Source organism: Paenibacillus sp. FSL R5-0923 (assembly GCF_038009145.1).
In the GTDB taxonomy this organism is placed as follows: Bacteria; Bacillota; Bacilli; order Paenibacillales; family Paenibacillaceae; genus Paenibacillus_AQ.
In genome coordinates, this window is the sequence record NZ_JBBPAT010000002.1 from 746,840 (window position 1) to 862,182 (window position 115,343).

Annotated in this window: 102 protein-coding genes and 1 tRNA gene (1 of these 103 cut by a window edge); 74 read left to right on the top strand and 29 right to left on the bottom strand. The window is 44.3% G+C overall.

Annotated elements, in window-relative coordinates; genetic code table 11:
- On the bottom strand, positions 1-861 hold the 5' portion of the coding sequence (locus tag MKX35_RS28570; RefSeq protein ID WP_081382713.1) for a spore germination protein. It extends 753 nt beyond the left edge of the window; only the first 861 of its 1,614 coding nucleotides appear in the window; its start codon is at positions 859-861; its stop codon lies off the left edge, out of view.
- Positions 862-1,031: 170 nt separating this feature from the next.
- Here MKX35_RS28570 and recQ point away from each other — a divergent pair, with 170 nt between their 5' ends.
- Positions 1,032-2,867, top strand: a complete 1,836-nt coding sequence (gene recQ / locus MKX35_RS28575; protein WP_076284133.1) for a DNA helicase RecQ — start codon at positions 1,032-1,034, stop codon at positions 2,865-2,867.
- 16 nt (positions 2,868-2,883) lie between these two features.
- A complete protein-coding gene (locus MKX35_RS28580; protein WP_076284164.1) occupies positions 2,884-4,791 on the top strand; it encodes a B12-binding domain-containing radical SAM protein in 1,908 nt (635 codons plus the stop codon).
- Positions 4,792-5,106: 315 nt separating this feature from the next.
- On the opposite strand, the gene MKX35_RS28585 is transcribed toward MKX35_RS28580, so the two are convergent.
- From MKX35_RS28585 to MKX35_RS28600, 4 genes are read right to left on the bottom strand one after another with little or no spacing between them, the layout of a single operon-like run.
- Entirely contained in the window at positions 5,107-6,057 is a 951-nt protein-coding gene (locus tag MKX35_RS28585) for an alpha/beta fold hydrolase (RefSeq protein ID WP_076298241.1), read from the bottom strand.
- A 27-nt stretch (positions 6,058-6,084) separates the two neighbouring features.
- The gene (locus tag MKX35_RS28590; protein ID WP_042185697.1) at positions 6,085-7,053 is read right to left on the bottom strand and encodes a type I phosphomannose isomerase catalytic subunit; all 969 of its coding nucleotides are present in this window, start codon (positions 7,051-7,053) and stop codon (positions 6,085-6,087) included.
- 39 nt (positions 7,054-7,092) lie between these two features.
- Complete coding sequence (locus MKX35_RS28595) at positions 7,093-7,701, bottom strand: class I SAM-dependent methyltransferase (RefSeq protein WP_076298240.1); 609 nt, start codon at positions 7,699-7,701, stop codon at positions 7,093-7,095.
- The gene (locus MKX35_RS28600) at positions 7,701-8,657 is read right to left on the bottom strand and encodes a TIGR01212 family radical SAM protein (RefSeq protein ID WP_076298239.1); all 957 of its coding nucleotides are present in this window, start codon (positions 8,655-8,657) and stop codon (positions 7,701-7,703) included. Before MKX35_RS28600 ends, MKX35_RS28595 begins: the two co-directional genes overlap by 1 nt.
- Positions 8,658-8,980: 323 nt before the next feature.
- Between MKX35_RS28600 and MKX35_RS28605 the strand changes: the two genes are divergently transcribed.
- A complete protein-coding gene (locus MKX35_RS28605; RefSeq protein WP_042125061.1) occupies positions 8,981-9,166 on the top strand; it encodes a hypothetical protein in 186 nt (61 codons plus the stop codon).
- Positions 9,167-9,362: 196 nt separating this feature from the next.
- Positions 9,363-10,079, top strand: coding sequence for a tRNA (guanosine(46)-N7)-methyltransferase TrmB (trmB, locus tag MKX35_RS28610; RefSeq protein ID WP_036679523.1), 717 nt, complete (start codon positions 9,363-9,365; stop codon positions 10,077-10,079).
- A gap of 84 nt (positions 10,080-10,163) precedes the next feature.
- Here the strand turns inward: trmB and MKX35_RS28615 are convergent, their stop codons facing one another.
- Both MKX35_RS28615 and MKX35_RS28620 read right to left on the bottom strand, forming a co-directional pair.
- Positions 10,164-11,279, bottom strand: a complete 1,116-nt coding sequence (locus MKX35_RS28615; RefSeq protein ID WP_081382712.1) for an MGDG synthase family glycosyltransferase — start codon at positions 11,277-11,279, stop codon at positions 10,164-10,166.
- Positions 11,280-11,328: 49 nt separating this feature from the next.
- Positions 11,329-11,856, bottom strand: coding sequence for a phosphatase PAP2 family protein (locus MKX35_RS28620; protein ID WP_042185706.1), 528 nt, complete (start codon positions 11,854-11,856; stop codon positions 11,329-11,331).
- Positions 11,857-12,260: 404 nt separating this feature from the next.
- Between MKX35_RS28620 and MKX35_RS28625 the strand changes: the two genes are divergently transcribed.
- The 4 genes from MKX35_RS28625 to rplT all read left to right on the top strand — a co-directional run bounded on the left by MKX35_RS28625 (position 12,261) and on the right by rplT (position 14,928).
- Positions 12,261-13,499, top strand: a complete 1,239-nt coding sequence (locus MKX35_RS28625) for a glycosyltransferase family 2 protein (protein ID WP_042185708.1) — start codon at positions 12,261-12,263, stop codon at positions 13,497-13,499.
- A 279-nt stretch (positions 13,500-13,778) separates the two neighbouring features.
- Entirely contained in the window at positions 13,779-14,276 is a 498-nt protein-coding gene (infC, locus tag MKX35_RS28630; protein WP_036679510.1) for a translation initiation factor IF-3, read from the top strand.
- Between the two features lie 60 nt (positions 14,277-14,336).
- A complete protein-coding gene (gene rpmI / locus MKX35_RS28635; protein WP_036679507.1) occupies positions 14,337-14,537 on the top strand; it encodes a 50S ribosomal protein L35 in 201 nt (66 codons plus the stop codon).
- Between the two features lie 31 nt (positions 14,538-14,568).
- On the top strand, positions 14,569-14,928 hold the full coding sequence (gene rplT / locus MKX35_RS28640; protein ID WP_042125073.1) for a 50S ribosomal protein L20: 360 nt from the start codon (positions 14,569-14,571) through the stop codon (positions 14,926-14,928).
- Between the two features lie 140 nt (positions 14,929-15,068).
- Here the strand turns inward: rplT and MKX35_RS28645 are convergent, their stop codons facing one another.
- Complete coding sequence (locus tag MKX35_RS28645; protein ID WP_042185711.1) at positions 15,069-15,611, bottom strand: acyl-CoA thioesterase; 543 nt, start codon at positions 15,609-15,611, stop codon at positions 15,069-15,071.
- A 307-nt stretch (positions 15,612-15,918) separates the two neighbouring features.
- Between MKX35_RS28645 and MKX35_RS28650 the strand changes: the two genes are divergently transcribed.
- The 5 genes from MKX35_RS28650 to MKX35_RS28670 all read left to right on the top strand — a co-directional run bounded on the left by MKX35_RS28650 (position 15,919) and on the right by MKX35_RS28670 (position 21,269).
- The gene (locus MKX35_RS28650; protein ID WP_076298238.1) at positions 15,919-16,974 is read left to right on the top strand and encodes a BMP family lipoprotein; all 1,056 of its coding nucleotides are present in this window, start codon (positions 15,919-15,921) and stop codon (positions 16,972-16,974) included.
- Between the two features lie 179 nt (positions 16,975-17,153).
- Positions 17,154-18,692: an ABC transporter ATP-binding protein gene (locus tag MKX35_RS28655; protein ID WP_042125080.1), complete on the top strand. Its 1,539-nt coding sequence runs from the start codon at positions 17,154-17,156 to the stop codon at positions 18,690-18,692.
- Positions 18,685-19,758 carry an ABC transporter permease gene (locus tag MKX35_RS28660; protein WP_042125082.1) on the top strand — a complete coding sequence of 358 codons (1,074 nt, stop codon included), beginning with the start codon at positions 18,685-18,687 and terminating at the stop codon, positions 19,756-19,758. Before MKX35_RS28655 ends, MKX35_RS28660 begins: the two co-directional genes overlap by 8 nt.
- Entirely contained in the window at positions 19,759-20,715 is a 957-nt protein-coding gene (locus MKX35_RS28665) for an ABC transporter permease (protein ID WP_042125085.1), read from the top strand. It begins immediately after the preceding gene.
- A gap of 200 nt (positions 20,716-20,915) precedes the next feature.
- Entirely contained in the window at positions 20,916-21,269 is a 354-nt protein-coding gene (locus MKX35_RS28670; RefSeq protein WP_042125087.1) for a hypothetical protein, read from the top strand.
- 22 nt (positions 21,270-21,291) lie between these two features.
- Here MKX35_RS28670 and MKX35_RS28675 read toward each other — a convergent pair whose 3' ends face one another.
- Complete coding sequence (locus MKX35_RS28675) at positions 21,292-21,738, bottom strand: GNAT family N-acetyltransferase (protein ID WP_042125089.1); 447 nt, start codon at positions 21,736-21,738, stop codon at positions 21,292-21,294.
- A gap of 590 nt (positions 21,739-22,328) precedes the next feature.
- On the opposite strand from MKX35_RS28675, the gene ilvB reads away from it, so the two are divergent.
- The 14 genes from ilvB to MKX35_RS28745 all read left to right on the top strand — a co-directional run bounded on the left by ilvB (position 22,329) and on the right by MKX35_RS28745 (position 44,453).
- Positions 22,329-24,071, top strand: a complete 1,743-nt coding sequence (gene ilvB / locus MKX35_RS28680; RefSeq protein ID WP_042125091.1) for a biosynthetic-type acetolactate synthase large subunit — start codon at positions 22,329-22,331, stop codon at positions 24,069-24,071.
- Entirely contained in the window at positions 24,068-24,556 is a 489-nt protein-coding gene (gene ilvN / locus MKX35_RS28685; RefSeq protein ID WP_170880323.1) for an acetolactate synthase small subunit, read from the top strand. The genes ilvB and ilvN overlap by 4 nt, the downstream gene beginning before the upstream one ends.
- Positions 24,557-24,735: 179 nt before the next feature.
- Positions 24,736-25,728 carry a ketol-acid reductoisomerase gene (ilvC, locus tag MKX35_RS28690; RefSeq protein ID WP_036679485.1) on the top strand — a complete coding sequence of 331 codons (993 nt, stop codon included), beginning with the start codon at positions 24,736-24,738 and terminating at the stop codon, positions 25,726-25,728.
- 102 nt (positions 25,729-25,830) lie between these two features.
- The gene (locus MKX35_RS28695; protein WP_042125095.1) at positions 25,831-27,372 is read left to right on the top strand and encodes a 2-isopropylmalate synthase; all 1,542 of its coding nucleotides are present in this window, start codon (positions 25,831-25,833) and stop codon (positions 27,370-27,372) included.
- 250 nt (positions 27,373-27,622) lie between these two features.
- Entirely contained in the window at positions 27,623-31,594 is a 3,972-nt protein-coding gene (locus MKX35_RS28700) for a collagen binding domain-containing protein (protein ID WP_341044510.1), read from the top strand.
- A gap of 288 nt (positions 31,595-31,882) precedes the next feature.
- Positions 31,883-32,725, top strand: a complete 843-nt coding sequence (locus tag MKX35_RS28705; protein WP_076286339.1) for an MBL fold metallo-hydrolase — start codon at positions 31,883-31,885, stop codon at positions 32,723-32,725.
- 130 nt (positions 32,726-32,855) lie between these two features.
- Entirely contained in the window at positions 32,856-34,595 is a 1,740-nt protein-coding gene (locus MKX35_RS28710) for a sensor histidine kinase (RefSeq protein ID WP_076298237.1), read from the top strand.
- 2 nt (positions 34,596-34,597) lie between these two features.
- Entirely contained in the window at positions 34,598-35,938 is a 1,341-nt protein-coding gene (locus MKX35_RS28715) for a response regulator transcription factor (protein WP_076298236.1), read from the top strand.
- 125 nt (positions 35,939-36,063) lie between these two features.
- Positions 36,064-37,797 carry an extracellular solute-binding protein gene (locus tag MKX35_RS28720; RefSeq protein ID WP_076298235.1) on the top strand — a complete coding sequence of 578 codons (1,734 nt, stop codon included), beginning with the start codon at positions 36,064-36,066 and terminating at the stop codon, positions 37,795-37,797.
- Between the two features lie 89 nt (positions 37,798-37,886).
- Complete coding sequence (locus MKX35_RS28725; RefSeq protein WP_076298234.1) at positions 37,887-38,777, top strand: ABC transporter permease; 891 nt, start codon at positions 37,887-37,889, stop codon at positions 38,775-38,777.
- 9 nt (positions 38,778-38,786) lie between these two features.
- Complete coding sequence (locus MKX35_RS28730; RefSeq protein WP_042125110.1) at positions 38,787-39,680, top strand: carbohydrate ABC transporter permease; 894 nt, start codon at positions 38,787-38,789, stop codon at positions 39,678-39,680.
- A gap of 52 nt (positions 39,681-39,732) precedes the next feature.
- Positions 39,733-41,016 (top strand): Gfo/Idh/MocA family protein, encoded by a 1,284-nt coding sequence (locus MKX35_RS28735; RefSeq protein ID WP_042185725.1) that lies wholly within the window; start codon positions 39,733-39,735, stop codon positions 41,014-41,016.
- Positions 41,013-42,674, top strand: a complete 1,662-nt coding sequence (locus MKX35_RS28740; RefSeq protein ID WP_076286335.1) for a DUF4091 domain-containing protein — start codon at positions 41,013-41,015, stop codon at positions 42,672-42,674. Before MKX35_RS28735 ends, MKX35_RS28740 begins: the two co-directional genes overlap by 4 nt.
- Positions 42,675-42,704: 30 nt before the next feature.
- Positions 42,705-44,453, top strand: coding sequence for a glycoside hydrolase family 35 protein (locus tag MKX35_RS28745; protein WP_076298233.1), 1,749 nt, complete (start codon positions 42,705-42,707; stop codon positions 44,451-44,453).
- Positions 44,454-44,645: 192 nt separating this feature from the next.
- On the opposite strand, the gene MKX35_RS28750 is transcribed toward MKX35_RS28745, so the two are convergent.
- Together MKX35_RS28750 and MKX35_RS28755 are read right to left on the bottom strand one after the other, a co-directional pair.
- The gene (locus MKX35_RS28750; RefSeq protein ID WP_076298232.1) at positions 44,646-45,800 is read right to left on the bottom strand and encodes a response regulator; all 1,155 of its coding nucleotides are present in this window, start codon (positions 45,798-45,800) and stop codon (positions 44,646-44,648) included.
- 86 nt (positions 45,801-45,886) lie between these two features.
- On the bottom strand, positions 45,887-48,982 hold the full coding sequence (locus MKX35_RS28755) for a hybrid sensor histidine kinase/response regulator (RefSeq protein ID WP_076298231.1): 3,096 nt from the start codon (positions 48,980-48,982) through the stop codon (positions 45,887-45,889).
- A gap of 112 nt (positions 48,983-49,094) precedes the next feature.
- Between MKX35_RS28755 and MKX35_RS28760 the strand changes: the two genes are divergently transcribed.
- From MKX35_RS28760 to MKX35_RS28775, 4 genes are all read left to right on the top strand, one after another.
- A complete protein-coding gene (locus MKX35_RS28760) occupies positions 49,095-49,655 on the top strand; it encodes an RNA polymerase sigma factor (RefSeq protein ID WP_042125119.1) in 561 nt (186 codons plus the stop codon).
- A complete protein-coding gene (locus MKX35_RS28765) occupies positions 49,652-50,104 on the top strand; it encodes an anti-sigma factor family protein (protein WP_042125121.1) in 453 nt (150 codons plus the stop codon). The genes MKX35_RS28760 and MKX35_RS28765 overlap by 4 nt, the downstream gene beginning before the upstream one ends.
- An 80-nt stretch (positions 50,105-50,184) precedes the next feature.
- Positions 50,185-50,682 (top strand): hypothetical protein, encoded by a 498-nt coding sequence (locus MKX35_RS28770; protein ID WP_042125123.1) that lies wholly within the window; start codon positions 50,185-50,187, stop codon positions 50,680-50,682.
- A 17-nt stretch (positions 50,683-50,699) separates the two neighbouring features.
- A complete protein-coding gene (locus tag MKX35_RS28775; protein WP_042185736.1) occupies positions 50,700-51,791 on the top strand; it encodes a DUF4097 family beta strand repeat-containing protein in 1,092 nt (363 codons plus the stop codon).
- A gap of 80 nt (positions 51,792-51,871) precedes the next feature.
- Here the strand turns inward: MKX35_RS28775 and MKX35_RS28780 are convergent, their stop codons facing one another.
- Positions 51,872-52,852, bottom strand: coding sequence for an aldo/keto reductase (locus MKX35_RS28780; protein ID WP_042125126.1), 981 nt, complete (start codon positions 52,850-52,852; stop codon positions 51,872-51,874).
- 176 nt (positions 52,853-53,028) lie between these two features.
- Between MKX35_RS28780 and MKX35_RS28785 the strand changes: the two genes are divergently transcribed.
- The 6 genes from MKX35_RS28785 to MKX35_RS28810 all read left to right on the top strand — a co-directional run bounded on the left by MKX35_RS28785 (position 53,029) and on the right by MKX35_RS28810 (position 59,835).
- Positions 53,029-54,096: a hypothetical protein gene (locus MKX35_RS28785; protein WP_076298230.1), complete on the top strand. Its 1,068-nt coding sequence runs from the start codon at positions 53,029-53,031 to the stop codon at positions 54,094-54,096.
- 207 nt (positions 54,097-54,303) lie between these two features.
- Positions 54,304-55,386 (top strand): 3-isopropylmalate dehydrogenase, encoded by a 1,083-nt coding sequence (gene leuB, locus MKX35_RS28790; RefSeq protein WP_042125128.1) that lies wholly within the window; start codon positions 54,304-54,306, stop codon positions 55,384-55,386.
- Between the two features lie 161 nt (positions 55,387-55,547).
- Positions 55,548-56,087 carry a peroxiredoxin gene (locus tag MKX35_RS28795; protein ID WP_042125130.1) on the top strand — a complete coding sequence of 180 codons (540 nt, stop codon included), beginning with the start codon at positions 55,548-55,550 and terminating at the stop codon, positions 56,085-56,087.
- Positions 56,088-56,316: 229 nt separating this feature from the next.
- On the top strand, positions 56,317-56,724 hold the full coding sequence (locus MKX35_RS28800; RefSeq protein ID WP_042125131.1) for a hypothetical protein: 408 nt from the start codon (positions 56,317-56,319) through the stop codon (positions 56,722-56,724).
- 367 nt (positions 56,725-57,091) lie between these two features.
- Entirely contained in the window at positions 57,092-58,198 is a 1,107-nt protein-coding gene (locus MKX35_RS28805) for an ATP-binding protein (RefSeq protein ID WP_076298229.1), read from the top strand.
- Between the two features lie 131 nt (positions 58,199-58,329).
- Complete coding sequence (locus MKX35_RS28810; RefSeq protein ID WP_143759278.1) at positions 58,330-59,835, top strand: leucyl aminopeptidase; 1,506 nt, start codon at positions 58,330-58,332, stop codon at positions 59,833-59,835.
- A 106-nt stretch (positions 59,836-59,941) separates the two neighbouring features.
- Here MKX35_RS28810 and MKX35_RS28815 read toward each other — a convergent pair whose 3' ends face one another.
- From MKX35_RS28815 to MKX35_RS28830, 4 genes are all read right to left on the bottom strand, one after another.
- A complete protein-coding gene (locus tag MKX35_RS28815) occupies positions 59,942-60,088 on the bottom strand; it encodes a hypothetical protein (RefSeq protein WP_179085847.1) in 147 nt (48 codons plus the stop codon).
- A 103-nt stretch (positions 60,089-60,191) separates the two neighbouring features.
- Complete coding sequence (locus MKX35_RS28820) at positions 60,192-60,371, bottom strand: FeoB-associated Cys-rich membrane protein (protein ID WP_076298228.1); 180 nt, start codon at positions 60,369-60,371, stop codon at positions 60,192-60,194.
- Between the two features lie 44 nt (positions 60,372-60,415).
- On the bottom strand, positions 60,416-62,428 hold the full coding sequence (gene feoB / locus MKX35_RS28825; RefSeq protein WP_042185744.1) for a ferrous iron transport protein B: 2,013 nt from the start codon (positions 62,426-62,428) through the stop codon (positions 60,416-60,418).
- Positions 62,425-62,691, bottom strand: coding sequence for a FeoA family protein (locus tag MKX35_RS28830; RefSeq protein ID WP_331281439.1), 267 nt, complete (start codon positions 62,689-62,691; stop codon positions 62,425-62,427). The genes feoB and MKX35_RS28830 overlap by 4 nt, the downstream gene beginning before the upstream one ends.
- 239 nt (positions 62,692-62,930) lie before the next feature.
- On the opposite strand from MKX35_RS28830, the gene MKX35_RS28835 reads away from it, so the two are divergent.
- The 3 genes from MKX35_RS28835 to MKX35_RS28845 all read left to right on the top strand — a co-directional run bounded on the left by MKX35_RS28835 (position 62,931) and on the right by MKX35_RS28845 (position 66,533).
- Positions 62,931-63,890, top strand: coding sequence for an aldolase catalytic domain-containing protein (locus MKX35_RS28835; RefSeq protein ID WP_170880320.1), 960 nt, complete (start codon positions 62,931-62,933; stop codon positions 63,888-63,890).
- A 329-nt stretch (positions 63,891-64,219) separates the two neighbouring features.
- The gene (locus MKX35_RS28840) at positions 64,220-66,346 is read left to right on the top strand and encodes a putative bifunctional diguanylate cyclase/phosphodiesterase (RefSeq protein WP_076298227.1); all 2,127 of its coding nucleotides are present in this window, start codon (positions 64,220-64,222) and stop codon (positions 66,344-66,346) included.
- A 113-nt stretch (positions 66,347-66,459) separates the two neighbouring features.
- Positions 66,460-66,533 (top strand) — tRNA-Gly (locus tag MKX35_RS28845).
- 141 nt (positions 66,534-66,674) lie between these two features.
- On the opposite strand, the gene MKX35_RS28850 is transcribed toward MKX35_RS28845, so the two are convergent.
- Positions 66,675-68,030, bottom strand: coding sequence for a dipeptidase (locus MKX35_RS28850; RefSeq protein ID WP_076298226.1), 1,356 nt, complete (start codon positions 68,028-68,030; stop codon positions 66,675-66,677).
- 290 nt (positions 68,031-68,320) lie between these two features.
- On the opposite strand from MKX35_RS28850, the gene MKX35_RS28855 reads away from it, so the two are divergent.
- The 4 genes from MKX35_RS28855 (at position 68,321) to MKX35_RS28870 (ending at position 70,682) form a co-directional block, all read left to right on the top strand.
- Entirely contained in the window at positions 68,321-68,716 is a 396-nt protein-coding gene (locus MKX35_RS28855; protein WP_081382709.1) for a winged helix-turn-helix transcriptional regulator, read from the top strand.
- 42 nt (positions 68,717-68,758) lie between these two features.
- Positions 68,759-69,712 carry a TRM11 family SAM-dependent methyltransferase gene (locus tag MKX35_RS28860; protein ID WP_076298224.1) on the top strand — a complete coding sequence of 318 codons (954 nt, stop codon included), beginning with the start codon at positions 68,759-68,761 and terminating at the stop codon, positions 69,710-69,712.
- Between the two features lie 31 nt (positions 69,713-69,743).
- Entirely contained in the window at positions 69,744-70,361 is a 618-nt protein-coding gene (locus MKX35_RS28865) for an NUDIX hydrolase (protein ID WP_042185753.1), read from the top strand.
- A 168-nt stretch (positions 70,362-70,529) separates the two neighbouring features.
- Positions 70,530-70,682: a hypothetical protein gene (locus tag MKX35_RS28870; RefSeq protein WP_156113065.1), complete on the top strand. Its 153-nt coding sequence runs from the start codon at positions 70,530-70,532 to the stop codon at positions 70,680-70,682.
- Positions 70,683-70,783: 101 nt separating this feature from the next.
- Here the strand turns inward: MKX35_RS28870 and MKX35_RS28875 are convergent, their stop codons facing one another.
- From MKX35_RS28875 to MKX35_RS28885, 3 genes are all read right to left on the bottom strand, one after another.
- On the bottom strand, positions 70,784-71,251 hold the full coding sequence (locus MKX35_RS28875) for an ASCH domain-containing protein (RefSeq protein WP_076298223.1): 468 nt from the start codon (positions 71,249-71,251) through the stop codon (positions 70,784-70,786).
- A 26-nt stretch (positions 71,252-71,277) separates the two neighbouring features.
- Entirely contained in the window at positions 71,278-73,248 is a 1,971-nt protein-coding gene (locus tag MKX35_RS28880) for an ABC-F family ATP-binding cassette domain-containing protein (RefSeq protein WP_076298222.1), read from the bottom strand.
- Between the two features lie 121 nt (positions 73,249-73,369).
- On the bottom strand, positions 73,370-73,537 hold the full coding sequence (locus MKX35_RS28885; RefSeq protein WP_156114741.1) for a hypothetical protein: 168 nt from the start codon (positions 73,535-73,537) through the stop codon (positions 73,370-73,372).
- Positions 73,538-73,717: 180 nt separating this feature from the next.
- Here MKX35_RS28885 and MKX35_RS28890 point away from each other — a divergent pair, with 180 nt between their 5' ends.
- Positions 73,718-74,095, top strand: a complete 378-nt coding sequence (locus MKX35_RS28890; RefSeq protein WP_076298221.1) for a PH domain-containing protein — start codon at positions 73,718-73,720, stop codon at positions 74,093-74,095.
- Between the two features lie 5 nt (positions 74,096-74,100).
- Here the strand turns inward: MKX35_RS28890 and MKX35_RS28895 are convergent, their stop codons facing one another.
- Both MKX35_RS28895 and MKX35_RS28900 read right to left on the bottom strand, forming a co-directional pair.
- Positions 74,101-74,640 (bottom strand): chromate transporter, encoded by a 540-nt coding sequence (locus MKX35_RS28895; RefSeq protein WP_076286319.1) that lies wholly within the window; start codon positions 74,638-74,640, stop codon positions 74,101-74,103.
- Positions 74,640-75,218 carry a chromate transporter gene (locus MKX35_RS28900; protein ID WP_371915748.1) on the bottom strand — a complete coding sequence of 193 codons (579 nt, stop codon included), beginning with the start codon at positions 75,216-75,218 and terminating at the stop codon, positions 74,640-74,642. Before MKX35_RS28900 ends, MKX35_RS28895 begins: the two co-directional genes overlap by 1 nt.
- A gap of 207 nt (positions 75,219-75,425) precedes the next feature.
- Between MKX35_RS28900 and ggt the strand changes: the two genes are divergently transcribed.
- The 3 genes from ggt (at position 75,426) to MKX35_RS28915 (ending at position 79,121) form a co-directional block, all read left to right on the top strand.
- Positions 75,426-77,003 carry a gamma-glutamyltransferase gene (gene ggt, locus MKX35_RS28905; RefSeq protein WP_076298220.1) on the top strand — a complete coding sequence of 526 codons (1,578 nt, stop codon included), beginning with the start codon at positions 75,426-75,428 and terminating at the stop codon, positions 77,001-77,003.
- Positions 77,004-77,152: 149 nt separating this feature from the next.
- Positions 77,153-78,424 (top strand): amidase family protein, encoded by a 1,272-nt coding sequence (locus MKX35_RS28910; RefSeq protein ID WP_076298401.1) that lies wholly within the window; start codon positions 77,153-77,155, stop codon positions 78,422-78,424.
- Positions 78,425-78,584: 160 nt separating this feature from the next.
- Positions 78,585-79,121, top strand: coding sequence for a hypothetical protein (locus tag MKX35_RS28915; protein ID WP_143759276.1), 537 nt, complete (start codon positions 78,585-78,587; stop codon positions 79,119-79,121).
- On the opposite strand, the gene MKX35_RS28920 is transcribed toward MKX35_RS28915, so the two are convergent.
- On the bottom strand, positions 79,069-79,452 hold the full coding sequence (locus tag MKX35_RS28920; RefSeq protein WP_042185766.1) for a RidA family protein: 384 nt from the start codon (positions 79,450-79,452) through the stop codon (positions 79,069-79,071). The genes MKX35_RS28915 and MKX35_RS28920 overlap by 53 nt on opposite strands.
- A gap of 239 nt (positions 79,453-79,691) precedes the next feature.
- Between MKX35_RS28920 and MKX35_RS28925 the strand changes: the two genes are divergently transcribed.
- The 18 genes from MKX35_RS28925 to MKX35_RS29010 all read left to right on the top strand — a co-directional run bounded on the left by MKX35_RS28925 (position 79,692) and on the right by MKX35_RS29010 (position 100,664).
- Positions 79,692-81,266, top strand: a complete 1,575-nt coding sequence (locus MKX35_RS28925) for a PucR family transcriptional regulator (RefSeq protein ID WP_076298219.1) — start codon at positions 79,692-79,694, stop codon at positions 81,264-81,266.
- A 38-nt stretch (positions 81,267-81,304) separates the two neighbouring features.
- Complete coding sequence (locus MKX35_RS28930) at positions 81,305-82,429, top strand: XdhC family protein (RefSeq protein WP_076298218.1); 1,125 nt, start codon at positions 81,305-81,307, stop codon at positions 82,427-82,429.
- Complete coding sequence (locus tag MKX35_RS28935; protein ID WP_179086635.1) at positions 82,371-82,943, top strand: NTP transferase domain-containing protein; 573 nt, start codon at positions 82,371-82,373, stop codon at positions 82,941-82,943. The genes MKX35_RS28930 and MKX35_RS28935 overlap by 59 nt, the downstream gene beginning before the upstream one ends.
- Before the next feature lie 266 nt (positions 82,944-83,209).
- Positions 83,210-84,370, top strand: coding sequence for a BMP family ABC transporter substrate-binding protein (locus MKX35_RS28940; RefSeq protein WP_042185773.1), 1,161 nt, complete (start codon positions 83,210-83,212; stop codon positions 84,368-84,370).
- Between the two features lie 109 nt (positions 84,371-84,479).
- On the top strand, positions 84,480-86,012 hold the full coding sequence (locus MKX35_RS28945) for an ABC transporter ATP-binding protein (protein ID WP_076298216.1): 1,533 nt from the start codon (positions 84,480-84,482) through the stop codon (positions 86,010-86,012).
- Complete coding sequence (locus MKX35_RS28950) at positions 86,009-87,151, top strand: ABC transporter permease (protein WP_076276663.1); 1,143 nt, start codon at positions 86,009-86,011, stop codon at positions 87,149-87,151. Before MKX35_RS28945 ends, MKX35_RS28950 begins: the two co-directional genes overlap by 4 nt.
- A 3-nt stretch (positions 87,152-87,154) precedes the next feature.
- Entirely contained in the window at positions 87,155-88,084 is a 930-nt protein-coding gene (locus MKX35_RS28955; RefSeq protein WP_076298215.1) for an ABC transporter permease, read from the top strand.
- A gap of 58 nt (positions 88,085-88,142) precedes the next feature.
- Entirely contained in the window at positions 88,143-89,042 is a 900-nt protein-coding gene (locus tag MKX35_RS28960) for an FAD binding domain-containing protein (protein WP_076298214.1), read from the top strand.
- Positions 89,043-89,076: 34 nt separating this feature from the next.
- On the top strand, positions 89,077-91,371 hold the full coding sequence (gene pucD, locus MKX35_RS28965; RefSeq protein ID WP_076298213.1) for a xanthine dehydrogenase subunit D: 2,295 nt from the start codon (positions 89,077-89,079) through the stop codon (positions 91,369-91,371).
- Positions 91,358-91,894, top strand: a complete 537-nt coding sequence (locus tag MKX35_RS28970; RefSeq protein ID WP_081382706.1) for a (2Fe-2S)-binding protein — start codon at positions 91,358-91,360, stop codon at positions 91,892-91,894. The genes pucD and MKX35_RS28970 overlap by 14 nt, the downstream gene beginning before the upstream one ends.
- 4 nt (positions 91,895-91,898) lie before the next feature.
- A complete protein-coding gene (uraD, locus tag MKX35_RS28975; RefSeq protein WP_076298212.1) occupies positions 91,899-92,411 on the top strand; it encodes a 2-oxo-4-hydroxy-4-carboxy-5-ureidoimidazoline decarboxylase in 513 nt (170 codons plus the stop codon).
- A gap of 43 nt (positions 92,412-92,454) precedes the next feature.
- Entirely contained in the window at positions 92,455-93,405 is a 951-nt protein-coding gene (gene pucL, locus MKX35_RS28980; RefSeq protein ID WP_076298211.1) for a factor-independent urate hydroxylase, read from the top strand.
- Complete coding sequence (uraH, locus tag MKX35_RS28985) at positions 93,405-93,809, top strand: hydroxyisourate hydrolase (RefSeq protein ID WP_076286308.1); 405 nt, start codon at positions 93,405-93,407, stop codon at positions 93,807-93,809. Before pucL ends, uraH begins: the two co-directional genes overlap by 1 nt.
- A 33-nt stretch (positions 93,810-93,842) precedes the next feature.
- Entirely contained in the window at positions 93,843-95,237 is a 1,395-nt protein-coding gene (locus MKX35_RS28990) for an allantoinase (RefSeq protein WP_076298210.1), read from the top strand.
- Positions 95,234-96,475, top strand: coding sequence for an allantoate deiminase (allC, locus tag MKX35_RS28995; protein WP_076298209.1), 1,242 nt, complete (start codon positions 95,234-95,236; stop codon positions 96,473-96,475). The genes MKX35_RS28990 and allC overlap by 4 nt, the downstream gene beginning before the upstream one ends.
- A 132-nt stretch (positions 96,476-96,607) precedes the next feature.
- The gene (locus tag MKX35_RS29000) at positions 96,608-97,840 is read left to right on the top strand and encodes a pyridoxal-phosphate-dependent aminotransferase family protein (protein WP_076298208.1); all 1,233 of its coding nucleotides are present in this window, start codon (positions 96,608-96,610) and stop codon (positions 97,838-97,840) included.
- Between the two features lie 237 nt (positions 97,841-98,077).
- Complete coding sequence (gene ade, locus MKX35_RS29005; RefSeq protein ID WP_371916460.1) at positions 98,078-99,889, top strand: adenine deaminase; 1,812 nt, start codon at positions 98,078-98,080, stop codon at positions 99,887-99,889.
- Positions 99,890-100,211: 322 nt separating this feature from the next.
- Entirely contained in the window at positions 100,212-100,664 is a 453-nt protein-coding gene (locus MKX35_RS29010) for an IDEAL domain-containing protein (protein WP_042185792.1), read from the top strand.
- A gap of 92 nt (positions 100,665-100,756) precedes the next feature.
- On the opposite strand, the gene hemH is transcribed toward MKX35_RS29010, so the two are convergent.
- A complete protein-coding gene (hemH, locus tag MKX35_RS29015; RefSeq protein WP_218641849.1) occupies positions 100,757-101,770 on the bottom strand; it encodes a ferrochelatase in 1,014 nt (337 codons plus the stop codon).
- A 493-nt stretch (positions 101,771-102,263) separates the two neighbouring features.
- On the opposite strand from hemH, the gene MKX35_RS29020 reads away from it, so the two are divergent.
- The gene (locus MKX35_RS29020) at positions 102,264-104,555 is read left to right on the top strand and encodes an FMN-binding protein (RefSeq protein ID WP_076298206.1); all 2,292 of its coding nucleotides are present in this window, start codon (positions 102,264-102,266) and stop codon (positions 104,553-104,555) included.
- Positions 104,556-104,753: 198 nt separating this feature from the next.
- Positions 104,754-105,710: a 3'-5' exoribonuclease YhaM family protein gene (locus tag MKX35_RS29025; RefSeq protein WP_042185798.1), complete on the top strand. Its 957-nt coding sequence runs from the start codon at positions 104,754-104,756 to the stop codon at positions 105,708-105,710.
- Positions 105,711-106,095: 385 nt separating this feature from the next.
- On the opposite strand, the gene MKX35_RS29030 is transcribed toward MKX35_RS29025, so the two are convergent.
- Both MKX35_RS29030 and MKX35_RS29035 read right to left on the bottom strand, forming a co-directional pair.
- A complete protein-coding gene (locus MKX35_RS29030) occupies positions 106,096-106,734 on the bottom strand; it encodes a 3'-5' exonuclease (RefSeq protein ID WP_076298205.1) in 639 nt (212 codons plus the stop codon).
- A gap of 152 nt (positions 106,735-106,886) precedes the next feature.
- Positions 106,887-107,756, bottom strand: a complete 870-nt coding sequence (locus MKX35_RS29035) for a hypothetical protein (protein ID WP_076298204.1) — start codon at positions 107,754-107,756, stop codon at positions 106,887-106,889.
- Positions 107,757-108,004: 248 nt separating this feature from the next.
- On the opposite strand from MKX35_RS29035, the gene MKX35_RS29040 reads away from it, so the two are divergent.
- Both MKX35_RS29040 and MKX35_RS29045 read left to right on the top strand, forming a co-directional pair.
- Complete coding sequence (locus MKX35_RS29040; protein ID WP_076298203.1) at positions 108,005-108,622, top strand: DNA-3-methyladenine glycosylase family protein; 618 nt, start codon at positions 108,005-108,007, stop codon at positions 108,620-108,622.
- Positions 108,623-108,644: 22 nt separating this feature from the next.
- Positions 108,645-109,349, top strand: a complete 705-nt coding sequence (locus MKX35_RS29045; protein WP_076298202.1) for a DNA alkylation repair protein — start codon at positions 108,645-108,647, stop codon at positions 109,347-109,349.
- Between the two features lie 36 nt (positions 109,350-109,385).
- On the opposite strand, the gene MKX35_RS29050 is transcribed toward MKX35_RS29045, so the two are convergent.
- A complete protein-coding gene (locus tag MKX35_RS29050; protein WP_076298201.1) occupies positions 109,386-110,069 on the bottom strand; it encodes a PspA/IM30 family protein in 684 nt (227 codons plus the stop codon).
- 47 nt (positions 110,070-110,116) lie between these two features.
- Positions 110,117-110,335 carry a PspC domain-containing protein gene (locus MKX35_RS29055; protein WP_042185808.1) on the bottom strand — a complete coding sequence of 73 codons (219 nt, stop codon included), beginning with the start codon at positions 110,333-110,335 and terminating at the stop codon, positions 110,117-110,119.
- Positions 110,336-110,622: 287 nt separating this feature from the next.
- Here MKX35_RS29055 and MKX35_RS29060 point away from each other — a divergent pair, with 287 nt between their 5' ends.
- Positions 110,623-111,036, top strand: coding sequence for a zinc ribbon domain-containing protein (locus tag MKX35_RS29060; protein WP_076286297.1), 414 nt, complete (start codon positions 110,623-110,625; stop codon positions 111,034-111,036).
- A 78-nt stretch (positions 111,037-111,114) separates the two neighbouring features.
- On the opposite strand, the gene MKX35_RS29065 is transcribed toward MKX35_RS29060, so the two are convergent.
- On the bottom strand, positions 111,115-112,218 hold the full coding sequence (locus tag MKX35_RS29065; protein WP_076298200.1) for a GerAB/ArcD/ProY family transporter: 1,104 nt from the start codon (positions 112,216-112,218) through the stop codon (positions 111,115-111,117).
- Positions 112,219-112,362: 144 nt separating this feature from the next.
- Between MKX35_RS29065 and MKX35_RS29070 the strand changes: the two genes are divergently transcribed.
- From MKX35_RS29070 to MKX35_RS29080, 3 genes are read left to right on the top strand one after another with little or no spacing between them, the layout of a single operon-like run.
- The gene (locus MKX35_RS29070; RefSeq protein ID WP_042185813.1) at positions 112,363-113,877 is read left to right on the top strand and encodes a spore germination protein; all 1,515 of its coding nucleotides are present in this window, start codon (positions 112,363-112,365) and stop codon (positions 113,875-113,877) included.
- On the top strand, positions 113,874-115,097 hold the full coding sequence (locus tag MKX35_RS29075) for a Ger(x)C family spore germination protein (protein ID WP_076286295.1): 1,224 nt from the start codon (positions 113,874-113,876) through the stop codon (positions 115,095-115,097). Before MKX35_RS29070 ends, MKX35_RS29075 begins: the two co-directional genes overlap by 4 nt.
- Before the next feature lie 5 nt (positions 115,098-115,102).
- The gene (locus MKX35_RS29080; RefSeq protein ID WP_042185817.1) at positions 115,103-115,333 is read left to right on the top strand and encodes a hypothetical protein; all 231 of its coding nucleotides are present in this window, start codon (positions 115,103-115,105) and stop codon (positions 115,331-115,333) included.
- Positions 115,334-115,343: the final 10 nt, after the last annotated feature.

Genomic DNA, 115,343 nt, shown 5'->3' on the forward strand with positions numbered 1-115,343 from the left:
GAATGGTGAGCCATCTACAAGGATGATGACTCGTCCTTCTAATAAAGAGGCTATAGATTTATCCGGACGTTCGGTTGGCTGAACCTGTGGAAACGGGGAAAGGGGATGATCCTCTATGAATTGCTCGATATACCCCGCATCAAGGATGCCGTCTACATTTATTGCTGATAATCGCCTCATCACCTTTTGAACTAGCCCTGGATCGGCTATTCCTTCGATATAACAAACAGATACTTTTGAGCGCGTCCGTACGCCAAGAGGGGCAGTTACTACACGAAAATCCGGTGTTTGTAGTCGATAGCGAAGCAAAGAGATATTGGATTCTAAATTCTCTATAAACCCATCACGCGAACCGCGTATGACTTGTTCAGTTTGAGGTTGCTCAATGCTACGATGCTCAATTTTACGCAGATTGAAGTAAAGTGCCTGATCCATTCCATCTATGATTAGAACTACATTTCCCTCCAGCAAGATAGAGGCTAGAGTATTTAGATCCTTAGTACGGTTACCTTGTGTTACTTGTACCGTCATACTCCAGATGTAATCAGGTAAATCCTTTAGATCTTTTGGAATTTCTGAGAGATCAGAGGAAACATTCATTAATGGCTTTAAAACATAGTTCTGAATTTGATTCTGGTCCACCACAGAAGAAAAAAAGATAATAGCCGCATCATGTCTACCGTACACCTTGAAGTTACGGACTATAAGATCGCTGTCTTCTCCAAAGACTTGTTGAATGAAGCTTATATTGCTCTCCAGGCTGGAATCCAGTGGCTTTACCGGACGATTGTCCTGGGCAGAGGACTCTTTGCGTGCAGGCTTATGTTTAAAAGAGGTATATTTTTGTTTCCAATTTTGCACGGTCGCTCCACCCTTCTATGAAATCTCTCTTCTTAAAGCTTGGCTTAAAAGAAGGCCTTTTATGTAAATATTTCAAAGGAAGAACATGGTGACCATAGTTAAGGAGTGTTGCTCAATACACTTTTGACCGCTAAACTAAAGATAGAAACGCTTAAGGGGTTATGAGAGATATGATGATGCAAGCACCTACTATTGAACAGGCGCAGGCTGAGCTGCAAAAATATTACGGTTATCCGGATTTTCGGGATGGTCAGAAGAAGATTGTTCAGAACTTGCTGGAAGGTCGCGACACACTCGGTATTCTTCCTACGGGAGGTGGGAAATCGATTTGCTATCAAGTTCCCGCACTGCTGCTTCCTGGGCTGACACTGGTGATCTCACCATTGATCTCTCTGATGAAGGATCAGGTCGATGCGTTAACCACGGCAGGTATTCCGGCAGCCTTTATTAATAGCACGTTAAGCGGGAAAGAAGTAAATGAGCGGATTCGGGCTGCCCGTCGCGGAGATTTGAAGCTGCTTTATGTTGCGCCCGAAAGGCTAGAGCTGGACTGGTTCCGTCTGGAGATGGCTGAGCTGGCGATTTCCTGTGTGGCTGTGGATGAGGCGCACTGTGTATCTCAGTGGGGACATGATTTCCGTACAAGTTATTTGTCGGTATCGCCTTTTGTGAACGAGCTGCCAGAACGGCCGATCTTGGCTGCATTTACAGCGACGGCAACACCAGAGGTTATGGAGGATATGGTTCGGCTGCTGCGTCTGCGCGAGCCGGGTATTTTCATGACTGGACTTGGAAGAGATAATCTAGCGATGTCTGTGCTACGTGGAGAGAATAAGCGGGAATTCGTCATGGATTACACCGCAACGCATTCTCATCAGCCGGGTATTGTTTATGCGGCTACACGCAAAGAAGTGGATGATCTATATCAAAGGCTGCAGGCTTCAGGAATAGCGGCAGGCCGCTATCACGCAGGTATGAATGATCAGGAGCGGGCAGATAGCCAGGAAGGCTTCCTATATGACGATATCCGGGTCATGGTGGCCACCAACGCTTTTGGGATGGGGATTGACAAATCCAATGTCCGGTACGTAATTCATTATAATATGCCAAAAAATATGGAAGCTTATGTTCAGGAAGCGGGCCGTGCTGGACGTGACGGGGAGCCGAGTGAATGTATTTTGCTGTTTAGTGCGCAGGATATTATGACGCAAAAGTTCCTGATCGAGCAGAATCCGCAGGATACGGACCGTAAAGCTAACGAATATCGCAAGCTTCAGCAAATGATTGATTATTGTTATACTACCCGCTGCTTGCGCAGTGCCCAGCTGGATTATTTCGGTGAGGAGCATGAGGACAAGTTATGCGGCATTTGCAGCTCATGTACAGATGAACGAGAGCTTGTAGATATGACCGTAGATGCGCAGAAAATATTCTCCTGCATTCACCGTATGCGGGAACGTTATGGAGTTGCGTTGGTGGCTTCTGTGTTGAAAGGCTCTCGCAATCAGAAGGTGATGCAATATGGTTTTGACAAGCTGCCAACGCATGGGGCGATGTCGAGCCGGACAGAGAAGGAGATCTCAGAGAGCATCAATGTACTCATCTCTGAGGGATATCTTGCTTTGTCTGAAGGACAATACCCCGTAGTGCGGCTCCAGCCTTTGGCTGCTGAGGTACTGCGCGGACAGCGTGAGGTCATGCAGCGAGTAGCGCGGCCATCACGAGCAGGTGCGGCATCTGGTACGCGAGTTCGTAGTCGCGGGCATGACCTGTCACCTTCGGCAGTCAATGAGACCGTCTTTGAGCAGCTGCGTCTGATCCGGCGAGAGTTGGCGGGACGTGAGCATGTGCCCTCATATATTATTTTTAATGATGCCACGCTGCGTGAGATGAGTGTGGTTTGCCCGCAGACCGAAGCGGAAATGCTGAGGGTAAAGGGTGTCGGGGAAGTGAAATACCGGAAGTATGGTAAGGCATTCCTAGAGTTTTTTCAAAATGAAATGTAGAAAAGGTCGTGTAGCATTGAAAATCGTTCTGACCACGCTAAACGCAAAATATATCCATACCTCACTGGCGATCCGTTTGCTTAAAGCTTACAGTGAGCATGAATTTAAAGATATTCATTTGGTGGAGTACACCATTAAAGATCCCGTGATGAATATCGTGTCCGACTTGTTTCAGAAACGGCCAGATGTGATTGGCTTCTCCTGTTATATCTGGAATATTGAAGAGACGCTCAAGCTGATCGGAATTCTTAAGCAAGTGATGCCTGAGGTTGCGATTGTTCTCGGAGGACCGGAAGTCTCTTATGAGCCGCTGCATTGGATGAAGAGAGAAGCTGGCGTTGATTTCATCGTCAACGGAGATGGAGAAGAGACATTTCATCATCTGCTGCAGGAGCTGAGAGACGACCGGAAATTTCATTTTGTGTACGGAACTGCTTATCGTAAGGGAGAGGAGATCATTGTAAATCCACCTCGTCCCAAAAGCGATCTAAATACGCTACCTACACCGCATCGTTTTCCAGAGGATATTCCAGATCTGAGCAAACGTATTGTTTATTTTGAGACAAGCCGTGGCTGCCCGTTTAATTGTCAATTTTGTTTATCCAGTATTGAGGTAGGCGTACGTTACTATGATATTGAGCGAGTGAAGTCTGATTTACTCTACTTAATTGAAAATGGTGCCAAAATCATTAAATTCTTGGACCGCACCTTCAATATCAACCGCAACTATGCGATGGAAATGTTTCAATTCCTGATCGATAATCATCAAGGCTGTGTGTTCCAGTTTGAAATCACAGCAGATATCATGCGGCCAGAAGTTCTGGATTTCCTGTCGAATAATGCGCCTCCGGGCATCTTTAGATTTGAGATTGGTGTACAGTCTACAAATGATGAGACGAACGAGCTTGTTAAACGTCGCCAGAATTTCAAGAAGCTGTCTCGTACGGTAATGAAGATTAAGGAAAGTCGCAATATCGATCAGCATCTGGATTTGATCGCGGGGCTTCCGATGGAGGATTACACCACCTTCCGCAAAACCTTTAATGATGTATTCGTTATGGAGCCAGAAGAGCTGCAACTTGGATTCCTCAAAATGCTTCGCGGGACGGGTCTGCGTGCACAGGCGGCAAAATATGAGTATACGTATATGGAACATGCCCCTTACGAAATTCTTAGCAGTCATATGATGACCTTCTCGGATATTATTCGTTTGAAGCGGCTTGAGGATGTGCTGGAGAAATACTGGAACAGCCACCGGATGGACCATACAGCCAAATACTTGATCCGTCACGTGTTTGATTCACCATTTGATTTCTTTCAGGAGTTCGGTGACTACTGGGAGGAGAGAGGCTGGCAAAAGATTGGGCATCAGCTAGAAGATCTCTTTACCCGTTTGCAGTCCTTCTTGATAGATCGTGGGACTCCGTCTATGGATATTATTACTGGGCTAATGAAGCTTGATTATTTCCTAGGACACAAGTATAAGCCTCGCAAAATCTGGTGGGATTTCGTGCTGGATAAGTCGGATTGGTCGAGTTACTTGAGGGATATCGCTGCTAATCCGGGTCAAATCTCTGCGCAATTGGCAGAAGCCGGACTCAGTGAAAGAGAGCTGCAAAAATATACGGTGCTTGAAGTGCTACCGTTCTCGCTTGAAGCGGTGCTGGAATCCATCAGCGGTCTACGGGCGGATGTGGGTTCAGAGGAAGAGGAAGCAGACAATGCTAACGACGGGGCTGTACTTTCTCCTGAGTCATTAATACAGGAAGTTACAGAAAGTAGTTTAGAAGAGTCTGTCCAAACCACAAGCTCTGCTGTAGCTGTAGCTGAATCACCTTCCGTTCGAGAAGGTCGTACACTGCTAATCGTAATGTATCAGCAGAACGAGAGCCAACGCGCTCAGTATTATACGCTGCCTTTGTAATAAGGCGATTGTGTTGGGAGGAAAGACCGTTCCTTTGGGGGCGGTCTTTTTTTGTTACATGCGCAAGCGTCTTCTGAGTCCGCAAGCGCTGTGTTTCAGTTACGCCTAAAGTGGCGCAAGAGGTTGTATTGGTTTCGTTTGCGAACATTCTGCTGAAGCTGGTAAGTTTACGCTCCCCACGTTTTTTTTGATTTTAGAAACTTTCTGCTCAAAGAAGGGGAGCGTCTACAACAAGTGCCAATGTTCTCTAATCAAAAATAAGGGGTGTCCCAACTAGCCATTTCACGGCTTTTGGGGCACCCCTGTTTTGTACTTTTAAGCTGTAGTCGTAACCTCAGAAGGGAGATGCTGTTCTAACCAGTTAAGCACATCGGCTGTAACTTGATCCCGGTTCACCTCATTAAGCATTTCATGCCTGCCACCTGGATAGAGCCGATACTCTACGTCCGATATCCCTCGTTTCTTGTACAGCTCCGCAAGACGAGGAATGCCTTGGCCGCTCATCCCTACAGGATCCTTATCCCCACCAAATATATAAATGGGCTTACTTGTACATAATGTTTTAAGTGATTCCTCGGAATGGATCTCCCTTAGGAGGTGGAAAAAACCACGGAAAAAGCGTGTTGTACAAATGGCTCCGCAGAATGGATCGGCAATGTACTTATCAACTTCCGCATCATCGCTGCTCAGCCAGTCATATGCAGTTCTTACAGGAGAAAAAGCACGGTTGTAACTGCCGAATACTAAGCTGTTCAGTAGTACACTTCGGTGATGTTCACCCTTTAACTTGAGCTGTGCACTAGCCAGAGATTCTCCAAGGCGCAGCATACCGCGAGGACCATTTGTACCGCTTAGGATAAATCCTGCATAGATTTCGTTACCCTCTTCACACATCAGCTTTTGAGCCAGAAAGGAGCCCATACTATGAGCGAATAGAAAGATGGGCTTACCTTCATGTTTGGAGAGTGCTTTGGCTGCTACCTGGAGCAGATTGCGCCGCATCCAGTAGAATCCGTCTTCACCAACATCGCCAAGCAGATCAACTTGACCAGCGGTTTTACCATGTCCCCGGTGGTCATTGACATATACTGCATAACCTACTCCGGTTAATGCTTCCGCAAAACGAGCATAGCGGATAGCTGTTTCACACATACCGTGAGAAATTTGCACGATTCCTCTAACTGGCACATCGGATTCAGGTAACCATTCATAGACATGGATATTTACACCTATGGGATCCGTTAGGGTAAAACTATTTTCCTTCATGGTCCATTCCTCCTAAAGGTTCTCGACTTATGGTAAATAAGAGCGAAGCACAGTAGAATGACCTTCGATAGCGTAACGGCCGAGACTGGAAGGAATCAGATAGCATTCTCCTGCAGCATAAGGTTGGGAGCCGCCATCCCAAGTAAGATGTCCGCTGCCTTCACAGATGACTAGAATAGTGAAGCTGTCTTCTGTAGTGGTGAGGTCCCATGAACCATTTACGATTCCTTTTTCTACGATAAAATATGGCGAAGCGGCAAGTTGCAGCCACTCTCCAGGGACTGCGTTATCTGTCTTCATCGAAGTAGCCCCGGCGCCTTCATAAGCTGTAACATTAAGTGAATCTTCAATATGAAGCTCACGTGGTTTTCCGTCCAGGCCTGGACGGTCATAGTCATAAATGCGGTATGTAGTGTCGGAATTTTGCTGGATCTCTGCTACAACGACACCAGCACATAGCGCATGAACGGTTCCGGCGGGAATATAGAAGGAGTCTCCTGCAGAGACAGATACTTCTTGAAGGCTATCCATAACAGTGCCTTTCTCCAGTGCTTCACGCAATGTTTCACGATCCACGCCTTCTTTAAGACCATAGATGATTTTGGCACCTGGCTTAGCGTCTAACACGTACCACATCTCTGTTTTGCCCAGTTCACCTTGTGGCAATCCCTCATAATCATCTGTAGGGTGGACTTGAACGGAAAGATTGTCGTTGCAATCCAGCAATTTGATTAGTAGAGGAAATCTTCCACCCGTTTCTGAAATCCCTTTGCTTCCGAACCATTCATGGCCGAACTGCTCACGAATTTGATCTAAGCCTTGACCGGCTAACTCTCCGTTTACCACCGAAGACGTTCCATTCGCGTGATCGGCGATCATCCAGCCTTCGCCAATATGTCCTTCAGGTAGATCTAAGCCGAATTTCTCCAGCGCGCGGCCTCCCCAGACACGTTCTTTAAACTCCGGTTGAAATTTCAAAGGATATGGTTGAGTCATTGCTACATCTTCCTTCCCAAATATAAAATAGTTTGATGCTTACAGTTTAAGAGGGGATTCCTTTTTCTTTTCGAGCGCAATCATATAAGGTGAATCCGTGCGCTGCAGCTGACGATAAACAATGCTTTGTGCTACCTTTTGGGAAACAGCTGCTGCCCAAGATTCAACGGCAGCGGCTTCTTTATCTCCGCCTGCATGGCCGGGATAAAGAACTGCCGTAATGATCCCACCTGGACGCAGTAACTGGAGAGAAGCTTCCAAGGCTGCAATGGAGCTGTCCGGCTGAGTAATGATGTTCTTGTCGGCATCTCCTGAAGGCAAGTAGCCTAGATTGAACATTACAGCTCCAACGGTGCCATGCCAGTTCGCTGGAACAGCTTCAGCCATTTCGGCGTGACTACGTTCCAGCAAGGTGACGGTGGCGAGCGAGGGAGCTTCCTCTCTTGCAAGCCGCAGGCGCTCTTCAGCCAGCCTCAGCGCTGTAGCTTGAATGTCAAAGCCGTAGACTTCACCGCGAGTTCCGGTTGCTTTGGCTAGAAAAAGCGTATCAGCACCAGTACCTACAGTGGCATCAATCGCACGATCACCTAAAGTTAACCGCTCAGAGATTAATTTATGAGCAAAGCTTAAAACGGACATAAAGCCCATTAGCTCTTCCTCCAATACTTACCCTGCCAAGTATCACGAGCAACTAGCTCATCGTCAATGGCATTTAGCACTTCCCATTTCTTGAGGCTCCATATCGGTCCGATTAAGATATCCCGAGGAGCGTCTCCAGTCAAGCGATGTACAATCATTTCAGGGGGCAAAATTTCGAGTGAATCGGCAATGAGCTTCACATACTCGTCCTGTTCCATGAATCGTAGCAATCCAGCTTCGTATTGCTTCACCATGGGTGTTTTACGCATGAGATGCAGAAGGTGAATCTTAATTCCTTGCACATCCATGCGAGCCACAGCAGATACCGTTTCAAGCATCATTTCATGCGTCTCCTGTGGGAGACCGTGAATGATATGGGTGCAGACACGAATGCCATGACGCCGCAACTTCTCAACAGCATCTACATAACACTGGCTATCGTGAGCCCGGTTAATTAGCTCAGAGGTGGAGTCGTGTATAGTCTGGAGACCCATCTCTACCCACAGATACGTGCGCTCGTTTAGCTCGGCCAAATATTCGACAACATCATCCGGCAAACAGTCAGGCCGTGTAGCAATAGATAGTCCAACGACACCTGGCTGCTGTAAAATCACTTCGAAATATTCTCTAAGCTCTTCGACCGGAGCGTACGTATTCGTATAGGCCTGAAAATATCCAATGTATTTAGCGTTTGGCCATTTTAGATGCTGCTTGTCACGGATATTATTAAATTGGGTGACGAGATCATCTCGGCGACTTCCCGCAAAATCACCAGAACCTCTGGCACTGCAAAAAGTACAACCACCTTTAGCGATGGAACCGTCACGGTTGGGACAGGTAAAGCCTGCATCAAGCATAACTTTGAATACCTTGGTGTTCAAATGTTCACGCATTTCGTAATTCCAGGTATGAAAACGTTTATCTCCCCAAAGCTGCGGAGGAGTAGTGTATTGAAGATTAGACACGAGGAGCTCCTTTCTGAAAATATAAACATAGATAAGTATCCTTATCCTTATATTTTTCTGAGACGGATGGCATCCTTTATAAAAGAACACACAGCCGTTTCTTATAATCCAATACATTGTATCAAAAAACAGAGCTCGGCGTAACATTCACTCCCGGTACTGGCATGAAAAATAGGCCGAAAGTAAGGCGCTCTCAACTTGAAAATGCTTACATAGTATGTTATATTCAGAGTGTGAAAAGCTGCTGTGGCTTAAAGAAATTCAGCCAGGAGTTCATAATTTCGTGTCGTCCGATCCATAATAATAACCGTGAGGTGATAGCAATGAATTCTCAAACGGTATATGCTGAGGGTAAAGATTCGATTGAAGTCCACTTAACGCCAGATGAAGCCCTTGCACTAACAGGTGTGGAATTTAACGGCAACCCTAAGATCAAGACAGATGCACAGCGTAAAATTCGCAGCGCATTCGAAAAAAAGACATTTGCCACCAGCTCAAACACAAAGTAGATCCTAATCTACCGGACAAGAATGAGCCTTAATTCCAAATATACACAACGAAGGAATTCCCCTGGATAGCTCATTTAAGAGCTGAGCCAGAGAATTCCTTTTTCTTTTTTACCTCAATCCCTTTACTTTTCGGGACAATTTCGGCACAATATTGCAAGTGACAGTTATCGTATAAGAGATAATCGGAGGAATACCTATGCGTTTACGCGGAAGAAAAGGAATACGTGAAAGTTTGGAAGAACAGACCGATCTAGTCATTCTTGACCCTCGGAGTTATAAAGGTGAGTGGTCCAAGCTGTTCGGGAATGATCATCCGATCCATGTGGAGTTCGGAATGGGCAAGGGACAGTTTATCAGCCAAATGAGCTTCAAATATCCCGATATTAATTTTATCGGCGTTGATATGTATGATGAGCTGATCCGCCGTGCTGGAGATAAGGCTAGAGCAGTATGGGAGCCGGCAGGTCATGAGACGCCGCCCAACCTGAAATTGGCACTCGCCAATATTGATTATGCAGAGGAAGTATTTGCTCCAGGAGAGCTGGAACGAATTTATCTTAACTTCAGTGATCCGTGGCCAAAGAGTAAGCATGCTCGTCGTCGTTTGACACACCCGCGTTTTCTTGACAAATATCGGGGGCTGCTAAGCGACTTAGGTGAAATTCATTTGAAAACAGATTCTCGAAGCCTATTTGAATTCTCATTAAATGCATTTGCGGACTTTGGTCTACAGATGAAAAATATCTCGTTAGACCTACATGCGGACGGCATCATAAATGAGGATCATATTATGACGGAATACGAGACGAAATTTGTCGGACGTGGCGTGAATATCCATCGTTGTGAGGCCATTGTAGGTGCGGAAGCGCTCAAGCAGTATCAAGCTACCCGTTTGGACAAATATCGGTTGTAGTTACAAAGCACTACTCCAAAAGATGTGCTTCAATAATAAAGCGGCAGCCTCCAAGTGGTTTGGAGGCTGCCGCTTTTAAATTAACTATTCCAATAATTCGATAATGCTCTGAGCACATTGCAATGGGTGGTAACGGGCGATTTCCTCAAGATGAAGTTTTCGCTTATTCTGCACATCCTCGTAGTTGTTTAATAGACGTTCCATCCACATTACGACTACGTCTAAAGACTCTATCGGCTCTCCGAAACCTGCTGCGGTAAAATAGCGGCAATTCTCCTCCTCCTGCCCGGGCAGAGGGTTATAGAACAGCATCGGTATTCCTTTAGCAAGCCCTTCACTGCAGGTCATTCCACCCGGCTTCGTGACGAGCAGATCGGACACCTCCATCAGCTTGTCAATCTCACGCGTAAAGCCGATCAAGGATATATTAGGATGATTATAACGTGAGTCTTCTTTCATTTCCTGAAGCAGCTCTTCATTCTTGCCGAGACAGAAAACAATCTGAATCTTCTCTCGCCATTCCGCCAGACAGGCATTTACAACCTGATCGTTCATGATCCCCCAGCCGCCGCCCATGACTAGTACCGTTGGCATATCCTTGAGATTGAATTGCTGTCGAATCTCCTGCTTTCCAGGATGCTGCCAAAAGTTAGGATGTACGGGTATCCCTGTAACCTGAATTTTCGCAGAAGGAATGTTTCGCATACGCAATTTGGATTTAACCTCTGGTGTTGATACCAGATAACGGTCTACCTCTGGACTGATCCAACTGGCATGTGCGTCATAATCCGTTATAACAGTTACGAGTGGCATCTTTAGGGTAGGATCCACTCTCTTAAGACGAGATACTACAGCACCCGGAATGAAGTGTGTGCAGACAATAACGTCAGGTTTCAACTGCATAACAACATTTTTGGTATGCGTATAAAATATACGATGCAGGGCAAGCGTGGTAAGACGATTAAATGATTTCTGGTGACGGTAGACATACCCCATCAGCTTTGGCTGAGTCGTTACCGTCTTACGGTAAGCAGACAGAATAATGGGTGCCATTTTGGGATTAAGGAAATTCCCAAGTTCTAGCACCTTCGTTTGTAAATTAGGTGACAGTTGGCGCAGACTGCTCGACAGCGCATAAGCTGCTTGAGTATGTCCTGCTCCAAAGCCTTCTGAGAGTATTAAAATTCTTTTTTTTTGCAATTTTGATTCACCTATTCTCAAAGGTTTTCCCGGTTTAACCATATATACTTCAGATCCATAAGGCTATAGTGCCCGCTGCAACACTGGTTCCGATCACTAAGCCTGCAAAGACATCAGATGGATAATGTAATCCCAGATAAATGCGTGAAAACCCGACAATACAGGCCAGCGGCAGCAGAATAACGGTCAAGGCAGGAAATGCTACCATATATGGGACCGTTGAAGCAAAGATAGCTGTAGTATGACCAGAAGGAAAAGAATGATCCTTTAATGGATTACGAAATGTATTCGTATCCGGTAACGCCAGATAAGGCCGCATGCGTGGATACAGTTTTTTGGCGACAGCAACGGGCAAATGGCTAACAGCTAGAGCCGTCATTGCTTGCAGGCTAGCGGTTCTCCATGGCTGAGGAGCAAATGCCCATATCAGTATGTTGATAACAATTGTGCTTGTAGCTCCACCCAAATGAGTGAGATAGAAGAGCCAAAAGTTCAGAAAACGATTATGCATTCGTCCGTTGATCCACTTAAAAAGGTGCCGCTCCCAGAGATGTAGCTTCATGAATAAATGTCTCATATCTTGTCCCTCCGCCAGTCGGCTACCGATAACAGGTGCTTATGAGCAGTCCGTTCTTTAGCATTAGATCTGTCTTAATCATACTTTTTAAAGGTAGTCCATTTCAAGGAAAAGCTCAGTTTTGCTAGAAATTTGCTAGTTTTGACTTAGAGCCGCTAACGCCGTACAATGATTCAAGCGGACTAAACATGTTTAAAAGGGTAAGAGATAAATAAGGATCCAAATAAATGGAATCCATACAATTCTTTTAAACAACACATATAAAAATTGTGAAGTCTGCCTAGAATAAGAATACTCTTGGTCTATTGTTAAGGGATGCAACAAAAGGGTCAGAAGGAACGTCAAGCAAGCTAGAGAGAAAAAAAAGAACACCGAGAGTGAAAAAAAGGGGGCATCAAAAGGTCATGACAGACGCACTGTTTGTTACGCTCCAAGTGATCTTGGCAGCAATCGCAGTATATCAGTTTACCTTTTCGTTATTTGGTCTGCACAAGAAAAAGACAAAGACAAAGTATAAGCCAGAAAAAACATTTGCAGTACTTGTTGCTGCACATAACGAGGAAGAAGTCGTCGGCGCGTTAATGGAAAACCTGAAGCAGCTTAACTATCCTTCAGAACTGTTTGACGTATTTGTAATTTGTGACAATTGTACAGATGGCACAGCTCGCATCGTTAGAGAGCACGGAATGAACGCTTGTGTCCGTACTAACCCGAATCTACGTGGTAAAGGTTATGCCATTGAATGGATGCTCAAGGAGCTTTGGGGCATGCAGCGTCAATATGACGCAGTTGTAATGTTTGATGCCGATAATCTGGCACATACTGAATTCCTAATGGAGATGAATAATGATCTTTGTTCAGGAGCACGTGTTATTCAAGGTTATATTGACACCAAGAATCCAGAAGATTCCTGGATTACTGCAGCGTATGGTGTGTCGTATTGGTATATTAACCGTTTGTGGCAACTTTCACGCCATAATTTGAATATGGCGAACTTCCTTGGCGGAACAGGAATGTGTTTCGAGACCAATCTCCTTAAAGAGATGGGCTGGGGAGCTACAAGCTTGGTTGAGGATCTGGAGTTTACGATGCGCAGTGCATCTCATGGTGTATATCCTAAGTTCAACTATGACGCAAAGGTATTTGATGAGAAGCCTCTAACTTTCAAGGCCTCTTCAAGACAGCGTCTGCGCTGGATGCAAGGACACTTTACTGTAGCTCGTCGTTATTTTTTTCCATTACTTTGGCAAAGTATTAAAGAACGTAGCCTAACGAAGTTTGACCTTGCGCTTTACGGAGCAAATGTGTACATTGTTTTGCTCACCTTCTTGATGACGGCGGTAATGTGGGTGGATATGGCCCTCTTTAACGGACCGAATATTGCTAATATTTACGGCAGCTTGCCAGTCTGGCTCGGTTTCCTTGCGATCGGTTTGAATCTGGTGACCTTTGGGATTGCGATGGCTTTGGAGAAGGTTAAATTCAAGAAGGTGTACGCTTATCTGGTGTTCTTCCCAATTTACCTGATCTCTTGGTATCCAATTACGTTCTATGCGTTCTTTACGCAGAACAACAAGCAATGGAGCCATACCAAGCATACGCGTGTCGTAAGACTTGAAGAAGTGCAAAGCAAGCAGGTATAAGATATTTAAGAATATTGAATAAAAGAATTGACACTCCGTTTGGAGTGGTGTATAGTATTCAAGTACGCAAATCATAGGGATTGCAAGAAGAAGCACCTGCTTCTCACCTGACTGGCATATTCGCCGGCTGGTTTTGATCTCAATGCTTTATGAATGTTAATGTTCATGAACGTTGATCAAACACGGGGTGTCGGGTGTTACCGGCACCCCTTTTTTATGGAGTAAGGCAGTATAGTTGTTAAAAAGATCCGGAGGTGGAGAGTTATCAGTAAGGAACATATGATCAATGATGAAATTCGGGCCAAAGAGGTACGGTTGGTTGGTGCGGAAGGTGAACAAATCGGAATTAAACCGATCCGCGAAGCGTTGCAAATGGCGATCGATCTTAATCTAGATTTAGTCAATGTAGCACCACAGGCTAAGCCGCCGGTATGCCGCATCATGGATTACGGCAAGTTCCGTTATGAAACGCAGAAGAAAGAGAAGGAAGCCCGTAAGAACCAGAAGGTCGTTGATATCAAGGAAGTCTGGTTCCGTGCTAACATTGAGGAACATGATTATCAAACCAAGTTCCGCAATGTGATCAAGTTCTTGGGTGAAGGCGATAAAGTAAAGTGCTCCGTTCGTTTCCGCGGACGTGAGATTACACATGCGAATATCGGCCAGAAAATCCTCGAGCGTGTTAAGAACGAAGTGGCTGATATATCTGTTGTTGAGCGCCAGCCTAAGCTGGAAGGTCGCAGCATGATTATGATCTTGGCTCCTAAAGCCCAATAAATCTGGAGTCACTTGCTTACATGCAATTTGGCGCCGCATAATATTCAAGGAGGAAACACCATGCCTAAGATGAAAACACATAGCAGCCTGAAAGGCCGCTTCAAAATTACCGGAACTGGTAAAGTAACACGTTACAAAGCTCACAAAAACCACTTGCTGTCCCACAAATCTAAACGCGCTAAGCGCGTTCTGAACGGTAATCCAGTAATGGCCCCTGGGGATGTAAGACGTTTGAAACAAGGATTGGCTAACTTGAAATAGTTTATCACACATTTTTGGGAGGTTTATTAATATGGCAAGAGTTAAGGGCGGATTTGTAGTTCGTCGTAGACATAAAAAAGTATTGAAATTGGCAAAAGGTTATTTCGGTTCTAAACACCGCATTTTTAAAACAGCTAAAGAACAAGTAATGAAATCGATGGTTTACGCTTACCGCGACCGTCGTCAAACTAAACGTAACTTCCGCAGACTGTGGATCGTTCGTATTAATGCAGCAGCTCGTTTGAACGGTCTTTCTTACAGCAAGCTTGTATACGGCCTGAAATTGGCTGGTGTAGAAGTTAACCGTAAGATGCTGGCTGATCTGGCTGTAAATGATCTTAACGCATTCAACTCCTTGGCTGGTATTGCCAAAGAGAAAATCAACGCGTAAGTGTTGTAATATAATCGAAAAGCACCGCCTGCGTGTTGCCCATGCAGCGGTGCTTTTTTGTGTGGTATGAAGTATATAGAATGAGGAAATGATTTCTCTGCCGTAAAAAAACGAGAAAAAAAACTCTGCATTAAGCAGAGTTATTCCCAGTACTTCACAGTATTGAGCTCGGCAGCGAGCTTTTTACTGATGGTTCTTCTTACTTTACGTAGCTCAGAACGTTCATTAGCTGATTCGCTGATCAGTTTCTCTTCATCGGTCTCTGGGATTATGGCAGGAACTGGAGTGGGAGTGCCATCCTCCCCAACTGCAACAAAGGTAAGGAATGAAGTGGCAGCGACGGCGCGCTCACCCGTATATAAGTTTTCTGAAATGATCTTTACAAATACCTCTATGCTTGTACGTCCGGTCCAAGAAACGAAGGATTCGAAACATACGGAGTCTGTAGGTCGGATGGGCCTCAAGAAGTCAACAGAGTCTGTAGAGGCTGTAACGACATTAGCACGGCAATGGCGCATAGCTGAGATGGAGGCTACTTCATCAATGCCGCTCATAAGCTTACCGCCAAACAATGTTTTGTGATTATTAACATCATTAGGGAAAACGCGTCCGGTTTTGAAGACACGGGATTCACGGCAATATTTAAAAGCCGGCATCGTTTGTGGATTTTTTTCATCGGTCATATCTGATAACTTCCTTTCAGTGCAAATACTAAGCAATCATAATAATAGAAAACACATAAGTGTGCAATAATATTTGTAATGTGTTGGAATACTATACAAAGTAAAATAAGGTTTTCTAACATCGTTCAAACATGATGATAACATGTCGTGTCATGGAAAGCGGTTACTTACGAAAAAGTACAAATATTTATTGACCTGAGGTCATTTATGGACTGGATTTTAGATTTTATTGCAGTTATAATTTGATCTATGGAATGTCCAAGTAGAACACAGATGACATCCAATATTTTAAGGGGGATCACATTCAATGAAAAAAGTTTTCAAGCTATCTCTTGTAATGTTGCTGGCATTCACAGTAGTATTGGCTGGTTGCGGAAACAACAACGCTAAAAATGCTGCAAATGGCGAGACTAATGCAGGAACAAATGGCGGAACAAATGCCGCAAAATCTGATTTCAAATTTGGTATGGTTACTGACATCGGAGGCGTAAACGATAAGTCGTTTAACCAATCCGCATGGGAAGCATTACAAGCTCTTGAAAAAGAAACAGGTTCTTCCGTTAAATATTTGCAAAGTAAATCAAACGCTGACTATGAGCCAAACCTTAACCAATTCGTTAAAGATGGCTACAACTTGACTTGGGGTATTGGTTTTGATCTTGGCGACGCAATTAAAAAGGTTGCTGGTGAGAATGCAAATGCTAACTTGGCAATTATTGATAGCGTTGTAGATGCTCCTAACGTAGCATCCGTTACTTTCTCTGAGAACGAAGGTTCCTTCTTGGTTGGTGTGGTTGCTGGTTTGACTACAAAAACTAACAAGGTAGCTTTTATCGGCGGTATGGAAAGCCCAGTAATCAAACGTTTTGAAGTAGGCTTTAAAGCTGGTGTATTAGCAGTTAAGCCTGACGCTAAAGTTACAATTACTTATGCAGGTGCATATGACAAACCAGATACTGGTAAATCTCTTGCCGCTACATTATATAACGATGGTAATGACATCATCTTCCCTGCTGCTGGTGCAACAGGAAATGGCGTATTTAACGAAGCTAAATCCCGTAACAAAGCTGGCGGTGCAAAAGTTTGGGTTATCGGTGTAGACAAAGACCAATCCATTGAATTTGGTACGGACGTAACTTTGACTTCCATGATCAAACGCGTTGACGAAGCTGTGAAGAAGGTTTCCAAAGAAGTAATCGATGGTACTTTCAAAGGTGGTACTACAACTGTTCTTGGTTTGAAAGACAATGGTGTAGGTATCTCTGAAACATCTAAAGTTAACGTTTCTGAAGAGATCTTGGCTAAAGTTGAAGATTACAAAAAACAAATCATTGATGGAACAATTACAGTTCCTACCGAGTAAGATCTCCCTTTTATTTGTCGGATTACAATAAGCAACAAAGAATAAGGCCGGTTATGTGCTGGCCTTATTCCTTGTTAAAGCACTGGTTATGATAAGTTGGACACAGTTATACCGTCTTGAAAAGGGCGGTACATCCGTGTCTGCATGGTAGTTATATATTCTGTGATGAGGGTGATTCCATGAGTGCTGCGGCTCCTGTCGTAGAGTTGAAGCAAATCACAAAACGATTTCCTGGTATTGTTGCTAACGATTCCATTAGCTTGACCTTAAAAAAGGGTGAGATTCTTGCATTGCTCGGTGAGAATGGTGCAGGTAAATCAACCCTAATGAATATCGTGTTTGGATTGTATCAACCGGACGAAGGTAGTATTGAAATCGACGGGAAACCGGTTATAATTGATAATCCCAATAAAGCGATTGAGCTTGGTATTGGTATGGTGCATCAGCATTTCAAGCTCGTGGAACCTTTTACGGTTACCGAGAATATTGTTCTTGGGATGGAGCCGAAGAAAGGTCTTAAAATTGACTATAAATCCGCTGCGGAACAGGTTCGGAAGCTATCGGAGCAATATGGCCTGCAAGTGAATCCAAATGCCGTTATTCATGACATTTCTGTAGGTATGCAGCAAAGGGTAGAAATTATGAAGACCCTGTACCGCGGAGCGGATATTCTCATATTTGATGAGCCGACTGCAGTACTTACGCCTCAAGAAATTACGGAATTGATGGCGATTATGAAGCGGCTTGTTGCAGAGGGAAAATCTATTATCCTGATTACGCATAAGCTTAAAGAAATTATGCAAATATCTGATCGGGTCACCATTATTAGACGCGGAAAAGTAATCGATACCGTAAATACCGCAGAGACTAATCCGAATGAACTAGCTGAGAAGATGGTTGGACGTGGCGTAACCTTCAAGGTAGATAAGAAGGCTCCTGAGGTTGGCAAAACTGTACTCGAGCTGAAGGATGTGAACAGCAAGAGTAAAGATGGTGTCTCAGTGCTGGACGGCCTTAGCTTTGATGTGAAAGCCGGAGAAATTCTCGGAATAGCTGGTGTAGATGGCAATGGACAGAGTGAACTGATTCAGGCCATTACAGGTCTGCGTAAAATTGATTCTGGTTCTATTCAGGTGTCCGGGAACGAGATAGCTAATTTATCCCCGCGTAAGATTACGGAGATGAATGTGTCTCATATTCCAGAGGACCGTCATAAGCATGGTTTGGTGCTTGATTTCTCAGTAAGTGAGAACATGGTTCTGGAAACTTACTATAAGAGTCCATATAACAAAAATGGCTTTATGCAAAATGATGTCATTGATAAATATGCTGAAGGTCTTGTGGAGCAATTTGATGTGCGTACACCTTCAATTCAGACCAAAGCACGTTCTCTATCCGGCGGAAATCAACAGAAAGCGATTATTGCTCGGGAAATAGATAAAGATCCGACATTACTTATTGCAGCACAACCAACACGTGGTCTAGATGTTGGGGCTATCGAGTTTGTTCAAAAGCAGCTTATCGCACAGCGTGACCAAGGAAAAGCTGTATTGCTCATTTCGTTTGAATTGGACGAGATTATGAATGTATCAGACAGAATTGCTGTTATCTATGAAGGCAAAATTGTCGGTGAAGTGTTCCCGCAGGATACGAATGACCAGGAACTGGGTCTTATGATGGCAGGCAGCTTGAAGCGGGGAGGTAAGGCAGTTGAATAAGTTCAAAAAAATCTTCACAACTGACAGCTATATCGTTCCTCTTGTCGCCATCGTACTTGGTTTTCTTGTGGGAGCAATAGTTATGCTTATGGGTGGTTATGATCCGATAACTGCTTACTCCGCACTGTTCTCACGTGTGTTTGGTAACTTGTACAACTTTGGTGAAGCCGTGCGCGAAATGACGCCATTAATGCTCACTGGTTTAGCCGTAGCCTTTGCATTCCGTTCAGGGATGTTTAATATCGGGGCAGACGGACAAGTGATGATTGGTATGACAGCTGCGACCGTGGTGGGCATTAAATTTGCAGCCTTGCCAGGATTCATATTGGTTCCGCTTGCTGTTATTATAGCGGGGTTATGTGGAGGTCTGTGGGCTGGTATCGCCGGCTACTTGAAGGCCAAACGTGGGATTAATGAAGTTATTACCACGATCATGTTAAACTGGGTTGCTCTGTACTTGTCGAATTATATTGTAAGAGCATTTCTGTTACTCCCGGGACAGAATCGTTCCGAGGATATTCCAGCTTCACTTTCTATGACGTTCTTGAATTCGTTATTTGACAATGCACGTCTGCACTGGGGAACAGCTATTGCCCTTGCCGCAGCAGTATTCTTCTATGTCTACTTATGGAAAACTAAGCAAGGATATGAAATGCGTGCTGTTGGTTACAATCCTCATGCTGCTGAGTACGCAGGTATGAATGTTGGCCGTAACGTTGTAAAAGCAATGTTCATAAGTGGAGTATTTGCAGGGTTGGCCGGAGCAGGGGAGGTACTGGGTGTATTCCATTATCAATCTGTGTTCGCGGCATCACCAGGATATGGTTTTGATGGTATCGCAGTGGCTCTACTTGGTTTAACACATCCACTTGGTGTTGTTCTTGCTGCGATTCTCTATGGTACGTTGACTTATGGTTCTGCAGGAATGAGTTTTGCTGCAGATGTTCCCCCAGAGCTTATTCGTATCGTTATAGGTTCAATCATATTCTTTATTGCGGCACAAGGGATTGTGCGCTGGGTGCTTAAGCCCTTTTACTTCAAGCGCAAGAAAGAGAAGGTGTTATAGATGGATCTGCAGACGTTAGGTCAACTGCTTAATACAACGCTTGTTTTTTCCACAGCGCTTATTTTTGCCTCACTTGGCGGCATCTTCTCTGAACGCTCCGGTGTCGTAAATATTGGACTTGAAGGTTTGATGATGTTTGGTGCTTTTGCCGCAGCAGTGGGCGGTTATTATGCTCAAGATGCTGGGATGGGTGAATGGGCTCCTTGGATTGGCGTACTATGTGCTATGGCCGTCGGGGTAATTGGTTCACTAATTCATGCAGTTGCAGCTATTACCTTTAAATCGGATCAGACGATCAGTGGTACGGTTATTAACTTTTTAGCCGCAGGCAGTACGCTCTACATGGTAAAGCTGCTGTTTGATGGATCTGCTGAAACTCCACTAATCGATGGGTTTAACAAGGTTTCAATTCCTGGACTCTCCAAAATCCCAGTGATCGGTGAAGGGATATTTAATTCCTATCCGACCACTTATCTGGCCATTGTGCTGGTTATTGTTATTTATTTCGTTTTGTTTAAAACGCCATTTGGACTGCGTTTACGCGCAGTAGGTGAACATCCTAGTGCTGCAGACACCTTAGGGGTCAAGGTGAAACGGATGAGATATATCGGCGTAATGCTGAGTGGATTGCTGGCTGGTATCGGTGGTGCTACAATCACTCTAACTACAACCGGAACCTTTGGGCATAATACGATTTCAGGTCAAGGTTTTATCGCTATTGCAGCGATGATCTTTGGTAAGTGGAATCCGCTTGGTGCCTTTGGCGCTGCTGTATTCTTCGGATTCTCTCAAGCGATCCGTAACTACGTACAATTGTTTGAATGGTCAAAGGACATACCACAAGAGTTCATCTTTATGATTCCTTACGTATTAACGATCATTGTATTGGTGGGTGCTGTAGGTCGTTCCGCTGCTCCTAAGGCATTAGGTCAGCCTTATGATCCTGGTAAACGCTAGATCTTTTCGATTTTTTGCTTATATCATTATCAAGCCGTATTTCCGGACTTTTCCGGAGATACGGCTTTTTTTGTTAGGATCGATATGGATAAACATTAAGAGGTAAGGGCAAGTGTACAGGCGAAGGTACTTTTGTGCGAATAAACTGTTTTGAAGATGGTGGGAATCAGAGGCATGCAAAACTTTTTGGAGGGGATATTATGACTAAGCCAGTTACGAAAAAGCAGGTTATGAGGCTCATAGGTAAACAGATCATCGCTGTGAAAAAAGATGGCACACAGGTTACAGGAAAGCTCCTTCGTGTATCAGGAAATCGTCTTATTTTACAACGTGTAAGTGGTAAAAAAGTACAAACTAAAGCAATCATTCCATTAGTGTTGTTTGATTTGCTCGCCATTGGTACTGCCCCTTATGCTTATGGTGGAGGTTATGGCGGTGGCTATGGAGGAGGCTATGGTGGAGCTACACCTTATGGTGGCGGTTACGGATATGGAACTCCTTATGGAGGTTATGGGTACGGAGGCACACCATATTCACCTTTTGGATTCTTTTGAGTTCCGATAAGTGCTGCTTTGGCTAGGAGAATCGTTTCTCAAGCTCGTAACAAAAACTTAGTGATTGATAACGGGCTACGCTGTAGCCCAATTTTCGATAAAAGGCTAGCGCTGCTGCATTCCCTAGATCGACAGATACCTTAGAACGATGACAACCGCGAGAAAGTGCAAATCTTTCTGCCCGATCCATAAGCATATTTCCCAAGTGTTTTCGCCGAGCATCTGGTGCAATGGCTAGCATATCGATGTAGAGTAAATCACCATGCAGCAAGAAATGGACAAACCCGTTTGGATCGCTTTCATAGTCGGGACAGGTGACAAGTGTGATTCCGTGTCCTAGACGACGGGGTAAATCTTTTTTGATTTTAGTGATTTCAGTTTGCGGCAGATGAGATAATGGAACGAGCTGTCGCTCGATTAAATCAAAAATAACAACGTCATCCTGCTTCGGTCGACGATAACGAATCATAGAGCGTCCCCTTTCCACGCATTGTCGTACATCATATGTTGGGAGAGGGGCAGGCGTTCCGAGAGGGTAGAAGCAGGAGTTGTGACGATTTTAAAAATAAGGGTATTGACTATCCGTGATAGGAATCATATAATGTGTCTAAACATTTTAACGAACATACATGTATCGGCAATGATGAGGACGAAGTTTTAAGGGCTCTTTTGCTCAGAGAGTGTGAGGATTTGCTGCAACCTCCACCGAAATCCCTTATATACGAGCTCACCTCGGAGCTGTTTCCCTGAAAGGTCCACTGGCTAGAGTGGTGGAATTATTAGGGGGAATCGTTTAGTCCGCGTTACGGACTTCAGGTTACAGAGATTAGGGCCCTTGCCTACATCGATGGATTTTTGTATACCTGATAAGGCGTTGCATCGCGAGATGTAATGCAAACATGGGTGGTACCACGGAAGATCAACCTTTCGTCCCTCACGCGCTAATACTGTGCGTGGGAGGCGGAAGGTTTTTTTGTTTTATAAATAACTATTTGCTGATGTATAGAGGACGGTCCGTCATTTGCATAATGAATGTTAAATATCGGAGGAGGAATACTGATGAGCGCGCAAATACCGGAATTACGGTCTACAGAGCAGCTAAAAGAAAAATGGATGGAGCCGGAAGTTATTACCGGTTCGGAAATACTACTCCGCAGCCTTGTATTGGAGGGTGTAGACACAGTATTCGGATATCCAGGTGGAGCTGTATTGTACATTTATGATGCATTGTACGGTTTTACGGATTTCAATCACGTGTTAACACGTCATGAGCAAGGAGCGATTCATGCAGCTGACGGTTACGCTAGAGCAAGTGGCAAACCAGGGGTGTGTATCGCAACCTCGGGTCCTGGCGCAACAAACCTTGTAACAGGTATTGCTACAGCATATATGGACTCCACTCCATTGGTCGTAATCACAGGTAACGTTTTCTCAAGCCTGATCGGTACAGATGCTTTCCAGGAAGCAGACATTACTGGAATCACGATGCCAATCACTAAGCACAGCTACTTTGTAAGAGATGTTGAGGATCTCCCTCGCGTAATACATGAAGCTTTCCATGTGGCGAATACCGGTCGTAAAGGTCCAGTATTGATCGATATACCGAAAGATGTGTCGGCAGCAAAGACGTTGTTCACACCAGTGAAGACCGTAAATCTTCGTGGCTACAACCCTTGTACAGTTCCAAACAAACTGCAGCTTGATAAACTGGTTCGTGCGATTGAGGTTGCTGAACGTCCGATTATCATTGCAGGTGGTGGAGTTATCTACTCTGGAGCACATGAGGCTATGTTCGAATTCGTGAAACGGACAGAGATTCCAATAACTACAACCTTGCTGGGACTTGGAGCCTTCCCAAGTGCTGAAGAGCTTTGGATGGGAATGCCAGGTATGCATGGCACATATACCGCAAACAATGCGATTCAGCAATGTGATTTGCTCATTAATATCGGTGCCCGCTTCGATGACCGTGTTACGGGTAGGCTGGACGGCTTCGCGCCAAAAGCCAAGATCGTGCATATCGATATCGATCCTGCAGAAATCGGAAAAAATGTATCGCCTGATATTCCGATCGTTGGAGATGTAAAAACTGTACTGGAAATGCTGATTCCTGAGGTTGGCCGTGCATCTAAGGCTGATGCTTGGAGAACGCATATCGCGCAGTCGAAGCTTGATCAGCCACTTCGGTATAAAGATTCGGAGACAGAGCTTAAACCACAATGGGTTATTGAAATGATTAATGACACCACTAATGGTGAAGCGATTGTTACTACGGACGTTGGCCAGCATCAGATGTGGGCAGCACAATATTACAAGTTCAATCATCCGCGTTCATGGATTACTTCAGGTGGTCTTGGAACGATGGGCTTCGGATTCCCATCAGCTATCGGTGCGCAAATGGCACATCCTGAACGGTTGGTAGTATCGATTAACGGGGATGGCGGTATGCAAATGTGTTCCCAAGAGCTGGCGATTTGTGCGATTAACAATATACCTGTCAAAATCGTTGTTATTAATAATCAAGTGCTTGGAATGGTTCGCCAATGGCAGAATCTTATCTATGACAAACGTTATAGCTATACAGACCTTGCAGGTAGTCCGGATTTCGTTAAGCTGGCTGAGGCCTATGGTGTAAAAGGTCTACGGGCGACGAATAAGGAAGAAGCACGTGATGCATGGCAGAAAGCTCTGGAAACACCGGGTCCAGTATTGGTAGAATTCGTTGTTCCAAAAGACGAGAATGTCTACCCGATGGTAACTCAAGGTTCAACCATCGATCATATGCTGATGGGGGATGAATAACAGTGACAAGACATACGATTTCTGTACTTGTAAATGACCAGCCAGGTGTGCTTCAGCGGGTGTCAGGCTTGTTCGGTCGCCGTGGATTTAATATTGAGAGTATTACAGTCGGCCAGTCCGAAGAGGTTGGATTATCCCGGATGGTTATCGTTACTCTTGGCGACCAGCATACCCTTGAACAAATCGAGAAGCAGCTCTATAAGCTAATTGATGTTATCAAAGTTGTTGATCTTGGAGCTAAGCCAATGGTTGCACGCGAGCTGGCTCTGATTAAAGTGAATGCTGATCCAAGTGAGCGTCCGGAAATTTTGGGTGTAGTTGAGACTTTCCGTGCTTCAGTTGTCGATATCGGCAGCACCACTATACTGGTGCAGGTAGTTGGGGAGACACAGAAGATTGACGCGATGATCGAGCTGTTGAAGCCTTATGGAATCAGAGAGCTGTCTCGCACAGGTGTTACGGCTATGGTACGTGGTAACTCTTAAATAGTTTATTTTGCGACTTTAACGGATTACTGCTTGATTGCATTAATCTGATATGATATGAATGACATTCCCGCTAAAGAGCGGGAGCTTGAGGAGCAGCTTGATCTAATCGACGAATCCAGTTCTCTTGAAGCACCCGCTCTTTATGATGGGTCTCAAATTAAAGGAGGATATTGACAATGGCAGTTACAACGTACTATGAACAGGATGCAGAACTTAGTGTATTAAAAGGAAAGACAATTGCGGTAATCGGGTACGGTAGCCAAGGACATGCCCAAGCACAAAACCTACGTGACAGTGGTCTTCAAGTTGTCATCGGTCTTCGTGAAGGTAAATCTTTTGAAACTGCGAAAAATGACGGTTTTGAAGTATTGCCAGTAGCTGAAGCAGTATCCCGTGCAGATGTTGTGCAAATCTTAATGCCAGATGAAACTCAAGCATCCGTATATAAAAATGAAGTGGAACCAAACCTCAAAAAAGGCGCAGCTTTGATGTTCTCCCACGGATTTAACGTACACTTTGGACAAATCGTTGCTCCTAAAGATGCGGACGTGCTGCTCGTAGCACCAAAATCTCCAGGTCACATGGTTCGTCGTACTTATGTTGAAGGCTTCGGCGTTCCTGGCTTGATTGCAATCGAACAAGATGCAACAGGTAAAGCGAAAGAAATCGGTCTTGCTTATGCAAAAGGTATTGGTTGTACACGTGCAGGAGTTATCGAAACTTCTTTCCGCGAAGAAACCGAAACCGACTTGTTCGGCGAACAAGCAGTACTTTGTGGTGGTGTATCCGCACTGATCAAAGCTGGATTCGAAACTTTGACAGAAGCAGGCTATGCTCCTGAAATGGCTTACTTCGAATGTCTGCACGAATTGAAACTGATCGTTGACATGGTATACGAAGGCGGATTGTCCAGCATGCGCGATTCCATCAGTAACACTGCGGAATACGGTGACTATGTAACTGGACCACGCATTGTAACTGAAGATACTAAAAAAGCAATGAAAGCTGTTCTGACAGATATTCAAGAAGGTAAATTCGCTCGTGACTTTATCCTTGAGAACCAATCCGGACGTGCTTTCCTTACCGCTACTCGCCGCAACGAAGCTGCTCACCCAGTAGAAGTTGTAGGTAGCCAATTGCGTGAAATGATGCACTGGATTAAGAAATAATCATATTCATACTTATGATTAAATAGTGTTACCTTCAAATGCGGCCGTGACTTTGCGAGCCGCATTTGAGAGTTTCAGCACAATCTTTGGGAGGTGCTTAGCATGCGGAAAATTTATGTGTTCGATACGACACTGCGAGATGGAGAGCAGTCACCAGGTGTGAACCTCAACACGCGTGAGAAAGTGGAGATCGCTTACCAGTTAGAGAAGCTGGGAATTGATCGCATGGAAGCGGGTTTTCCTGCAGCTTCTCCAGGTGATCTAGCTTCTGTTAATGCGGTGGCAAGAGCTGTGAAGAACGTCACGGTAATCGGCCTTTCTCGTTCTAGAGAGACAGATATTGATGCTGTAAAAGAAGCACTACAGGGAGCGCAGGACCCTTGTATTCATATTTTTCTAGCTACATCTCCTATTCACCGGCAGCATAAGCTGCGTATGGATAAGGCTCAGGTGTTGGAAACTGCACAGTCTGCTATCCGATACGCTAAGAAATATTTCCCTAAGCTCGAGTTTTCATTAGAAGACGCGGGCCGTACGGAGTATGATTTCATGGCTGAAATGGTCGGCATGGCTATCCGGGAAGGGGCTAATGTTGTTAATATCCCGGATACTGTAGGTTATTTGAATCCTTCTGAGTACGGAGCTATCTTTAAATATCTAAAAGAGAATGTGCCTGATATTGAACGCGTACAGCTTAGTGCCCATTGTCATAACGATCTTGGCATGGCTACAGCAAATACACTGGCTGCGATTCAGAATGGTGCAGATCAGATCGAAGGAACGATCAACGGTATCGGTGAACGTGCCGGGAACACAGCGATTGAAGAAGTGGCATTGGCGCTGGAGACACGTGCTGAATTCTTTGGCGCAAAAACTTCCTTAACTTTGTCCGAGATTTCTCGCACAAGTCGCTTGGTCAGCAAGTTGACAGGTATGGTAGTCCCAGGGAATAAGGCGATTGTAGGAGCTAATGCATTTGCTCATGAATCGGGTATTCACCAGGACGGAATGCTGAAAGAGAAAACCACTTATGAGATCATGACACCGGAGACCATTGGACTTAAAGAGAGCAAACTGGTACTTGGTAAGCACTCTGGACGCCATGCTTTCCGCGATAAGTTAAGTGATCTAGGGTATGATTTATCTGAAGAAGAGCTTAATACAGCTTTTTCAAGGTTTAAGGACTTGGCGGATAAGAAAAAAGAAGTGTCGGATGAAGATATTTTGGCATTAATTGAAGAGAAACTAATTGATACGCCAGAAGTATTCAGACTTCAGACGATTTACGTTACTTACGGTAATAAAGCTGTTCCAACTGCTAAGGTGATTATCGATGGTCCGGAAGCGGAGCCTATTGTAGCAGAGGCAGAAGGCAATGGTTCTGTAGATGCCATCTACAATGCAATTGATAAAGCCACGGGTGAGGAAGTTACCCTTGGGGACTATTCCATTAAATCCGTCTCCCGTGGTAAAGATGCACAGGGCGAGGTTCATGTAGTACTGTCGCAGGGTGAAGTTGCTGCACAGGGCCGTGGACTTAGCACCGATATTCTGGAAGCGAGTGCCCGTGCTTATATTGATGCGCTTAACAAGCTTCTAGAGAAGCGTAAAACTTACACCAAACGTGACCACGCAAGTATATAAGTGAAATTATATTGTGCAGAAATTTACTAATACTTAGAGGAAGCCCTGACAGTGAACTCACTGTCAGGGCTTTTTTGTTATTCGAAAAATTTGCTAATTGAGCCAATTCTGGCGAAATTTCAGATCTGTTCAGAAATTGTTCATGTCGGCAAATTACAATCGAAGGGAGATTATTGAAGTATTTGGAGAACAAACAACTTAGAAATAGTCGAGTAAGTACTTTTATAGGAAGAAGGAGGACTTTCGTTTTATGTGGAAAAAGAAAATTGGTTTATGGATGGTAGTAATACTTCTTAGTACGCAGTTTTTCAATGCTTTTGGCTTCGATTCTCAGGTCAAAGCAAAGGCGATTGAGAACAGTGCTAATATCATTACAAGTGTGACGATGTCTGTATATGAGAATGGGGTACAGGTCACAGATTCTGTTTACAAGCTGAGCTCCACCGTGAAGTTGAACTATAACTGGGCGGTTCCAGATGGAAGTGATTACGTTGCAGGTGATACTTTTACATTTGAACTACCAGAAGGGTTTGTGCTCGAGAAAGACTTTTTGAATAAAAAGATTATGATTGAAGGGCAAGAACTGGGGCATTACGACATTATAAAAGGGAGTCCTAACAAAGTTACCTTAACATTCACCGGTGAAGTCGGAGAATATTTCGATGTCAAAGGTGCAATTGAAGTGGAGACTCGTTTTGACACAACAAAGTTTACGGATACTATACCCTATACGATTAAGTTTCCGATAAATGGTGGTGCAGAGCAGGAGTTTACAGTCCAATTTAAACCTGAGGTTAGTTCTACTATTGACAAAGATGGAGTTGCGGTAGGCACTAATCAAGGAAATTATAATGCCAAACAGATTAAATGGACTGTTGATGTGAACAAAGTTATGGATAGTGTATATGGAGCTGCTGTAACTGATGTAATCCCTACGGGTTTAGCTTTAACTGATATAAGTGATATCAAGGTCAGTAAGCTTAATGTAGCACTAAACGGTGATGTATCTCCTGGTGCTCCTTTAAACACTAGTCAATATTCTGCAAGTCAACAGGGGAACACCTTAGAGGTAAAGTTTATTACCCCTGATATTAATACACCTATTACGGAAGCATACCGTATTGAATACGTTACGGATGTTATTGATGATACTAAAACCACTTTTGTAAACACGGCAACTTTCAAGGGGAATAATACAGGACCTTTTTCAGATAATGCAAGTGTATCTCTTAATCATGGAGCATTATTGAAGAAATCTTTTCTCAGTTATAATTCCGTGACACAGGACACTTATTGGGCGATTGAGTACAATTATGGTGAAAAATCGATCTCTAAAGCAGATGCCAAATTGTTCGATTATTATACGGACTCTCAACAGTTTGTACCTGGCTCTCTGAAGGTATATAAATTAGATTTCACTAAGTCTAAAGATAATCCTGATAAAGTTTTAGTAACTGACTACACAGTATCTGAGAATACTTTAACTCCGAAAGCAGGGCTGAAAAATTTCGAATTATCATTTAATAATAATATTTCGAATGCTTACAAGATCGAGTATCAGACCCGGGCGAAAGATCGCATCGAAGAAGCAACAAAGGTTTCAAATACTGTTACTACTATAGTTAATGGTGTTACTAATGACAAGCCTGCGAGCGGGACACTTAATCAAGATATTATCTCCAAGAAGGTTGGACAGGCTAATTACGCTGATAAAACTATAAGCTGGACAATAAAAATTAATAGTGATAAAAAAGTAATGAATAATGTAGTGATTACGGATACCTTCCCTAACAGAGGTTTGAAATTTACTGATGTTGGGTTTGTTATCAAAGATGATAGCGGTAAACTAGTGGACTCTTCTATGTATACTCTTGATGATTCAAAACCTACAGAAGGTTTTACCGTGAAATTCAACTCATCAATAGATAAGACTTATACAATTACTTACAAAACGTATTTCAATAATGATTGGTTGAAGAATAGTAACGGGACTGTATATGATTGGGTTAAGAACGAAGTGAAATTTTTGAATAGAGCTTCTGTTGTATGGAATGACCCGTCCAATCCTACAGAAACGAAAACCATCACGGTTGAGGATACATTCTATCCTGATTCAAAAGCAAAGAATAATGGCTACAAAAACGGTTCCTATGACGCTCAAACCAAAGAGATTTCTTGGGAAATAGGGATTAACTACAATAGCAAAGAGCTTGATAAAGCTGTGCTTGTTGATACCTTAGAAGATAAACAGCAGTTGATAGAGGGATCTATAAAGGTTTATGAACTTTCGATAGAAAGCAGTGGTAACCCTAAAGTTGGAAAAGAAGTCACTGTTACTGCCAGCTCTAATCCCAAACTATATTCTGTAGATTACAATAAAACGACTAAATTGTTGAAAATAAGCTTTAATGAAAAAATTGCTAAGCCTTATTTGATTAAATTCAGCACCAGCTTAAAGGATCAAGTGGTCGAGAATGGAACGATTTACAATACAGCTAAGCTGTCTGACAATGGTGTGCCTGTATCAAAAGATTTGAAAAGTGAAGTTAGCATTCCAAACGGTGGTAAAAATGATCAATATGTTACCAAGTCAGGAGTACAGGACCCTAAAAATGAGACAAAACTAAATTGGACTTTAAAGATCAACTATAACCAATCTCTTGTAGAAGATGCACAAATCATTGATAATCCGGACGCTAATCAAATGTTCTTGCCGGAGTCATTCCGGTTGCTGCCGACAACAATTTTAAAGGATGGCACAGTCAATGAATCTGGTCCAGCACTCATTCAAGGAGCGGACAAGGATTATACGCTTGAATTTACAAAGGATGACAAGACAGGTGCAGAGCAATTTAAATTGAAGTTCAATAAAACGATTGAGAAACCTTTTATTTTGAAGTATGACTCTATAATTTTAGAGGCGAAAAATGGTGGGAAAATTAGTAACTCTGTTAAATTTAGTGGTAATGGATCCCAAACGGAAACCCAATCCAAAGAATCAAGTGTAACTGTAGTATTTTCGGATTCCAGTGGAATTGGACAAGGGACTAGAAAAGAATTAGCTGTCAAGAAAGTAGATGCAGCAGATAATAGTAAAGCTCTTGAAGGAGCTATCTTCAATTTATATCGCGTGTCTGGATCCGAGGAGGTTTTATTTAGCACATCTATTCCGACAGATAAAGACGGTAAAACAGTATTTAAAGATCTCCGGCCTGGTAAATACTTCTTGCAAGAAAAAACGGCACCTATTGGATATATCAAGGATGCAAATAAATATGAGGTGAAATTTAGTTCAACAACAGTTACAGATATGACTGTAACGAATCAAAAGATAGTGACGCCAACAACAGCACCAACAACAGCGCCAACAACAGCACCAACAACAGCACCAACAACAGCACCAACAACAGCACCAACAACAGCACCAACAACAGCACCAACAACAGCACCAACAACAGCGCCAACAACAGCACCAACAACAGCACCAACAACAGCACCAACAACAGCACCAACAACAGCACCAACAACAGCGCCAACAACAGCACCAACAACAGCGCCAACAACAGCACCAACAACAGCGCCAACAACAGCACCGACGGCAACGCCGACAGCAACACCGACGGAAACACCTGTGTCGACAGTAACACCTACGTCGACGCCAGACAATCCAATTTTCCCTGTGTCGACCCCGACGTCAATACCGGGAGTAATCGTTACGGCTACTCCATCCGCAACACCTGTGGTGGCGACACCAACGGTAGCACCAACAGCAACACCAACTATCACGGCGGTGCCAACTAGCACGCCTGTTGTTCCGAAAGTGACGCCACCTGTAGAGAAACTGACTACAGATGAGGACATTCCTCTTGAAGGTGAAATCCCACTCGGTGGATTACCAAGTATTAGTGATAAGCCAGATCATGGTAAGGTGACAATTACTAAAGATGGCAAGTGGATTTATACACCAGATCCAGGCTTCATTGGCAAAGACAAGTTCACGATCATTGTGACAGATGAGAATGGAAATGAAGAAGAGATTGAGATCGAGATTGATGTCGAGGAAGTACCGACAGGTACTGTGAAAGAACCAGGGGATAACAGCAATAAACCAACAGAGCTTCCGAAAACGGGAGAAGACAGTGCACTTCCTATTTACTTAGTAGGTGGAGGTCTAGTTCTTGTGGGATTTGTGTTAGCTCGAAGATTTAAACGAAGTAATTAATATATCGTAATGATAAGGGTGCTGTCCCGGCACTCAACACCCATAGGATAAAAGTCAACGGAGCAAGGCTCCTCCTGTTATTGGAGGAGCCTTGCTTTTTTTTTGGTCTATGGCTACTCGTTTCATAACCTTCTTCACTTACTACCCAACTCCCAACGAAGTGAACCTTGACGAAAATGGGATTTTCACTCATTATTCGTAATGTAGCGCCAGCGACACTATTTAGCATATATCTTTTTTTTTACTAACTAGTAAGCGCTATCATAAAATGCGCTGGGAGATGATACCATGGAATTTATGTATTTAGGAACTGGAGCAAGCGAGGGTTATCCAGCTTTATTTTGTCAATGTGAACGTTGCTCTATGGCGATGGAGCTTGGTGGCAAGAATATTCGCGCTCGTACAGGAGCGCTTATTAACTCTGATTTGCTGCTGGATTTCTCACCTGACATGTATATGAATAAGCTTCGTTACAAATTGGATTTGGGGAAAGTTAATCATTTGATTGTTACGCATTCGCATACTGATCATTTTGCAGCAGCAGAGCTCATGATGAGGCATGAACATTGGTATTGTCAGCTGCAGGAGAGTGGAAAAAAACTGCATATTTACGGAAATGAAACGGTAGAAGAAACGATGAAGTCAGCTCTTCGCTATGATTATGGAACCGATACGATTGAAGATCCTTTTTACGAGTTTCATATCATACAGTCTTTCATGCCCTTCACTCTAGGAGAAGTGACAGTAACCGCATTGCCAGCCCATCACAAGCCGGATGAACATAGCTTTATCTATCTACTTGAGCAGAATAACACAAGATTCTTATACGGCAATGATAGTGGTATATTCAGTGATGAAACCTTCAATTATCTACGTGATAAGCATCTGGACGTTGTTAGTCTGGATTGTAATTATGGGCTAGAGGATAGATATGATTATCATATGGGGATCTCCGGTTGTCGGATTGTAAGAGAACGTTTGCTTGACCAAAATAGTTGTGATACTAGTACATCATTTATTCTGACTCATTTCTCTCACTACAGCGCAGAGTTGCATGATACTTTAGTTAAGAATACAGCAGAGGAGAATTTCATCATTTCCTATGATGGGATGAAAGTCTTCTTAGCATGACATGATGATAGTCTATCTATAATTAAAAGAATAGTCATTACCCGTAAAATCCTCCCTTGAGGAAAGGACTACTTTACGGGTCTTTTTCATAGCTTTAAGGGCTCAAAATGAGTAGATACGGAGGTAGAGAATGAAGCTGCTGGCTACGGGAAAAGTAAAATGGTTCGTCTATCAGAAAGTTGTCATCGTATTTATCGTCTTTTTGATTCCGCTCATTTCGATGAATATTTGGGTGAATTATAAGGGGATGTCATTCACCAAAAATACGATTTTGGACTCATCCTTGGCTGGGGCGTCATTCTATTCCAAGCAACTGGATAAAGAGATATATTTCATCCGCAATCAACAATTACAATTTCAAGAAGATAAAAACATACAGAAGCTTAGTTTCCGAGGCGAAAGTTTAGAAAAGTATGAAGAGGTAGAATTAATCGGTAATGCTGAAGATCTATTGAATCGGATCATTGCCTCAAGCGAATATGTGGTTAACGCCGGGGTATATATTAAGTCTCTGGGCAAAACGATCTCTGGTAAGACGGGGGTCACGGCCATTCCTAATATGGAGTACGAGAAAATTTCCTCGTTACTTAAGGTTAAGCAGAAGCCTTCATTCTATCGGAGCGGTGATGCGATTTTCCTTATAGAAACAGGAGATAATGCGGAGCTTTGGTCGTATATTGAAATCTCAAAAGGTAAGCTATTGGAGGCACTAAATCAAATCGCAACCTTATATCAAGAATCGGAGGTATTTTTGGGAAGTAATGAGCTGGGCAATATTCTATCTACTACAGACGATCAGTTAGTATCTACTGAGGTCCTTAGGCTCATCACCAAACAGGATCAGTTTAATTCCGATATCCCAGAAATAAACAAGGTGAACGGTAAAAGTTACTTTATTGCCCATAACTTTATCAGTTCTTTGAATCTATCCTTGATTATGTACGTGAATCAGAATGAAATCACAAGGCCCTTAAGCCAATTTAATACACTACTATATGCCTCTTTCGTCATCGCTATTGTGGTAATGATACTTTATTCTTATTCGGTAAATCTAATGATTCATAGGCCCTTATCCAAATTGGTTAAGACATTCCGTATGGTAGAAACGGATAATCTTGATTTAGTCATCGAGTCAAAGACCAAAGATGAGTTTTACTATATATTTAATAGTTTTAATCGCATGGCTTCTAGACTTAAGCGTTCTATTGAGGAGAATTATGAACAGAAGATTGCCCTGCAGCATTCGCAGTTGAAGCAATTGCAGTCACAGATTAACCCGCATTTTCTCTATAACAGCTTCTTTAATATTTATATGATGTGTAAAGTAGGAGATTCCGATAGTGCGGCTGAGCTCTCACAAAAGCTAGGGAGCTACTACCAATACATCACAAGAAGTGGATCGGACGAGGTGCCTTTCTTTAAGGAGTATCAGCATGCGCTTGATTATTGTGAAATTCAGTGTATTCGCTTCTCGAATCGTATTTCTTTCGAATATGAAGAAATACCCGTTTTGGCGAACGCGATTTTAGTACCGAGGCTGATTATTCAGCCGATTGTTGAGAATGTTTTCGAGCATGCTTTCGAAGACGACTCCCGACAAGGGGTTGTCTATATTGGTGCCGAATGCGAAGAGGGAATAGTAATTATCACAATTGAAGATAACGGTAATCTTTTAAAAGATGAGGAAATAGAGTACTTGCAGAAGAAACTTGCGATGGGTCTGAAACAAGTTGAGAAGACGGGATTAATCAACGTTAATAATAGACTCCAATTGAAGTACGGACCAGATAGTGGCTTGTTTGTCTCACGCAGCAAATACGGAGGATTGAGGGTAGAACTGATAGTTAAATATGAGAGTAAGGAAGTGTGATTATGTATAGATTACTAATCGTAGATGACGAGCCTGTGATTGTGAATGGATTAGTCCAACTGTTTCAGGATAACTCAGAATTTGAACTGGATATACGAAAAGCTTACTCCTCAAGCGAAGCTCTTGAAATTGCTAAGAAAACGAAATTGGATATTTTGGTTAGCGATATTCGTATGCCTCAGAAGAATGGTCTCCAGCTCGTGGACGAAATCGTCTATTATTGGCCATTATGCCGAGTGATTTTCCTTACAGGATACAGTGAATTTGATTATGTATACGAAGCGATTCGTAAGAATGTGGACAATTACATTCTGAAAACGGAAGGAATTGAACCTATTTTCGAAGCTGTGAAGACAGCAGTCGACAAGCTAGACGAGGAGAACCGTCGTAGACTTCAATTGGAGAAGGCACAAATGCACTATCAAATCGCTAGTTCCTTCCTAAAGAAAGAGCTGATGGAGCGGGTGCTGAGCGGGGAGTCTATTACTTCTATACTCAATAATGTACGTTACAAAGATGTAGAGTTCGGCATTGCATTAGATCGTCCTTCATTCTTTCTTGTTGGTATCTTGGATCGACTAGATGATCCTAAATTTAAAATGCCTCCCTCTGTTCAGCGTATTTTCCATGATCACCTGCCTGCATCTATTGCATGTGAAGAAGTGATTTATGATGATCGTGTATTCATATGGCTGCTTCAACCAGATGAAGGATTGCTGAATCGCTTTCGTAGTGACTATCCAGATCAAGGGGTGAATTGGCCTGGAATCGTTGCTTATATGAGAGGGATATTAGAGCCTGTACAGAATGAGTGTGATGAGCTGCTAAGTGTCTGCGTTTCATTCGGAATATCGGGGGATTTACTTAACCATTGGGAATCAATCCATCTTCAAGTTGAAGCAGTGCGCTCTATGATTCTTAAGAGAGCTTTATTAGGTCAGCACATGCTTATCCTAGACCTTGAGAAACTAAGTCAACTTGAGGATACGATGCACAAAGCTGGAGGAATCGAGCAGGAAGATTTCAAGACGCTAATCATCGAACAAATTCACCAATTTGTGCAGGAGAACCTATCTGGGGATCTATCGCTTACCTCAATTGCTGCAGAGGTGCATCTTAATCCGTCCTATTTATCTCGTTATTATAAACAGACGACAGGACAAAATTTATTAGAGTATATCCAGTCGACGAAGCTGCATGTTGCTCTGCAGCTGATGAAGAATACAACTCTGAAATTAAATGAAATCGCCATCCGGGTCGGTTTTGAATCACCATCCTACTTTACAACATTCTTCAAACGCAAAATGGGTTTATCTCCACAGGATTATCGGAATTCAAAATAAGTAAATAAAGTGAAAGTGATGTAAAAAAAGTGAAATTGAAAGCGGTTTCCTCTGTGACTAAAATAATAACTAGGAACACTGATTAACAACAAGAATTGCAGCAAACAAAGGGGGGAAGCGTTCAGATGAAAAAAATGAGACCATGGAAAATGATTTTGTCAGTAACGATGATTCTTTCATTATTGTCAGCATGTGGAAGTCAAGGGGATGGAAATGCGAATGCACCATCTACGCCTAAGGAAGAGACTACGAATAGTGCGACAGACAGCGCCACAGCACCTGATCCACTAGGGAAATACCCGGAAACGGTCACTGTTACAGAAATACTAGGATATAATCCACCAGAAGATCCAAGAACTCCAAGCGGAATAACACCGGAACAAAATGCCTACCTGAAAGATCTCAAAGAGATGATGAATATTGAAGTGAAATACAAATGGACCGTTCCCTCTGCCCAGTTTGAACAGAAGTTCTCGCTTGCAATGGCATCGGGGGATCTACCCGATGTGATAGAAGTTGATCAGAAGAACTATGAGAAACTTAAAAAGCAAGATATGCTTGCTGATCTGACAGATGCTTATGCACAATATGCGTCACCAGCTCTTAAGGCTTATATGGACTCAGATGGTGGATTCGCGATGAAAACGTTCAGTGCGGATGGTAAGCAATTAGGTATTCCTGCATTTGAAGATCCCTTCTTATCCACGCAGCTGCTATGGATTCGTCAAGATTGGCTTAATAATCTAGGTTTACAGGCACCGAAGACGATCGATGAGCTTGAGAAAGTTGCACAAGCATTCACACATAATGATCCAGATCAGAATGGTAAGAATGACACCTATGGTATCGCCATGCAAAAGAATCTCTTCTTTTGGGGATTTGATGTCAGAGGTTTCTTTAATGGATTCGGTGCTTATCCTTCCGTTGGTGATAAACAATCGGCTTGGATTAAAGGCGGCGATGACAAATTGTTACCGGGATTGATTCAGCCTGAAGTGAAGAATGCACTTGGTAAGCTACAAGCATGGTATAAAGATGGAATTATTGATAAAGAGTTTGCACTAAAGGATGAGAATAAGGCTGTAGAAGATCTGACTGCAGGTAAAGTGGGTATTTCCTACGGAGAGTGGTGGTATCCGAACTGGCCGCTTAACTCCAGCGTAGACAAAGATCCAAAGGCGGATTGGATTGCAATTCAGCTTCCAGGGATTGATGGTCCAGCTAAATCACTCGTTCCAAAAATCCGCAGCAACAAAATTTTCGTTGTGAACAAAAAGATGAAGAACCCAGAAGCAGCGATTAAGATGCTCAATTTCTACATCGAAGTTGGTAATAAGAAATACAAGGATAAGAACAAAGCGGCAGATGGCTATGTATACAACTGGTTTAACCCACGGATTGCCAACCCTGTTGATATTGATACGATTTACAGGGAAGTAAACAAAGCGCTCGATGCTAATCAGACTGAAATTACAATAGACGATGCAAATTATAAGACCGTTGCGGATACTTTCAAAGCGACTAAGGACTTCCTGGCAGGCGACACATCTAACGCTACCAAAGGTGTAAACTGGGGTCAATATTATAGCCGGGCTGCAAAAGACGGTGGCTGGGGCTTAACACGACAAATTAAAGAAAATCAACAATTTGTATACAACGAGTTTTACGGTCTTCCTACACCAACAGTAGTGGAAAAGGGCGGTCAGCTGGATAAGTTGATGCAAGAGTCCTTTACCAAGATTATCATGGGTGGTTCTCTTGATGATTTCGATAAATTCGTGGATAGCTGGAAGGCACTTGGCGGTAATGAAATTATCGATGAGGTCAATGAATGGTATAGCACGGAAGCTACGAAATAAATCATAGGGACAAGAAAGCGGGTGAGGTGAGTCGGGTGAGCCGACTCACCTCCCGTTTTAAAATGAGTAAGTTGGTGAGGAGGGCATCTATGAAATCACTGAAGAAAGAATATCCGCTTCATATCATGTTAATACCGGGTGTGATTGTTACACTGATTTATGCCTACGGACCGATGGCCGGCCTGGTTATGGCGTTTCAACAGTTTGAGCCGTTATCCGGTTTTTTTAAATCCGATTTTGTGGGATTAGATAACTTCCGTTATGTATTTAATTTACCGGATTTCAAGCAAGTACTTTGGAATACGCTAGTCATAGCTATCATCAAAATGGTATTGTCGCTGCTTGTCCCGCTCATTCTAGCTTTATTATTAAATGAGCTTACTAAGAAATGGTTCGCAGGTTTTATTCAATCCGCCATTTTCCTCCCGTTCTTCCTTTCATGGACCGTCCTTGGGGGTGTCATTATTGAATTATTCTCTCTGAATGGACCTATTAATGGCTTAATTTCCTCTATGGGCTTAGAACCTATCATGTTCATGCTTGATAATTGTTGGTTCAGGGGGATTATCATTGGCTCGGATGTCTGGAAAGGCATGGGCTACAATATGATCATCATGCTTGCTGCCATCACAGGAATTAATGCGACGCTGTATGAAGCGGCAGAGGTAGATGGTGCAGGGAAATGGAAGCAAATGCTTAACATTACGCTTCCAGGTATAGCACCGATTATTATTTTACTTAGTGTATTAGGTCTCGGTGGTATTCTTAACGCAGGTTTTGAGCAGATATTGATTATGTATAACCCGACTGTATATGCAGGCGCAGATATAATAGATACATTTGTCTATCGATTGGGGATGTTCAGCCAACAATTTGGACCTGCGGCAGCAGTGGGTCTCTTTAAATCGATAATATCTTTATTTATGGTATCAACAACTTACTATGCAGCTTACAAATTTAACAATTACCGCATATTCTAGGAGGTGGAGATGGTGCTACATAAACAATCATTCAGCAGAAAGTTATTTATCGTGTTCAATACGCTGTTGTTAACTTTCATTACCATACTCGGCATTATCCCATTTGTACACTTACTCTCCATCTCACTAAGCTCGAATACAGCTGCGATGGCTGGAGAAGTGAAGCTTTGGCCCGTCGGCTTTTCCTGGGATGCTTATGTATATTTAGGAGAAAAGGTAGAGTTCTTTCGTTCCTTGGGAGTCTCCGTAAAACGAGTAGTGCTCGGTTCAGTAGTTAACTTGTTTCTAGTATTTATTACTGCTTTTCCGCTTTCCAAATCGAATGATCAGTTTAAATTTAGAACCGTATATGTATGGATATTCGCGATTACGATGTTTTTTGGAGGCGGCTTAATTCCGACGTATATCGTAGTGAAGAATACAGGCTTAATCGATTCCATTTGGGCGCTTATCTTACCAGGTGCATTGAATGTATGGAATATGGTTCTGATGCTTAACTTCTTCAGATCTATTCCAAGAGAATTGGATGAAGCGGCTACGATTGATGGTGCCGGACATTGGAGAGTACTTTGGCAAATTTATTTACCGATATCCCTTCCATCCATCGCAACGATTGGGTTATTCACCATAGTTGGGCATTGGAACGCTTGGTTTGACGGTATCCTTTACCTGAATTCACCTGAGCACTATCCACTACAGACCTATCTTTCTACCTTGATTATGTCTATCAATGCCCAGATGTCATCGATGTCCATTGAGCAGCTCAAGGTGATGGAGAACCTGAGTGAGAAGACGATCCGAACAGCGCAAATATTCATGGGCGCATTGCCAATTATGGTAGTGTATCCATTCTTACAAAGGTATTTCGTAAAAGGAATGACGGTTGGTAGTGTTAAAGAATAAAGAAATAGAGTACAGACATAGCATAAAGTCTCATATGAAGGAGCAGATTGCGATGAAGAAAGTTACTGTTGCTTTAATTGGAGCGGGCCTGCGAGGAATTAATTATTCAGAATATGCGATTCAGCACCCCAATGAGCTTCAAGTTGTAGCTGTTGCAGAGCCGAATGCGAAGCGGAGAAATAAATTTAAGGCAAGACATAAGCTGGCTGATGATATGTGCTTTACCCATTGGGATGATTTTTTTGCCTCCCCGAAAGTAGCAGATGCGGTATTTATCTGTACCCAAGACAATCAGCATTATGTGCCAACAATGAAAGCACTGGAGGCAGGGTATCATGTACTATTAGAAAAACCGATGTCCCCTGATGCCAAGGAATGTGTACTTATGGGGGAAATGGCCTCTAAAGTGAATCGTGTCTTCTCGATATGCCATGTATTGAGATATACCAATTTCTTCTCTACGATCAAGGAACTGCTGGAAAGTGGTGCGATCGGACAATTGATGTCCATTCAACATAATGAGAACGTGGGTTACTGGCATCAAGCTCATAGCTTCGTAAGAGGGAATTGGCGCAAAAAGGATGAGTCCAGTCCGATGATTCTCGCTAAGTCCTGTCATGATCTGGACATTCTTTCCTGGTTGACAGATTCAGAATGTGTTCGAGTGTCTTCCTTCGGCTCACTGTCCCATTTCAAATCTAGTGAAGCACCGGAAGGAGCCCCGCTACGTTGCACAGATGGATGCCCAGCAGCAGATAAATGTCTCTATTATGCTCCTAATCAATATTTGACGGAGGATACGGATTGGCCTACATCGGCAATTAGCGATGATCCAAGCTATGAAGCCCGCCTGAATGCTCTTCAGGAAGGACCTTATGGACGATGTGTCTATCATTGTGATAATGATGTCGTCGACCATCAAGTGGTAAATCTAGAATTTGCTAATTCCGTAACTATAGCTTTTACAATGAGTGCGTTTACCAAAGATGTAAGTCGTACCCTCAAGCTGATGGGTACCACGGGGGAAATTCGCGGTGCGATGGAGAAGAATGAAATTGAAGTGATCCATTTTGGCAGCGGTAAGGTAGAGAGAATCTCGTTCGAGAATGCAGGTGGTCATGTTGGTCATGGCGGCGGCGATATGGGGTTAATCAAAGATTTTGTTAAGCTGGTTCGAGCGGAAGGGAAGATTCAAGGTCTTACATCAGCAAATCATTCCGTTCAAAGTCACCTTATGGCTTTTGCAGCAGAGCAATCTCGCATCGAGGGTAACAGTATTGTTCTGAAAGAATTTGCACAAAGTGTCTGTAATGATGAAGAGGTGAAGCAACGATGAATGCCCCGCAGCCATTTCAGACGATGTTATTAAGTTCGTTGGTTAAGGTATTTGCTGATGAAGTGCCGAATCATGAATCCTATCACAGTGCAACCGCACTTGTCGGAGAAACATTTTCGTTCCAAGTCGCTTATACCTCAGATACACTTCTAAAGAATATTAAAGTAGAGATAAAGTCATCTCTTCCAGATCTAATATGTATAAGATCCGTTGGACTTGTTCCCTCAGAAATGCCTTGTTTCAAAAATCATGATGACGATGTGCTAAGAACTACGCCGGGATTATATCCAGATCCATTGTATACGCTGGATCAACAATCTATTTCATCGATCCCGGGACAATGGCGATCTTTATGGGTGACGATAACCTTGGATGAAACAATGAGTACGGGGCTTCGCTCTATTCAGGTCCTCTTCCAATCATCTGAAGGGCAGATGTTAGGTGAATCGGATGTATTCGAGTTAACCGTTATCCCTGCAACACTACCGCCGCAACAGTTAATTCATACGGAATGGTTCCATGTGGATTGTCTTGCTACAAAGTATGGTGTCGAAGTATTTAGTGAAGCACATTGGGCCCTTATAGAACGTTATGCAGATACGATGGTTAAGCATGGCATGAACATGATCTTAACTCCGTTGTTTACACCGCCTTTGGATACAGCCATTGGTGGAGTACGTCCAACCGTTCAATTGATTTCCGTGACTAAAGCGGGAGATCGTTATGAATTCGGATTTGATCTGCTTACTCGTTGGGTATCGATGTGCCGCCGACTTGGCTTCAAATACTTTGAGTTCTCTCATTTATTTACTCAATGGGGTGCAAAATGTGCACCAAAAATAATGGTAACCATTCAAGGTGAAGATCAGCAACTATTCGGCTGGGATACGGACGCATCCTCGGCGGAATACCGTAGTTTCTTGGATCAATTTTTACCTTGCTTAGATCAATATTTGAAAGAGCAGGGAATAGACCAGCAAAGCTGGTTCCATATTTCAGATGAACCAGGAGAGGAACATTTGGAATCGTACCGAGCTGCAAGTGAGATCATTTATAAACATTTATCAAGTTATCCGATCATGGACGCTTTGTCCGAATTGGAGTTGTATGAACAGGGCCTGGTGAAAAGGCCGATTCCTGCGAATACGCATATTGAACCGTTCTTAGAACATCAGGTTCCAGACCTTTGGACGTACTATTGCTGCGCTCAAGGTGAACAAGTATCCAACCGGTTTTTCAACATGCCATCTGCTAGAAATCGTATAATCGGGTTTCAATTGTATAAATTCGGATTACAGGGCTTCTTGCATTGGGGTTATAACTTCTGGTACTCGCAATATTCATTGAATCAGCAGCTGGACCCTTATCGTACGACTGACGCTGAGCATGCATTTCCCTCAGGAGATGCCTACTTGGTCTATCCGGGAGAAGAAGGCCCGATTGAATCCATTCGACTGGAAGTTCTATATGAAGGGTTGCAGGATTTGCGCGCACTAGAATTACTTGAGCAGAAAATTGGCAAGAAAGCAACGATAGCCATTATGGAAGAGGGTCTGAGTACATCGTTGACCTTCTCTGTATACCCGAGGGATCAGGGAACATGGCTCTTAGAGGCAAGAGAGCGGATCAATCAAGCGATAGCAAGATATTCTACTTAAGTGATCATACCATTACGAGGTGTTGAGAATATGGCAACTTTTCATTATTCAGGATCTTCCTTTTATTATAACGATCAGGCGATACGGCTTATCTCAGGGGCCATCCATTATTTTCGGACTCTGCCGGAACATTGGGAAGACCGTCTTATCAAATTAAAAGCTTGCGGCTTCAATACGGTTGAAACCTATGTGGCATGGAATTTACACGAGCCGAAGAAAGGCCAACATAATTTTGAAGGTATGGCAGATGTAGTCCGGTTTATTGAATTGGCTGGAGATTTGGGTCTGCATGTCATCGTTCGTCCCGCACCTTATATTTGTGCAGAATGGGAATTTGGTGGACTGCCATCTTGGTTGCTAGCTGATTCGGATATGCGTCTTCGATGCTACCATAAGCCATTTCTAGATCATGTAGATGCGTATTATGATGTATTGCTCCCCAAATTACAACCACTGTTATGTACAAATGGTGGCCCGATCATTGCTATGCAGATTGAGAATGAGTACGGAAGTTACGGTAATGACAAGCGCTATTTGACTCATTTAAAAGACAGCATGATTTCCCGTGGGATAGATGTACTACTATTCACTTCCGATGGACCTGAAGACGCGATGTTACAGGGAGGTATGGTCCCAGGTGTGCTGGAGACGGTGAACTTTGGATCACGTCCAGTAGAAGCATTCAACAAGCTCCGTGAATACCAACCAGAGGCTCCAATCATGTGTATGGAATACTGGAACGGTTGGTTTGATCATTGGCGTGAGGAGCATCATACGCGTCCGGCTGAGGATGTAGCGAAGGTATTGGATGAGATACTTAGTTTAGGCGCATCCGTTAATTTCTATATGTTCCATGGCGGAACTAACTTTGGGTTCTACAACGGAGCGAATGGACATACGTTTGACAGCTATGAACCAACAATTACTAGTTATGACTATGATTCCTTACTGAGTGAATCCGGTGAGCCGACAGCTAAATATTATGCAGTTCGTGAAGTGATCTCCAAATATGTAGATCTCGGACCCATTGAGTTGCTAGCTCCTGTCGCTAAGAGAGCATATGGGAGAGTAGAGATGAAGGAGCAGACTTCACTTACCGCAAACTTGAATCGTATTTCTGCACCTATTCACTCTGCATACCCTGAATCGATGGAGAAATTGGGTCAGGATTATGGCTTTATTCATTATAGTACGTTCCTTACAGGACCTCGTCCCAAAGATGAGTTCTTCATCCAGGATTTACATGATCGTGCAATAGTCTTTCTGAATGGAGAGCTCACTGCAACCTTAGATCGTGTAGAGCCAGAGGTGAAATTAGAGTTCGAGGTTCCGGCCGAAGGGCTGCATGTTAGTATACTTGTGGAGAATTTAGGACGTGTCAACTATGGTCCTTTTATGAGAGATTGTAAAGGGATTACCGAAGGGGTACGTTATGGACGGCAGTTTCTGTCGGAATGGACGACTTATACGTTGCCATTAACGGATTTATCTGGTCTGCAGTTTGAAGGTTTATTCAGGCAAATGGAACCTAGCTTCTTCCGCAGCACCTTGGTTGTGGATGAACCTTGTGATACGTTCTTGAGCATGGAAGGATGGACTAAAGGCGTCGTGTTCATTAATGGGTTCAACCTTGGACGCTATTGGAATATCGGACCACAGAAAACAATGTATGTGCCAGGTCCTCTATTGAAACAAGGCGACAATGAGATTGTCATCTTTGAATTGCACAGCACTTCAGATACCGCTGTTACCTTCGTAGATCAACCGGAACTAGGATAATAGGGCATAGCTCTGCCAACAACATGTTAGAATTGCGGCTTATTGAACAATGTCTGAATTTGCTTCGGACAAGTTTGTTCAATCTTGCGTAATTCGCTAGCTTCGTTTAACTAGCTGTTTCAAACGCAGCAATTAATATATCGTAACAACAAAGACACCCGAATAGATCCGGGTGTCTTTGTTAAATAGAAACTATTTCTTGCTGCGTATTCTAAGGTTATGTAGTTCCCATTGTTCATACCAATCTTGAACAACGGCAGGAAGACCAATACTTAGATCGCCTTTCAATAATTCCGTCAGATTCTTGTATTGTTCTTCCACTGCGGATCGTTCCCCAATACTGTCGTAGACTTTCATTAATCCTAAATGTCCTTGTTCAAAATAGGGCTGAAGCTGTACTACCTTTTGATACACAGTGACAGCTTCGGGAACTCTGTTGTTGTCGATATAGAACTGGGCCATTCCCATAGCATGGTGTAGCCAAATGGTGCGCAGACGTTGTCGTTCGCCTTCCGCCCACAAATAATCGTAATCACCAAAATAATCCCCTGAATACAGTTCAAATAAGCTTTGATGTTCTGCACAATTGTCCTCTCCGATGGATTCGAGTGCAAGAATGTTGTGCTCCCACTGGGCTGCATCGATTAGAAGCGGCCCGGTCTCAAGCGTATACCCTTCCCCGCCACTGACGTTGCTGATATGCAGATCTACCTCACTCTGCTTTAAACATTGTCGTACTTGATAAATGGTTGTGTAGAGATGGGTAGAAGCCTTTTTAAGGTTGAAATCTGGCCATAGTAGGTCAATCAGGGTATCTTTACTGACGAATCGATTGCGATTATGAAGCAAGAAAGCAAACAATTCTTGTGCCTTAGAAGTTCTCCAACGGAGATTGTTTAAAGGTTGTCCTCCTCGTTCAAAACGCAGCGATTGAAAACAACGAATCGTTAGTTCATGTGCTACCTCTGTGCTTTTTGGTGCAAACCTCAATCTGTCCTCCAAGCGTTGTACTGTTTTGAATAAACGGTCATGTCGCACGGGCTTCAAAATATAATCAATCGCATTTAACTCAAAGGCTTCCACTGCATATTGGTTATACGCGGTCACGAAAACGATATTAGCGTTTGGACAGACCTCTTGCAGAATTGCGGCAGCTTGAAGTCCGCTCACTTCAGGCATTTCAATATCAATAAAAATAACGTCAGGCTCCAAGGCTGGAGCTTCTTGTATAGCTTGAACAGGATCTGTATAGGACGCGATGATATGAACAGCTTCCATTTCTTTTAACATGAATTCTAACTTTACGAGAGCAAGGCGTTCATCGTCCACTAATACTGCTTGAATCATTGTTATTTCACCACTCAATATAGTATTTTTTAGCAAAAAACAATAAACTCTTCTTTATTTTTCGGTTCATTATAGTCTGTCTGTGACTAGGTATTTTTGTGATTCATATTTCTTTTTTCAGAAGGGATTATGAAACTTACTGAAGTACCTAGCCCTTCCTTGCTTTTAATTTGCAAACCCTTAGCATAGACACGTAACAAGCGTTTATGTGTATTAAGAAATCCAATCCCTCTTGTTACATTAGACTGACTGCTCAGCAGTTGCTGAAGTTGCTCGGAAGTCATACCTTTACCATTATCAGCGATTGTAATCTCGATGTCATCAGCTAGTTCTTTGATGGATATTGAAAGCGTACCTCCTTTGGAGCGGCTTAATATACCATGCCTAACGGCATTTTCAACGAGTGGCTGAATGGTCAAGGGAGGTAACTGAAAATGTAGATTTTCTGTTAACTCCCAGTTGATGGTCATCCTGTCCTCAAAGCGCTCTTTCTCTATGTACAGATAGGCACGGACAAGCTCAAGCTCGTGTTCAATCGGTATCATCGGCTCAGCGTTCAAGAAGTTAAAGCTTAAGCGTAAATAAGAGCTAAAGGCATCAATAAGGTGACCCATACGCTGTGTATCAAAAGATGCCAGAGCAGATATAGAATTTAATGTGTTGAATAAGAAATGTGGTTGTATTTGCGCTTGAAGATACGCTGCTTCCAGACGAAGCCGTTCATTTACGGACTGTTTTAAGTCTGTTAAGGAACGTACCCGTCCTCTTAGCTCCATAGCGTTCATGGGTTTCATTACATAGTCGTTCGCGCCCGAAACAAATCCGGTGTAGATATCTTCCGGCTGGCTACGTGCGGTCAGAAGTAGAATAGGAAGCTCAGCTATAGTAAAACGTTCACGAATTCTCTGTGTTAATTCATAGCCGGACATCTGGGGCATCATTACATCTGTAATGATTAAATCCCATTGATCAGTATCCAGTTTTATTAAAGCATCAATTCCACTGGTTACCGTAACCATTTCATAGTCTTTGATGGATAGTACGCTAGTAAGGATTTTCAGATTAACCGGGTCATCGTCGACAGCCAAAATCTTAGGTCTTCTTCCATCCGTTGAAGTAGCAGATGTAGTGTTAAATTCGGATAGCCTAATATGAGATAGTTTGTCGGTGTATTCAGTCACTGTTGAGAATTCTAAATTGAATTTTTGAATGTTTGAATCGGATAGAGGCATAGTAAAAGTAAAAGTAGAGCCTTTGCCAAGTGAAGATTTTACGCTAATCTCTCCACCGTGAAGTTCAACTAACTGTTTACAAATACTTAAGCCCAATCCAATTCCACCACTTATTGCTGTCACGCTTGAGTCACCCTGTTCATAGGGTTGGAAGGCTCTAAGCTGTGTTTCCTCGTTCATTCCAATGCCAGTATCCGTAATATGGATGCGCGCCACACCCTTATGAATATCCGCATGGACCCTAACTGAGCCCACACTCGTATATTTCACAGCATTTTGAAGCAGATTGAACAAAATCTGAATGAGTCTTTTCTCATCTGCCACAATAGAAGGAAACGAGTCGGGAATCTCCGAGATTAGTGTAATGTGCTTACCTTCCGTTAGGAACTTGAGCATATCGAGTACGCCAACAGCTACGGATTGAATGGGAACATTTCTTAACTGTAATTGAATGTTGCTTTCACGAAGCTGTGATTGATCTAGAAGATCGTTTATCAGTAAAGACATACGTCTTCCGACGGTAATTAGCAGTTCTAGATTACTTGCGTTTTGATGCATTAAAGAGTCTCTCTCACTGTCTAAGACGGTCTCAGCAATATTAATGATGCTATGTAGGGGGTTTTTCAGCTCGTGAGAGGTATTAGCTAGGAAATCATCCTTTTGCGTAACGGTTCTTTGCAGGCTTTTTGCCAGATTTTCAGTCTGTTTAGTATTCCAGAAATAGCGCTTAAACCCAAAAGTCGCAAAGCATAAAAAGGCAATAATCAGGTCGAAAGGATAATAGGTAACGTCAACCAGATCGAAATTTTTGAACAATCCCCAATGATTGCTGTTAATGATGGCTAGGATAGATAGCAATAGAAAAATAGAGCCATCGTTGTTTTTAAGCGCAGATTTCAGAAAGAGAACTACAACTTCTAATGATAGAACGAATATATTGATGAAAAAAAGAAGCGTATATGATTCGTAATAGTGGACAACGGGACCGAGCAGTATGAAAAGGATATGTACCAAGGATAAGCTGGTCAGGATCCGAACGCTTTTAATTTTTAAATTCTGGAACATTAGTTGCTTGCTTGTCAGTAAGATGAATATAAAAGCCATAATATTAGAGATGATTAATAGTTTTAAGCTCCATTGGTAGTTTAAGGGAAGCATATGCAGCAAAAGCTTGTCATCATCAATTAGTACTGTAGTTATAGCGGAAATTACCAACAGAAAAAAATAGATCAACATCTTTTGCCGCGGACCAATGGTATATAATATTGCTGCATAGACTGCATGAAGTAGAAGTACTACACATAATAACAGTTGAAGGATTATGGAAACGATCCGCTGATGTGTTAAGGTTTTTTCGTTACCAAATAAAATGGGTTTAAAAATACCGCCTGTATGAGATAAAGAGTAGTTGGCTACATGAATCACAATTTCAATCTCAGTCTTATCCGTTGTAAAAGATACGGAGTAAGGTAATACACGAGCAACATAGTCTTCTTTATTGGCAGATGGAGAACCTGAATTTCCTAGTAGTTCACCATTGATATATATTTCCGAAGAAGTCCGAACCCCGGATATGAGTATGCCATAAGACTGCTTTTCATTTTTATCTACAAGAATCCGTAACCGATAGGAGCCGTAGCCAAAACCAGTCTTTTCGCCATTATGAATGGCATCGTTCCACTGATCCGGGACTTGTATATATTTTTTAGGGGGAGCTTTGTTTAGAGATTCTTTATTGAAAGTGGGAAGCAGCGTATTAGGATAGAACTCCCATTGGCCTTTTAAGGTAAGGAGCTTGTCTTGATTTAAGTCTTTATTCCGTAAATCGAGAACTCCTTTGACTAATTGTGGTTGTATGGCATGAGGCGATGCCCAAACCCATAGGAAGCGAAATCCAGTAAGTATAGTAAGAAATAGCACGATAATTAGAAAGAGTTTTCTTTTAGTCATAGTAATTAAACATTATTCGACAAAAAACAATATATTCCTTTCCCAAAAATATTTCAAAAATTAAAAAAAAGTTGCAGGGGATTAGAATTGGCTGGCGTCTAACGTTATGTAGGTGAAGGAGGGGAGAAAGCTGGAAGAGGCGGAATGGATTTCTGCTGTGCTGAACGGTGAGCATCAGGCCTTTGGGCATTTGGTGACACGTTATCAAGGCATGGTATACAGAGTGTGCGTCAAGATTACTGGAGAAGCCGAATCGGCCAAAGATATGGCCCAAGAGGTTTTTATAAAAGCATACAAAGCGCTCCCCTCCTTCAGAGGACAGTCTACCTTCTCGACATGGCTTTATCGGATAGCCTATCGAACCTGTCTGGACTGGAAACGGGCCAATGATAGGGAGTGGAGGCATCGGAGTGCAGCTGATTACACTGAGAATGATTGGGTAACGTCTCAAACACCAGAGCAAGAGGTGCTAGAGCAGGAACAATCAGCTGAGCTGGGTGAGAATGTGAACAGCCTTGCGGAACCGTACCGGTCGGTCGTACAGCTGTACTATTTTCAGCGAAATTCTTATCAAGAGATAGCGGAGCAAAAAGGTGTTTCCGTTAAGACTATCGAATCGCAGCTTTATCGTGCCAGACAGATGATGCGTAGACAAAGGGAGGAATTGCGATGAATTGTGCAATAGTGAAGGAATGGATGCCACATTACATTGACGGCCTACTGTCTCCAGATATGGAGCTGAGTATCCGGTTGCACATACAATCCTGTCCTGATTGCGCGCAGTGGCTGGAGGAAGCTAAGGAAATGTCCGCTCTTTGGTCAGAAATGGAAACGGACAGTGAATATCAGCATGAACAGATGGACTTTCCAGATCTCGCAGCAGGTGTTATGGCCCATATCGAGCAGCTCGAAACAGGACGCAGAGAGCGAGCGGTTAAAGCGACAAGCGTAAGACGTCGCTATGCTCCTAGAACATCTTGGATGCATTATGCGGTGGCTGCCTGCTTGAGCTTCTTATTGTTACAGTTTGGCGTTTTTGAGAATTTGGCTTATGGGATTACTGAAATTAATGGTCATGTGTCGAATTCGGTGACCCAATGGTTTGGTGGCTTTAGAAAATAGTCATAAAGAGATTTATAAATAATAGATGGATTCAGGTAAACTGAAAAGTTTATGCTATCCAAATTTTAGGAGGATGTATTATGATTAAGAAGAGACGTTGGCTCACTTTTATGCTAGCTATGATTCCTGGTGTAGGTCATTTGTACTTAGGCTTCAAAAAGCAGGGGCTGCAGTTTATGATCGGGGCTTCCTTATGTATTATGTTTATTCCGTCTGAGCCCATGATCTTCCCTTTTGCGCTAGCTGCACTATGGTTTTACCAATTGTTTGATGCCCTGCAGAAAGCGGCTTGGATGAAAGTAACTGCTGCCGAACACGAGCGTATGATGTTCCATCCTGACAGCTTCGGAGAACCTTGGACGATGGGGATATCCTCTATGCCGGGTTACCCACATGAAGATGTGAATCCGGCTTGGGTTGGTGTTGGATGTGTTGTTGCTGGGTTCCTTATGCTGGTGATCTCAGCATTTCCGACGCTTTGGAGAATGTTAATTGAGATTAACATTGGTACGATCTTGTTATCACTGGGTCTGATTGCGTACGGTCTGAAGATGCTAAGAAACAATACGAGAGCGTAAGAAACGGGGATTTGACTATGGGGAGATGGAAAATCGGGAGTTTTACTGCAGCTATAGGCTGCATTGCACTTGGTGTCATTATTGTGATGGCTCAGTATAATATGATCAGCTATGAAGTACTTGGTTATTTATGGCCAGCACTGTTGATCCTATTCGGACTCGAGATGTTGCTAAGATTGTTTATCAAATCCGATGCCAAAAGTCGTGTGAGCGGTTGGGCAATCCTATTGATCATCCTGTTGGTTGGAGCAAGCAGTGCACAGAGCGTAATGGCCGGCGGCTCACTTAGCAGTTTAATCGGGAATACACATTTAACTCCACTAAGCGGCAATGTCGAAGTGAAAGACAATATTACGACGCTGAAAATCGTACTTCCAAGTGGAAAAGTAAAGGTCGAGGGAATAGATGGAAGCTCATTGGATTATGAGGGAAGCTTACTCCTACCTGGAAAATCACAAAGTGAAGCCGAAAGTGCGTTGGAAAAGAAATGGAAAGTAAAAACTGAGGGAGATACACTGATTATGGAGCTTGATACAGATCATAATTGGTTCTCTAATATTCAGTTTGGATTTAATACTAAAAGTCCTTATTTAAATGTAAGTGTACCTAGCAGCCTTGCTGTTGAGGTAGATACTAGTGACGGGTCAATAGAAGCCTGGGATTTAAAGTCTGGCTTAGTGGTTGACACTAGTAATGGGGTTATAAATATTCATGATGTTGCTGGCGGAGTTGAGGCAGATACCAGCAATGGCTCACTGACTGTTCAGAACATCCAAGGTGGAGCGCAGCTCAAAAGCTCTAATGGTGCGATTATATTGGATAATATAGATGGAGCGTTGACGGCAAAGAGCAGCAACGGCAAGATCACTATTAATTCAGCAGTGACTGGAAAATGGAAATGTTCGTCTAGTAACGGAAAGATTACGGTGGGGTTGCCAACTGTGTCCGATGCGAAGATTACAGCGGATACTAGCAATGGCTCACTGAAGGGGAATGTCCCTTGGGATCTAGACGGGGACAGCTTTGGCACTGCCATTCTTGGTAAAGGAACTTATACTGTGGACCTAAGTACGAGTAATGGAAGTGTAACCGTGGACACAGCTGAATAAGTACGAACAATAAAGGGAGTTAAGGCTTCAGCGATTGGTTCTGCTGAAGCCTTAGCGCCCTTTTTCAAATTATAAGAAACCTACCAAGCGTAAGCTTTAGGAGCTTCTCCGCCCGGTCCTGGGAAGATCTCATCTAAACGTTTAAGGACAGATTCATCTAGCACAATCTCAAGACTGCGCAGTGCACTCTCGAATTGCTCTAGTGTGCGTGGTCCAATAATGGGTGCGGTTACAGCAGGATTGGCTAATAACCATGCTAGTGCTACATTATCTTGTGGTTCCCCAAGCTCCATACATAAGCTTGCAAAAGCCTCAAGCTGATCTTTGTATTGCTCTACGCGCTCAGCATTTCCTCCACTGCGGCTGCCTTCTATTTTCTTAAGTGCATTGCGTCCAAGAAGACCTCCATCCAGTGGGCTCCAAGGAATAACGCCTAATCCATGATGGAGAGAGGAGGGTAATACTTCAAGTTCAGGAAGGCGACAGGTGAGGCTGTATTTATGCTGCTCAGAAATCAAACCTAAAAAGCCACGTGCCTTCGCTTCTTGTTGGGCTACAGCGATATCCCATCCCGCAAAGTTACTGGAGCCGACATAACCAATCTTTCCTTGGTTTACAGCAAGCTCGAAAGCCCCCCACAGCTCGTCCCAAGAGACACTACGGTCAACGTGATGCATCTGGTACAATTCAATATGATCGGTCTGGAGACGCTGCAGAGACCCCTCTAGATGGCGGCGTATAATATAAGATGATAGTCCACCCTCATCATTAGGCCCGTCGAGCTTATCGCTCATTGCACCGTATACCTTGGTAGCTAACACGACCTTTTCACGTCGCCCCCCACCTTGCTTAAACCAACGACCAATAATCGTTTCTGTTAAACCGGAATTCTCACCCCAACCATAAATGTTAGCGGTATCAAAAAAATTAACACCTGCGTCGAGTGCAGCGTCCATAATACGGAAGGCTTCTTGTTCATCTGTTTGTGGGCCGAAGTTCATTGTTCCGAGACATAGCCGACTGACCTTCATACCGGATTTGCCAAGCTTAGCATATTGCACTTCGCATTCACTCCTTAGGTAGATGATTTCAACTTAATTGTAAACAACTTATTAACCAAGGGCAAATTTTCCAAGTCCTTCTCTGGTGCTCAATAGCGTAGTTTTATGTTTTCAAAAACTTTTTTTAGCTTACAACGTATTTACAATGGGAAAAATATCATAATGGAGGGAATACTATGAAAAAGAGCTTCAGTATTATTTTTGCAGCAATTATTGTAATGCTTGTATTCACAAATCAGTCTTATGCTAATCCATCGAAGTCACCTCCAAGCTTGGACAGTACAGATACGCTTTATGTTAGTACCGATCTCGTCGCAATCATTGATCATAGCACTAACAAAGCTGACGTAGTCAATGTAACAACAAATAAGGTAGTCAACCTATCAAACGATACTCATACGATTCTCGACCTTAACGTGATGAAGAATCCGCAAAAAATAGTGCTACTCAAGAAATCAAACGGCAACGCAATTACGAAAACGGTCTTTTCCTATGCTGGGGAGCAGATTAGTAAAACAGAAATACCGCTTAAAGGTGTGGCAGACAAAATCAAATGGGTTGCTCCTACGGGGAAAGTAAACGAACGAATCATGGTTCAATTTGGAGATTCCTTTAATCTTTATCAGTATCCTTGGAAGATGCCAAGTGTAAGCTTTAACGCTAAGATTAACGATACCGGATATGAAAGTGTAAACGTTCAGGGTTGGGATTTTGTTGGATATCCTTATTTAGCTATAAAGTATCAAGCACAAGGTATAATGAGCGATGATTTCTTTGTGAGAACAATTAATTTATTTCACCATAATGAAAAAATGTTTAAAGACTTTAATGCTGACATTAAGCTTAAATTTAATGGTGCAAATTTGGCAGTATACACATCATACATTTACCAGCCTGCTCCAGCTAACGCGAAGCGTCCTGTTTCAGGTGATTCTCAGAACGTGTTCCGTTTGATGAATGTTGCAACAGGAAGCGCAGTAACCTCTATTAAGCAAGCTTTTAAAGAAGAGGGTAATCTTTCGGGGTGGAAGACGGACTTTATTAACAATCAAGTGTTTGTTGGGGATGTATTAGAACAAACCTGGTCGTTATTTTCGCAAGAAGGCGCTCAGATCGTAAAAGATCAAAAATGGCCTGGAAATGGGAAAAGTAAATTTTTGAATTATAATCTAACTACAAAAATTGCATATTTCCTGGAATATTCTGCTGGTGAAATTTCAGTAATTGCAAATCCAATTCATTAATAGAACATGAAAGCGCAGAGTCGCCAAAGGGATATATCTGGCGGCTTTTTCATTACTCAAGAAAATCTTCCTTCAAAATAAGTATCCTATAGGCTATGCCTATCAACTCAATAGAATCTATATCTTTGTCCTTTACGACTGGGTATGATACAACAATATAAAGAAGAACTATGTCTGTTAGAGCAGACCACTTGAGGAGTGACTGAGATGAGTGAGGTTAAAAAAATCGCCGTAATCGCAGGGGACGGTATTGGACCTGAAGTAGTAGCTGAAGCAGAAAAAGTATTGAAAGCAACGGAAGAAGTATTTGGTTATGCTTTTGAAACGGAGCACGCTCTTTTTGGAGGCATTGCAATAGACGAAAGAGGCACACCGCTGCCGGAAGATACACTGGAAATCTGTCGCAGTGCTGACGCCGTATTACTGGGCGCTGTAGGCGGACCGAAGTGGGATAACAATTCTAAGGAGCTTCGTCCTGAAACCGGATTGCTTGGCATTCGCAAAGCACTTGGATTGTTCTCAAACTTACGTCCAGCAGTCGTATTCGATTGCCTTAAGGACGCTTCGACATTGAAGCCAGAAGTGCTGGAAGGTACCGATCTTATGGTCGTTCGTGAGCTGACTGGTGGGATTTATTTCGGAGATAAACTGCGTCGTCAAGGTGAGCATGGTGAAGAAGCAGTGGATACCTGTGTATATAACGTAATGGAAGTGGAACGAATTGTACGTCAGGCTTTTGAGATTGCTGGCAAGCGTCGCAATAAGCTGGCAAGTGTTGATAAAGCGAATGTACTTGAAACTTCACGGTTATGGCGTGAGGTCGTAAATAAGATTGCTCCAGAATATCCTGAGGTAGAGGTTGAGCATGTACTCGTTGATAACTGCGCAATGCAGCTGCTGCGTCGTCCAGCTAGCTTTGATGTTATCGTTACCGAGAACATGTTTGGTGACATTCTGAGCGACGAGGCTGCGATGTTGACAGGCTCTATCGGTATGCTTGCTTCCGCTTCGATGGGCGATGGTAACTACGGTCTCTACGAGCCCGTTCACGGCTCCGCACCTGATATTGCCGGACAAGGACTTGCGAACCCGATTGCAACAATCCTGTCCTTAGCACTAATGTACCGTTTAACCTTTGGTTATGAGGATGCGGCTGCTGCGATAGAGGCTGCAGTAGCTGAAGTATTGGATGCAGGACACCGTACAAGTGATATCGCCGTAGATAAGAGCAAAGCGATCAGTACATCTGAAATGGGCGACCTGATTGTTGCAGCTATCCGCAAAGCATAATATAATCTAATTTCTAATTACGATTATAGGGGAATTTGTCTAAGATTGACTTTGATTTTGTACGATGATACCATTTGATATGTAGACAAGATGTAAATTATTCCAGCATATCACGACAAGAAATGGTTGGTTTCTTACATAATCAAAGGAGGATTTTGGCAATGGCTGAACGTTTAGTAGGTAGACCAGCTCCAGATTTTACTATGCAAACCGTATCAGGTGATGGTAAGGATTTTGGTAAAGTAAGTCTGTCCGACTATCGTGGCAAATGGCTGGTATTCTTCTTTTATCCTCTGGACTTCACTTTTGTATGTCCGACTGAAATCACAGCTCTCAGTGAAGCGGCTGCGCAGTTCGAAGCGCTTGATACAGAAATTCTTGGCGCAAGTGTTGATTCGATCCACAGCCACAAAGCATGGATCAATACACCTAAGGATTCGAATGGTCTTGGCCGTTTGAATTTCCCGCTTGCTGCTGATATTACTAAACAAGTTGCTAAAGACTACGGCATTCTGATTGAAGAAGAAGGAATTGCATTGCGTGGATTGTTCATCATTGATCCTGAAGGTGAATTGAAATATCAGGTCGTTAATCACAATGATGTAGGTCGCAGCGTAGAAGAAACACTTCGTGTCCTGCAAGCCCTGCAATCTGGTGGCTTATGCCCAATGAACTGGAAACCAGGTGACAGAAACCTTTAAATGTTGTTCTGCTATTATCTGATCTTTGATATTCTGATTTCGACCTCCTTGCAGAAGTTTTTTCTGTAAGGAGGTTTTTTGCACCAAAAAAGGCTTAAATAAAAAATGGATTTGAAAATAGGCGTGAAAAGTTATATTATGTCCTCGAGTGGAGGAATCTCCATTGGGGTAATGTAATACAATAATAAAAACTCAGATGGGTTAGTTATTCTAAGGAGGGTGAACAAATATGAGCTTTTGCTGTGGAGCGAGTATGGTAGGAACAAAGGGAACCCTTAAACATTATCGCACGCAAGTCCATAATGTTCCCCTGCTTTTTTGTCCGGTATGTCATCGTGTAGAGGTTCACTATAAGGTCGAAAACGAGTATGAGATCTTGGCGGAATACGCACATGGAGACGGTGTTACTGATGTGGATTTTCAGGACTATGTCATGGAAGACGAAACTGCAATATTCGAGAATGTCATTAACATCGAGAGTGAAGAGCCTCTAGCTATTGTGCGGAGTCAGATCGATATGGCGCTTGACCTGCTTGCTGTAGCCAAACAGATTGAGGATACGAAGTGGGAACGGGAATTGAAGAAAAGATTAGCTGTGATGAGTCAAAGACGCCTTCGTCTGCAACAGAAAGCGTAAGATTATTTACAATTTGGGTCTGACCCATTTCTTTATCAAGGCCTTCGCAACCGCGAGGGCCTTTAGCTTTTTCTATTTTCTTTTAAAAGAGTTTAAATCATTTGAACGAACTAATAGTGATAAATATAATTTGATGTGATATTTTATATGTCTTTGGAATCATTTTATGAATTTTTTTATCATTCGACAGTTTCTCTGATTGCGTTGTCTACTTCACTTGGATATGATTGGAATATAATTGAACCGGTTGGAAAAAGTGCAACGATTACCGAATGTTCTGGCGGCTTCGTCATATACTCAAATACATAGTAATTTGATGTCGCTTTAGCGTCTTCGTCAAATGCAGTAAAAGGGGGAACTTCGTATCGTGATTAGCCAATATCAAGAAAGTCTTCTATTACCGGGAAGAACCTATCAGTCAGGGCCTGTGGATACTACATACGAGGATGTACTAGAGAATATTGACAGCGGAATCATGCTTTTTGATGAAGAGGGAGTTATAAGTTTTGTAAATAAGCAAATGTACGGGATGCTAGAATTAACCCGTCACTCCCTTGTCGGCTGTACAATATCACACCTATTATCTAACGTTAGACTAAGCCGCTTTAAGAAAAAGCAAGTACTGCAAAGCTATAGAGAGATGGTATACAAAGGAAAATCAAATTATGAATTTTTAGACGAGTATGGCCGTTACTGGAAGGTTACATTATGCTGTGGAGAGCAAATGAAGGGTTGTTATTTGTTTACAGTTAAAGAAATCTCCGATTATAAGTTGATTGAGCAAACGGCTTACCAGAACGATAGTTTGGCTATGCTAGGTAAATTATCTGCATCTATTGCACATGAAATCCGGAATCCATTAACTGCAATTCGTGGATTTATTCAATTGCTTCACCCGCATCTACAGCAGCTTGGGAAGCAGGAATACGGCAAGATAATCTTGGCAGAGATCGATCGTGCCAATGATATCATTCATGAATTCCTTACTTCCTCCAAGCCGTCAGTTCCTCAAGTGGGAATGATTCCTGTGTCAGCTTTACTCAAGGAAGTAGTGCTGCTTACAGAGAGCGAAGCCCTGATGAAAGGTTGCCAGATCAATCTACATCCTTTTCAGGAGGGAGATATGATGATTTCTGGAGATGTAAAACAAATGAAACAGGTAGTCCTCAACCTGATTAGAAACGCTATGGAGGCCGTTGCGGATAGAGCAGATGGTCTAATGGGTATAATAGAGGTTGGAGCCCACAGAGAGGGTTCTGAAGTCCGTATGTTCATTTCTGATAACGGAAAGGGAATGGATATCCGTACACTGGACAGGTTATTTAGTCCATTTTTTACAACTAAGGAGAATGGGACAGGGCTAGGGCTTTCCGTGAGTGACCGAATCATCAAAAATCATGGCGGATGCATTTCTGTCAGTAGTAGAGTTAATGAAGGTACTCATTTTGTAATCTCATTGCCATTAATTCATTAATCCATTAGTACATTCGATTAGAATATAAAGTGTTTAAGAGGCTGATCCCTGCGGATAATACAGATGCAGAGATCGGCCTTGCTTATGTTACAATGGGGGTTGGTTTTGGGAGACAAATGGAGGTAGACACAATGAATATAGAATTTAATAGTGGCAGTGCCATTAATGAAATACAGGGTGATGCCCTTATTCTTATCATCTCTGAGTCGGAAGCCCAACATGGAGGCCTCTCAGAGAGGTGGAATGACAGAATTCGATTATTAGGAAAGTCAGGTCTCTTTAGTGGGAAGCTGAATCAGACTTATGTACTGCCATTAGATTATCCATCTGGTTGTCCTGTAGCTATTTTAGTTGGAAAAGGGGACCAATTAATTAGTACTGAAGACCTACGTCAAATGGCGGTTCAGATAGCACGTGCAGCACTTCGATTGAAGGCAATACAGCTAGTGTTTCAGTTGCCTGAAGGTGTTCAGGAGCTAACAGAAGATAAGGATATCGTATCTATTGCCTATGCGTTGTCTGAGGGGTTGTCACTTGGTTCCTATCGTCGTCCCACCTATAAGCAGGAGCAATCTCAATATACAGGTCCAAACTCGGTTATTTTTACTATCGAGAAGAAGCCAGCGGATACTTTCGAGCGTGACTGGAATCTGGGCATGCAGAGAGGGCTGGCTTTTGGTGAGGCTACGAATCTGGCACGGAACTTGACGAATATGCCCGGCAATCTGCTGACTCCATCTGACCTAGCTATGGCCGCTATAGAAGTTGCTGAACGTTATGGATTTCCTTCCGAAGTGCTGGATGAACGAGAAATTGAGCAAAAAGGAATGGGCGGATTGCTCGCAGTCGGAAAAGGAAGTGTAAACCCTCCGCGAATGATCGTCATCCGTTACCAGGGAACGGGGCACTGGGATAATGTAGTGGGGCTGGTCGGTAAAGGGATTACTTTTGATACGGGGGGAATTTCCTTAAAAAGAGCCCCAGGCATGGAAGAGTTAATCAGTGATATGGGAGGAGCAGCGGCTGTGCTTGGAGTCATGGAGGCATTAGGCCGATTACGTCCACGAATTAATGTCGTAATGGTCATTCCATCCGCTGAGAATATGCCATCTGCTAATGCCTTTAAACCCGGGGATATCATTACATCAATGAGCGGAAGAACCATAGAAGTATTGAATACCGATGCAGAAGGCAGACTTGTACTTGCGGATGCGCTGACCTATGCCCGGGAATGGGGAGCGAAACGAGTTATTGATGTCGCTACGCTGACAGGTGCAGTGTTGTCGACATTAGGAGATATAGCTACAGGTGCTGTTACTAACAACGAGGAATTTATGGAGCAGTTTCTGACAGCAGCTAATGTTTCGGGTGAAAAAATATGGCAGCTTCCGGTTTACCCGGAATTCCGCGAAATGCTAAAGAGTGAAGTGGCCGATATCCGTAACACCGCAGGAAGATTCGGGGGAGCCACTACCGCTGGGTTATTCGTAGGTGAGTTTGCGGAAGGTCTACCGTGGATACACCTAGATATTGCTGGAACCGCATTTCTTTCTAAAGAACGTGGAGTTAATCCTAGAGGCGGTACAGGAGTCATGGTTCGCACATTGGTTCAGTGGTTGCTCGGCGAAAGCGAATGATTAGCTCTTCATAATCAACAAAAAGAAACCTCGCCCTAGGACAATGGATGGAAGACCGACCATTCCCTAAGGCGAGGTTTCTTTGCTTTTGTAAGAATGCTGAAGATTAAATATTGCCACTGGATTTTTTAGCCTTCGATTGAGAAGTAAAGGATTGAATACTGTTCATTATTTTATCGCGAGTTCCCTTATTCTTCAGTAAATAGGCTACGCCCAATGCGGCTGTTGTGAAAAATGTTTTTTTTGTGTTCATAGTGATTACCTCCTTAGGTATAGTCTGTAGTTGCTTATAACAAACATACCCGAAAGCAATGAAAGCTAAACTATGAACCCTTTCATATAACGGTTAGGCAAGCCTACTTCTTCTTATTAACAGGTGTTGAGCAGCAGGAGAGGGGAGAATCTAAAGACGCTGCAGAACAGGTCTTGCCCTTATCACAGCCAGCGCAAGCGCCTTGCTTGCCCTTTTGCACATGTCGATAGATGATCCAGCCTGAATAACCGAAGATCAGAGTGACGATTAGAACATTTACCATTACGGTGCCCCACTTTCATTAAGAGAATCAACGAATTACAAGTTCTACGACCAGCCTAATAATCGCCCACCTTGGAAAATAACAAAAGATACGATATATGCCAGAGCAAGAGAATAGCCAATAGAGAAGAAAGTCCATTTCCAAGAGGCTGTTTCTTTTTTGATAACCCCTACAGTGGCCAGACAAGGAATATATAACAGGATAAAGGCCATAAAGCTGATTGCACTCAGCGGTGTAAAGACTTGTGAAATTTGATTCTCTAATCCAGCGGTATCTGGTGCGTGATAGATGATATTCATCGTAGACACTACAACCTCTTTCGCTAAAAATCCTGGGACCAAGGTAGAGCCGGCCTGCCACGTTCCGAAACCAAGCGGTTCCAGTAGTGGTGCAATCATGCCTCCGAATTTAGCTAGATAGCTATGATCCATTTCTACATCAAATCCGCCAGGACCAGCATAAGACATGAACCAAATAATGGCTGATCCAGCTAGAATAATCGTTCCCGCTTTACGAAGGAACCCTTTGCCCTTCTCCCAAGTGCTGCGCGATAAGGTTTTGATCTGCGGCATACGGTAAGGAGGAAGTTCGATGATGAAGACGGAGGATTCATTCTTGAATAAGTATTTAGAGAATACCTTACAAAGAATTAGGGCAAACACAATCCCCATAACATACATAGAGAGAACGGCAAACGCTTGTTGCTCAGGGAAGAATACAACTGCGAATAATGCATAAACAGGTAATCTTGCAGAACAAGACATCAGCGGCATTAACAGGGTTGTCAGCATGCGGTCTTTGGGCTGTTCGATGCTTCGCGCCGCCATAATGGCCGGTACATTGCAACCAAAACCAATGATAAATGGAATGAATGCTTTTCCGTTCAGTCCCATTCGTTCCATGGTGCTGTCCATCAACAAGCAGACCCTTGCCATGTATCCGGAATCCTCTAAGAAGGAAATGATCAGAAAGAGAATGAAGATTTGCGGAACAAAGACCAGTACGCCGCCTACACCGCCGATGATGCCATCCACAATCAATGCATGCGTGAAGCCTGAAGCTCCAATGGTCTGAAGCAGTGAGTTCGTTCCATCACTAATAGGGCCGGATATCAGGCCGTCTACAATATCCGATAGGGGGCCGCCAACCCAGTCAAATGTAGTCTTAAAGAGAGCATACATAAAGAAAATGAATAAGGGCAGTCCCCAAAATCGATGAGTCAATACCGAATCTAATCTTTCGGTTAAGTTATGGGGCTTCTGAGCTGTCGTATCAAGGACTTCGACACAAATATTGCGAATATACTCCATACGGTTCGAGCGAATCCATTGCGGGAGTGTCAGGGCGAGTTTTTTGATTTGTAGCTCACTCTGACAAGACTCACAGATATTTAGCAGTCCCGTAACATCTATACGCGACTTCAGAAACTGAAGTATAACCGGATTCTGCTCCAATAGCTGTAGAGCGACCCAACGGTGATTGGGCAGATCTTTTATAGAACGTAATTCCTTTTCTATAGAAGATATCGCTCGCTCGACGACCTCACCATAATTCAGCTTGAACTTTACAGCAGGAATAGCTGACGATTCCTCGAGGATGCTGAGCATCTGTACGCTGCCTTTACCGGTTCTTGCTATAAGTGGGAGGACGGTGACACCCAATCTTGATTGTAAAATGGTTTGATTAATATGAATACCACGCGCATTAGCGACATCAATCATATTAAGACCGAGTACAGTAGGCTTGCCATACTCAAGTAGTTGAAGCGTGAGCAGCAGATTACGTTCCAGCTGGGATGCATCCACGATATTGATTAATGCTTCAGGGGATTCTTCTATCAGATATTGGGCTGCGACCCCTTCATCACGGGAGAGTGGGTGCAGAGAATAGATGCCGGGCAAATCAATGAGCTTGCCTGCCCCGTTCTTCAGATTTCCGATCTTCTTCTCAACCGTAACGCCTGACCAGTTACCTACATATTCGTATGAAGTCGTTAATGTATTGAAGAGAGAGGTCTTACCTGTATTGGGATTGCCCACAAGAGCTATAGAACTCAAGATACGTTCACCTCAATCAGAGAAGCTTCTTTGCGGCGTATGGCGAACAGCTGGCCGTTACATTCTAGCGTAATCGGTCCCCAAAAAGGTCCCTTTCCTTTAAGACGGATGTTCACACCCTCTGACACTCCGAGATCAGCAAGACGACGGCGTAGAACGGGGTTCATTCCTTCTATTTTATGAATATTTCCAGCAGTACCAGGTTGTAATTGCAGTAAGGAACAGCAGGTAGAAGTAGCTATTGTAATCCCTCCAAAAGAGATTGAGAATCAATCTCAAATGTTTTCTTGTAATGTAGCATTTTTAAGTGTTTGTATACTGTGACATTTGTCCCTGACCTACTGTGGTAATTACTTTAAAGTGCTAAAGCCGAAATACCTTTACAATTTATTCTTCATTAAAGTATGATTGAACGATATAAATTGCATAGTAAAGCTATGCTAGAGGTTATAATGATTGCAATAGCACATACGATGATTGCAGGAATTGAAGGGAGATAATTATGAAGACTAATCAATGTAAAATTGTTGACTGCACCATTCGCGATGGGGGGCTCGTTAACAACTGGGATTTCAGCGTGGAATTTGTGCAAAATTTGTATGCCGGCTTGAATGAGGCTGGTGTTGACTATATGGAAATCGGTTATAAAAACTCCCCTAAACTGCTCAAAGGAGCAGAAGGTGCTGGACCATGGCGTTTTCTAAACGATGACTTCTTACGTAAAGTTATCCCGCAAAAGGGACATACGAAGCTTTCCGCTTTGGTTGATATCGGTCGTGTGGATGAGAATGATATTTTACCTCGCAGCGAAAGTATGCTGGATCTGATTCGGGTAGCTTGTTATAGCAAAGATGTGGAGAAGGCCTTACAACTGGTACAAACCTTCCATGATCTAGGCTATGAGACAACGATCAATATTATGGCTTTGTCGAATGTAATGGAGAATGAATTATTAGAAGCTTTCGAAATGATTCGTGAGAGTGTAGTTGATGTGGTATACATTGTGGATTCATACGGTAGTCTAGATCACAACGACATCAATTACTTAGTTGAGAAGTTCAAAACTCATTTGCCAAACAAACGTCTGGGCGTACATACCCATAATAATCTTCAACTCGCGTTCTCCAATACGTTGATTGCTGCTGAGAAAGGTGTAGAGCTGCTGGACGCTTCCTGTTATGGAATGGGACGTGCTGCGGGGAACTGTCCTACAGAGCTGCTAGTGACCCATTTGAAGAATACACGCTACACATTGCGCCCTGTAATTGATATCATTGAACGCCTGATGATTCCTTTACGTGAAAAAGAAGAGTGGGGCTATATCATTCCTTACATGATCACTGGAACGCTTGATGAGCATCCACGCTCAGCAATGGCGCTTCGCGCATCGGCGGATAAGGATAAAGCGGTTGATTTCTATGATAAGCTTACAACACCAGAGGTTAACTTCGGAGATAAATAAACCTGTTGTTCAGAAGCACTGAACCCGTTCGTAGGGGGAAGTGCTTTTTTTTTGAATAAAAATAAAATTTCTATAAGTTTCTCTGATAAATGATTCTAATATTTTCGCTAAAATACTTACCGTTCTAATAAGAAGCCTGAAGGTATTTTTGCTTGCCTGCTAGAAGAAAATGGTTTATATTTATGCAAGATTTATGAATAATCGCTATAAAAATACGACCTCACAAAAGAAATGTAACTTTAAAGACCGATCTAGCCGATATTTATACATAGGACAAGACTATACATAGTTGCTTAATAATCGACATCATTTTCAGACGCGAGGGATCTATGAGACAAGAAGAGAAAAAGACAATTCAAGCGGCTATTGTAGGAGCCTTACTGTTCCTATTCATTCAAATTTTCCATACATCGTTAAACCGATTGGACAATTGGGAAATTATTTCTGCACTCTATCTCATTGTCGGCTGTTGTACTGTTGCTTTTGGATTTGCGATATTTGCACAGGGCTGGTTGTTCTTCTCTAGCAGATTATCTAAAGGAAGATTATATGTCGCAGCTCTTTTTGGTGGAATATGTATTATTGACTTCTTGCATACACTCGGCTTTGTAGCATTTCCATTGATTTCATCGTTTATAACCCCTGAGGAATCAAGGTGGCTGCTTACCTTTTCACGACTATCCAGCGGGCTGGGTATATTGTTTATTTTTAGTAGAGAAGATAAACCTGTGACCGTTACCGAAAAAAGAAATGTATTCAGAATCGCCTTCATGTTAATCGTGCTCTTCATCGCATTATTTATATTTATCCACTCGGCAGTGCCTGAGTTATTTACTAAGCCTTGGATGAGTACACTTAAACAATTCGTTGATCTGGCAGTACTTTTTGTTTATTTAGCAGGTGTTGCTGTCATCGTATTTCCTGGGAATAATGAAAAGTCTGCCTCGCTGCTTGTTATTATTCGGGCACTTATCTTTTTCTCGCTAGGCCAGGCTTTTTTTATGACTCCCATAAGTGGCGGAAATATTGATGATCTCTTTGGGATGTTATGTAGCGGAATTGCTTATTACCAGTTGCTTACTGGCGTGTATCGCCTGACAATTGAAGAGCCATTTTACGAGAAACAGTTGGCCGAAGAACGGATCAATTATTTGGCGTATCATGATGATTTAACAGGACTTCCTAATAGACGTCGGCTGACACAGCGTGTAGAAGAAATGATTGATGCTGGAGAGACGGACACAAATGATCAATTCTCAGCTTTGGCTATTATGAATATTAATCATTTTAAGAATATAAATGACTCTCTGGGTCATTATGCCGGAGACCTTTTATTGAAATTGGTATCTGAGCGTCTCAGTAATGAGTCTAGATCCAGTGAAGAACTGTATAGTATGGGAGCGGATGAGTTTGCTTTTCTAATGACAGAAAGAGCAAGTCTTGGAGAATGCTTGGCACGAGCTACAGAGTTGCTCAGATTATTTGAAGCCCCCGTTAATATAGAATCTGGCGAGTACCATATCTCACTCAGCTTGGGGATGAGTATTTATCCCGGTGACGGGGAAACTGCTGAACATCTCATTCAAAATGCGGATACTGCTGTTCATAATGCGAAGGAACAGGGTGTGGAGATTCGTCGTTATATCCCAGCCATGCAGATGAAGGCAAAGGAACGCCTGAAGCTGGAAAATGACCTTCGAAGAGCGCTTGAGCGTGATGAATTCTATCTCTTATATCAGCCAAAGGTGCAGCTGGAGACAGAAGAGATTGTAGGTATGGAAGCTTTATTGCGCTGGAATCATCCTAAGCGTGGTATTGTCTCACCTAATGAGTTTATTCCATTAGCTGAGGATAGCGGGCTAATTGTTCCAATTGGGGAATGGGTACTGAAGACGGCGTGCCAGCAAAATAAACAGTGGCAGCAAGCAGGCTACCAGCCGATATGCGTCTCTATCAACTTATCTATGCGTCAATTCCTTCAGCCGAACCTGGCTGGTAAAATTCATTCCATTCTGACCGATATTGGTTTGGATCCATGTTATGTAGATCTTGAAATTACAGAGAGTATGACCTTGGATAAAGAAACGGCTTTTGATCAGCTGAAGCGCTTGAAAGAGCTAGGTGTGTTCATTAGCATCGATGATTTTGGTACAGGTTATAGCTCATTGCACTATTTGAAGGATATGCCGATCGACAGGCTAAAGATTGACAGATCGTTTGTCTCCGAGGTTATGGAGGACAGTAATAATGCGGCAATAGTCTCCACGATTACTTCTATGGCGCATCATTTGAAGCTCAAGGTTACCGCAGAAGGGGTGGAGAACAAGGAGCAGCTGCAGTTTTTGCGTGAGCAGCATTGCCATGAAGCTCAAGGGTTTTTGTTCAGTAAACCTATTCAAGCAGCTGAATTTGAGACCTCATTTTTGAAAAAGGCTCCCCTTGGCGCTTCCTTGTAAAATATAAGAAAGTATAAGTTTCACACCATACTCTATGTCTTATATTTCGCATAAAAAAATGTTGATTTTTATTTATGGGGGTGATACAATATCTCTTGTACTCACTTTCTAATGCGGGTGTAGTTCAATGGTAGAACTTCAGCCTTCCAAGCTGATAGCGTGGGTTCGATTCCCATCACCCGCTCCATAATTTAAACTTCCAAATCCTTGCGATGCAAGGATTTTTTTATGTTTTGGTTGATGGTTTTGTCATGAACTATTCTTAGATATCAAAAAGCCAGGCTCCTCAATGAAGAGGAGTCTGGCTTTGTTATACTACCTGATTCTCTTAAACAGTCTTCAAGAACTCAACAATGGTGAGCAGTCCCTTATCAAAGTTCTCCAGGTTGAAATGCTCATCCGGTGCATGCAGGTTCTCATCATCAAGGCCAAAGCCCATCAGGACCACTGGTGCTTCAAGTACACGGGAGAAGCTTTCCATGATCGGAATGGAGCCACCGTCTTTGGTGAAGAGGGCACGGGTTCCGTATACTTTGCCGTAAGCGTCTGCTGCAGTTTGTAGAATAGGGTTCGATGGATCGATGTTAAAGGCACGTGCCTTCTCCATTTGCGTCACATGCACTTTCGCTCCGGTTTGAATATTAGCCTTCAGATGCGCTTCAACGGCATCAAGAATATGCTGTGGATCCTGATCGCCAACGAGACGGCAAGTAATCTTGGCATGTGCTTCTTTTGGAATAACTGTCTTGCTTCCTTCGCCTTGGAAGCCGCCATAGACACCGTTAAGTTCAAGTGTAGGGCGAGCACCAATACGTTCTACAAAAGAATAACCTTCTTCGCCGTATAACGCATCGAGTCCAAGTCCTTCGCGAATCTTATCTTCATTCACGCCTTGCTTCACGAATTCCTCACGTAGCATTGGAGAAAGTTCAGGTACACCATCATAGAAGCCTTCTACAGAAACACGGCCTCTGTCGTCATGAAGGGAGCTGAGCAGGGACACGAGAGCGTGCAGTGCATTCGGAACACCACCACCGTAAGAGCCGGAGTGCAGGTCTGTAAGAGCTGTAGTTACGCTCACTTCAAGTGATCCTAGGCCACGTAGTCCTGTGCAAATTGCAGGGCGACCACGTTCCAGCAGGGAAGTATCGGAGACTAGCACCGCATCTGCAGCCAGCTTCTCTTTGTTAGCTTCCAGGAATGGAGGGAGATTTGCGCTGCCGATTTCTTCTTCGCCTTCGATACAGAGCTTGATGTTAACAGGAAGAGTACCTTCTTGTTTCAGGATTGCTTCAATCGCTTTGAGGTGAATGAATACTTGTCCTTTGTCATCCGTTGCTCCACGTGCATACAGCTTGCCGTCACGGATCTCTGGTTCAAACGGAGGTGTAGTCCACAGGTTTAGCGGATCTACTGGCTGCACATCGTAGTGGCCGTATACAAGAATGGTTGGCTTACCCGGAGCATGAAGATAGTCAGCATATATGACGGGATGTCCCGCTGTCGGATGAAGTTCAATGTTCTCAAGTCCGGCTTTCTTTAGTGTGTCTGTCAGCCAATGGGCTGCAGCTAGTACATCGTCCTTATGCTCAGACAAGGCAGAAATACTTGGAATCTTGAGCCATTGTTTTAGTTCTTCGAGATGTTCATCCCGGTGTGTTAAAAAATACGTTTCATATGACATAGTGTGTATGTACCTCCTTAAGTTTTGCTGCGCAAAACCGGCTATGAGCTTAATCGCCATGCGTGACCGTCTTGTTTAGCATTCTATAGGAATCATTATACTGGAGAACTCACTATGGATCAAAAGCGATTAGAAAGACGTCTTATCTGATCCTCGTGACCGGAGCTTTTTTTCGTAATTAATAGTTCCTTTCCGGTTGTTGATTACTAACAGTAACCATGATAAGCTGATTAAACTTAAGGGACAAGAAGGCACTATTACATGCTTGAGTTCCTATGGAGGTAACCACTTTGGAACATTCAATGGACGAACCCATTCGGCTAATGCCGACGCTAGAGGATTGCTCCATCACCCGCCAAATTCTCGACAGGGTTGGGGACAAATGGAGTGTGCTCATCATTGTTAATTTGGGTGCAGAAGCATTGCGGTTTAAAGAACTTCAGCGGCGTTCTGGTGGTATATCACAACGGATGCTGACCCAAACCCTGCGTCATTTAGAACGAGATGGTATAGTTTGGCGTAAAGTTACGCCTACGGTACCTTTGACTGTTGAATATGGTCTGACAAGTTTAGGAGAGTCCTTGCTGGATCCTTTAACTTCCCTAGTGGAATGGGTCAATAGAAACAACGCTGAAATCGCCAAAGCGCGTATAGGGTATGATCGTCAGCACGAAATGTTGGAGTAGCAAGCTAGGTGTACAATTTACTGGGATAGAGGATGGATTATTTTGCAAAAGAAAAGTGAAGAAAACACATTTTTATATACTTACACCTGTTCAGAGGACGAGTTATCACTATGTCAGATGGAGCTTCGTTGTCTTTTTGGAGAGGAAGTACCTTCTTCAATCTTTAAGAGTGAGGTAGAGGTGGATGTCAGCCGCAGTCCCTTCATTAAAGAACGAATTGATGTTATGTACGAAGGAGATAGCTTGCCTGAGATTTATGATCAAACGGAGCAGGTGGAGCTTGGCGGCAAGACGTTTAAGGTTATTTTTGTGAAGACCAATGATCTGTCCCCTGCGGACAAAATAGAATATGATGAGCGAAGAGTGATCGAGCGGGAAATTGGGTTACGTATTGAAGGGGAAGCGGATGTAAACCACCCTCAGTTGGTATATGGCATTGTTACTCTGGGCGGTCGCTGGTACTTTGGAGCTTATCATAAGAACAAGGCCACCTGGTTCCGTCAAATGAAAAAGCCGCGTAGCTACTCTATCGCGCTTAGCACACGTGTAGCCCGAGCTGCGGTCAATATAGCCGTTCCGAATCCGGAAGGTGTACGAGCCATCGATCCTTGCTGCGGCATCGGAACAGTAATGGTAGAAGCCCTCTCGATGGGAATCAATATGGTTGGACGTGACATTAACCCTCAAATCGCGATCGGTGCCAGAACGAATATTGCTCATTTTGGATTCACAAGTGAGGTTACGCTTGGAGATATTGCTGACATCACAGAACATTACGATGTAGCTATTGTAGATATGCCTTATAATCTATATTCTAGTATTACACCTGAGGAACAGTTTGCGATTCTAGTGAATGCGCGCCGGATTGCAGATCGGGTAGTTATCGTTGCGATTGAACCGATGGATGAGATGATCACGGAGGCTGGATTTACGATTATAGACCGCTGTGAAGCTAAAAAAGGTTTGTTCTCCCGTCATTTAATGCTTTGCCAGTAATCCTAATCAAGTTATTTAAAGGGGTGCAGCAATGGAGCAGAAATGGTTAACCTGGGCTAAAGAAATACAGGCCATCGCACAGACTGGACTAACTTACGCTAAAGATGTCTATGATATAGAACGGTATCAAGCTTTGCGGGAGCTAAGTGTAGATATCCTCGCTAATTATACGTTCGAAAGCAAGGAGAGAATAAGACTCTCCTTTGCTAGTGAGGGTGGCTATTCTACGCCGAAAGTGGATATCCGTGGTGTTGTTTTTCAGGATGACAGAATCCTGCTTGTCCGCGAGAAATTAGATGGAAAGTGGGCGCTTCCCGGGGGCTGGGGAGACATCGGTCTGTCACCGAGTGAAGTCGTTGTTAAGGAAATTCAAGAAGAATCAGGATTTGAGACAGAAGCAATTCGCTTGCTGGCTGTTTTAGATAAGAAATTTCATAACCATCCTCCGGAGCCGTATCACGTGTATAAGTTTTTTATTTTGTGCAGAATTGTAGGCGGCGAGGCGCTGCAAGGGGTGGAGACGAGTGAAGTATCCTTTTTTGCTGAAGATGAACTGCCTGAGCTCTCATTAGAGAGGAATACAAGTGAGCAGATTGAAACGATGTTTGAATATTTACGAAATCCAGAAAAAGTAGTAATATTGGACTAAGAATTTGCATATTATATATGACTTCCGTAAAGTGATGTTTTTAATGATGTAAATGATGGGTAATTACTATTATGTAAGCACTTACAATGTTGGTATTCTAAGCTTTTAGGTCGAGCGGTCTACATTTTTTCCTCTACTGTGACGATAAGAATTTTAGGAGGGGATCGCATGGAACAAGAAGAGTTGAGCATTCCATTGAAACAGGAAAATGTGGTGCGTCCTGCAGAGGGCAATATTGCCACTGGGCTGGTTTGGGGTATCTTAATCAGCATTCCGTTATGGATCTCTGTGATTGGCTGGATTCTGGGGTTTTGGCGCTGAGCCGTATTTTAATAATTATCTAACTCTATTAGTTGTATAGTATACATCAAAGGCGGTCTCTTCGTAACTGAAGAGGCCGCCTTTTTAGTTTCCTGCGTTTCTCAAGATTTCGAATATACCAGTCTAAAGTTCTCGCAAACTACCTTCATCTTTGGATCAAAAGGCTTCTTCAAAAACGCTAAGGATTCTCTGGAGAAGAACTTCTCATGCTCATGGCGCCACGACTCTAGCGTTCTGTCATCCTCGCCTTCGCTATAGGCAAAGTCAGCGCCTACCTCATCAAAAGGTGTAATTTGCACATCTGTCGTAACGATCACTGCTTGCGGATTACCACGGCCGTCCAGCAGGATACTATGTCGGCCAATTTCTGGTAAGGTCTCGTCACAGACTGCATAAATTTCATAGTTCGAAGCGGTTCCTGTCTTAATCCTGCGGATCACCAGATCTAGCAGTTCATCGGCCATTGGAGGACTGTCGCCAAAGGCCCAAGCCTCGTAGTTATCCGCTGCTTGTGGATGAAGCTGGGTGTATTCTTCCCAAAAAAGCTTAATCTTCGTTTCGTTGCTCATATCCGTCTCTCCTCATGTAATAATCGTTAGTGTCCCGCAGTTTCCATCCAGCCCGCATAGAGCTCATCTAGTTGCTCTTGCACTGCATCGCGTTCTTTCTGTAGCTCGGCGAGCTCTGCCGCATTGCTACTGATCAGTGGATCTAGCATTTTGGCATCAATTTCCCCAAGCTGATCCTCAACTTCGGCAATAGCCTTTTCCCAATCAAAGTGGATACTCTTCTTGCGGGAACTGGACGAGTTAGCCGTGGTGACATTAACATTCACGGAACGGTTCGATTGAGGCTTACCGGAGCGTGCAGTGGTTCCATCTGAAGAGAAAGGTTTAGGCTGATCAGGAATAGAGACTGGTACTGCTAACGCCTGTTCAGCTTGCTTCTCCTTGTAATACTCATAGTTGCCGTTGAAAACTCCAAATCGTCCACTTTCAATGGACCAGAGCTTATGGAACAGACGATTAATGAAATAGCGATCATGTGAAACGGCCAGCACTGTACCTGGGAATTCTTCTAATGCTTCCTCTAGCGCTTCCCGGGAGTCAATGTCTAGATGGTTCGTTGGTTCATCCAGAATTAACAGGTTTGGTTTACGATGCATCAACACAGCGAAACGCAGGCGGGTCCATTCCCCTCCGGATAGATTCGTGATGTCTTTGAATACATCGGCACCGTAGAATAGGAAACGTGCGAGCTGCCCGCGCGCTTCACCTTCTTCTAGTCCGGCCTCTTCACGGAAGTAGCGGAGTACGGATTGTTTGTTATTGTCAGGGACAGCCTCTTGCGCGAGATAACCAACCACGGTTCTTGAACCAAGCGTGCAGCTTCCGGTGTCTGGCGTCTCCTGACCTAATATAATTCTTAAAAGTGTACTTTTCCCTGCCCCGTTACCACCGATAAGTGCCGTAGTTTCTCCGTAGCGAAGAACTTCGTTTGCGTCTGTAAACAGGCTTCGCTCTCCATATGCCTTACCGATATCCTCCAGTATGACGACTTGATTCCCGGAGCGATCATTTTGCTGTAGCTGCAAATCCATCGATTTGCGCTCTAGAATAGGACGTTTAACCTTTACCATACGATCCAGTGCTTTTTGCATGGAAGCTGCACGCCGGTAAAAGGCAGGGTTTGGGGGAGTTCCCCGATTCCCAAATTCGATGAGGCGTTTGATGCTCTCCTGCATTTGCTTTATTTTTTTCTGTTGTTCTTGATAATCAGCAAATTGTTGAAGTAGACGTGTTTCCTTCTCTATTTGATAGCCGCTGTAGTTGGTATGGAAGGTAAAAGCCTCGCCATCCTCAATCTCGATCACTTTCTTGACTACAGCGTCGAGGAAGTAACGATCATGGGAAATGGCTAACACTGTACCGTCATAGCTCTGTAAGTACTGCTCTAACCACTCGATGGCGTTCATGTCTAGATGATTGGTTGGCTCATCGAGTAGAAGTACATCAGGTCTACGCAGTAGCAGTTCTGCGAGTCCGACTTTAGTTTTCTCGCCGCCAGAAAGAGAGGAGAAGAGTCGGTTATATTGCCCAGTTCCGATTCCTAGACCAATGGCAACTCGCTGAATGGTGGATTCAATTTCGTAGCCTCCTGCGGTCTCAAATTTATCCTGAAGGCTACCATATTCTTTCAGCAGCCGATTCCATAGCGTTTCATCCGTTCCGGTATTGAAGGTGGACATTTCAAGCTCCAGCTCTCGCAGGCGTTGTTGCCATTGCATAGGTTCAGCAAAGCTACGCTGTAGAACTTCATATACGGTTTCTTTTTCGTTAACCTCTTGAATTTGAGCCAGCATTCCTACTACACTACCTTTGCGAATTGAGATTTGCCCTTGATCGGGGCGCTCTTCGCCATTCAGTAAGTGGAAAAGTGTAGTTTTACCGCAGCCATTGCGGCCGATTAGACCGATTTTTTCTCCTTGGCGGATATCGAAGGTGATGCTATTTAGTACGAGCTGTGCACCGTGGTATTTTTGAACATTTTGGCATTGAATAATCATATATATTCTCCTTTAAGAATGCCCTTTGCACCGCCAGAACCCTAAATCGAAACTGGAATTCTGTAAAAAACCATAAAAAAAGACCGTAGGGAAATTTCCCCACGGCCTTATCATTTTCCGGTTAACTGATCCGTCCGGGTGATGGCAGGAAAGGCATTTCACAATTGTGTAGTGTTATTAAATTCATGGAAATGGACAGACTTCTCCCGTTATCGCCATTTACATGAGCAATGCCAGCTATCGCTTTAGGTAGCCGACTCATAACACTGTTGGTCCAATTGTGATCCATTCCTTCCACACCCCTTTCTTAACAAATTTAATGACAGTGTAAACAATAATCGGAAATTTAGCAAGTAAAAAGATGGCAGAGCGAAGTTTTACACTGCATAGAATATGAAATGTGGAATAATATGGTTCTATGTGGGAGGAGACAAGCCACTAAAAATAACAGATGAAAAGGGGAAGTTATATGGCGATTTTTGACGGATTGATGGGTAATGCATCACAAGTAAATCTAGCGGAGGTACAACGGGAATATGCACAAATTCTTGCCCCTCAAGAGAAAATTGAACGAGCCTACAAGTTGATTAGAGATATGTTTATTTTTACAGACAAACGACTGATTCTAGTGGATAAACAGGGACTGACGGGGAAAAAGACGGACTATCATTCCATCCCATACAAAAGCATCTCGCATTATTCCGTGGAGACGGCAGGGCACTTTGATCTGGATGCGGAGCTATGTATCTATATTTCCAGCAGCACTGTGCCACTCAAGAAGACCTTTAATAAATCCGTGAATATTTATGAGGTACAGGCGGTATTGTCACAATATATTTTAAAATAGTTTAGTTAGACCGTGTAGCGGAGTACCAGACCACCATAGGCAAAAGCGGCTAAGATGACTAAGGCAGGATGCAGCTTAAGCCGCTTGATGGCCCAGAATGCGATTGCGGCAATGAACAGTGTTTGCCAGATTCCGATAGAGTTCGTAGGACCTTTGACCATTGTCCAAGTGAGCGCAGCCATCATAACTGCAATAACCGGTTGAACAAGCAATGTCATCCCTTTCACTACGGGGGATTGCTTGTATTTTTGCATGACCTCTAACAGGATAATAAGCGCTACTGCGGAGGGCAAGACGGTTGCTAACAAAGCTACGATGAGTCCTAACCAGCCGTAGATATCATAGCCGACGTAAGCTGCGATTTTGGTAGCAATCGGGCCAGGCAGTGCATTGCCAAGTGCAAGCATGTTAGAGAATTGTTCATCGGTCAGCCAGCCGTAATGGGGAACGATTTCTTGATACATCAATGGAATAGAGGAAGGACCACCGCCGTATCCAAGCAAATTCGCCATGAAAAATCCGTATATGAGCTCTAACCAGTCCATCAATTTGATCCTCCTTGTTGTTGCTTCGCGATGATCCGGTAATGAACGGCTCCGTAACCTAGAAAAAGTACGATTACGAGAGCTGGGTGTATGTGAATTATTTGTAGCAGAAGTAAGGCTAGAAGGATGAAGACAGCGCTGAGATATTTTCCTAGCCCTTTATAGGCTTTTTGCGCAAACTCATATGCCATTATTCCTAACATGACAGCAATGACAGGAGATACCCCCGCGATCATCCCAGCTACTATTTTTGAGCCACTTAAATAATTCACAGCCGATAAAAGTATGATCATGGCCAGGCAGCTAGGTAAAATATGTGCCAGAACTGACAGTATCGCCCCCCTAACTCCTCGAAGTTTATATCCAAGATAAGCCGCCATTTTAGTAGCAATAGGTCCCGGTAGCGCGTTGGCAATCGCCAATGTCTCCCCGAATTCATCGTCGCTTAGCCAAGTGTAGCGAGTTACCGCATCATGCCGGATTAATGGAATCACGGAAGGCCCTCCGCCATAGCCGACAATCCCAGTTCTGAACATGGCGATAGCTAATTGTACATAATCTTTATGGATGGATATCACGTGAGACCTCCCCTTGTGTTTAGAGCCCATTCTATACAATTCATATGTGTGAAGCTACGAGGTTGACTAGAAATCAGCTAATCTTTGTGCATGAATCACAAAAAGAGGATGGTTATTTTGAGGTTTAGCGTAACCGATTGACAAGGGATTTTTATGTAATGTTAAATGACATTAATTAAGCGAGAAGTTAATAGGGAGATGGGGAACATGGCGGAGAAACCTGTAATAGGCACAAAAACAATGGTCGTCAGCCCTCATTATTTAGCTTCGGCCGCGGGTGCGCGCATTTTGGGAAAAGGGGGAAATGCCTTTGATGCGGCGGTGGCGGTTAGTGCGACGCTCGCTGTAGTCTACCCGCATATGACGGGGCTTGGTGGGGATTCGTTCTGGTTGACCTATAGTACAGAAGAGGCGCGTGTCCGGGCGTATAACGGAAGTGGACGGTCGGGTTACGGAGTTCGCAGAAGTTGCTATGCCGGGGAGGGAGCTATCCCGAGGCGGGGAATCCGCAGTGCCATCACCGTGCCGGGGATGGTGGATAGCTGGGATGCCATGCTCAGTAAGTATGGCCGCTTAACGCTGGCAGAGGTGCTGGAGCCAGCCATCGGCTATGCTCAGAGTGGGTTTCCGCTGTCGCCAGACCAGCGGAATAATACGCTGTTTGCTGGAGCAACGTTGTCGGCGGAGGCATCCGCGATTTATATGCCGGGTGGAGTGGCTGTGTCTGCTGGATCGAGATTTCAGCAGACACAACTGGCGACAACCCTGAGGACGTTGGCTGCGGGTGGACGGGACGCTTTTTATAAGGGGAAGATTGCTGAAGATATTTGTGATTATATGCTGGCAGCTGGGGGCTATCTCACACGGGATGATTTTGCGGATCATCAGGGGGATTGGGTCGAGCCGATTCATGCGGAATATCATGGGCATAAGGTGTATCAAGTGCCGCCAAACTCTCAAGGGTTTACGGGGCTGATGAGTCTTAATATATTGGAGCATTTTAATTTCGGAGAAATCGAGCATGGCTCTTATGAATATTACCACCTGCTTGTTGAAGCGCTGAAGCTGAGTTTTCGTGATCGGGATAGAGTGCTTACAGATCCGGATTTTAGTACTATTCCTTTGGTGCAGTTGCTGGATAAGAACTATGCAGGGCAACTAGCCTCTACGATCTCGATGCAAAAAGCGGCACAGCTGACAAGTCAGCCTATTGGTAGTGATACTGCTTATGCTGCGGTGGTGGATGAGGAGGGGAATGCGGTTTCCTTTATTCAGAGTTTGTATTTTGAGTTTGGCTCAGGTGTGGTGGCTGGGAATACAGGAATTCTGCTTCAGAATCGGGGTTCGTTTTTCTCGCTTGATCCGAACCATATCAATACGCTTGAACCGCATAAGCGCAGCTTCCACACGCTGATGCCAGCCATGGCCTGCCGAGAGGGCAAACCTGTGATTCTATATGGTACGCAAGGTGGTGAAGGTCAGCCGCAGACTCAAACGTTGCTACTTACAAGGATGCTGCATTATGGGATGAATCCGCAAACGGCTGTAAGTGAACCACGTTTTGTATGGGGGAGAACGTGGGGGGAACCTACGCAGGAGCTGAAGGTAGAGGGACGGGTAGCGGATGAGGTGCTGGCAGATCTGGCGGGAGCCGGTCATATTGTCCGGAAAGTGGAAGCATATGACGGGAGCGTGGGTCATGCTCACGCGATATCCATAGATGACAATGGATATCGTAGTGGGGGGACAGACCCGCGCTGCGATGGCGCGGCGATAGGTTGGTAGGGTGAGATGCTCCTATTATTTTGTAAGAAGAGTGTCATGGGAGAATCTAGTGTAGTGATACGAAAAGATTTTAGCAGGAATGATTAAGAGGATAGACCAGTTGATTAAGATCTTAGAATGAACGGTGAGGTGAGGATGGAGCTATGATTCTGGATAATCGGTATGGCGCGTTCATAGATTCTGAGCTAACAGTCGGACGTTTAGGGAATGGGATATTGGACGGAATGACCTTTGCTGTAAAAGATGTGTATGCGATCGCAGGGCACAGCTCTTCTGCAGGTAATCCAGATTGGCTGCGGAGCCACAATCCCTCTACAGAACATGCGGCAGTAGTACGCCAGCTGCTCCAATCGGGAGCGACGCTTCGAGGAGCGACTCATACGGATGAGCTGATGTACAGTCTGGGTGGTGAGAACCATCATTATGGAACGCCCATAAATCCCCGTGCCGCAGGTTGTATCCCGGGTGGTTCTTCTAGTGGATCGGCAGTAGCGGTAGCTTCAGGTAGTGTTGATTTTGCGCTCGGAACAGATACAGGTGGTTCTATTCGAGTCCCTTCCTCCTATTGTGGGGTGTATGGCTTTCGCCCGACGCATGGTGCTGTGAATATGGAAGGTGTGATCCCGTTATCACCGCAATTTGATACAGTAGGCTGGATGGCTGATCGTATGGGTGTGCTCCAGAAGGTTGGGGAGGTTTTACTTGGAAGTGGACGCATGACTGAAAAGGTAATGATGAGCATAGATGGAAATTTAGAATTGAATATAGAGAACGGTAGGGAAAAAAATGAAGAGGAAGAATTGGAGAATAATATACAAAAGAAAATGAGGACTTTATTTATCGCTACGGACTGTTGGGATTTGGTCGATCCAAAGGATGTGAGGAGTGTTCTAGTGAATGGATTGAACCAATTGAAGACTGGTGCTGATCATTTCTTCGAAACTGAAATAGCTCCAGAAGGATTGAAGGTCTGGATGGATGTTTTTCGAGAGTTACAGGGCAGTGAAATCTGGACAACCCATTGCGCCTGGATTGAGAAGGTGGAACCATTCTTTGGGCCAGATATTGCAGCACGGTTCTCTTGGGCTGCCAGCTTAGCGGGCAAGGACCACAGTATCGCTCAGAATAAGCGAAAGGAGATTTCTACCCAGTTGCGCAAGCTGCTGGGAGAAGATAATTGTCTTGTGATTCCGACAGTACCTGGTCCTGCACCGCTGCGTGGTGGGGATTTACGTCAATTGGAGGAGAATCGTAGTGGGGCGATGATGTTGAGCTGTATAGCTGGACTGGCAGGCCTGCCTCAAGTAACGTTACCTATGCTCTCTACAAATGGACTGCCGCTGGGATTGTCGGTTATCGCCGGACATGGTCAGGATCTTCGGTTACTCTCATGGGTGAAGGAGGTTTGGCGGCGGTCTTGAGATGACGGGACTTGATGGGTTTTGAGATGATAGGTGAAATTGGTTTTAAAAAAATGATCTCAATGTGATGAAGTAGGTTCAATAATGGTGTGTTAGAGTAAAAGATAAATTCAGCGCTCAAAAGTTGGCTTAAGACCAGTGTTTCAGTAAACACCTCCACGTGAAGAAGAAGAACGGTATAAATCCCGCAGAACTCAAGAATTTGGCTCGTATAGCTGAAAATAACGATATAAATCCCGTAGAATGCGCGAAATTGGCTCATATTGCGGGGAAGAAGGGCAAAAATGCTTCGGGATCCAGTAATTCCGGCGATATAGCCGAAAAGAAGGGTATAAATGCCCCAGAATCTAAGAATTCCGGCGATATTACAGGAAAGAGGGGGATAAATACCCTAGAATCCAGTAATTCCGGTCATATAGCCAAAAAGAGGGGTATAAATCCCCCAGAATCCAAGAATTCTGGCGATATTAAAGGAAAGAGGGGTATAAATACCCTAGAATCCAGTAATTCCGGTCATATAGCCGAAAAGAGGGGCAAAAATGCCCCACACCACAAAGGTCAGCGACACGCTCACGTTTCATCTGAACACGCAAACAAAGCACCTTCTGTGAAGAAGGTGCCATGCCCCGTGCCCCATCCGAGCTCTATTCTACGAATGCTTCGACTTCTATTTCTACTAACAATAGTGGATCAATAAGCGCTTTTACCTCTACCATGGTTGCTACAGGCTGAATATCTTTGAAAAATTCGCCGTGTGCTTTGCCGACTTCTTCCCAGCGTGAGATGTCTGTCACGAACATTCTTGTTCTAATTACATGCGACAAATCAGCATCTAGCTGGTTTAGCGCTTTTTCGATGGTATGTAGAATGAATTTCGTCTGCGCGTATGGATCTCCTACACCGACTATTTCCCCGTCTTGCATGGCTGTTGTTCCTGCGACTTCGATACGATTGCCGATTCGGATGGCACGAGAATATCCAACCACCGACTCCCAGGGTGAACCCGTAAACACTTGCTTTTTACTCAAAAGATCCCCTCCAAATCCATCCTAATATTGTCCGATCTAATTATACTACTCACACAAGTGATGTGAACTAAAGATTAATGATTCATCAGTTATGTTCATCTAATGTTATATTAACTAACATAATAACCATTAAATTTTAATTTGGCTCTATCCAAAGAGGTTCATTTTAATTATAATGTTACATAAAATAACATTATGAATCAAAAATGGTTCAATTGATCCTAAAAAGGAGGGATGGCATGCATCTTACGGTTGAAGAAGCGTTGTCCATTTATCCTTTGTCCGAGGCGAAGTTTATCGCGGGGTCCAAGGGGAAACATCGAATTGTGAAATCGATTAATGTGATGGACGCACCTGATATTTCGGATTGGATCAAAGAAGGCGAGATGCTGCTAACGACAGCCTATTTAATCAAGGACAATCTGGAGGATGCCTCTGCTTTGCTGCAGACGCTGAATCGAAGGGGCTCATCGGCCTTGGGTATTAAGCTGGGACGATTTTGGGATGAAGTACCGAAGCAGCTAATCGCAGAAGCGGAGAACCTTAACTTCCCCTTAATCCAGTTGCCGTTCCAGTTCACTTTTTCGGATCAGATGAATGGCCTGTTTCGCGCCGAGCTTAGCCGGAGCACTCATGTTTTGCAGAGCATAATGGAGAAGCAGAAAAAGCTGATGCAATTTGCCCTGCGATCTGTCCGCAGCCGTCCACTGTTTGACTCGGTGTCTGAAGTGATTGGCCATTCACTTGTGGTGGTTAGCGCACGCGGGGATGTAATCTATAACAATTCTGAATATCAGACCTCACAGCTGCTGGAGGGGTGGCCCTGGCAGAATCGTAATCAACGTTTTCGTGTAGAAGATCGTACAGGTTATCGCACACCCCTAATGCAAGGAGAAAAGTGCTCGGGATATTTATTGTATTGTTCCATCGACCCTTTATTGCTCCCGGTGGAAGAGAGCTTGTTCGTTCAGGGTGCTGAACTTATTTCATATCATATTTACTCAGGATACGAGGATTATTTTGAACAGGCAGAACATAGGGAGTTCAGTGGATTGCTGAGACGTTGTCTAAATGGTAACTTATCTTACGCCGATTTAGCACAGGCTACGCTCGAATTGGAAATTGAACTGCTTCAGTCGCCATTTCAACTAGTATTAACTGATATTGTTGCGACTGTTGAAGAACGCCAAAGTGAGCTGCTTAGATTAAAAGAAGAATACACTGAACACCCCGTACTGCGGGATTTAAAGGCCATTCATGTGATTGTAGACCAAGGATTATTGTCCATCTATCCGGCAGCTCTTCAGAGTCCTGAGCAATTTCGGGATGTAATCCAGGCTTGTTTTGACAACCTGAAGTTTGACAAGGGGTATTATCCACGAGCTGCGATAAGTAGTTGTAAATTGAAGCCGGATGGGCTGAAGGAGGCTTTTGCGGAGGTGAAGGAATGTATGGGGATGCTTCAGTTTGAGGGAGTGCATGGGAATGTTGTGCATTATCGGCAGCTTGAGCTTTCCTTGCTTCTTGGGCAAATCCCGACAGAGGTCATGGAGAAATATTGCAACGGAACGCTTAGAGGACTGCTTAGTCGTGAGCCGGAGTATGTGCGAGAAATGCTGCGGACGCTGGAGGTTTATCTAGAGAACGATGGGCATGTCAATGAGACAGCCAAAAAGTTGTTTATTCATCGGAACACGGCTACCTACCGGATCGAGAAGCTTAGTGAGCTCTTGGATGTCGATTTTAAAAAAATAAATGATCTAATGAGGCTGAAGCTAGTGTTCATGTTTCGGAGAATGCTTGGGCGGGACTAAGGTCTGGGTTGAAATGCAAACACGGAGGAGGGAGCCTCGTGAATACACATGAGATCGCAATTCATATTCAAACCCATAAGACGCCTGCGGTGCTGGCAACACTGATTGAGGTAGAGGGGCACTCGTATCGTAAAGCCGGAGCGGTGATGTTGTTTTTTGAAGGAGGTACGATTGGGAGCCTGAGTCCAGGTTGTCTGGAAAACGATCTGCAGCTGCGAACTTCTGAGATCTGGGAACGAGGGCTGCCCGAAATTGTGGAATACAACATGCTGTCTCCGGATGATCTGTCCTGGGGTGAGGTTGTCGGCTGTGGAGGCAAAATCAAAGTAGTGCTTGAACCCGTGCAGGGTCAGCTCTACAAGCTTTTAGTGCAGGCGAGTGACAGATTGGCTAGGGGAGAGAAGCTAATTCTGTTCCGCGAAGCATTGGAGAACGATTTTACCTATAAGCTGCAGCTGGATACTGATACTTCACTATCGCAGAACAAGCAACAACCGAAATTATCCCACTCGGCAAAAGAAAGCATGGCGGCAGGTCGCTTTATGGCCGCTTCAGCTGAATTGACAGCATTCCATACATGCTTTGTGCCTAAACCGCGGCTTGTGATTTTTGGCGGAGGACGTGATGTGGTTCCAATTGCGGAACTTGCTGACAGAGTTGGCTTTCGGGTTGCGGTTGCGGATTGGCGCGAAGGAAGCTTGCACAATAAGTTTCCTCGAGCTGAACAAGTAATTTGTTCCCCTATGGAGGTTGTTCAGCGATTGGGCGTAGCTAGAGAGGATTATGTATTGATTTGTAGTCATCAGCTTGGGCGGGATAGACAGTTCCTTGAGGGTGTAATTCCGCTAGCCCCGCTATACATCGGCATTATTGGTTCAAAAGCTCGGATAGCTCTTTTACTGGAAGGGCTTGAAGCTCCTGCATCTTTGCATGCGCCTGTTGGGTTACCCATTGGTGGAGAAGGTCCGGAGGAGATTGCGGTCAGTATTATAGCGGAAATTATTCAAATTAGAAGGGCGGGCTTACGAGAGCTGCCTAAAGGAGTGGATAGTATTGAAGGTAGCAGGAATATATTTGGCAGCGGGGCAGAGCAGGCGGATGGGCGTGTCCAAGGTTTCATTGAAATTGTCGCAGGAGGTCTCCCTCGGGAGCGTCGCGCTTAGCGAATTGGATCGCTGCAATCTTGAACCGCTTATCGTAGTGGTGCGTGCGGATGACAACTTGGAATGGCTGCCACCCGCGATTGAACCGCAAGGATCCAGACGTACCGAAACTTGCTTAACTGCACATCTAGGATTGTCTTTTTCACTGCGCTGCGGTCTTAATGCGGTATTGCCTTTACAGCCCGATGCAGTAGTTGTGGCGCTTGCGGATCAGCCATTTATTACTTCAGCATTAGTGAACCGTCTAATACAAACGTTTGAACAATCTCCGGAGATAGACTATGTCGCTAGCGTCAGCAATGGGTCGGCTATGCCCCCGGCTTTGTTCTCGAAGACATTGTTTCCAGCACTACAGGGATTAGATGGAGATCGAGGAGCTGCGGGGATATTGCGTTCACCTGATTATAAGGGGATTGTTCTGGAATCTGAGTCTGCCCATTATTTCATGGACGCAGATACAAAGGAGGATTTTGGTGAGATTCAGGAGCAATGGATTCTGAGAAATGGAAAGTGAAGTAAAAAGTAGTCTAAAAGGTAGTCTAAAAAGTAGTCTAAAAAGTAATCTGAAATAGTGTTCCTTTTCCACTTCTGGTCATATAATATGACATGAAACTCACCTTCCTAAAACCAATTAGTGCATTACACACAAAAAAAGTTCTGATTCTTATATTCATATACAAACGTATGTTATATAAATTTACGCCAAGGCCACCTCTAAGTATAGTAGAAGTACATTAATGGTTGCAGCCATGATGAGAGATGATTTGGAGGAGGAGAATTATGAAAAAAAGGGGTCAGTTCATAACATCTTGTCTTGCATTAATGGTTCTAATGACGGTGGCTTTGGTGGGGTGTGGCAGCAATAATAATACTTCTACAAATGCAACGGAGGCACCAGCGACAACTACAGCGGCAACAGAGGCAACTGCAACAACAGAACCGGCTGCAAAGAAACCGACGGTTGCTTTTGTTTATATCGGACCTCCAGGAGATGGCGGCTACACGTACCAACATGATCAAGGACGGCTGTATATGGAGAAGGAGCTTGGGATTAAAGCTGACTTTGTAGAAAATGTCCCTGAAAGTGCTGACGCCGAACGAATCATCACCGAGCTTGCACAATCACACGACATCGTGTTTACAACGAGCTTCGGGTATATGGATTTTACATTAAATGTAGCGGGCAAATTCCCCAACGTGAAGTTCCTGCATGCTTCGGGTTACAAAACCGCAGAGAACATGGGAACCTACTTCGGGAAAAACTATCAGGCCAGCTATCTGAGCGGCATAGCGGCAGGAAAAATGACCAAAAACAATCAGCTGGGTTATGTGGGCGCTTTTCCGATCAGTGAAGTGATTTATAACTTGAATGCTTACACCCTTGGAGCACAAAGTGTCAATCCTGATGTAAAGGTGAATGTGGTATGGACGAATACATGGTATGACCCGACGACTGAACGTCAAGCGGCAATCAGCTTGCTGGATAAGGGTGCGGATGTGCTTTTGGCCTATCAGGATTCACCTGCAACACTGCAGGCTGCTGCTGAACGAGGGGCTTTTGCCGGGGGAAATGACTCGGATATGAGCAAATACGCTCCGGACAATTATTTGACGAACCCGGTATGGAATTGGGGGCCGTATTACGTAAAAGCTGTGCAGGCAGTTATGGATGGAACCTGGAAGAGCGAGCAATATTCCGGTGATATGGCTGACGGTATGGTGGAGCTGGCTCCTTTCGGGAACAAGATCCCAGATGATGTGAAAAAGCTTGTCGAAGACGCCAAAGCCAAAATTATCAGTGGTGAGCTTGAGGTTTTCACAGGTCCGATCTCAGATAATCAAGGGAATGTGAAGGTTCAGGAGGGTCAGAAGCTGACCTTGGAGGAAGTGCTGGGCATGAACTGGCTCGTAAAAGGTGTGGAAGGAACTATCCCGCAATAATGTTTAAAAATAGGGAATAAGATGTGCACAATCTATGGGTGGGGCGGGTTCCGTTAAGCGGAAACTTCCCCACCCGTACTACAACTTGAAGGAAGGAGGGGTTCAGGCCATGCGGGGAACTTCAGTTGAAATGCGGGGGATTGTGAAAAAATTCGGCTCGGTAACCGCCAGTGATCAAGTCGACTTTTCGGCAAATGCGGGTGAGATCCATGCGTTGCTTGGGGAGAATGGGGCCGGGAAGAGCACGGTGATGAGCATGCTGTCAGGGGTGTACAGAGCAGATGAAGGAGAAATCTTCATTCATGAGAAAGGTGCTCAGATCCGTTCTCCTAAAGATGCTGCGCAGCTGGGTGTAGGTATGGTGTTTCAGAACTTTAGGCTGGTGCAAAGCCTCACAGCAGCAGAAAATATCGTGCTTGGCGAAAAGTCGTCTTTCTGGCGCGGCCGTAAGTGGATGAAGAACAAACGCGAAGAGATAGAGGCATTAGCGGAACGGTTTGGACTGAATTTCCCGGTGGATCGCCCGATCTGGCAGCTGTCCGTGGGTGAGCAGCAGCGTGTTGAAATCGTTAAGACGCTGTATCGCGGGGCTGACATTATTATTCTGGATGAACCAACCTCTGTATTGACCCCGGGAGAGGTGGAACAGCTATTTGAAACGCTGCGGGTCATGAAGCAGGCAGGAAAAACGGTCATTATGACTACTCATAAAATGAAAGAGGTTATGGCGTCCTCCGATCGGATTTCCGTCATGCGCAAAGGGAAAATGATCGCCACACTGACCACGGCAGATACAGATGAACTGGAGCTGGCTCGTCTGATGGTGGGCAAGGAAGTAACCATCACCCGTCAAGAACGGGAAGCCACTGAAGGGGATTCTTTATTAGAAGTGAAAGATGTGGACGTATATGCCGATCACGGGCGAAAAGCACTGGATCACTTCTCTCTGAACGTATGTAAAGGGGAGATTGTAGGCGTAGCTGGGGTAGCTGGCAACGGGCAAAAGGAACTGGCTGAAGTGTTAACAGGTCTTAGAGGCTGGAAAAGTGGTGAAATCACGTTTGATGGAAAAACGGTGAAATCGGCTTCGGTTAGAGGGGCAATTGATTCAGGAATCTCCCACGTGCCGGAGAACCGGATGAAGAGCGGTTTAGCTGGACGCCTCGGATCGGTGGATAATCTTTTGTTTAAGTCTTACCGCTCAGAGGAGCACTCCAAATTTGGTTTCTTGAAGTCCGCGAAGAACCGTTTGTGGTCACAGGAGCTGGTCCAGCGCTTTAACGTCAAAACACCTGAGCTGGAGACGCCAGTACAACAGTTGTCAGGTGGTAATCAGCAGAAGCTGCTCTTTGCACGTGAAATCAGTCATCGGCCTAAGCTGATGGTCGCCGTTCATCCGACACAAGGGCTGGATGTAGGTGCCACGGCTGGTGTTCACGACCTTCTTATGGAGTTGCGTGGTTCAGGTAGTGGCGTGTTGTTAATTTCGGAGGATTTAGATGAATTGCTTCAGTTGTCCGACCGGATTCTAGTGATCTATAACGGCTCAATTATTGGTGAGAGTACACATGAGGAAGCGAATCGAGAGAGCATCGGACTACTAATGGCTGGTATTCATAATAGAGAGGAGAGCGCCGTATGAGCCCGGAGAATGGAAGAAATACCGCAGCAGCTGTACTGGAACCCCTCCCCTCTCACTCCGGAAAACGATTCTCTCTACGTTTCGAATACGATGCCAGCCGCATCCGTTCTCCTTGGTGGACACCTATTGTATCTATAATTTTAGCGCTATTGTTGTGTGCCCTATTTATTGCGGCGAATGGCATGAATCCGGTGCTGGTCTATGAAAAAATGTTCCGTGGCGCATTTGGCACTGCGTATGGGCTCACGGAAACGATGGTTAAAGCGATCCCGCTACTCCTATGTGGGCTTGGGATTGCTGTGGCTTACCGCATTTCGGTATGGAATATTGGAGCAGAAGGCCAGTTAACCGTTGGGGCTATGGCGGCCACAGCGGTCACGATTTATTTTCCTGACTTACCTTCATTCTGGTCCCTGAGCTTAATGCTACTGTTCGGGATTGCCGCGGGTGCGCTTTGGGGACTATTGACTGCTATTCCGCGGACGCATTTTGGAGTGAATGAGCTAATCACTTCATTAATGCTGAATTATGTTGCCCTATTGGCGCTCGATTACGTGGTATTCGGACCTTGGAAAGATCCTAAAGGTTTTAATTTCCCGGGATCACCTATGTTTACTGCGGCTCAGTCGCTGCCTGTTCTCGGAAGTACAAGATTGCATATTGGATTGTTATTTGGACTTATCGCCGTTGTGATTTATTACTTAATGATTCGTTTTACCAAGTGGGGTTACGAGCTCCGTCTGATTGGGGCCAATCCTGTTGCAGCCAGATATGCGGGGATTCCTATCAAGCGCCATATTATTATCGTCATGCTGATCAGTGGGGGGCTCGCCGGGATCGCTGGCATGGCGGAGGTCTCCGGTGTTACACACAAGCTGATGCAGGGCATTTCACCGGGTTATGGATACACCGCCATTATTGTGGCTTGGTTGGCCAAATTGAATCCACTCGGTCTAATCGTTACTTCTATTTTATTCGGTGGCTTAATTGTTGGCGGATATAGTGTTCAAACCATCGGGCTGCCCTCATCGATATCAGAAATGCTGCAGGGCTCCATCCTGTTTTTCTTGATTGCTGGCGATATGATCTATCGTTTCCGCATTCGTCGTAGCCGGGTTCAGCTGAAAGGGGGGAGATAGGCGATGGATTTTACAACACAGCTACTTATTGCCGCTATTTCCGCAGGGACCCCGCTGCTGCTGGCTACGCTGGGAGGCATTCTAAATGAACGAGCCGGCATTATACAGCTTGGGGCTGAAGGTCTGATGCTGATGGGAGCGGTCACCACTTGTATCGTGTATATTCGCTCCGGAAACCTGTTGCTGGCTCTGCTGGCTACCGTAGCTGTAACGGCTGTGCTTGGTTTGCTGCATTCTTTTCTCTGTGTGACCTTGCGGGCGAATCAAACGATGTCCGGTCTTGCGATGACCTTGTTCGGCAGTGGGTTGAGCGCTTATCTTGGTAAACCAATCAGCGGCATTCCTTTGCCGGGAATCTCCCCTAAGCTGCATCTGGCTTGGCTGGAAAATGTACCGTTCATCGGAAAAATATTCGGCAACATGGATTACTTAACCTGGTTCAGCCTGCTGCTAGTGCTTGCTTTGCATCTGCTAATTCACCGCACTTCATGGGGCCTGCATTTGCGGGCAGTCGGAGACAGTCCGGCTACCGCAGATGTGATGGGGATCCGTGTGCAGCTTATCCGCTACAGCTATGTGATCACCGGTGCTGCTCTCATCGGCCTGGCCGGAGCGGATATGGTATTGGCCTATGCGCCAACCTGGAATGAAGGGCTGACAGCCGGTCGAGGCTGGATTGCGGTAGGGCTAGTGATTTTTGCCAGATGGAATCCGCTGCGCGCCTTGTTCTGCGCTTACTTTTTTGGGGCATTGGATTCACTTGGCTTCCGCATTCAATTGCTGGGCAGTGCAGTTCCGCCCTATTTTCTCAAAATGATTCCGTACCTTGTGACCATTCTGGTCCTGATGTACCTGGGGTACCGCAATCGCAACAAACCATCCGGTACACCGGAGGCGCTCGGAGTTCCTTATATTCGGGAACAAAGGTTTTAAGGCAGGCTATACGAGAAGGGAAGCGGCAATCTGGTACTCAAAAAGGGAGGCGGAGTGTATGGGAGTTATACGGGAAGAGGATGGAAGACTACCTGAAGTAATTCAACCCCACAGCCTGCACGAAGCTTGGGAGAGAAAAACGGCGTTTGGAGACAGTTCCCGATATGTCGCAGGAGGAACATTGCTGAGAACAGGGTGGGAAAATGGAACGGATCATATGCCCAAACAGCTGATTGATCTTCGGCAAATCACAAATCTCGGCGACATTACCTTAACGGAATTTCACTTATCTCTGGGCGCTCTTGTTCCACTCTCCCAGTGCCGCAGTAATGAGCATTTGCAGGCCGTGGCTCCTGCGCTGCAAGAGGCTGCACGTTGCATAGCGGCTCCGTCGGTGCGTAATCTTGCCACGCTCGGGGGCAATATCGCTTCTGGCTTCGGAGATATTCTACCTGCGTTACTGGTCTATGACGCGGAGTTAATCTCCTTTGACGGCAAATTTATGACGGCACTACCTTTGATAGAGTGGCTAAACAATCACTGGAGCGGGATAAAACCTGCGGCAGATCTTGTGGCTGAGATTCGCATCTCACCTACTCGCTTAGAGAGTCCCTTAATGGATAGGCTAGAAATTTTCCGTAAGGTTGGCCGCCGGGAAGCGTTCACCCCTTCACTTGTAACGGTAGCAATCTCAGCATCAATCGATGAGGAACTCCGTTTCCGTGAGGTGCGTATCGCCGCAGGTGGGGGCTCTGGGCGGCCGCAGCGACTAAGTAGGGCTGAAGTTATGCTTGAAGGTGTGAGGTATACAGAGGAGCTGTTGGCTTCTTTATATGAAGGGGTTGAGAACAGCTTTGAGACGTATAGTGATCCCTTTGCATCAGAACTTTACAAGAAAAAGACTGCTGGGAATTTGGTTGTATCTGAGCTGTGGAAGGCTATGAATATACGGAGTTAAGAGGTGAATAACCCGACGAAAGGAGAGAGGGAAAATGCTGCTGAATAAGGAATCCAGCGGTAGCCGCTGGCGTACACGACCCGATGGAGAGGGCAAGGTATCCGGTAAGCTGCAGTATTTGACCGACATGAGGGCAGAAGGAATGTTGATCGGCCGCGTGCTCCGCAGTGAGCAGGCACATGCTCGTATTTTGTCCATACGCATTGAGAAGGCCGTTGAAGTCCCTGGTGTACACGCTGTAATTACTCATGAGGATGTGCCCGGACTTAACGGCTTTGGCATAGCTTTGCCGCATCAACCGGTATTTTGCAGTGACCGTGTGCGTTACACTGGCGATGCGATTGCGGCAGTCGCGGCAGAGACGGACGAAATTGCGGAATACGCCTTATCTCTTATCGAAGTGGATTATGAGCTTCTACCCTTACTCGAGAATCCGGAAGAGGCGATGAAAAAGGACGCAATTTTGCTGCATGCCGAGGGAAACGTGCTTCATCATACGGAATATCGGAAAGGGGAGCCGGAAACGGTATTTACGGATTGCTGTCATGTGGTAGAGGAGACTTACTATACACCACGCCAAATGCACACCTATATGGAGACTGAAGGTGGACTGTTTATCCCAGAGGATAACGGACGGCTTACCGTATATTCAGCTACACAACATGGGTTGATGGATCGCCTGCAGCTATCCAGAATTCTGGCTATTCCTCAAGAAGATATTCGCGTCATCTCGAGTCCTATCGGCGGGTCCTTTGGAGGAAAAGACGAGCTGAATGTACAGCCATATGGAGCGCTGCTCGCCTTGCGGACACTCCGTCCGGTAAGACTGCATAATTCGAGAGCTGAATCGGTACGTGCAGGACTAAAACGCCATCCCATGAAAATCACCATGAAAACTGGCTGCGACCCCGAAGGAATCATCAGGGCACATCAGGTCAGAATTATTTCGGATACGGGAGCTTACGCAACACTGGGGGCGGAGGTGCTCAACTTTGCGACAGAACATGTGATGGGCCCCTATATCATCGATCATGTGGATGTGAAGGGTTTTGCTGTATATACCAATAACGGTGTATCTGGTGAATTTCGCGGTTTTGGCGGCAATCAGGCGATTTTCGCTTTGGAGGGACAAATCGATCGGTTGGCTGAGCGATTGCAGATCGATCCGTGGGAAATGCGCCGCCGCAATTTGCGTAAATATGGAGATCTGGGGCCGCTGGGTCAGGAAATTGCTCAGACCGATGGTGCCTTTCAGGTGTGGGAAGCGCTGGCGGGTTCGCCTCTTATGACTGAGGCCGCATCTACAGACAGTGATTCAGGTGTTGTGGAACCTTGGATCGTAACTGGAACGGGTGCTGCTATAGCTATGCATGGTGCAGGACTTGGCTATGGTATTCCCGATCCGGCGGGTGGCAGGCTCTCTTTGACGCTAGAGGGCAAGATTGAGGCGGTGTTTGGTTACGAGGAGTTTGGTCAGGGGTTAATCGCAACAATGGAACAAATGCTGATTGAACAGTTTGGCTTGGCGGCAGAGGATCTAAGCATCGTCATTGGCGATACGGATGTTGTGCCCGATAGCGGATCTAGTACGGCTTCCCGATCAACCAGCATGATGTGGATGGCCTTGAAACGGCTGCGTCCAGACTTCACCGCTCGAGTGCTGCAGGCAGCTGCGATGATAAAGCCAGAGCTGGATAACTATGAAATGAAGCTCGGCCCTGGTGGTATTTGGCTAAAAGACGGCGGTCTGCTTCTGACTTACAAGGACTTGGCACAGCATATTTCAGAACCCATTGTCTGTAATACAAAGTTTACTTATCCAACCACACCCTTTAAAAGAGTGGGGGCACATTTCCTATACACCTATTCCGCAATCGCGGTCCGTGTGGAAGTTAATCTGCTTACAGGACGTGTTCGTGTACTGGACCAATATCATGCGGTAGCGGCGGGACCGGTGGCTAATCCGCAAGGTTATCTCGGGCAGATCGAAGGTGGCAGCAGTATGGCGGTAGGCTTCACTTTGTCAGAGGATGCTGTGATGTCAGGCGGCAGCTATGTCACCAAAAATTTAGACACCTATTTGGTGCCGACCATTGCCGACATGAATGGCAGCATTCAGGTGCAGCCGATAGAGGATTTGCCGGATCATGACACGTACGGTCCTCGCGGCATTGGAGAGGTGGGTTCCGTCAATTTAGCTCCGGCAGTCGTGTCAGCCATATTTCAGGCTGTAGGGAAGCGGGTAACCAAGCTGCCCATTGATCCCGAATGGCTGCAGTCTACACCGTTTATTCCACAAAAGGTGGTGAACATCCATGCCGAGCCATAATTCAGATCCGAATCTAGATGAAGATAACCTTGACCCCTTATCGTCTGAGGAAGCTTTTGCAGAAGAAAGGTTCACCTTTAATTGCAATCTCAATGGGAAAGCGATATCCACGGAGATTCCACCCTCCCGCCGGCTTTTAAATGTCATACGTGAAGATTTGGAGCTGACCGGCACAAAACGTTCTTGTGAGATTGGCCGCTGCGGGGCATGTATGGTGCTGGTGGATGGACGTCCAGTGAATTCATGTCTGGTCATGGCCTATCAATGCTCAGGTGCGGAAATTACAACAATTGAGGGTCTTAGTGAAGTAGGCCTGCATCCCGTTCAGCGGGCTTTTTTAGAAGAGGGGGGGTTCCAATGCGGTTATTGCACACCAGGGATGGTCATCTCGGTGGTTGCTCTGCTGGAAGAGAACCCGCATCCTACTCAGGCTGAAGTGGAAGAAGCTTTATCGGGTAACATTTGTCGCTGTACGGGGTACGGTGGCATTTTACGAGCTGTTAACAAAGCTATTGGAGGTTGAGTGGATGGTCGTTTCTGAAGGCAGGTTTACGTTGGAAGAGATAAATGCCATGAGTATAACGGATTTTGTGAAGCATCTAGGCGGCATTTTTGAACATTCACCGTGGGTAGCAGAGGAGGCTTATAAGCAGATTCCATTCCATTCTTTAGAGCATTTGCATAGCACAATGATGCAGACCGTACTGAGTGCTGACCGGAGCCGAATGGAGGGACTATTAAAAGCTCACCCAGATTTGGCGACTAGGCTTCAAGTTACGGCTTTGTCTGCCTCTGAGCAGCAGGGAGCTGGACTGGATTGGCTAACAACGGAAGAGTTCAATCTATTAAATGATCTGAATCGAAAGTATACGGACAAATTTCATTTTCCTTTTATTCTAGCTGTTCGTGGCAAAAACAAAGATGACATTATCAGCGCCATTGGAGTTCGAGTAGAGCGTTCCCCTCAGGAGGAATGGGTTCAAGCCTTTTCTGAAGTCGGTACAATTACGAGATTTCGCCTAAGTGATTTAATTATTTAATTATTCATTCATTCATTGATCATAAACGGGGAGGTTGTCAGCCATGCTGGAACCAATTAACGGACGTACAATGTTTTATGGGAAAAGTGATGTGTTAACTTATCGTACCTATGCTAAACCGCTGGCCGTTACCCCCGTTCCCGAATCTTCCTTCACGGGCTGCGACAACATTATATTCGCACATAATATTACATTCGCGGTCACGGGCGAAGCGTTTCTTCCTTCTTTTTCAGAGGGGGATAATTCCATGGTCGTTGCTACCGATTCTATGAAAAATTTCATTCTGCGCAATACCGCGGACTACACTGGAAGCACAACGGAGGGGCTACTGCAGCTTCTAAGCAGCCGTTTTCTCGATAAATACGATCATGTCACCGCAGTTTCAGTTTCCGCAGACCGGTTACCTTTTGAACAGGTGATGGTGCCCGGGGGTGAGGGGCTTAAACAGAGTCATTTAGTGCTGCGTCACTCCAATAATGAATCTTATTCCGCTTCGCTGACAGTAAAACGTGGAGAGGATGGGACTGAGGTTATCGCTCATGAATGCCGATTGAAGGATTTACAGCTGATAAAAGTGAGTGGAAGCTCGTTTTATGGATTCGTCCGTGATGAGTACACAACATTGCCGGAGAGCTTTGACCGTCCGCTTTATATTTTTCTGAATATTAACTGGACCTACAGTGATGTTGAGCATGCTCTGGATGGAGATCTAGGCCAATATGTGGCTGCGGAGCAGGTTCGCGATATCGCCCATAGCGCTTTTCATGAGCTGAACAGTCCATCAATCCAATCGTTGATTTATCAAATTGGGCTGCGCTTATTGTCCCGTTTTCCACAGCTGGCTACCGTTTCATTTGAGTCCAATAACCGGACTTGGGAAACCATTGTTGAGCCTGAAGAAACTAAAGGTGGAGTCTTCACCGAACCTCGTCCACCCTATGGTTTTCAGGGCTTTTCTGTTAGCCGTGCAGATCTGGTCGGAGAGACAGCGTAATGAGCGGGCGTCTTACCACCCATGTGCTGGATCTGTCGCGGGGGATTCCTGCTACAGGTCTGACGCTTCAGCTCTGGAAGCTTACGGATGGGGTGAGCAAGCTCCTGTGTGAAGAGGTCACGAACAGTGACGGGAGGCTGGATGCCCCTCTGCTCGAGGGAAACGAGATGGAGGCTGGATGTTACGAGTTGCTGTTTATGGTCGGCGATTACTATCGTAGAGCTGATGCCAAAGCGTCAGCAGCTGACATAGGAGTAACAGAAAGGTCAGTAGATACTCAACGTGAGATGTCTTTTTTTCTAGAACAGATACCTATTCGCTTTCATATAGAGAGCTCCATGCAACACTACCATGTACCTTTGCTAGTAGCTCCTGGTGGATATAGTACGTATCGGGGAAGTTAGGAGAAAGTTGACGACCGGAGGAGGTGGCAGCTCATGAAGGAATCCTATGAACTTGTGATTAAGAACGGGAATGTAGTGCTGCCCGATCAGGTACTCAAGCTGGATATTGCAGTATCAGAGGGTAAGATTGTCGCACTTGGAGAGGAACTTTCGCTTGCGCCGCTAACCAAAGTCATCGACGCAGATGGGTTCTATGTCCTCCCCGGTATGATTGATATGCATGTCCACTTTAATGAACCAACGTTTGGACATTGGGAAGGCTTTCGCAGCGGTTCTGCGGCGCTGGCAGCTGGCGGCTGTACAACCTATGCAGATATGCCGCTTAACGGCAATCCACCTACTGTGAACGAGGCTGCGCTTTGTCAAAAGGTAGATGCTGCGGCTGGAAACTCTGCCGTTGATTATGTGCTGTGGGGTGGTCTCGTTCCGGGAAATCTGGATGATTTGGAAGCATTGGCAGCTGCTGGCGTCACTGGGTTTAAAGCCTTTCTCTCCAATCCTGGAGGGGAGGGCGAAGGCAGATTCCGTGAAGTGGATGAGGATACACTCTATCAAGGGATGCAGCGAATCGCTTCTCTGGGCGGGATTCTGGCGCTGCATGCAGAAAGTGAGGATATCACGGCGGTGTTGACCGCAGATGCAGTGCGAAATGGCAGAACCAGCGCAAGTGATTTTGCGGCTTGCCGCCCTGCTGAAGCAGAGCTGGAGGCAGTGTCCAGGGCGCTGCTGTACAGTGAACGTACTGGTTGCCGGTTGCATTTTGTTCATATCAGCACGGCCGCCGCCATTGAGAAAATCTATGAAGCTAAGCTTCGAGGTCTGGACGTTTCGGCAGAAACCTGTCCACATTATCTGGTCCTCACTGAAAATGATATGGAGGCTTTAGGCCCTGTGGCGAAGTGTGCGCCTCCGCTGCGAAGTGCGGTGGAGCAGGAGAAGTTATGGGAGATGCTGGCCCAAGGCAAAATCGATCTGATTGCTTCGGATCATTCCCCCTGTCCAACGGAATTGAAGGTGAAGCCGGACTTGTCTTTTTTTGCAGCTTGGGGTGGGATCTCGGGTGCGCAGAGCAGTCTGGAGCTTATGTTCCATGAAGGCGTGAATGTGCGGGGGTTGCCTGTTACATTAATTTCCAGTCTGCTCGCAGGGCAACCCGCAAAACGTTTTGGAATAGAGCATCGTAAAGGCGCTATAGCCCTAGGTCTAGATGCCGATCTAGTTCTGCTGAATCCAAGCACAACCTATACGCTGACTGCGGAGGATTTATTGTATCGCCACAAGCACAGCCCCTACATCGGAAGAACTTTATCCTGCAAGGTAGTTGCTACGATCTGCCGCGGGAATGTGGTCTATACCTCTGAAGAAGGAGTGATCAGTGAGGGAGGTGGACAGTGGCTGCGAATTAGGAAGGAGCAGTACAGCCTATGAATGATTCCAGTGTTCAAGCGTCGACTCAGAAACTGCTGGAGCTGCTGGAGGAGCTGGCGGCATTCACCACACCTGGGCCAGGAGTTACTAGACTGCTATATACGGAGGAATGGAGTCAGGCGCAGATTTTTTTGCAGGAAAAAATGGCTGGACTCGGCTTAGAAGTTTCCATAGACAAGGTTGGCAATGTATATGGACGATTGAGTGGACGCGATCCGCAGCAAAAGGTTATTTTAACCGGATCGCATATCGATACTGTAGTCAATGGCGGAAAATATGATGGTGCCTATGGGATCGCTGCGGCTATGATTGCGCTTCAAGATTTGCAGAGGAACTTTGGCCAGCCGCAGCGGACGCTTGAGGTCGTATCTTTTTGTGAAGAAGAGGGGAGCCGATTTCCGCTTGCTTATTGGGGTTCGGGCCATGTCACGGAAAGGTATGACGGAAGCGAGGCCGAGACCTGTATAGATGCAGAGGGAGTGACATTACAGGCAGCAATGACGGAATCCAGCTTTTTGCAAGGTGTAACAGATGAGAATGGGGCCAGAAATGATATTGGCGCTTTTGTAGAGCTGCACATTGAGCAGGGAATTATTCTGGAGAAGACAGACACTCAGATAGGCGTAGTTCAGGGGATTGTTGGTCAGAGACGATATGTGGTCAAGGTCAGTGGTATTGCTAATCATGCGGGCACGACACCGATGTTGATGCGGCAGGATGCACTGGCTAGTGCGGTTGAAATGCTGTATGTGCTTGAAAGTGCTGCTAAAACGGCTGGTGAACCTCTTGTAGCAACCTCGGGCAAGCTTGAGGTGTATCCGAATACGCCAAATGTGATCCCGGGTGAGGTTCTTTTTACATTAGATATCCGCCATAGTGAAGAGGACGAACTAGAACGTTTCTGTGAGAAGCTTCTTGCGGAATGTAATGAAATTGCTGTTAAACGTGGGGTGACTCTTGAGGTTACATCCGTGCTCCACACAGTCCCTGCGCCTATGGATACGAAGCTATCTGCAATGCTGGAAAATATCTGCCGCCAACAGGTGAAGACGTACCGCATGATGGTAAGTGGAGCGGGACATGACGCCCAGCTGTTTGCGCCGCGTTGCCCTACTGCGATGATATTTGTGCCAAGCCGAGCTGGCATCAGCCATTCTCCGGAAGAGTATACTTCCCCTGAGCAGCTCGTTGCTGGGCTTGAGGTGCTGACTGCGATGTTATATGAGTTAGCTTATTAAAAGAGTTCGTCGAACTTTAAAATATAAGGAAGTATATGTTTTACTCTATACTTTATCCTTATATTTCTCGCTGAAACGGATGCCGTCCTTTAAAGGACGGCATAGCCGTTTCTACTTGAAGGGAGGATCATCATGAAGCGTTACGAAGATTTGTCACCGTCCCTGCGCTGCATTATGACTCCGGGTCCGGTGGAGGTTGATCCGCGTGTCCTGCGGGCGATGTCTTTTCCGGTGCTGGGGCAGTTTGATCCAGAGTTCACCTCTATTATGAATGAAACGATGGAAATGCTGCGGGAGCTGTTCGCTACCCGAAATGCATGGGCTTACCCTATAGATGGGACCTCTCGCGCTGGTATTGAGGCGGTGATGGTCAGCTTAATCCTGCCGGGGGAACGTGTGCTGATTCCGATCTTTGGCCGCTTCGGACATCTGCTTCATGAGATTGCCGAACGTTGTGGCGCTGAGGTATTCGTTCTGGAAAAGCCATGGGGAAGCGTGTTTGAACCGGAGGAAGTGATAGCGGCTATGGAGACTTTTAAGCCAAATGTGGTAGCGATGGTGCATGGTGAGACCTCTACAGGACGGGTGCAGCCACTTGGGGAAATTGGCAGAGCCTGCCGCCGAATGGATGCTCTTTTCATAGTTGACGCAGTTGCAACTCTTGGGGGCATTCCTGTCGAAACGGATGCTTGGATGCTGGATGCGGTCGTAGGAGGTACACAGAAATGCCTGTCCGTCCCCTCCGGTATGGCACCAATAACATATAATGATCGCGCTGAAGCTAAGCTCATGACCCGGAAGCGAGTGGAGCGTGGGATCAGAACTAGTGATGTCCAGCCAGGTGACTTATCTTTTGTCCGCAGCAATTATTTCGATCTCGGCATGCTTCAGGATTACTGGAGTCCACAACGTCTCAATCATCATACAGAGATGACCTCAATGCTTTATGCACTGCGGGAGGGCTTGCGGCTTACCCTTGAAGAAGGGCTGGATGCCAGATTCGCCAGACATATCCTCCATGAAAAAGCACTTGTAGCTGGATTAACAGCTATGGGGCTTGAACTTTATGGGGAGCCGTCCTGCAAACTTACCGTTGTTACCTGTGTGCTGATTCCTGAGGGCATAGACGGGGAATCTGTACGCACGCTGCTGCTGGAGCGGTTCGGCATTGAAATTGCCAGCTCCTTTGGACCTCTGAAAGGAAAGATTTGGCGCATTGGCACGATGGGCTTTAGCTGCCGTACGAATAATGTGCTGCGTTTGCTTGGAGCTTTGGAAGCAGCGTTGCTGCGACACGGATTTGAAGTTTTTTACGGACTTGGTGTTCAAGCGGCACTTGACGTATATGAGGAAAACGTAAGATAATCGTTGGAATAGATGCTGGCGGGTGAGTTCATACCAGGGGCATGTCCGGAGTGTTGGACAATCTTTGGATTAAGAAAACGGCTATCATCTACAGGGATGACGGAGCCGTTTTTTCGTACAATATCAGATTTGCCAACTATGATATCAACACAGCCGATGGTTAAGCAATCCTCTATTATTATGAATCTATTCACTACATCAAGAACGCACTTGGATACTAACGGGGGAGAGATGAAAATGACAACTTTTACAAGAAAGCCTTTAGCAGATTGTGTACCTGAGCTTGTGGCTACGGCAAGAGGAGATAAACCGGCAACACTAGTAATTACAGGTGGAAAGCTGGTTAATGTATGCTCTGGTGAAATTTTAGAAGGAATGTCTGTTGGTATACAAGGTGGACGTATCGCTTATGTTGGTAAAGATGTGACATATATGATTGGTGAAGGAACGCAGGTCATTGAGGCGAACGGTAAGTATATAGCTCCGGGACTACTCGATGGCCATTGTCATATTGAGAGCACACAGCTGACCGTTACTGAATTCTCCCGTGCGGTTCTGCCGCTGGGTACAACAGGTGGTTTCTTTGATGCTCATGAGATTGCTAATGTATTCGGGCTGAAGGGGATTCAATTGATGCTCGATGAGATGCGGGGAACACCGTTAGCGGCTTACATGCAGGTGGCTTCTTGTGTGCCTGCGGCAGGTGCGGAATTCGAGACAACGGGAGCTTCTATTGGACCAGAAGAAGTGGCAGAAGCCTTTACTTGGGGACCCGATGTGATTGCGCTGGGTGAAGTGATGAATTTTCCTGGCGTTGTTTATGGCGATGAGAAAATGCTTGGCGAAATTCAAGCTACGCTGCGGGCAGGTAGATTTGTAGATGGTCATTTCACATGGCCTTCCAGCGACTGGAGATTGCCCGTGTATGCTGCGGCAGGTGTGACTGGCGATCATGAGTGTGTGACGGCAGACGATGTGATTGAGCGCGTTAGACTGGGGATGTATGCCAAAATGCGCCGGGGTTCCGCTTGGCATGATGTGGCTAAAACAATTACGGCCCATACAGAACACGGCATAGATACACGCCGAATGATGCTGGTAACGGATGATCGTAGTTCGGAATCCTTACGAGATGAAGGGCATATGAATTTCGTCCTGCGTGATGCTATTGCTCAAGGTGTTAAGCCTATAACGGCTATCCAAATGGCTACCATTAATACTGCTGAACGCTTTGGTTTAGCGCGGGATATCGGATCTATTACTCCGGGTTCTTTTGCAGATATCATCCTTTTAGACGGGAATTTGGCGGATATTAATGTAGTGCTGACAATTGCCGCAGGTGTAGTAGTTGCGGAGAACGGAGTAATGACGGCAGAGCTTGCTAAATTCGCCTATCCGGAGGAAGTGTTGGCTTCGGTTCATTTGCCACAGCGTCCTACTTCAGAAGATTTCATTATTGCTGCTCCAATTCAAACAGGTGAACTTACTACAAGAGTTATTAAAGTAAGAGAAAATCATGTGGAGACTATTGAGCGTATGGTTTCGATACCTGTAGTGGAGGGGCAACTGGATGTAAATGCTATAGAAGGTTTGTGCAAAATCGCAGTGCTCGAACGTCATAAAGGTACAGGCAATAAATCAGTGGCCGTTGTCGAAGGCATTGGATTTAAAGAGCCGGCTGCCATTGCAATGACGGTTGCTCACGATAGTCATAATGTACTCGTCATCGGCAATGATGATGAGTTAATGGCTAAAGCTGCAAATGCGGTGGCGGATGCCCAGGGTGGTGTTTGCATGATCACATCCAGTGAGGAAACATTATTCCCGTTGGCTATTGCAGGTCTAATGTCCACGGAACCCTTCGAAATTGCTGCTGCAAAATCAGCTGCGATCAGCAAAGCGCTATATGATGCTGGCTGTACTTTGAACTACGCATTTATGACTTTATCGTTGCTTGCATTGGCGGTTATCCCGACGCTACGCATCACGGATAAAGGACTTGTTCGGATCTCGCCTGAAGGAATACAGTTAGTGCCATTGTTTGTTTAAGTAAAGTTAACTGAATAATAATTAGGCAAAAGACTGTTTTGAGGTCGATGATGACCATTCAGAACAGTTTTTTGTTGTGAAAATAAGAAAGACTAATTTTTTAAATATAAATATTAAACAGATGGACAAAGATTGAAACATTTTTCTGTGGAATTAATGAAAAAATATTAACAAAGCGTAGTCAGTTGACGATAATAATGTTAAATTAGATAAAAATTAAAGTGAATGGATAGAGTTAATTTTACATTATTGGCATTTAACGAAATTATAGATATCATCAGGTTTCAGGTAACCCAACTAAGAGGGACGAGGTGCATGAGAGATGATCAGACTAGAAACGCAAGACATTCTGAATATTAGCATGAAGCAAATTGCTACTATTTTTAAAATGAAGCCGCTTGAGCTGAGATTTGTCACTGATTTTCAGGGTGAGAAATATCTCTTAACTAATGATAAGCTACACCTCAGCAATCAGCAGTACTGGGCGAAGGTTATGGAATGTGTCTTTGATGATCATGTTAGACCTGTGCTAATGTGTGAGGTGTTATATTTCCTGCGTAACGAATTTCTGGAAAGTGATATCAAGATATGCTTCTCTTATGATTATGCAGAGGATGGGAATGGAGAAGCCACTGCAACCGCTGAAGTATCTTTTAATGATTCAGCTGATTTGCAGCCAAGTGAGATTGCCGAGCTGATCGATTTTGCATTGACCTTACAGGACAAGCAATGGTTCCATGAACTGACTACTAAATATAAGCAGCTTACAGCATAAGCATCTTAGTGACCCTTAGATCTTATGAACTGACATAGCAAACCGTCTTTTCTGCAGCAAAGAATATTTGCGGACAAGACGGTTTTTTTGTATTACCAGCCCATGGCATTTCGTTCAACATGCTGAGCTAAAAAATGAAGCCAGTCCTCATGATTATTCAAGCAGGGGATTGCAGTGAAGTCTTCAGCATGTCCTCCTCCAGCCACAAATTGCTCGCGCCCTTCTATGGCTAGCTCGTGCAGCGTTTCCAGACAATCCGTTACAAGTCCCGGTGAGAAAATCAAAGGTTTATGAATTCCGCGTTCCGCTAGCTTTCCCAAAACATCTGCTGTAGAGGGACCTACCCATTCTTCGCGTCCGAAGCGTGATTGAAAAGTAAGCTGCCAGCGTTCAGGCTCCCAATTCATAGCTGAAGCGAGAAGACGCGCAGTTTCCATACATTGCTCTGGATAGGGATCGCCTGTATCTGCATATCGTTTGGGGATCCCGTGAAAGGTCAGTACAAAAAAATCAGGATTAGAGCTCAGAAGTTCCATTTGCTGCAGTAAATGCGACTTCATGGCTGAAATATAACCGGGTTCATTATAATAGGCATCCATAAATCTGAGAGCAGGAATAAGGCGCTTTGTTACCGGTCCAGTGGAGCTTTGGCGTCCTAGTGCAGCGAAACTCGCTTGATCGAAGACAGATGCCGTCGTAGTGGACGAATATTGCGGGAATAGCGGCACAATGATGATGCGTGTGACTCCGTTAGCTTCCAATGTGTTCATCGCTTGTTCCATACTTGGTTCGCTATATGCTAAGCCAAGCTCTACTTGATACCGAGAACCTAGAAGCGCTTGCAAACCAGATCGCTGAGCTAATGAGTGGAAGAGTAAAGGTGATCCTTCTGTTGTCCAGATTTGTCTGTACAGCTCAGCCGACCGCCGAGGACGTGTACGCAGAATAACGCCTCGCAGCAAAGGTTGCCAGAGCAGTGGTGAATAATCTATGATTCGGCGGTCGGATAAAAAACGTTTCAGATAAGGACGTACCGCCTTTGCAGTAGGTGCAGTAGGTGTGCCAATTTGGGCGAGAATAACTCCAATAGGTGGCTGTTTGTTCAAAGCTTTGAACTCCTTTCCCATGTTAGAGATCGTTCTAAAATAACATATCTATTCTTGGATACACAATAATCGAGATCACGTTATCTACTTTGGGAATAGGAAGTGGGTGTATTTGTTTGGAGAAAATAATGAAAAATCACATTTATGAGCAAATAGTGATGTTTCTTATAGGGTATGTGATTTTAGATACAGAGGAATTGCGGAAAAGTTTGGTAGTATCAAACCAGAAATTGATTGAAAAAGCGCCTTCATTTTTTTCTGATATTATATGTGAATTATTTCACCTTTGATGCGGTTTATTGTAAAAAGGAATGAATAGATTTAAGGCATTATTTTTTTTGGAAAGTGATGGTTCGCGCATAGGCATGAGAGGGGGGATGGGTTCTTATGAAGAGAGATGTAATGCTTCATAAGAAGAGAAGGGGCGCCGTGAAAGGTAAGTTTGGTTAAGAAAAGCTATATATCACTGGGGACTTGGTAAAGGAGAATTTTATTGAAAAAACTAATTTCTTTAACGGTTAGCGCGGCAATATTGTTAGCGCCATTTGCTTACACACTTAATGTGCCTGCTTTGAACTTGAAGGTGGATGCAGTATCCGCAGCTTCTGAAGAAGCGGATGCACCAGCAGCTAAACCAACAGCAAAACCAGCAGCAACAGCAAAACCAGTAGCAACACCAAAAGCAACAGCAAAACCAGTAGCAACACCAAAGCCAACAGCAAAACCAGTAGAAACACCGAAAGCAACGGTAAAACCAGTAGCAACACCAAAGGCAACAGCGGCACCAGCAGCAACGACAAAACCAGCTACAACGCCAAAAGCAACCGCTGCACCAGCGGCTACAGTAGTTCCAGCAGCGACTGTTAAGTCTGTGCCTACAGCATTGCCGGTTACAGTTAAGGAAAATGTATATCAAGATGGAGTTTACGTAGCGTATGGCGATGCTTACTCCAAAGGTACCGAAGGCGCTAAGATCGAAATTAAAGATGGGAAAATTACTAGCATCGATCTCCTGAGAACCAGCCCTAAGCTGATCGACAGAGATGCTCGTAACAATTATAGCGCTTTATGGCAAGCTTATGGATTGATGACGAATAAATTGATTGGCAAGACAAGAGATGGAGCAGCTGCAGTAGATGCTGTTTCGGGAGCAACACGCTCTAGTAATGGATGGAAATTGTCTGTAGACAGAGCGTTTGAAAGAGCTCTAACAGTGAAAGATACAGATGCAGTTTACTTTGATGGTGTTCATATGGGCATAGATCCTACAGGTAAATATGCAGTATTTGCAACCTACGAATCCAATAAGCTCACAGCTGTTAAAGTGTACCCGCTGAACAGTGCTGGTGATTTCGTGGATGAGAAGGCCTACACAGCTGAGCAATCCGCAGCAGTTGCAGCTATAACACCAGCATTGCTGGCTAAAGGAACAGCTGCAGAGCCTGTTGCAGGACTCGAAGCCGACTTTAAGGCTGCGATTAATGCTTTCTGGGATGCTGAGCAGAATGCAAAGATTAACAATACTTCTGCTTATGTAGACGGATTCTATTCCTCTTATGGGACTGCAAGAAGTGTTGGTGTTGAAAGAGCTGACATCGTGATCCGCAACGGTAAGCTTGTGGATGTGAAGCTGTTCAGACTTGGGAACAACCTAATTGACAGAGGTGCAACGGCTTATGCAGAAGTTGTAAAAGCTAATGCTCCGATGACAGCTAAGTTGCTTGCTAATGGATCTTATTTCGCTAACTATGATGAGAAAGTAGATGGAATCTCTGGCGCTACAGAAAGTAGTCACGGTTGGAACCAAGCCGTAGAAAGAGCTTTCGAAAAAGCACTGAAAGTTCCAGATGAAGTTAAATATTTTGACGGAAAATTCGCAGGTGTAGATAACCAATCAAAAGTATTACTGCTTGTTGATGTTGCTTCAGATGCAGTTACAAACATTAAATTAAGCTTGTTCGGTGCTGACGGCAAGCTGATCGCTGATGACAAACTAAGTGCAGAACAAAAATCGTTGGTGGGTACACTTACTTCAGGATTACTTGAAAAAGGTGTGCAAATGTCCGATATCACAGGTCAAGAAGAGCTATCCGCAGTTGCCAAAGCTGCTCTGACTGATGCTTTGACTAACGCATCCAAAGTTCAAGGAACCTATAAAGACGGAACCTTCACTGCATTTGGTGATGCCTATGATAAAGGAACAAACAGAGCAGACGTTACACTGCGTAACGGTAAGATCGTAAATGTTGCTTTGTATCGTGTAGGAATGAATCTTGTGGATAGAGGCAAAGCTGCTTACCCAGAGGTGGTAAAAGCAATTCCGCAATTGACTTCTAGCTTCCTTGCAGCAGGTACTAGAGAAGCTGTGCAAGATGTAGACGCTGTTTCCGGTGCAACTAGTAGTAGTGTAGCTCTCAAGACTGCGGTGGATAGAGCATACGGGAAAGCTGAAATTGTTGAAGCTAACAAAGCGGCTTACTTCGATGGAATCTTCATTGGTGTAAGTACGGATAAGCTTGTAAATGTGATGACGTATGTAGAACATGGCGTTCCTGTTAAAATGCTTGTTTACTATTTAGATAAAAACGGAAGTACAAGAACGGTCAACCAGTTGACTGACGCTGAGCTGGCTGTGAAGAGCGAGATTGAGTCGACTTCAACGGGCTATAGTTTACACAAGTATGGATATCGTGCAGCAGCCTTCGGAAATAATGATGCTGAGAAAGAAGTATCTGCTAAAGTGGTAGAAGCTATTAAATCAGCACTTGAATCGGCTGGCAAATAAGTAATTATCAATCAATAGTTAATCTATAAAGGGGGTTATTCTAAGCCATATTATGGCCTGTGGAGTAACCTCCTTTATCTACCTGTACATAAAAATGAAAATAGATCGTATAGTGATTTAAAGGGATTTTGGACGTGAGTGTCTAAAGTTTAATATAGAGAGCAGGTACAAAGCCTGTTATTAATAGGAGGCTTCAACATGACACAAATTAAACAGCTCGCTCCACAGGATGAATTTGTTGGCTTTTATCTCTTAAGAGAGCTAGCGATCAAACAAACGAACGGTACTCCTCCAAAGGATTATTTCGACCTAGTCTTGGGGGATTCCAGTGGACAATTGTCCGCGAAATATTGGGATGCCAGCACAACCGATAAAGAAACTTTTTTTCCTATGGCACTGGTGAAGGTTCGTGGGATTGCGCACACTTATCGTGAGAAATTGCAAATCAAAGTAACCAAAATCAGATTGGTGAACGATGAGGATGGCGTTGCGCTAACGGATTTTATTCGCTCCGCTCCTATTCGTCCAGTAGACCTTATTCATACGATTAAAGGGGTTATGGCAAGCATCACAGATCCGGAGATTGCCTCGATTGTCTCCTTTTGTGTAAGCAAAGTGGAAGAGAAATTGATGCATTATCCGGCTGCCAAAACGCATCACCATGCTTATTTTGCCGGTCTTGCTTATCATATGGTTCGCATGCTGGAGATCGGGGATTTTTTGTGCAAGCAGCGTCCGTTCCTGAATCCAGATTTAATGAAGGCTGGAATTATTCTGCATGATATCGCGAAGCCGGAGGAGATGATCTCTCAGCTCGGAATTGTCTCAGAATATAGCGTTCAGGGGAAGTTGATTGGTCATATCTCGATGGCATCTAACTGGATTACAGAAGCGGCCATCCGCTTAGACATTGATTTGAATTCGGAGAAGGTTCTGGCGTTACAGCATCTCGTATTATCACACCATAACCTGGGCGAATGGGGCAGTCCTGTTCAGCCGCAAACGGCTGAGGCCGTAGCGCTGCATCATATTGACGCGATGGATGCGAAGCTGCAGATGGTCGAGGATGCGCTGGATACCACACCAGAAACGGAAGAATGGACGCCATTCATCAGAGGACTGGAGAATAAAGCAGTTTATCGGATGAAGATCTAGCGTGTTGTGTTGATCTTGGTTGGTGATCTGGATGAACCGATGGGATGTTCACTGATCGCTGATAAAATATACGGAATTCTTCCCTATAATTAGCACGATAAGGGTCTATTTGAAGTCATTATACGGAATTTCTCCTTATAATTTTTATGAAATGCTTCATTTACACCCCTACCTTATGAGTTATAGGGATAAATTCCCTATAACTCAGTCGTATAGAGCTTAAACGCAGAATTACAGGGAGCTATTCCCTATAATGACCAGCAATGTTAGATTTCTTCGTAGTGAATGAATCGACTTGTATGCTATATTCCTCCATCTATGCAAAACACCCAACCAGCTGTAATGAGCCTGTTGGGTGTTTTTAGCTAAATAACTTAATAGTTTCTTACAAATAGAAGTTTTTCGTTCTTTGATTGTTCACAGGTTTCTTAGCAGGTTTACTCTTTCGAGCAGAAAAAGGAGTGTATCCACCAGCAAACATTGTTCCGCTAGTATATCCGTGGCTGCTGGAGAGCAAAAGCGGGTCAAGGTGTGATTCTCGCTCCATAAGCATTAATAGAACCAAGGCAGCTGCGCGCGCGTCATCGAGAGCGTCATGGTGCTTCAGCTCAATGCCGAAATGCTCGGATACTACATTAAGCTTATGAGAGGGAAGCTCGGGCAGCATTTTTTTGCCTAATAAATAAGTACATAAGTATTGAAAGCTCGGATAGCTTATGGACATCCCATCGAGGCAATACCGCAGTACACTCATATCAAAAGCGGCATTGTGCGCTACAACAATTCGTCCGTGCAGCAAAGGTTCAACGGTGGGCCATAATTCGTTGAAAGTAGGCTGACCGATTACCATGGAGGGGGTGATGCCATGTATCGAAATGTTCATGCCGTCAAACCGCTGTTGCGGATCGATCAGCCAAGAATGTTCTGCTGTGATTACGCCATCTTTAACTTCCACAAGTCCCAAAGCACAGGCGCTGGATCGACTGGAATTCGCCGTTTCAAAGTCAATTGCTATAAAGTCCATCGTAAAGCTCCTCATCTATCATATATACATTCATATTAAAGTAGTAAAATGATAAATACAATCTAGTACAAATGCAAGAGAAAAGCCATGATATTCTATATAATAGAATTGTCATGGCTTTTAGGGCTGTGGTTATTAATTATAGTTATTTTCTATACTTCTCCCCCAGCAGCGATGTAAGCATCAAGTACCCGTTTGAGTGCTGCTTTTTGGTTTGCACTGATGGTTCTATCCTCTTTTCGTTGATCTCCTTCAAGACGCATAATGGTTTTCTCGGATTCAATGAGCTGAGTCAACATCTTGATTTGTGATTTGTTGAGTGTTTCATCATGATATTCCCAAACCCCCGGACTGTTAATATCCGTGCTCATATCTCTTTCTGCTCCCATAAATCCAGGGTCTATTTCAAATTTTTGACCATCTATATTAAAGACGTAATTCTTAATGAATATCCAGCTATCACCGGTGTATTGTATTTTTAAGCGTAGCCCAGAGGTTATTTGTCCATCCTTGATTCCAAAATAAGCGTAAATGCCATTTTCATTGATGTACTTTGGCGCTTCTTTATCTTGGTACCATGTAATGCCTTCAACTTCATCTACTGTTTTCACCATTTGTGCAAGAGCCGCATCTTGCTTGGCTTTGATAGCAGCAGCTTCCTTTTCTTTTTTCTCTGCATCCGCTTTAGCATCTGCATCTGCTTTTTTCTTTGCTTCTGCTTCTGCAGCAGCCTTCGCCTCTGCGTCAGCCTTAACCTGCTCAGCATCATTTTGGGCTTCAGCACTTACAGTAGTTGAATTATCATTGCTGTTTGTCGAAGTTTTGGTAGTCGTATCTGCTGTTTGAAGGGTTTTATCTGAGTCGGAGTTTCCAGCAACCACTGTAAATACAATCATTAAAATAAAGGATAGTAGGGATAAAATAAATTTAATCTTTGCAGGTTTTTTCCGTATTGCGGAGACAATCCCAATGATTCCAAGTGTAATAAAAGCGAGAAAACAAATAACGACTAAAAATGCCATTTTACAATTCCCCCTAAGGTAAAAAAAAGTATTTTTGTGTAAAAAATCCACATGTTATGAACATTGGATAACTATTCTACGTATAGTTTAATAGAAAGATGCGATTTAATCACCATAATTTTCTTTTTTATAACAAAATATTGAATTGACTTGATAGTTTCGTTATCTTGCTATCCTATTCAAGAATCCGTACACTGCAAAATAGATGTTGTATATTATTGTTAAGCTCAGATACGGGAGGAAATACTTTGGGAGCTGTAATCACTAAATTTTTTGAATATGGGCAAGCAGAAATCGATTACCTCGGAAGTGTGGACCCAGTGCTAGGTGCGGCGATGGCGCGAATGGGGAAAGTGGAACGTGTGATTATTCCGGATCTTTTCACCGCGCTTATCTATGCCATAGTAGGTCAGCTAATATCAGTCAAAGCAGTTCGAACTATCTGGACAAGAATGCAGGCTCAGTTCGAAGAAATAACTCCGCAGCAGCTAGCTAAACACACTGCGGATGAGATTCAGGGTTGCGGCATGACGATGAAAAAGGCGGTTTGCATTCATGACATTTCCAAGCTGATTGCTGATGGGGAGTTTAAGCTGGAGGAATTATATGGATTGTCCGATCAAGAGGTTATTCAAAGACTCATGAAGTTAAAAGGCATCGGTATGTGGACAGCAGAGATGATGCTAATCAATTGTATGGAGCGCCCAGATGTAGTTAGTTGGGGAGATATCGCCATTCGTCGCGGCATGATGAAGCTGTATGGGCTTGATACGCTTACCAAAAAGCAATTCGAACAATACCGTCTCAGGTACTCACCACATGGTTCGGTAGCTTCCATATATTTATGGGAGATTTCATTTCAATAATTAATACGTAGGGAGCACTATAGTGGATAAAACAATAAAGGAACAGCTAGTGGAGTTGGCAGATGCGGATTACCAGAAGTTTTCTGCGGCTTTACTTCCGACGATCGATAATGTGATAGGAGTCAGGCTACCGGAGCTACGTAAACTCGCCAAAACCATTGCAAAGGGTGACTGGAGAGCCTATTTGGAGCACGCCGACTCTGATTTTTTTGAAGAGGTAATGCTGCAAGGTATGGTACTTGGTTATGTGAAGACAGATCCTGAAGAAATTCTGCATTATATTGCGGACTTTATTCCTAAAATCGATAACTGGTCGGTATGTGATAGCTTTTGCACGGGGCTGAAGTTTACCTTGAAGAATAAAGAGCAGATGTGGGACTTTATAGTGCCGTATCTGTTATCTGATAAAGAATATGAGATTCGATTTGCGGTAGTGATGATGCTTAATTTCTTTATTGAAGAAGCGTACATCAGTCGGATTCTACAACTACTCGATAAGGTCAGACATGAGGGGTATTATGTGAAAATGGCGGTTTCTTGGGCGCTATCGATGTGTTATGTGAAGCTGCCTGCGGCTACGATAGATTATTTGAGAACTAACACTTTAGATGATTTCACCTATAACAAGGCTTTGCAGAAAATCACAGAGTCTTACCGAGTAGATCCGGAATCGAAAAAAATGATTCGCGGGATGAAGAGGAATAGAAAAAACAAGCCCCTTATATAGCTCAGTAGCTGAGAAATAAGGGACCTGTTATTATATTTATTTTTTGTCGGTACTGATTTTCCGGTTGCGGATACGTTCAATTTCATCATCAACAGCACTACGAAGGTTGGGGTCAATGGACGAAGCTACGCCTGCGCCTGAGTTGGATTTATACTTAGAGTTTTCTGCCAATGCTTCCCACTCGAAAATTTTCTCTTCCATTCGTTCGAAGCCACGTGAAGCGGTACCCACATTCGGTCCTTTTACACTGTTACTATGAGGAGCTGAGCTTAGTGTTTCTGTAGCTTGCTGAGCACGAGCGATAAGTTCAGTTCTTTTCGCTTTAAGGTGTTCGCGCTCTTCTTTAGCTCTAGCGATGTTGATCTCCAGCTCTGCCAGGGATTGCTGAGTTTGTGCCTGACTATTGATACTCTCATCCAGCTGTTCTGTATACCGCAGCTTGGCCATGAGTGCAAGGCGTGCTCTTTCTTCATTTCCTTGCTCAACCGCCTGAACGGCTTCAGCTTCGCTTTGCTCTATCAGCTGAGTATATTCTTGCTTACGACGTTCCAATACACTGGCTGTAACTTTTAAATCCCGCTCATTGCGTTCTGCCGTAGCTATTTCGTTCTCAAGATCGCGTAGATACTGACCCGTCAGAAGCACTGGGTTTTCTAATTTGTTCAGACCTTCGTGTAGGGCAGCTTTAGTAAGGGTGGAAATTCTTTTGAATAAACTCATGTTATATCTCTCCTTAGTATGTTTGATTGGTACTAAATGACGATCTGTTAATAGAAATCATGTCCATCCGAAAAGCTGCCAAAAGGTTCTTTAGGGACGATGATGCTGGCGATAAAGTAAAAGATAAGTACGGTACCGAAGCTGAAAAGTGCTGCGGCAACAGTTACGAGACGGAGAATTGTGGCATCGATGCCTGACCAACTGGCAAGACCTCCGCATACACCACTAATCTTCTGGTCACTTCTGGAACGATATAATTTTTTCATTTATTATTGTCATCCTCTCTAATGGGGGTGATTGTGTTTAAATCTTGCAACCCGCTTGCTTATGTACTCATTGTATAGCCTTTCTGAATGCGGCAAAACGGCCTGAAGGCGGTTTTATATACCAGACCTGAGTCGAGGTACGTTCCCGCAGGAAGGCGGGGGAAATAAGTTCATGATTGTGGATGAACTACAAATCCCGGTTGAAGTTAGGTACAATAAAGAGAGGAATACTTGTGGTGGTGTCGAAATATGCTTATATATGACTACTACGGAATAGGGGGCTGAATATGAGCTTTTTTAACAAGGTAAAGGCAGGCGTGAGCGAGGCTGGCAATAAAGCAAAGACAGTGGTGGAGATCAATCGTTTGAAATTACAGAACAACAGCAAGCAGAATGACATTGACCAGCAGTATCAGGTAATGGGTAAACTGTTGTTTGAAGCTGTAACACAAGGAGCAGGACCATTGCCGAGTGAGCAGATCGAGAAGAATATTTCCCGTATTCTTGAACTGAAATCGGAGATTGAGGTCAATCTGCAGCAAATTGCGGGGTTGTCCGATGTGAAGCAGTGTAAAGCATGCGGTGGCAATGTGGCAATCGAGGCTCGCTTTTGTCCGAGTTGCGGATCAACTTTTGAAGTGGCTCAAGAGCCAATTCGTGATGTAACACCATCGTCGATTACATTGGATAAGAAGGAATAAACTTGCTGCATACAAGAAATTCATGAACAAAAGGACAGCTCAATAGCTGTCCTTTTTTATTTTGAGGAGAGAGGTTGTTTAAACCTTGGCAGCAAAACGTTTCTTAAAATAATACACAATTAGCAACATAAGCGGCAGAACAAATGCACAGGTGAAATCCCAATCTACCCAGTAGGCGGGGATTTCCTTTACATAAAAAATGATGTCTTTGGCAATCAGTTGTGACATACCAAATAACAAAAATCCAGTGGGTAGGATCAGAGGACGGTGGCTTTTGAGTTTAAATAATTGGGCTGTACCTAATGTTAAAGCATAATAATAAATGGCTGTTTTGAAGTATGTGCTGATAATCCATGCAGTAGCCATAAGCGCTTCAATACGTTGCAGAGAATTAGCAATATTAATTTTTTGAGCAAGAATATAAGCGGCATAAAATTGATGTTCAGAAGCGTAAACACCAAGAACGGTAAGGGAAAAAAATAAGATGAGGTTAAGTCCGAGAGCTCCGATGATCAAGGCTATGAAAATATCCCGGCTTGTTTTGCTATTCTTCTGAGCATATGGATATACCATAAGAAACACGCATAATTCACCAAAAGGATAAAAAACACCATACATCAAAGTATGGAGCATGTCCGGTACTGGTGTGTTCATAATGGGGTATAAACGTTCCATTTTGACATCGGGAGTCAGCAGAAGCAGCAGACCGATCAAAAAAACTGCAAACAGAGGGAAAAAAAGCTGAGCTGCCCGTCCCAATGTTTCCAGACCCAGTCGTACACCATATACCAGCAGGAAAATGGCCATAAAACGGATAACCCCACCGGGTGTCTTCTCGTAAATCTGTGTACACATGAAATCTTCAATTTCTCTTATGTAAGTGGAAGCGGCAATCAGGAAGAACACTAAATAGAACAAGGCTACAGCCGTTCCGGCCCATTTTCCTAGGATTTGTAGGCTAAGCTCGATAATATTCTTGTTTGGTTCAATGTCTGCTAAGCAGAGCAACAGTTTTATGGTCGCTAGGCCCAAGGGGATACTAATCAAAGCAGCAATCCATGCATCTTGCTTCGCTCCTGATATCATTAACGCTGGATATACAAGTGCCATATCCCCAATAAATGTGAATAGCCCGAGTATAATCATTTGATTGGTACTAATTCGATCTTTCTCCAAATGCATATACCCCCTCAAATTTATTGGACTAGTTTTAGTATGGTTGTAGTTACCAGAATTATGCCATTCCGAATTTTAATCAGAAAGGAATAATTATCAAAATTAACATCAAACTATACTCATTAATCTAAGTGAAGTGGAGGCTACATCGTGAAAAGTTCGGAGACGGGTACACTATCAAACCGATTGAAAACCAATATTGATCAGTTGAACGGATTGCTGGGCGGAAGTTCTGATGTAGTGATAAAAGAGTTGCAGATAGAAGAAAATACTAATATTTCTTTGATTTACATAGACGGTCTTGTGGATACTCAGGTGCTGCATAATTCAATTTTGTATTCTTTGCAGGAACATATTCCTTATGAACAGCTGGGGAAGCTTGAGCCCGAGCAGAAGATTGAGATCATTAAGAAACAAATATTAATAGCCGGTGATCTAACCGTTATCGTTGATTACAGCCAATTCGTACACGAATTGCTGTCCGGTAGTGTAATGCTGCTGCTCGATGGGACATCCACCGCTCTCCGGATCGGCTTACCAGGCTGGGAAGATCGCAATGTAGGTGAGCCCAGTTCCCAATCGGTTGTTCGAGGTCCAATGGAAGGATTCACTGAGAATTTACGGACGAATACGGCACTGGTTCGGCGGAAAATAAAAGATAGCCATTTATGGCTGGAAACCGTTCAGATCGGAAGGGTAACTCAAACCAGCGTATCCATTATGTATCTAAGCAACATCGCGAATAAGGAGTTGGTGCAAGAAGTAAAACGCCGTCTGAATAAAATTGATACGGACAGTATTCTCGAGAGTGGATATATTGAAGAATTTATTCAAGAGACGGTATTTACACCATTTCCTACCGTATACAACAGTGATCGTCCAGATACGATTGCAGCAGGTATTTTGGAAGGAAAAGTGGCTATTATTGTTGATGGAACTCCTTTTGTACTTTTGGTACCCACATTTTTTGTGGCATTTTTTCAGTCTGCTGAGGATTATTACCAAAGGGCTGATATTGGTACATTGCTGAGATTAGTTCGTTTTATTTCATTTTTTATTACTTTGCTTGCACCTTCATTGTATGTTGCGATAACTACGTATCATCAGGAGATGATACCGACCAATCTTGTAATTAGTTTAGCTGCCCAGCGGGAGAGTGTTCCTTTTCCGGCTTTTGTCGAGGCGCTGATCATGGAAATGACTTATGAGATTTTGCGGGAGGCCGGGGTGCGGATACCCAAAAATATTGGACAGGCGATTTCCATTGTCGGAACGTTGGTGATAGGGCAAGCAGCAGTTGCAGCGGGTTTTATTTCATCTGCAATGGTCATTATTGTATCGCTTACAGCCATTTCTAGCTTTGTTATTCCGGAGACAGGAATGTCTATAGCTGCGCGGATGATCCGTTTTGTGCTTATAGCTTTGGCCGGATTTATCGGATTATATGGAATTCTATTCGGTATTTTTATCATCGTACTGCATTTGTCGAGTTTGCGTTCTTTCGGAATGCCTTATATGAGTCCGCTCGGACCTTATAATTCAAAAGACTTAAAAGACTCTATCTTTCGCTTTCCGTGGCCTTTTTTAAAAACAAGGCCTGCTGAGAACAAGACGCAGAACCTATTTCGTCAAAGTACTTCTAGTGATGAGGAATCAACGCAATGAATAAAAAATTAGTTAGAGGCGTTCTCCAATTGATGATAGCTCTCCAATTTACGTTAGTGCTAAGTGGCTGTTGGGAGAGAAAGGAGCTGAATGAGGTAGCCTTTGTCCTGGGGTTAGGGATCGACAAGGCTGAAACGGGTTATACAGTTTCGATGCAGGTCGTTATTCCATCTGCGATTTCCTCACAATCGTCTGGAGGAGGGGGAGGCACTGGAGTTCCAGTGGTTGTTTATAAATTTACGGTACCTACGTTTTATGATGCACAACGTAAGTTGAATCTGGATAGTTCCAGGACGAGTTATCTTGGTCATATCCGGGTGTTGGTTATTGGGGAGGAACTTGCCCGCTCCGGAGTGGGCGAGATACTGGACGTATTTAAAAGAAGTCGGGAAGCTCGAATGGATTTCTACGTTATGGTTGCCAGAGATACAACCGCCAGCGATGTCTTGAATGTCCTTACACCTATGGATAAATTACCAGCGAACAAATTATTTAGTTCCCTAGATAATTCTTATAAAGATTCAGCAAAAACAGTCGCTGTCACGCTGGATGATTTTATTGAAAATTTATTGGCTGAAGGTGAACATCCTGTACTGACCGGAGTGGAAGTTATGGGAGATCCCAAAGAGGGAGGAGATAAAAGCAATGTAGAGCGAACAATGCCTAAGGCGAGATTGGAATACCATACTGTAGCTGTGTTCAGAAAAGACAAACTGATCGGTTGGCTAAATGAGGGTGAAACGATTGGTTACAATTATATCAACGATAAGGTAACCTCACATTCTGGCTCGATAGCAGGGGAAGACGGAAAGCCTATTGTTATCGAAGCGATCCAGGCTTCAACCAAACGCAAAGTGAAAATTATTGATGGGGAGCCGCATATTTACCTTGACGTTAAGACGCTTTGCAACATTGAAGAAGTGCAAAGTACAGAAAATTTGGAATCGGAAAGCACCATAAAACGTTTGGAAAAGGAAACAGAGGAACGGATTATAGAGCGGATGCAAAACACTGTGGAGCAAGTAACTAATCGCTTCAATGTTGATATTATGGGATTTGGACAATCGATCTACCATGCCAGTCCTAAAGCCTGGACAAAGCTACAGCAAAAAAAAGGCGACGATTACCTCAAATCATTGCCCATCCATTATAGTGCCTCAGTAGTTATTAATCGCGTAGGTCTCACAGATAATTCTTTTCTTGAAAAAATCAAGGAGTGAGTCGAATGGTGTTATTGTTTTTTTTGGTGCTTGCTGTAGGTTGTATGGCACTTGATTTGCCTAAATTAGTGCGAAAGCGCCGAGTACGTGATCTTAGTGTATATTTTATATTTTGGATTTTGGGACTTGGCGCGACCGTATGTGCGTTGTTAAAATTGAACATCCCGAGTCCTTTGTTTCTGATTATTCTTATCTATAAGCCAATAAATAATTTATTTGGAGTATGGTTTCATTAACAACGACGGA

Bases quoted from the DNA above. Each gene is read 5' to 3' on its own strand.
- recQ (WP_076284133.1), top strand. From the start codon at position 1,032: ATGATGATGCAAGCACCTACTATTGAACAGGCGCAGGCTGAGCTGCAA.
- MKX35_RS28585 (WP_076298241.1), bottom strand. From the start codon at position 6,057: ATGAAGGAAAATAGTTTTACCCTAACGGATCCCATAGGTGTAAATATC.
- MKX35_RS28590 (WP_042185697.1), bottom strand. From the start codon at position 7,053: ATGACTCAACCATATCCTTTGAAATTTCAACCGGAGTTTAAAGAACGT.
- MKX35_RS28595 (WP_076298240.1), bottom strand. From the start codon at position 7,701: ATGGGCTTTATGTCCGTTTTAAGCTTTGCTCATAAATTAATCTCTGAG.
- MKX35_RS28605 (WP_042125061.1), top strand. From the start codon at position 8,981: ATGAATTCTCAAACGGTATATGCTGAGGGTAAAGATTCGATTGAAGTC.
- trmB (WP_036679523.1), top strand. From the start codon at position 9,363: ATGCGTTTACGCGGAAGAAAAGGAATACGTGAAAGTTTGGAAGAACAG.
- MKX35_RS28620 (WP_042185706.1), bottom strand. From the start codon at position 11,856: ATGAGACATTTATTCATGAAGCTACATCTCTGGGAGCGGCACCTTTTT.
- MKX35_RS28625 (WP_042185708.1), top strand. From the start codon at position 12,261: ATGACAGACGCACTGTTTGTTACGCTCCAAGTGATCTTGGCAGCAATC.
- infC (WP_036679510.1), top strand. From the start codon at position 13,779: ATGATCAATGATGAAATTCGGGCCAAAGAGGTACGGTTGGTTGGTGCG.
- rpmI (WP_036679507.1), top strand. From the start codon at position 14,337: ATGCCTAAGATGAAAACACATAGCAGCCTGAAAGGCCGCTTCAAAATT.
- rplT (WP_042125073.1), top strand. From the start codon at position 14,569: ATGGCAAGAGTTAAGGGCGGATTTGTAGTTCGTCGTAGACATAAAAAA.
- MKX35_RS28645 (WP_042185711.1), bottom strand. From the start codon at position 15,611: ATGACCGATGAAAAAAATCCACAAACGATGCCGGCTTTTAAATATTGC.
- MKX35_RS28650 (WP_076298238.1), top strand. From the start codon at position 15,919: ATGAAAAAAGTTTTCAAGCTATCTCTTGTAATGTTGCTGGCATTCACA.
- MKX35_RS28655 (WP_042125080.1), top strand. From the start codon at position 17,154: ATGAGTGCTGCGGCTCCTGTCGTAGAGTTGAAGCAAATCACAAAACGA.
- MKX35_RS28665 (WP_042125085.1), top strand. From the start codon at position 19,759: ATGGATCTGCAGACGTTAGGTCAACTGCTTAATACAACGCTTGTTTTT.
- MKX35_RS28670 (WP_042125087.1), top strand. From the start codon at position 20,916: ATGACTAAGCCAGTTACGAAAAAGCAGGTTATGAGGCTCATAGGTAAA.
- MKX35_RS28675 (WP_042125089.1), bottom strand. From the start codon at position 21,738: ATGATTCGTTATCGTCGACCGAAGCAGGATGACGTTGTTATTTTTGAT.
- ilvB (WP_042125091.1), top strand. From the start codon at position 22,329: ATGAGCGCGCAAATACCGGAATTACGGTCTACAGAGCAGCTAAAAGAA.
- ilvC (WP_036679485.1), top strand. From the start codon at position 24,736: ATGGCAGTTACAACGTACTATGAACAGGATGCAGAACTTAGTGTATTA.
- MKX35_RS28695 (WP_042125095.1), top strand. From the start codon at position 25,831: ATGCGGAAAATTTATGTGTTCGATACGACACTGCGAGATGGAGAGCAG.
- MKX35_RS28700 (WP_341044510.1), top strand. From the start codon at position 27,623: ATGTGGAAAAAGAAAATTGGTTTATGGATGGTAGTAATACTTCTTAGT.
- MKX35_RS28705 (WP_076286339.1), top strand. From the start codon at position 31,883: ATGGAATTTATGTATTTAGGAACTGGAGCAAGCGAGGGTTATCCAGCT.
- MKX35_RS28710 (WP_076298237.1), top strand. From the start codon at position 32,856: ATGAAGCTGCTGGCTACGGGAAAAGTAAAATGGTTCGTCTATCAGAAA.
- MKX35_RS28715 (WP_076298236.1), top strand. From the start codon at position 34,598: ATGTATAGATTACTAATCGTAGATGACGAGCCTGTGATTGTGAATGGA.
- MKX35_RS28720 (WP_076298235.1), top strand. From the start codon at position 36,064: ATGAAAAAAATGAGACCATGGAAAATGATTTTGTCAGTAACGATGATT.
- MKX35_RS28725 (WP_076298234.1), top strand. From the start codon at position 37,887: ATGAAATCACTGAAGAAAGAATATCCGCTTCATATCATGTTAATACCG.
- MKX35_RS28730 (WP_042125110.1), top strand. From the start codon at position 38,787: ATGGTGCTACATAAACAATCATTCAGCAGAAAGTTATTTATCGTGTTC.
- MKX35_RS28735 (WP_042185725.1), top strand. From the start codon at position 39,733: ATGAAGAAAGTTACTGTTGCTTTAATTGGAGCGGGCCTGCGAGGAATT.
- MKX35_RS28740 (WP_076286335.1), top strand. From the start codon at position 41,013: ATGAATGCCCCGCAGCCATTTCAGACGATGTTATTAAGTTCGTTGGTT.
- MKX35_RS28745 (WP_076298233.1), top strand. From the start codon at position 42,705: ATGGCAACTTTTCATTATTCAGGATCTTCCTTTTATTATAACGATCAG.
- MKX35_RS28750 (WP_076298232.1), bottom strand. From the start codon at position 45,800: ATGATTCAAGCAGTATTAGTGGACGATGAACGCCTTGCTCTCGTAAAG.
- MKX35_RS28755 (WP_076298231.1), bottom strand. From the start codon at position 48,982: ATGACTAAAAGAAAACTCTTTCTAATTATCGTGCTATTTCTTACTATA.
- MKX35_RS28765 (WP_042125121.1), top strand. From the start codon at position 49,652: ATGAATTGTGCAATAGTGAAGGAATGGATGCCACATTACATTGACGGC.
- MKX35_RS28770 (WP_042125123.1), top strand. From the start codon at position 50,185: ATGATTAAGAAGAGACGTTGGCTCACTTTTATGCTAGCTATGATTCCT.
- MKX35_RS28775 (WP_042185736.1), top strand. From the start codon at position 50,700: ATGGGGAGATGGAAAATCGGGAGTTTTACTGCAGCTATAGGCTGCATT.
- MKX35_RS28785 (WP_076298230.1), top strand. From the start codon at position 53,029: ATGAAAAAGAGCTTCAGTATTATTTTTGCAGCAATTATTGTAATGCTT.
- leuB (WP_042125128.1), top strand. From the start codon at position 54,304: ATGAGTGAGGTTAAAAAAATCGCCGTAATCGCAGGGGACGGTATTGGA.
- MKX35_RS28795 (WP_042125130.1), top strand. From the start codon at position 55,548: ATGGCTGAACGTTTAGTAGGTAGACCAGCTCCAGATTTTACTATGCAA.
- MKX35_RS28800 (WP_042125131.1), top strand. From the start codon at position 56,317: ATGAGCTTTTGCTGTGGAGCGAGTATGGTAGGAACAAAGGGAACCCTT.
- MKX35_RS28810 (WP_143759278.1), top strand. From the start codon at position 58,330: ATGAATATAGAATTTAATAGTGGCAGTGCCATTAATGAAATACAGGGT.
- MKX35_RS28815 (WP_179085847.1), bottom strand. From the start codon at position 60,088: ATGAACACAAAAAAAACATTTTTCACAACAGCCGCATTGGGCGTAGCC.
- MKX35_RS28820 (WP_076298228.1), bottom strand. From the start codon at position 60,371: ATGGTAAATGTTCTAATCGTCACTCTGATCTTCGGTTATTCAGGCTGG.
- MKX35_RS28835 (WP_170880320.1), top strand. From the start codon at position 62,931: ATGAAGACTAATCAATGTAAAATTGTTGACTGCACCATTCGCGATGGG.
- MKX35_RS28840 (WP_076298227.1), top strand. From the start codon at position 64,220: ATGAGACAAGAAGAGAAAAAGACAATTCAAGCGGCTATTGTAGGAGCC.
- MKX35_RS28850 (WP_076298226.1), bottom strand. From the start codon at position 68,030: ATGTCATATGAAACGTATTTTTTAACACACCGGGATGAACATCTCGAA.
- MKX35_RS28865 (WP_042185753.1), top strand. From the start codon at position 69,744: ATGGAGCAGAAATGGTTAACCTGGGCTAAAGAAATACAGGCCATCGCA.
- MKX35_RS28870 (WP_156113065.1), top strand. From the start codon at position 70,530: ATGGAACAAGAAGAGTTGAGCATTCCATTGAAACAGGAAAATGTGGTG.
- MKX35_RS28875 (WP_076298223.1), bottom strand. From the start codon at position 71,251: ATGAGCAACGAAACGAAGATTAAGCTTTTTTGGGAAGAATACACCCAG.
- MKX35_RS28880 (WP_076298222.1), bottom strand. From the start codon at position 73,248: ATGATTATTCAATGCCAAAATGTTCAAAAATACCACGGTGCACAGCTC.
- MKX35_RS28885 (WP_156114741.1), bottom strand. From the start codon at position 73,537: ATGGATCACAATTGGACCAACAGTGTTATGAGTCGGCTACCTAAAGCG.
- MKX35_RS28890 (WP_076298221.1), top strand. From the start codon at position 73,718: ATGGCGATTTTTGACGGATTGATGGGTAATGCATCACAAGTAAATCTA.
- MKX35_RS28895 (WP_076286319.1), bottom strand. From the start codon at position 74,640: ATGGACTGGTTAGAGCTCATATACGGATTTTTCATGGCGAATTTGCTT.
- ggt (WP_076298220.1), top strand. From the start codon at position 75,426: ATGGCGGAGAAACCTGTAATAGGCACAAAAACAATGGTCGTCAGCCCT.
- MKX35_RS28925 (WP_076298219.1), top strand. From the start codon at position 79,692: ATGCATCTTACGGTTGAAGAAGCGTTGTCCATTTATCCTTTGTCCGAG.
- MKX35_RS28940 (WP_042185773.1), top strand. From the start codon at position 83,210: ATGAAAAAAAGGGGTCAGTTCATAACATCTTGTCTTGCATTAATGGTT.
- MKX35_RS28945 (WP_076298216.1), top strand. From the start codon at position 84,480: ATGCGGGGAACTTCAGTTGAAATGCGGGGGATTGTGAAAAAATTCGGC.
- MKX35_RS28950 (WP_076276663.1), top strand. From the start codon at position 86,009: ATGAGCCCGGAGAATGGAAGAAATACCGCAGCAGCTGTACTGGAACCC.
- MKX35_RS28955 (WP_076298215.1), top strand. From the start codon at position 87,155: ATGGATTTTACAACACAGCTACTTATTGCCGCTATTTCCGCAGGGACC.
- MKX35_RS28960 (WP_076298214.1), top strand. From the start codon at position 88,143: ATGGGAGTTATACGGGAAGAGGATGGAAGACTACCTGAAGTAATTCAA.
- pucD (WP_076298213.1), top strand. From the start codon at position 89,077: ATGCTGCTGAATAAGGAATCCAGCGGTAGCCGCTGGCGTACACGACCC.
- MKX35_RS28970 (WP_081382706.1), top strand. From the start codon at position 91,358: ATGCCGAGCCATAATTCAGATCCGAATCTAGATGAAGATAACCTTGAC.
- uraD (WP_076298212.1), top strand. From the start codon at position 91,899: ATGGTCGTTTCTGAAGGCAGGTTTACGTTGGAAGAGATAAATGCCATG.
- pucL (WP_076298211.1), top strand. From the start codon at position 92,455: ATGCTGGAACCAATTAACGGACGTACAATGTTTTATGGGAAAAGTGAT.
- uraH (WP_076286308.1), top strand. From the start codon at position 93,405: ATGAGCGGGCGTCTTACCACCCATGTGCTGGATCTGTCGCGGGGGATT.
- MKX35_RS28990 (WP_076298210.1), top strand. From the start codon at position 93,843: ATGAAGGAATCCTATGAACTTGTGATTAAGAACGGGAATGTAGTGCTG.
- allC (WP_076298209.1), top strand. From the start codon at position 95,234: ATGAATGATTCCAGTGTTCAAGCGTCGACTCAGAAACTGCTGGAGCTG.
- MKX35_RS29000 (WP_076298208.1), top strand. From the start codon at position 96,608: ATGAAGCGTTACGAAGATTTGTCACCGTCCCTGCGCTGCATTATGACT.
- ade (WP_371916460.1), top strand. From the start codon at position 98,078: ATGACAACTTTTACAAGAAAGCCTTTAGCAGATTGTGTACCTGAGCTT.
- MKX35_RS29010 (WP_042185792.1), top strand. From the start codon at position 100,212: ATGATCAGACTAGAAACGCAAGACATTCTGAATATTAGCATGAAGCAA.
- MKX35_RS29025 (WP_042185798.1), top strand. From the start codon at position 104,754: ATGACACAAATTAAACAGCTCGCTCCACAGGATGAATTTGTTGGCTTT.
- MKX35_RS29030 (WP_076298205.1), bottom strand. From the start codon at position 106,734: ATGGACTTTATAGCAATTGACTTTGAAACGGCGAATTCCAGTCGATCC.
- MKX35_RS29035 (WP_076298204.1), bottom strand. From the start codon at position 107,756: ATGGCATTTTTAGTCGTTATTTGTTTTCTCGCTTTTATTACACTTGGA.
- MKX35_RS29050 (WP_076298201.1), bottom strand. From the start codon at position 110,069: ATGAGTTTATTCAAAAGAATTTCCACCCTTACTAAAGCTGCCCTACAC.
- MKX35_RS29055 (WP_042185808.1), bottom strand. From the start codon at position 110,335: ATGAAAAAATTATATCGTTCCAGAAGTGACCAGAAGATTAGTGGTGTA.
- MKX35_RS29060 (WP_076286297.1), top strand. From the start codon at position 110,623: ATGAGCTTTTTTAACAAGGTAAAGGCAGGCGTGAGCGAGGCTGGCAAT.
- MKX35_RS29065 (WP_076298200.1), bottom strand. From the start codon at position 112,218: ATGCATTTGGAGAAAGATCGAATTAGTACCAATCAAATGATTATACTC.
- MKX35_RS29075 (WP_076286295.1), top strand. From the start codon at position 113,874: ATGAATAAAAAATTAGTTAGAGGCGTTCTCCAATTGATGATAGCTCTC.
- MKX35_RS29080 (WP_042185817.1), top strand. From the start codon at position 115,103: ATGGTGTTATTGTTTTTTTTGGTGCTTGCTGTAGGTTGTATGGCACTT.